Here is a 111,658-nt window from a genome sequence, read left to right on the forward strand (position 1 = left end):
GGGGGTGAGGATGTCGCGCGTCGTGATGCCCTGACGCAGCAGGTTCACGACGGCCTCGCCCGAGCGGTGTGCGAAGTAGTCGCGGCGACGGTCGGCCGCGGGCGGCGCCGCCGAGCCGGGGAGGCTGAGTCCCAGAGCCTCGGCGACCGACGCCATGGTGTTGGCCGTGTACATGCCACCGCACGCGCCCTCTCCGGGAGCGATCGCGCATTCGATGCGCTTGAGGTCCTCCTCGCTCATGAGACCCGCGCGGCACGCGCCGACGGCCTCGAACGAGTCGATGATCGTGACGTCCTTCTCGGTGCCGTCGGAGAGCTTGACCCATCCGGGAGCGATCGATCCCGCGTACAGGAACACGCTCGACAGGTCGAGGCGCGCACTGGCCATGAGCATGCCGGGGATCGACTTGTCGCAGCCCGCGAGAAGCACAGAGCCGTCCAGGCGCTCTGCCATCATGACCGTCTCGACCGAGTCGGCGATGACCTCGCGCGACACGAGCGAGAAGTGCATGCCCTCATGACCCATGGAGATGCCGTCGGAAACGGAGATGGTGCCGAACTGCAGCGGATACCCTCCGCCGGAGTGCACGCCCTCCTTGGCGCCCTGCGCGAGCCGGTCGAGACTCAGGTTGCACGGGGTGATCTCGTTCCAGCTGGACGCGATGCCGATCTGGGGCTTGTCCCAGTCGGCGTCGCCCATGCCGACGGCACGGAGCATGCCGCGCGAGGTCGTGGCTTCGATGCCGTCGGTGACGACGCGGCTGCGCGGTTTGATGTCGATGGACTCGTGGGATGCGGACTCGAGCGAGGACATGACGGAAGTCTATTCCCGACCGGCGGCCCGCTCGTCCGCGAGCGCTCCCAGAAGCAGGGCGATCTCCTGTGGGTTCTCCACACGGAGCTCCGCCGCGCTCTCCCCCGGCCCGACGCGCACTCCGAGGTCGTCGCCCTCGAGCACCCGCATCGCGTCCTCGTCCGTGACGTCGTCACCCGCGAACAGGATGGCGGTGGCGTCGAAGTGCTTACGGAGCGCGGCCATGGCGGCATCCTTGCCCTCGGTGCGGGACGAGAACTCGAGCACCCGGTGGCCCGAGCGCCGACGCCAGTGCGGGAACCGCTCGGCGACGAGGGCGTCGATCTCCGCGAACACCGCCGTCTCGACCTCGCGCGTGGCGGTGCGGGTGTGCACGCCCATCCCGAACGTCTTGGGCTCGAGCTCGGCGCCCTCGTAGCGGTCGATGATCGGGCGTGCGGCCGTCCAGAGCTCCTCGCGGGCGCCGTCGGCCGTGTCCGGCCCGGTGGACTCCGCGTCGCCCACCCCCGGGTACCAGTACTGCGCTCCGTGCGAGCCGGCCAGGGCGATCAGCGAGTCGTCCGTGTGCTCCGTGATGATGCGCAGATCGTGCATGCTGCGTCCCGAGACGTAGGCCACGACGGTGTCGGGCAGCGCCGCGAGACGGTCGACCTGCACAGCGACCTCCGGAAGCGCCCGCGCCGCCATGGGGTCGGGCACGAGCGGGGATGCCGTGCCGTCGAAGTCCAGCGCGACGACGAGTCGCGGCGTGGCGGCGATCGCGCTCAGCGCGGCATCCGGCGTTCCAGGGGTCCAGGAGCGGGTCACAGGGTCTCCAATCGAGGCAGGTGTCCCCTCCAGTATGGCCGCCGCCGTCAGCGCCCTCTGACCTCCGCGAGCGCCGCGAGGAACGACGACGACCACGCGTCCACGTCGTTCTCGAGCACGCGCCGCCGCAGCGACCGCATCCGCTTGCTCTGCTCGGCGCCGGGCATCTCCACGGCCGTCATGATCGCGTCCTTGAGTCCGGCGATGTCGTGCGGGTTCACACGCACGGCTTGGCGCAGCTCGTCGGCGGCGCCGGTGAACTCGCTCAGCACGAGTACGCCGCGGTTGTCGGCTCGCGTGGCCACGTACTCCTTCGCGACGAGGTTCATGCCGTCGCGGAGCGCGGTCACGAGCATGACGTCGGCGGCGAGGTACAGCGCGACCATCTCCTCGCGCGGGTATCCCTGGTGCAGGTAGCGGATCGCCGTGTGCCCCATCGTGTCGTGGTCGCCGTTGATGCGTCCGACCGCGAGCTCGATCTCATCGCGCAGGTGCACGTAGGCGTCCACGCGTTCGCGGCTGGGGCTCGCGACCTGCACGAACGTGACGTCCTCGACGTCGAGACGCCCGTCCTCGAGCAGTTCGCCGTACGCCTTGATGCGGTGCCGGATGCCCTTCGTGTAGTCGAGGCGGTCGACCCCGAGCAGGATCTTCGAGGGGTTTCCGAGGCTCGCGCGGATCTCCGCGGCACGCGCCTGCACCTCGGGCCGAGCGGCGAGCTCCAGATACGGCGCCGTGTCGATCGAGATCGGGAACGCCCGGGCGACGGCGGTGCGCGAACCTCCGTCTCCGTCGGGGACCGTGACGGCCGAGCCCTTCACCTCGTATTTCAGGCGGCGTCGAACAGCCTGCAGGAAGTACGTCGCGTCCTGAGCGCGCTGGAAGCCGATCACGTCCGCGCCCAGCAGACCCGTGAGCACCTGATCGCGCCACGGAAGCTGCGCGTACAGACCGTGCGCCGGGAACGGGATGTGGTGGAAGTAGCCGATCGTGACATCGGGTCGCAGTTCGCGGACCATCTGCGGCACCAGCTGCAGCTGGTAGTCGTGCACCCATACGGTTCCCTCGGGCGCGGCGGCAGCGGCGGCGGCCTCCGCGAACCGGCGGTTGACGCGCACGTACGCGTCCCACCACTCCCGGTGGTACTGGGGAGGCGCGATCACGTCGTGATACAGCGGCCAGATCGTGTCGTTCGCGAAGCCCTCGTAGTAGTCCGCGATCTCCTCCGCGCTCAAGGCGATCGGGATGAGGTCGATCCCGTTGATCTCGAGCGGCTCGAGTTCGAGGCCGGCCTGCCCGGGCCAGCCGACCCAGGCGCCGTGCGCATGCCGCATCATCGGCTCCAGAGCCGCCACGAGCCCGCCGGGCGACGTCCGCCACTCCTCCTCGCCCCCGGGGCCGATGATCCGGTCGACGGGCAGGCGGTTGGCGACGACGACGAATTCTGCGGCGGGCATGCGGGAAACTCCTGTCGGTGCGGTGCGGTGCTCCTCAGGCTACAGAAGCTCAGACCGAGGGTACGCGAGGCCGGGTCGAGCTCAGGGGCCAGTTGACAAGGGCAGCGACGAAGGCTATCGCCGCCGCGACGATGGGCAGGAGCAGCGCCGCACCGGTGCCGAAGCTCTCTGCGAGTTCACCCGCGACCGCGGCGCCGAGCGACTGTCCGACCACGACGCCCGAGCCGAGCATCGTCATGACGGTCGCCGAGCGGCCCAGCGGGCTGCGGGCCGCGCCCAGACTGTACTGCGTCACGAGGGTCGGGCCGATGCCGACGCCCATGATCGCGAGCGCGAGCATCATCGTGCCGGGCGAGTCGACCACGAGCAGCAGCAGCGAGCCGGCCAGGAGGATGCCGGAGAACAGCAGCCAGCGGGCGCGCAGGGTGAACCTCGCGGGGAGCCAGGCGACGCCCAAAGCGAGGATCGCCGATCCCACGCCCATCACCCCGTACAGCAGACCGGCCTGCTCGGACGCACCGCGATCCGCCATGAACGACGTGAGGGAGGTCAGCATCGTGCCGAAGAACATGCCGACACCGAGGATGCCGAGCACGACGATCAGCAGTCGGACGTCGAACAGCTCGGCGACCGACGACGGCGCACGACCGTCGGCGCCACGGTGCACCGACACCACGCGCGCGCTCGGGTGCAGGGCGAAGGCGCCGACGAACATCACGGTCAGCGCCGCCGCGCCCGCGAGCGGCGCCCACGGGGCGAGCGCGGAGGCGAGGATGCCGACGAGGAACGGCCCGAACACGAACACCGTCTCGTCGGCGGCCGACTCGTATGCCATGGTGCCCGAGATCGTGCGGGTGCGGATGCTCTCCGGCATCCGGTCCGTGATGATCGTGACGAGGCGCGAGCGCGACATCGGCGCGACCTGCGGGGCGGTCGCCCCGATCCCGAACGCGGCGAGCAGCACGAGGCCGTCGATGGCGTGGCCGTAGACCACGACCGTGAACAGCACGAGCATGGCTCCGTTCGCGATCGCGAGGACGAGCAGAACGGAACGCTGCCCGAAGCGATCTGCGGCGGCCCCCAGCAGTGGCCCGAAGCATGCCGTGCCGAGCCCGACGGCGGCGGAGGTCAGACCGCCGAGCGAGAGGGAGCCGCGGGCGGAGACGACGACCGTCAGGACTCCGACGACCATCATGGCGAAGGGCAGCCGCGCGACGAACGCGATCACGAAATACGGCAGTCCGGTGAGGCGGAGAAGACCCGGCTGCTCGACCGCGGAGCCGGAGGTGGTCGACCCGGCGTCCGTCGACGAAGACGAGGATGTGGCGTGTGTCATGGCTCTCGCGCGTCCGCGGACGCGGGGTCGGGTGCCGCCGCTGTCCGTCGGGGAGCCGACGGCCGGTAGTTACACGGGTGCGGCCGCGGACGAACCGCGACCTCTCCATGGTAGCAAGCGACGTCGGACGGCGGCGGGGACCGTCTGCGCCATCGCTCCCCTCCCCCGCAGATTCCACGTCGGCTTGTCAAGGCTCGACGCGGCGGGGGCGAGCACGGGTAGCGTGAGGGCATGAACTACCTCACGGGAACAGGACTCCTGGGCGCGATCATGTCGGGCGTGTCCCTGCTGCGCGGTTCGCGCGAGACGAAGCTCACGTGGCGCGTCGCACTCGGATGGCTGAGCTGGGCGATCACCTTCGCTCTCGCGATCGGCGCCGTGATCGACACACGGCGCTACAACCGCGGCAAGCCCGTCGCCGAGGACTCGCCGCTGTACGCCAAGCAGCAGAAGGACATCTCCAAGCAGGAGAAGAACTTCAACAAAGAGCTGAAGCGCTCGCGCCGCTGAGCTCCCCGCGCCCGGCGGATCACCGCGTGAGGATCAGCGCCTCACCCTGACCACCGCCGCCGCACAGCCCGACCGCCGCCACGCCGCCGCCTCGGCGTGCCAGCTCGTGGGCGACGTGGACCACGAGCCGGTTGCCCGATGCCCCGATCGGGTGTCCTATCGCGATGCCTCCGCCGTGGATGTTCACGATGTCGCTGTCCAGCCCGAGCTCGACGTGCGAACGGGCCACGACCGCGCCGAACGCCTCGTTGATCTCGACGAGATCGAGATCGGCCGGTGTGATGCCCTGCTTCGCGCACGCGCGCTCGATCGCCCGCGCCGGCTGCGCCTGCAGGGAGTTGTCGGGTCCGGCTGTCTGGCCGCTCGCGCCCACCGTGACGAGCACGGGCCACCCCTCCTCCGCCGCCCGTCCGCGGGTGGTGACGACGACCGCGGACGCGCCGTCGGAGATCTGCGAGGAGTTGCCCGCCGTGATCGAACCGCCCTCGGCGAAGGCCGCACGGAGCCCGGACAGCGACTCCACGGTCGTGTCCGGGCGCACGCCCTCGTCGGCCGTCACCGCGATCGGCTCACCGCGGCGCTGCGGCACCGAGACCGTCACGATCTCCGCGTCGAACACTCCCGCGGCCTGCGCCGCCGCCGCCCGCTGGTGCGACAGCGCGGCGACGGAATCCTGCGCTTCGCGGGTCAGGTCGTACCGGGCGTTGTGCCGCTCGGTCGACGCGCCCATGCTCTCGCGGTCGTACGCGTCCGTGAGGCCGTCGTAGGCCATGTGGTCGAGCACCTCGACGCTGCCGTAGGTCCATCCGTCGCGCGAGCCCATCAGCAGGTGCGGTGCGCGGGTCATCGACTCCATGCCGGCGGCGACCACGACCTCGGCATCCCCCGTCCTGATCGTGCGCGCGGCGTCGATCACAGCCGTGAGACCTGACAGGCACACCTTGTTGACGGAGTGCGCCGGCACGTCCCACCCGATCCCCGCGCCGATCGCGGCCTGCCTGGCGGCGTTCTGCCCGGAGCCGGCGGCGAGCACCTGGCCGACGATCACAGCGTCCACGGCGCCGGGGTCGACGGCTCCCTGCTCGAGGGCGCCGCGGATCGCGAGGGCTCCGAGCTGCGGGGCGGTGAAGCTCGCGAGCTGTCCCTTCAGCCGCCCTTGCGGGGTGCGCGCGGCGGCGACGATGACGACATCCTGGTCGGATGCGGTGGGTGCAGTGGGATCGGTCATGGGAGCATCCTTCCTGATGCGTGTCCGTGCTGCAGCGCGGCGGATACGCGCAGCGGCGGCTCGGTGGCCGCGATGATCTCGTCGACGCTCACGCCCGGCGCGGTCTCGACGAGCACGAGCCCGTCGTCGGTGACGTCGATCACGGCGAGGTCGGTGATGATCCGGTCGACGACTCCGCGGCCTGTCAGGGGAAGGCTGCACTCGTGCACGATCTTCGCGGATCCGTCACGTGCGACATGCTCCATCAGGACGATCACGCGCGCGGCGCCGTGTACGAGATCCATCGCGCCGCCCGGTCCCTTCACCATCTTGCCGGGGATCATCCAGTTCGCGAGGTCGCCCATGGCCGAGACCTGCATGGCGCCGAGGATCGCGGCGTCGATCTTGCCGCCGCGGATCATCCCGAAGCTCGTGGCGGAGTCGAAGAACGACGCGCCGGGGAGCACGGTGACGGTCTCCTTGCCGGCGTTAATGAGGTCGGGGTCGACGGCGTTCTCGCGCGGGTACGGGCCGACCCCGAGAATGCCGTTCTCGGACTGCAGCACGACCGTGACGTCCGCGGGGACGTGGTTGGGCACGAGCGTCGGCAGACCGATCCCGAGGTTGACGTACGAGCCGTCCTGCAGCTCGGCGGCCGCGCGCGCAGCCATCTCCTCGCGTGTGAGGGCCATGTCAGGCTCCGTCCGTCGTGACCGTGCGGCGCTCGATGCGCTTGGGGATGTCGGTTCCGACCTCGATCACCCGGTGCACGAACACGCCGGGGAGGTGGATGCCGTCGGGGTCGAGGTCGCCCGGCTCCACGAGCTCCTCGACCTGCGCGATGCACACTCGACCGGCCATGGCGGCGAGCGGGTTGAAGTTGCGGGCGGCCTTGGTGAAGACGAGATTGCCGTGGCGGTCGCCGCGGAGGGCATGCACCAGCGCGAAGTCGGTGGTGATGGCCTCCTCGAGAACGTACTCGCGCGGGGTGCCGTCGACCGCGAAGGTGCGCACGTCCTTGACGGGAGAGGCGACGTCGACCGAGCCGTCGGCCGCATAGCGGCGGGGAAGCCCGCCTTCGGCGACCTGCGTGCCGACGCCGGTCTGCGTGTAGAAGGCGGCGATGCCGGAGCCTCCAGCGCGGAGCTTCTCCGCCAGCGTTCCCTGCGGCGTGAGTTCGAGCTCGAGCTCGCCGGAGAGGAACTGCCGCTCGAACTCCTTGTTCTCGCCGACGTAGGAGGAGGTCATCTTGCGGATGCGCTGTGCGCCGAGCAGGATGCCGAGGCCCCAGTCGTCCACGCCGCAGTTGTTGCTGACGATGCTGAGATCGGTGGTCCCCTGCGCGAGCAGGGCCTCGATCAGGGCGATCGGGTTGCCGGAGAGCCCGAATCCGCCGACCGCGAGCGAGGAGCCGTCGGCGATGTCCGCCACGGCCTCCTTCGCGGAGGGCCACTGCTTGTCGATCACGAGTGCTCCTTCGAAGTCGTGCCTGACTCCATCGTGCGCCGTTCGCCGGACAGGACCCAAGCGCTCTCTTGCGATGTGGACGGACTTCCCCGTAGCGTCCATATCGTGGAATCGTCGAAGCGGAGCATCCCCGGAGCCCAGGCGATCGCGCGGGCCGCCGCACTGCTGCGGCTCGTGACGGCGAGCGGGGCGAACGGTGCCTCCCTCCACGAGCTCGCGCGCGACGCGGATCTGTCCCGCTCGACGACTCACCGCCTCCTCTCGGCCCTCCGCGCGGAAGGACTGGTCGACCGCGACGAGGACAGCGTCCGGTGGATGCCGGGGCCGGAGCTGTTCCTCATGGGCTCCGTGGCCGCGGCGCGCTACGACGTGACCGCGCTGGCGCGCGACATCGTCCGCTCCCTCGCGGTGAAGACCGAGGAGAGCGCATTCTTGTCGGTGCGCCGTGCCGACGAGACGGTGTGCCTGCTCCGCGAAGAAGGATCGTTCCCGATCCGTTCCTTCGTCCTCAGCGAGGGCGTGCGCTTTCCGCTGGGGGTCGCCAGCGCGGGACTCGCGATCCTCGCGTTCCTGCCCGACCACGATGTGGATGCCTATCTCGACCGGCACCCCGAGCTCGAGCAGAACTGGGGGCGACCGCACGGGCAGCAGCCGCTGCGCACACGCCTCGCCGAGACCAAGGAGCGCGGCTACGCGGTGAACCCGGGCCTCATCGTCGAGGGCAGCTGGGGACTCGGTGCCGCGGTGTTCGACCGGTCGGGGCGCCCTGAATGGGCCCTGAGCCTGACGGGGGTCGCCTTCCGATTCGGCCCCGAACGCACGGTCGAGCTCGGGCGCATCCTCCTCGCGCACGCGCATCAGCTCTCCGCGCGGATCTCGGGCGCCCGGCGCTGATCCACGCCCTACGACACTTTCATACCATCAGGTATATACTTGGTGATATGAACCGTTCGGACGTGATCCCCTCCCTCGTCCTGTCGTCGTACGCTCTCGGGCGGATCGCCGCCCAGGACGCCGGAAACGACGCCCCCGCCGCGCAGTGGAGGGTACTGAGCCTCCTGGAGCAGAGCGGGCCGAAGCGCGTGGGCGAGCTCGCCACCGCCGCCCGCACTACACAGCCGGGGATGACCCGCTTGATCGGAGTGCTGGAGCGCGACGGGCTCGTGCTCCGCTCCTCCGTTCCCGAGGACTCCCGCGCCATCGCGGTCGGCATCACCGAGGCCGGATCCGATGCGCTGCAGACGTGGCGCACGGAGTTCCGCGAGACCCTCGCACCGCGGTTCGCCGACCTCGGCGAGGACGACTGGCAGGCGCTCACCCGCGCCGCAGAGGTCCTCGCCGCACACACCACCATCGACTCGACAGGAGCATCGCAGTGAGCAGCACCACCGCTTCCGTGTGGAAGCAGCCCGCGCAGGTCTGGGCCGTCGCCTTCGCCTGCGTCGTCGCCTTCATGGGCATCGGCCTCGTGGACCCCATCCTCCCGGCCATCGCCGACTCGCTGCAGGCGAGCCCCTTCGAGACCGAGCTGCTCTTCACGAGCTACCTCGCCGTCACGGGCCTCGCGATGCTCGTCACCAGCTGGATCTCCAGCCGCATCGGAGCCAAGCGCACGCTGCTGATCGGACTCGCCCTGATCGTCGTGTTCGCACTGCTGTGCGCCCTGAGCGGCAGTGTCGATGCCGTGATCGGCTTCCGCGCCGGATGGGGCCTCGGAAACGCGCTGTTCATCTCGACCGCCCTCGCGACCATCGTCGGAGCGGCGTCCGGCGGGAGCGGCGCGGCGATCGTCCTGTACGAGGCCGCCCTCGGTCTCGGCATCGCGATCGGCCCGCTCCTCGGCGGTCTTCTCGGCGAGCAGAGCTGGCGCGCCCCGTTCTTCGGCGTCGTGGTACTCATGGCGATCGCGTTCCTCGCGGTGCTCGTGCTGCTGCGCGGCCCGCAGGACAAGCCGGCGCCGGTCCGCTTCTCCGCGCCTTTCACCGCGCTCCGTCGCCCGGCCCTCGCGATCCTCGCCGTGGCCGCCCTGTTCTACAACATCGGCTTCTTCATCCTCTTGGCGTTCTCCCCGTTCCCGCTCGGCTTCGGCGCGATGGGCATCGGCTTCACGTTCTTCGGCTGGGGCGTCGCTCTCGCGATCACGAGCGTCTGGGTCGCCCCCGTGCTCATGCGCCGGATGCCGCGCACCCGCGTGATCCTCCTGGTGCTCCCGCTGCTGGCCGCGGACCTCGTGGTCGCCGGTCTGCTGGTGACTTCTGCCGCGGCGCTCGTGACCTGCATCATCGTGGGCGGTCTCCTGCTGGGCATCATGAACACGGTGCTCACCGAGGCGGTCATGGAGGCCACGGACCTCCCCCGCTCGGTCGCGTCGTCCGCCTACTCTGCGGTGCGCTTCCTCGGCGGCGCGATGGCTCCGCCGCTCGCCGCCGCCCTGTGGCACGCGCTCAACGCCACGGTGCCCTATCTCGTGGCCGCGCTGGCTGTCCTGCTGGCAGCACTCACGGTGCTCCTCGGTCGCAAGACCCTCGCGCACATCGACGACGAGCCGGCGGATGCCGAGGTCGAGGACGCCCAGGCGATCCTCATCGGCGACGCCGCCTGACCCCGGCCCGCTCCACACGACAGCCTCATGGCCCCGCCGTATCGCTACGGTGGGGCCATGAGCGATCTTCCCGAGCGCAGCCTCCTGGTCCAGCAGCACCTCGCCGATGCGGGGGTGGTGAGCGAGATCCGCGTCCTCCCCGACTCGGCGCGGACCGCTCGCGCCGCGGCTGAGGCGATCGGCTGCGATGTCGCGGCGATCGCGAACAGCCTCGTCCTGCTCGCCGACGGCTCCCCCGTGCTGGTGATGGCAAGCGGCGGACACCGCGTCGATCTCGACGTGCTCGCGAAGACGTGGGGCGCGTCGTCGGTCTCGATGGCTCCGCCCGCCGTCGTCCGCGACGCCACTGGTCAGGCCATCGGCGGGGTCGCGCCGGTCGGGCATCCCGCTCCCCTGCCGACGTGGATCGACGAGACTCTCGCCGACCATGCGGTCATCTGGGCCGCGGCAGGTCATCCGCACACCGTCATGCCACTGACTTTCGCCTCACTGCAGCAGCTCACGAGTGGGACCATCGTCCGCGTGGTCTGAGGGGCCGAGCCGCGGACGCAGAAGAACACCGACGACCGTCGAGAGTCTTCGGTACGGGCCCCGCAGCCATCCAGCGTGTGGCTGCGGGGCCGTGACGTTCACCGGGTCAGCGTCGCATCACACGTGCGTCAGGCTGTGAGCGGTGCGATACGCCAACCGCGCACGGACAGGCCAGGGACGAACTCCCACTCGTCGCGACATACGTCGCACTGGATCGCCACGTCGTGCTCGCGGAAGCCGGGGACGTTGTCGTGCTCCTCGAGGATGATGCCGGCGCCGCACGGGCAGCGGAACGTGTACCGTTCGGTGTCGCCTCCTCCGGCGCCCCAGCCGCCGTGATCTGAGAGGTCGCCGTCGAGGAGCTCCGTGCGGATCCCGGTCGACAGCGGCGAGGTCTTCGCCCAGTCGATGACGGCCTCGCGGGCGGAGTCGACGAAGCTGTCGTCGGCGGGGACGTTGTGCAGGATCGTCAGCAGGTCCTCGGGCTGCTGCGCGACTCCGTGGTCGCCGTCGCGCACCCCGGCCGCGTAGTCCCCGGCGAGGCGTCCCCGCGATCCGATCCCACCGTCACCGGCCTGGGCGATCAGCCACTCGTGGAACGGGCTCGTGAGCGGCTCCGCGGCCTCGTCGACGCCATCCCAGCGTCCGGGCGCCTCGCCGGCGTCGCGGTAGCGCTGCAGGGCGTTCTGCAGGAACAGGTATCCCGGCGGGCGGTGGTGGTGAGCGCGGATGCCGTCTCGGGCGGACCCGGAGTTGCGACGCATCCGACGCGCGTACTCGACCTGCTCGGGCACGAGACCGAAGTGCGCGTTCAGGGACAGCTCACCAGGGTTCGCCTCCGCGATAGAGAGCCCGACCACGGCTGCCGCCCAGATCGCCTGGCCGTTCGCGACGTACGAGTAGTCACCGAGGTACTCGCCGAGGAACTCCTCCGCGGTGTGCTTCAGCCCGTAGCTGTACGCGTCGCTCTGCGGCTCGGCCGTGCCCGTGAACGCGCGCAGCAGCTCGGCGGTGAGGACCACGGTGAGGTAGCCGTCCTCGGTCGTCGACAGCGCGTGGTCCTCCGCCGCGTAGAGACCGTTACCTCCGAGGTGGGTGTTGCGCTCGTCGGTCACGGTCTCCTGCCCGTCGCCGTCGATCTCCCAGATCGGCTCGGACAGCACGGGGTGCTCGGTCAGCACACGGATCAAGTCGCGGGCGCAGATGCGCTCGCCCAGGATGCCTTGCGCGAGCGGGTGCTCCATCAGGCGCAGCGCCTGCGTGTACTTCATCCCGGAGAACTTGCTCCAGGCTCGGGCGTCGCGCTCGATCTCTCGCGTGCGCATAGCAGTGAGGGTGTTGTTGGTCATCTCGATCTCCATCGGTGCCGTTGCTCGCGTCCCACGTCCGCAGAGCCGGCATCTGTGAAGAGAGGTCTCAACAAGAAAGGCACTGCACCTGGATCCGCCACGGTTGTCCTTCGATGCCTGCACCACGTGGGAATGCCGACTCGGAGATGAGCTGTCCAGACTGCTCGTGACGATCGTATCGCCAGGAGCCGACAGGTGGACAGAGCAGATTGGATGCGCGTGTCGCCCTGCTCGTCAGGCGGCGCCTACTCGCTCGGTGCGGCCTTCCGGCCGAATCGGCCGTTGCCCGCCCGTGTCTGGCCGCTCCCACTGGTCGTCGGGGCGTCCGCGCTGGCGGCGGTCGACGTCGATGCCGGCGCAGGGCTGGTCGACAGAGTGTCGAGCTCGCGGCACAGCCGCGCGGAGCGGACGGCCGCCTCGTCGACGATCTGGCCGGCGAACGCGGCATCGTCTCCGGTGAGATTCGCTGCGCGCGCCGCCTCCGAGTACGCGTCGGCGAGCCCGTCGACGATCGCCACGGCACGGTCGTGCGCCCAATCGGCATCGAAACCGAGAGCGACAGCGTCCGCGATGACGTGACGCGCTTCGATCTCGTACTGCCGGTAGTGCCGCCCGAACGACATCGCCAGCTTCGTGCTGCGGGTGTTGATGTCGGGGTACGGGAGCGCGGTGGCGACATCGTAGAGCGGTGCGAGGCGGGGGCCGTCGTTGGCGCTGTGCAGCAGCGAGTAGTTCTTGGCGTGCGCGTCGGTGCCGAGCGCTGCCCAGTTGAAGATGGTCGCCTCGAAGAACCGGTCGGCGCTGCCGGCGTCCTTCCCTCGCGCGCCACGGATGAGGGTCACGATCTTCTCGATCCCGGGGCCGCCCTCGTTCTGGTACTTGCCGACGGGGTGCGTGCCGGTCGCCTGCGCCATGTCCTCCTGGTGCAGGCGCGTCACCGTGCTGTCCTCGGCGAGGGTCCGGTCGTACCGGCGGACGACGATGACCGACTCGTCCTCGAATAGTTCGATGGCGGTGTCGGCGGAGCTGAGTCCGAGCAGGGATGCAGCGGCGAGCGACAGGTGCTCGTTCAGGTCGCTGCGTTCGAGTCCGCGGATCCCCGGCTTCAGGATGTGCGTGGACGCGGCCCGGCCGGTCGGAACAGACCATTCCCCGTCGGCGGCGCGCGCGAGCGCGAACTTCGACTGCGCGCCTGCGAGCGAGAAGTACCCGGCGTTGTGCCCGGGGATCAGCCACGCCTCGGGGTCGATGCGCAGCTGGCGGATGTGCGCGGCGATCTCCTCGGCGGTGATCGGTTCGTTACCGGTCGGGCCGGTGAGCGTCTCCTCGTCGGTTTCCACCAGCTGCACCGCACCGGCGGTGTCCATGCCGACGTGGGCGAGGAGGGCCATCGGGTTGCGGGGGCTGACACCGAACTTGGTGCCCCATCGCTCGAGCACCGCTTCGCTGTCGGGGAGCAGGTTCCAGAGGTAGTTCAGTGCGGCGACGCCGGTGTGCTGGCGTCGGCTCTTCGGCATCGACAGTGTCAGTTCGAGCCTGCGCGCGCTGCGGCGCCAGGCGTCGTCGAACGTGAAGGTGATGGGGCCGCCGCCGTCGCGTGTGAACTGCCCGACGCGACGTCCGTCGATGTACGCGGTGAGCTGGGCGCTCATGATGCGCTGACTTCGACGTCGAGGTCGAGCGCTTCGGCGAGGCGGGTGATGTGCTCGATCGTCGCGACCCCGGCGTTGCCGTTCTCGAAGCGGACGATCCACTGCCGGCTCATGCCGATCTTCTCCCCCAGCGCTCCCTGCGAGAACCCGAGTTCGATGCGGCGATCGCGTACGATGTTGCCCCAGTCCGTGGGTGTGACTGCCAGCATGGTCCACCTTCTGTCCGTGAGGTCTGACACTCGAGCGATGTCCGTCAAGTCTGACACCAGCACGAGTGTCCGTCAAGTCTGACAAGGCTATCGACCCTCGACCGGGCGCCGCTCGCTCATACGATTCGACTCGCGCCCGTACCGGCACTCAGCCCTGTGGATATCCATGAGCTGGTCAGGTACTTGTGCTCACACAGCGAAAAGGCCCCGAACTCTGGCGAGAGAGATCGAGGCCTATCCGTGCACCCCCAGGGACTTGAACCCTGAACCCACTGATTAAGAGTCAGTTGCTCTGCCGATTGAGCTAGAGGTGCGTGGCCCGGGTTTTCCCGGCCGAGGAATTACACTACCAGCCGAGCGGCGCGAGCGGAAATCGGCGCGGATCCGGCGGGACGGCCGCGCGTGTCGCCCCGTGTCGGGACGGGACGGCTGACGCGGACACGCCGGTTATCCTGGTCTCGTGACCGCATCCCCCTCCGCCGCAGACCTCTCGCGCGACCTCGAGCTCGCCCTGCGATTGGCCGATGCCGCCGACGCACAGTCACTGCCCCGCTTCGACAGCGCCGACCTCGAGATCTCGACCAAGGCCGACAGCTCGCACGTGACGGATGCGGATCTCGCGACCGAGCGTGCGATCCGCGAGATCATCGCGGCCGAGCGCCCCGACGACGGCATCTTCGGCGAGGAGTTCGGTGCGCAGGGCGACACGCACCGACAGTGGATCATCGACCCGATCGACGGCACCGCGAACTTCCTCCGCGGGGTGCCGCTGTGGGGCACGATGATCGCTCTGGCGATCGACGGGGTTCCGCAGGTCGGCGTCGTGAGCATGCCGGCTCTGGGACGCCGCTGGTGGGCGTCCGCAGGCGTGGGAGCCTGGACGTCGACGGATGCCGGCCCGCGGCGCCTGCGGGTCTCCGACGTCTCGGCGCTCGACGAGGCGAGCGTGAGCTTCCAGAGCATCGCCCAGTGGACGCGATCCGGACACCGCGACCAGCTGCTCCGCCTCGCCGACAGGGTCTGGCGCGACCGCGCCTACGGCGACGTGTACGCGTACATGCTGCTCGCCGAGGGACGCATCGACATGGTGGCGGAGTTCGACGTCAAGGAGTACGACATCGCCGCCGCGGTGCCCATCGTCCGCGAGGCGGGCGGCCGCATGACCGGTTTCGACGGAGCCGAGACGATCTCCGACCTGTCGGCACTCGCTACCAACGGGGTTCTGCACGACGCGTTCCTCGACCTCCTGCACGACTGATCCCCGCCTCCCCCTCCCCACGAAGGCCTGTGATGACGCACCGCTCCTTGACTGCCGCGCTCGGCGCGATCGCCCTCGTCGCGATTCTCGCCGGATGCTCCGGCGGACCCGACGCCGCCGCGACCCCCACCCCCGATGCTCCCGAGCCGACGCCGACGGCCACACCCACTCCGACCTCGACTCCGACGCCGGATGCCGGTGCCGCGCCCACGTGCGACACGATCGTCTCGCCCGGTACGGTCCAGGCGCTCACCGACGCCGGATGGACGTTCGAGGAGAAGGAGTTCGTGATCGGCGACGTGACGCTCGACGACGGGCTGTTGTGCTTCTGGGCCGACTACTCGGTGGCCTCGGACCACGGGCAGCTGTACGGCTGGTCGGCCCTCACCGCCCAGGAGGCCGGAGAGGCGCAGTCGTCGCTGCTCGCGTCCGGATGGACGAGGGAAGACGGCCCCGACGGGATCTACATCACCGAGAACCCGGACTTCTCGATGGGCACGGACGACGACGGCTACGGGATGACGTACCTGTTCGGCGACGGCTGGGTGAAGTTCGCCGACACGCGTCAGGGCCTGATCCTGATCGACTGGCAGGGCTGAGCGAGGACACCGCGCGACGCGAGGGTGCGCCCGCGGTCATCACGGGGTCATCTCTCAGCGGGATGTGCGAGGGTGAGGACATCCCCACACAGCGATCACCTCGGTCGCGCCTCTAGCACGGGTTCCCGTGGCGACGAACATCGAGGCTGCAGCATGGGCAAGTTCATCTATGAGGGCGGACCGAAGGTCGAGATCGAGGACCGCGCTCTCACCCACCTCCAGTTGGTCATGACCGCGAAGCTCCGCCGCGGCGAGCCCTTCTCGTTCTCCTGGAAGGACGATGCGAGCACAGGCGGCGGGCGCACGACCGTGTGGGTCCATTCGGGCAGCTCTCTCGTCTTCAAGTACTTCGGAAGTCGGCCGCCGGCGATCAACCGCGCCTGGGTCGATGCCCTCGCCTTCACCGCGAACGCGCCGTCCGGCATGTACCTCACGCCGGAGCCCGCCGAGTCCAGCGCTGAGCCCGTCCCCGCGTGATCGTCGCTGCGACGACGCGCTGACTGCGGTGTAAGGTCGCTCGCATGAGCACGGACGCCGAGCTGATCGCGATCGCCGCTGAGCTCTACACGGGTCCTCTCGCGGAGTTCACCGCCACTCGCAACGCCCGGGCATCGGCGGTGACGGATGCCTCGCTCGCCGCCGACATCCGCGCGCTCCGCAAGCCCTCCGTCGCCGCGTGGGTCGTGAACGTGTTCGCTCGGGAACGTGCCGCGCAGCTCGGCGAGGCGCTCGCGCTGGCTGAGGAGCTCCGCGAAGCGCAGGCCGATCTCGATGCGAAGGCCCTGGCGCAACTCGGACGGGATCGACGCGCGCTGACCTCACGCCTCGCCTCGGCCGCCTCGGATCTCGCCGCAACCCGCGGCGAGCGGATCACGGCGTCCACGCGCGACGCCGTGCAGCAGACGATCTCGGCCGCGTTCTTCGACCCGGATGCGGCGGCTGCCGTGGCGTCCGGACGGCTCGTGCGCGAGCTCGAGCCGTCCGGATCCTTCGGCGACGTCATGGATGCGCTCGTCGGCGGTGGCGCCCCGTCGGCGCCGCATGCCACACCGCTCCCCGCCGACGAGGTCGCCGCGCGCCGCGAGCGCAAGAACGCCGAACGCGCGCTGCATGACGCCGAGCAGACGCGCGATCGGCTGGTCCGCGAACAGGCGAAAGGCGCGAAGACCGCGTCTGCGGCGCGGGCCACGATCGCCGACCTCACGTCTCGCCAGGCCGAGCTGGAACGCGAACTATCTCAGGTGGAGCGTGCCCTCGATCGTGGCCGCACGGAGGTGCGCGATGCGGAACATGCCGAAAGCTCCACGTCCGAACGCCTCGCCGATGCCGAGCGCGCCGTGTCCGAGGCGGAGGCCGCACTTGCTTTGATGAAGAACCGCTGACCCTGCGGACGGGGACGAGCCTCTGCCGATCCTTCTTGGGACTCGCGCGCAATGCACAGCATGCTCAGGGATGCTCCGAACCCCTCTGCTGTGGCGCCTCCTTCGATCCGGACTTCAGAGAAACCGATCGTCGTCGGAACCAGGACAGGGGGTCGCGGTCCTTCCAGCGCAGCGCCGGCGACTCGACGAGGTACCAGCTGCAGGTGGCAAGGATGAGAGTGGCCGCTATGCACACGAGCATGTAGGGCACGATGCCCAATTGATTGGCTCCGAAGTAAGCAGCCATCTGCTGTACTGGCCAGCCGTAGATGTAGATCCCGTAGGAGAAGTCTCTCATTCTGCCCACACGCTTGAACGGCAGGTGATACGCAACCCACAGTACGAGGAACGCCCAGGCGATGAGCCCGAGCTGGTGAAATCCCCATGTGAAGTAAGAGCCGACCAGAACGACAAGCGCGACCGGCGGGAGCCACCGAGTACCGAGCAGAATCCGGTCGCGCAGGAAATAGACGAGGGACCCGACGAGGAAGCAGAGAGTGAACTTCGCCTGACGGTCGTCGTAAACACCGAGGGCGCCGATCTGGGCGAGTTGTACCCATACCCAAGCCGCCGCAAGGAGGACGGCGATCATGCGAGCGGTGAGCACGCGCCCAACCATGAGGATCGCGATGAGCAGGTAACACGCGAACTCCATCGGCAACGTATAGAGCGGGCCGTTCCACATGTGTGCAATCGGGGTTCCTGTGAGAGTATCTCCGATGCCGATCTGATTCTGGAACAGCAGAGCGTTCAAGAAGATGAAGCCGGTAGGAGGCGGCGATGCGAAGGGATATTCGGTGAGACCCCGCATCGTGCGCCAGACAATCGGGGCGAGCACGATCGCAACAACGGCGAGGGAAGTCCAGTACGCGGGGAAGATGCGCAAGAAGCGGTGCCACAGGAACCGCCCGGCTCCAAGGCGCGACCCGCTCATCGTGATGAGAAAGCCGGAGAGAGCGAAGAACCCCTCGACCGCAAAGATCCCGAGGTTGTTATCCAGCCGCCCCGGGTCTCTGCCGAAGCCGCCAAGCGGCCATGAATGCGAGATGACAACGAGTAGGGCGAACGTCAGGCGCAGGAGTCCGAAGCTGTTCGAGCGGACGTCAAGGAATGGCACCCGGCCATTGTGCCAGGTTCAGCATCCATCGCTGCCAAACCTTCGCTCGAGCTGAGGAGATCCTCTCGCTCCCAAGCTGTTCGGGAGGACAGAAACAAGCGGTCGACGACAACGGATGTCACCGCGATCTGGGCAGCGCTCATCCGCGGATGAGCCGCTCGCACGAAGGGGCCCGCCGCTCCGATAATGATCGGCGCGGCGGGCCCCTTCGTGTGTGACAGCGACCTGGTGGAGGTAAGTATGTTTTCTGATGTGTCTCATGTCTCATCAAGCAGCTCAGGAGCACGAGATCACCGTGTTGGAATGATACTTCCGGGCTCTCGTTCTGTCGAGCACTCACCACTCAAAGGCGCTGTGAAACGATGCCATCCGTAGTTGGCGTGCCGTGCGGGTGTTGCCTATGCAGGTGCTTCTGCGCTCGATCTGCGCGAATCCCCTGAACCACGAATGGACGGCTCACTGGTGCGACCTAGCCCCAACGCTCCAGCTGCCGCGTGACGGTTGGAGCGCCCTTAACCAGAGACGTTCGCCAGCTCAGGACTCCGTCATGCTGCAACCGCCCGACGACAAGGAGTGGATGGACTCGAGCGGACTTCGCGACAGACTCAACCCAGGCTTCACTGATCTTGGTCGGCGCAGCCGGGAGTCCCTCGCCGAAGAGCCACTCGCCGGCGATCTTGTCGGCATCATCCTCAATCTGCGGGTCAGGATTTTGATCTGGGTCCGCTTCATCGACAATCGGCGTCGACCCGACATGGTCGAGGAGAATGTGCGCTGCTTCGTGCAGCAAGGTGAAGAAGACTTTGTCGAGTCGTTTGCCGCGACCAGTGAGTCCGATTACAGGCGTGCCGTCGACGACAAACGCGCACCCATCGAGCTTGCTCGTTGGAAATGTGTCAATGTGGACGAGCTTGACTCCGACTTCAGCGAATGCTTCAGGCAACCATTCAAAGTCGTCCTCCGACTTAATCCGCTGCGGAAGAGAATGCACCAATTCGCCAAAGCGACGTGCGCGATAGCCACCGACACTGAGGCGCTCCGCCTTATCACGAACACAGACGAACCAAGCTTCTTGCAATTGCGTCATCGGTTCAGCGACATTCGAGCGTCGAGCCGCAAGCTCAAACATCGCACGCTTGTCCAGCGAAGATATCCGGTAGAGCCGGAGGATGTCGCGCTCCTGTTGTTCCGGATCACTGGCGTGAATGAGCCCCCGCCTGGCGAGGACCGAAACGGGAAACGACTCCCTGAGGTGAACGCGCCGGCGCACGGAAGCTAATCTCGCTACAGCCTCGGGGTCAGCGGCTTGAAGAGCCAAGTGATACCGATCCTGCCACTTGAGCCAGTACTCCGCCGACGTCCCAAGGGCGGCCCCGATCTGGGCGGCGGACTCCCTCGTGATCTCTTTCTTCCCGTTGATGATCTCCGAGAGGAACTGCACCGGGCGGCCGAGGATGCCGGCGAACTCGGCCTGCGTCCACCCTCTCGCGGTCAACTCCTCGAGTAGATGATCCCCCGCTGGCTGCACGTCGTCGGCGCGGAACTCATACATTGCGATCTCCTGTTGATGGTGCTGGCGCGAGGCCACGGATCGACACAGCCGCTGGCGGGCCCGGCAGAAGCTCGATGCCCAGCCGATACGTCGTGTCGACACGGATGGTGCCCCTGGTCGCGCTGTCGGGCGCGTAGTCCAGCGAGCTCAGAGCGAGAATGTCTCGCTCGTCGACTGCCGCGTCAAGGCTCTGCATCCGTGTCATCAGGGGGCGACGAAGCGTCGAGGGCCACGGGAAGACAACGCCGGTCCGCTGTTCACAGAACGCGCACACCAGGTCGTCCTCGAACTCGATACGCACCATGCCCCCCACTGGATGTCATGGTCCATCGTACCCCCACATCGCTATGTCGTCTGCACACCTTCACCCTTGGGGTGAAGCCTGCTGTACACTTGAAGTAGAGCGTGAGGGACACGCCAACGCAATCCAGACTGGGGATATAGATGCGATACACAGCAGATCGGTTCGGGGACACCGTCCTCGAACAGTACGAGCGCCGCAGAAGCGTTTCGAAGGGGGAGATCTTCGCCCACGAAGCCAGGGAGGAACGCGACGCCGTCGCGCTGGGGCACCCTGAGTTCGAGGGACTGGAGATCGGACAGAAGCGGACCGTTCCGATGACAGCGATGTTCATCGACCTTCGCGACTTCACGGGCCGCTCCTTCTGGGACCCTCAGGATCAGGTCGCAGACCTCGCTCACGCGATCCTCGCGGGATTCATCGAGACCGTTCTTCGTCACGGTGGGTACCCTCTGGGACTGCGTGGAGATGGCCTCTTCGCCGGTTTCGGCCCCGGCGACGCACAGGTCGGCGCATCCTTCGCTCTCGCTGCCGGCGCCTTCGCCCTCAACGCCATCGACAAGAACGTGAACCCGAGGCTCGAGCAGCGCGGCATCCGCCCCGTGCAGGCTCGTGCCGGACTCGACTTCGGCGACATCACGTTCGTACGCACAGGTTCACCAGGGCACAGCGAGATCAACCCCGTCGGCTTCGCCGCGAACTTCGCAGCCAAGTGCGAGAAGCGAGCGAAGTCCTGGGAGGTCGTCACCGGAGAGAACCTCGCGAAGCTCTTCCCCGAGACGAGCCTGTTCACAAAGCTCGAACGCCCGAAGTCGTACACGCGTGACGGCTTCACTCGCTACTACAACTACTACGGCTACAAGTGGTCGGGCACACTTCCCCACTCCGAGTCCCTCGTCGAAGAGCTCGCCGGCCAGCCGGTTTCCGCCGTGGGCATCGGCTGAGAGGAACATCATGTCTATCGCATCGCTTCTGAGCCACCACGGAGTGGACATCCCCCGCTACGTCACCGTCGACGGCCCGAGTCGTCTTCAGCGGCGTCAGCATCACCTCGACCGGCGCGGCCGTTCACGAAACCCTCGGGCCGGTCACCCCGGTCGCCAACCACACGTTCCATGGAGGCAAGGATCGCCCCGAAGGAGCAGGCTTCGACCTGTGGTGGGACGATCCCGCCGAACTCGGTCGGCACCTCGACGCTGTGCACCGGGCGTTTCCTGGCTTCATCTTCACCGCTGCAGCGTCCGGCTTCGGCCCGCGCTGGACGGGCAAGATCAACACAGGCCGCGGGGCCTTCACCCTCGAAGTGGAACTACGCGCAGATCGTTCCCTCCCTATGCTTCGCGTAATCGGACCGAAGCTCGGAGCGTTCTCTTCCGGCCGCTGGGTGCGGTCCGAGCATCTCTACGACAGCGGCAATCTCTGCGTCGCTGACGTGGACGAGTGGCACCCCGATGAGCATGATGCGGCGACCGCTATCGCCTGGGGCGCCCACTGGCTCGCCGCGTACACCGAATGGCGCATGAGTCGGCAGTGGCCTGCTGATGGGGCGCACGCGCATGCGTCGTAAGCCGGAACCGTCGGTGACTCCTGCGGACTGGGAGCAGAGCAAGCTCGCGATCCAGGAGACCGGGGGTTGGATCAAGAACGCGGACACCAAGTCGACCATCCTCGCCGGATCTTTCGGCCTGAGCCTCACGTTCGCCGTGCCACGGCTTCTGGAAGCACTCCCCACGGTTGCCGCTGCTCCGTTCGCCTTCGGTCTATGGGTCGCGGCCGCCGTAATCTTCGTGGCGGCCGCGTTGCTCACGGGCTACCGAATCGGGAACGCGCTACTGCCCAGGACGTCCCTGGGGACCAGCTTAATGAACCGCTTCGCCTGGCCGAGCCTGGCGAATGTCGCGCCACAGCATCTCCCCCCGCAGAAGCTGTCGGCGGACGACATCCGCGCTGAAGCGTGGGAGCAGGCGGCATCGCTGGCGCGCATCGCCGCAGCGAAGTATCACTCTTTCAAGATCGCGCTCGTCGCCTTCTGCATCTACCTTGCAGCGCTGCTAGGTCTGGTTGTAATCCAGACCGTGGCCGTCAGCGTCCTTTAGATCCGTTCGAGCCCGAACCAGTTCGGCTCGAAGATGCACGCTACGTGGTCGTGGTTGTCGACCTCCGGGTCTCACCTCGACATGTGGGGCGGGCTCATCGGCAGTATCTCGGCGACGGGGATGTCCAACACTTCGGCAAGGGCGATCACAGTTCGAAGGCTCGGATTCGCAGGCGCTCCGGACTGAGACTTGCCCTTTTCATAGCTCTGATATGTGAAACGTGTGATCCCAGCGCGGTAGGCGACGGTCTCCTGTGACAGACCGCGCTCGATGCGGCGGCGGTGGAGCTGAGCACCGAGACGTCCGACGTAGCTTCCCCACCCCTCCTCTTGCCGCATGTCTTTCCTGCCCACCAATTCAGCTTGGTGAGCAGGCCGTCTTCTGACGACCTTCTCTATATGGCATAATTTCTGAAGCCATACGAAACATTCACTCCATCGACTGACGTGACCTCGCGTCTCGACCTGCACGTGTGCCGCTGCGCGTCGGCTCCGGGTCGCCTCGATGCGTAGGTCCCGTTCAGGTCGACCCCGATTGTTGAGTAGCAGTGACTGATCCCCGACCGATCTGGTGGAGTGCCGCGGAGGTCGAAGCCCCCGCCGAGTGGATCGCGGCATTCAGCGCACTCACCGACGAGGACCGAGCGGATGCGATGGGCCTGACCGCAGCCATCTTCATCGCGCGAACTCGTCGACGTACGGGCCGCGGACCTACGTTTTCGGAACTGTTCTCCGAGTTGTTCAAGAACGAGCCTCTTCATCCTGAATGGCCTAGTGGACTGACCTATCCGGTGCGGGCCACCATTCATCACGCGTTCCGCCTCCATGTCGCTATCCAGTGGAAGCGAGGAGGTTGGATCAGCTGGGATCCCGGCGTCGAACGCAGTCTTCGCGTGGGACCGACGTTCCGAGAAAGGTCGCGCGCACGGCAGGCCGAGAGATCACGATGAGGGCGCTAGGGCACACATCAATCATCGACCTCCCCGACCAGCGGGTAGCGGTGTGTGGGGATTGGCACGGGAATCAGGGGTGGGCTCGGATGCTCTCCCGGGCGCTGCCGTACCTTGCGCCCGACGTGACGACGATGCTGCACCTCGGCGACTGGTGGATGCCGCCGGACGCGGTCGATGAGATATTCGCCGAGACCGCCATCACTCGTTTCTACGTCACGCTCGGCAATCACGAACAGTGGGACGAAATCACACCGCTCCTGGATAAGTATCCGGGCGAAGCCGTGCGGGTCTCCGAGCTCACGTGGATCCTTCCCCGGCCGGCGCGCCTGGCTATCGGCGGTCGCTCTGTAGTCGCGCTCGGCGGCGCATCCTCCGTCGACCGTGAGTCCCGGCAGGAAGGGCTGACATGGTGGCCGGAGGAGGCCATTAGCGATGTTCACGTCGCGGCAGCCATCGCCGGCGGCCCCGCCGACCTGATGCTCACCCATGAGTCGCCGGCAAACACCCCGGTGCGTCCTGTTCAGAAGATCCTGCGCGAGAATCCTCACTGGTTCACGGAGGCGGCGCTGGAGGCCTCCGCGGCATCCCGCGCACGGGTCAGCCAGGTCTGGGACGCTGTTTGCCCTGAACTCCTCGCCCACGGACACATGCACGTCGCGGCAGGTGGGAAGACCGAGGACGGCCGACGTGTGGCGAGTCTCGGGCGTGAGGGTCATGAAGGGAACCTCGCGATCCTGGACATGCAGAACCTGAGGATGGCGACCCCGAGCTTGGCGATACTGCGCGGGATGGCGAACGAAGAAGGTCCTCGCTGGACTCGGGAGCAACGGATGAACAGCGTCGCCGAGTCTCTGCACACGGGAGTCCTGGACGGCCTCAAGCCCACACCTCGAGCTCTCCGTGATGCCCAGGACTACATCGACGGAATCCGCAGCCTCGAGGAGATCATCGAAGACGTCCGCCGACGCCACACCCGCAAGCCCATGGAGGAGGAGCCGTGACCGAGGAGGAACCGAACCCCTGGGCTGAGATCGTCGGTCCGTGCTACACGGTGACCAGTATGGCCCGCACCCTCGGACGGACGAAGGCTGAGGTCATGGAGGCTGGGAACGATCTCCGCCTACTCATGTTGCGCACCGAAGACGGCGTCTACCTCTTCCCCGTCTTTCAACTGCACGACGGCGAGGTGGTTCGAGGTCTGCGGGAGGTTCTTCTCACCCTCCAGGCCGGCGTAAACGACCTCTGGACATGGGCGCAGTGGTTGAACGTCTCGTTGCCCGAGGCGGATCCGCCCCGCAACATCACGCGGCTTATCGAGGGGCGCCTTGATGAAGCGCTACGGGACGCGCGACACGACGCTTGGTCATGGAGTAACTGATCCGAGATCATCCTTGCGGGAGAACCAAGCTCGTGGTGCTGGTGACGAGATGTCCGGCAGGAGAAGATTGCTCCCGCATGCCGGCTCGCTCGCTAACGTGCGCCGCACCCGGTAAGGCCTCGGGCGGAAGCGGGTAGAGCGCCCGGGGGTTGTGGAAGACAGTGGTGCCATCAATCCAGCGTTCCTCATATCCCTCACCCACCTGCTGACTGAATGGCACAACCTCGCCCGAGTTGTCTTCCGCGTAACGAGAACCGCGATGGAACGCCAACAGCGATGACTCCCCCATCCCCGCCGCAATGCCCATGCGATTGAACTTGCTGAGTGTCCCTGCTGCATTGAAGATCACGGCACTGATCCGCTCCGAATCAGGCAACTTAAAGAAACCGGATTCAAGCTCCTTCGTGCCCCATTTGAGTGTTCCGACGGGGACCTCGACCTGGCGGACGACTCCATCCCGCTCCACATCTTCGATGCGCACACCGTAGAGGTATTCGTACAGCGCGGGCTGGCTCCACGTCATCGACAGGTCCTGATGGAAGTCTTGCACAGCAATCACGAAGGGTATCTTCCGCGCTCCGGTTCGCTCCCAGTAGCGCTTTCTGAGCTTTGCAACAAGAGGGCCGGAGAAACGAGTCGGCAGGTAGTTGTGCGCATAGTCAAAAAGCTCGTCAGCCGTTTCCGGCGGAACGGGCACGCTGTGCGCTGGCGGCGGGTTCGCGGTCGTTGCCTCGACGTAGAAATCTCCGAACACACCTCGTGCAAGGAAGTCTGGCGCGGGCTTGGGCTGTTCGACTCGTAGACCCGCCTCACGCATCAGCGCCCATACATATAGTTCCCACACCCTGGCATCGAAGGCAGTGGTCTGAAACTGCTCAACGAAGGTTCCGTCTTGGTTCTCGTACCAACGCATGGCGACCTCTATGAGGCGACGCGCGGCGACGGCACTCGTCTGATCTCGTAGGTACTTGAATCGCACGTGCAAGCGATCCTCGCTCGAAGCCACTCTGAAGAAGTTCTCGGAAGGCGTCTCATCGCCTTGAGTGCGTGAGTTGTCGTACTCCGCGTGAACATTCGCCATAGCTTCCGCAGTCGCATTCACCGCGGCTCGTACATCTGCGTGTGGGCCTAGCAACCTGACTCCCCGATAGCGTCCAGAGAGGTCAGGAGCGAGCACGCAACTGTGGAGCTCGCGGTCGGTCAAGTCAACGAACAATACGCCGAGCACCTTAGCGGGTCGGATCTCCAGCCACGCAACTTCCTTGGTCGGCACAAGTGGGCCTGCCCCCCGGGCCCAGACCACGAAAGCGTTAAATCGCTGCTCGCTGATCTCCGAGATCTCGACAGGTGTGTCGTTCGTATTCACCGTCTGCCTCCTCCGCCACCTGCGACCAGAGTAGCGATGCGCCCTGCTCGTCAGCCCGAAGCTGCACTGCCCTAGCTCAAGGCGTCGCCGGCAACGCGAACCATAGCCCGGCTGAAGCGGGGCGCACCGGGGCGCAGTCTCGATACGCTCGCTCCATGTATTCGTTCCGTCTACCGCTGCATGTAGGAAACAGCAATCCGGACACGGCCGAGAGTCGACTCTCGCTATCAGAGTCGAACAGCGAGAGCATCTGGCTCCAGTCGAATGGGCCGCTCTCGGACGCCGAGAGAGCAGCGTTTTGCGGATCCGGCTACCCGACAGCTGAAATAGCAGAGCAACGGGCCAATGAACTTCTTCCGGCGCTGCGGCTCACTTCTTTACGCACAGGGATCTACTTCGACTTCTTGTCCCGCGAAGCATCGGGTGGGATGTCCGAGACCGCGCTGCGCGACCTCAATGAGGCTCTCCCGACAGGAGTTCGCGCTGCCCGCTTTCGCCCGGGGGGTCATGGTGCATCTGACATCGGAGGAAATCGTCGTGCCTCGACTGAGCGCAACAGTTCGCGCTCATACTCCCGCGCAGACCGTGGGCACGACGTTCCAGCGCGCGATGCGCTCCGCGACCGCCTCACCGCACGGTTCTCTGGCATTCGACCTATATGTGGCCAGTTGGCGAATGCCTACGGATGACGCCCGCCTTCTCATGCTCACGTCCGCCGCCGAAGCCATGGTCGTCCCCGAGAAGGTTTCCGGTGAGGAACGAATCGCTCTTCGCCGACTTGCCGCCGTAGTCCGAGCCGATCAGACGCTGTCACCTACCAGCAAGAAATCGTTGGAGAATCGGATCGGATCGCTACACCAAGAGAGCATCGGATCCGCGAGCGCCCGACTCGCAGACCGTTTGAACCCGCGCACCTTCTTGGATCGAACGGCCCGTGATTTCTTCAGCTATGCGTACGACGTCCGAAGCCGTCTCGTGCATGGCGACGTTCCTCCTGCAACCTCGGAGGTCGCGCTCGTACTAGGCGCTCTCGGCGAGTTCGTGCGAGAGCTCATAGAACTGGAGCTGTCGTCTCTCGAGACGGCACATCCCTAACCAGAGAGCGAGCCGGCTACTTGTCCTGTGGACTGGTCTCGACACCGGTCGGGAGGTATGCCACGTGGCCAAGCACGCCATCAAGCAGAGCCATGACGTGGTCGTCGTACAAGTCGTAGCGGACGTTGCGCCCGTCGCGATTTCCTGACACGAGGCCGAGCTCGCGCATCAGCCGTAGGTGGTTCGACACGGCTGTCTGACCAGCTCCCACAGCTTCGCAGAGCTGAGTGACGGTCAGTGATGATTGTCGCAGCGCGGTGAGGATCCTCAGCCGCACCGGAGAGGAGAGGCCATGCATGACTTCCGCCAGCCGAACGGCTGCGCTCGACGGCAATATCGTCGCCGCATCGAAGTGCATGTCTTGCGTCACCATAGTGAGTCTACGACGGCGACACTCGCTCCGAGGTGACAACACATCACGCATTCGTGATGTAACTTGAAGGCGATATCCGAGCGATGAGGAGCCAAACGCGTGAGTCCGATGCGCCCGACAGCCGCTGATCTCGCTTCCGCGTCGGCTGCTGATGACTGCGGCTGTGCCCCGACACCCGCCGAGAGAGATCGACTGTGGAAGCGCCCGATTCATCGCCGCGGCGTCTTCGAGCTCGGCGCCTTGAGCGTGGTGGCGCTCGCAGCGTTCGGGGTCGGATCCGGCGTTTCTACCGCGCATGCCGCGACGTACCCGTCGTGGGATGACGTTCAGCGCGCCAAGGGCAACGAGGCAGCGAAAGGTGTCGAAGTTCAACGCATCCAAGGCCTCATTCAGTCGCTGACTCAGAAGGTCGCTGACACCGAGGCCGCGGCCCTGCTCGCATCCGACGAGTTCTACGCAGCGCAGCAGCAGTACTTTGAGGCGATCCGGGTCGCAGACGACCTGCAGGCGCAAGCCGACGAACAGACCCTCATCGCTGAGGGGGCGTCGCGGAAAGCCGGACAGCTGGCGGCGCAGCTCTATCGCAACGGTGGCGACGACACCACGCTGCAGCTGTTCTTCGCAGGCTCTGCAGCCGAATCAGATGAGCTGTTGTCCCGATTGGGAACACTCGACAAGTTCATGCAGCACAACCGCGCGGTCTACGACGAAGCGATCTCGTCGAAGAACGCGGCGCAGTCGCTCACAGATCAGGCGGTCGTCGCTCGAGACGAGCGCGACCGCCTTCAGCAGGTCGCGGAGGAGAAGATGACAGCGGCGCAGGAAGCCGCAGACGCCGCACAGGCTGCGCTCGACGAGCAGACCACCTACCTCGAGACGCTGAAGGCACAGCTCGCGGCGCTTCAGGATACGACCGCGCAGACGGTTGCCGGTTATCAGGCCGGTGTCGCAGCCCGCGCCGCGGAAGAGAAGGCTCGTCGGGAACGAGAGGCCGCCGAGGCCGCCGCGAACAGCGGCGGCAATGGGGGCGGAGGTGGCCAGGCCGGTAGCGGAGGGTGGGTTCGACCGCATGGTGGCGCGCGCAGTTCGAGCTACGGGCCCCGGACCCCGATCTGCGGACCCCAGGGGTGCTCATCGAGTTACCACTACGGCGCAGACCTGGCGAACGGATGCGGCGCAGCGATCTACGCCGCAAACTCGGGGACGGTCGACTACGCCGGCGCCAACGGGAACTACGGCAACTACGTTCGCATTCAGCACGGTGGCGGCGTGAGCTCTGGCTACGCACACATCAAGCCGGGCGGAATCGCCGTTCGTCGAGGTCAGTGGGTCGAGTCGGGACAGGTCATCGCATACGCGGGCAACACCGGGCGATCCTTCGGGTGCCACCTGCACTTCGAGGTGTACCTCAACGGTGGCTACACCAACCCGGTGCGTTTCATGGAGGACCGCGGCGTCTACGTGTGAGATAGCGCCGCGGCTCCACCGGATCACGTCAGCCCGGAGTAGGAATGGAGCCCCGGGAAGTAGATGTTCACGACGGTGAAGTTGAACAGCACTGCTGCGAACCCGACAATCGACAGCCACGCAGACCGGGAACCACGCCACCCCCTGGTGGCGCGCGCGTGGATGTACCCCGCGTAAAGGACCCAGATCACGAAGGTCCACACCTCCTTGACGTCGAATCCCCAGTAGCGACCCCACGAGTCGTTCGCCCAGATGGCTCCCGCGATGAGGGTGAAGCTCCAGAACATGAAGCCGACGATGGTGAAGCGATACGCCAGGGTCTCCAGCGCGTCCGCCGACGGGATCGTGCGCAGGAAGCGAGGAATGCGCTTCTGCTGTCGCGTGTCTGGAGCGGCACTGAGGAGACGCTCGCGCCTGCCCTGCATCAGCTGTGTGATTGACACGCCGCAGGCGAGAGCGAACAGAGCTGTGGCGAGCGAGGCCACGAACACGTGGATCACCAGCCACACGCTCTTCAGCGGATCCATCAGCGGCACAACCTCGACGTAGAAGCCGAGGGTCGCACCGCCGAGGAGCAGCACAGTCATTCCGAGCAGGAACGCGCCCAGGAATCGAAGATCGTACAGCCGCAGCACCACGAGGTAGACCGCGACGATGAGGAGCGTCCCGGTGAGCGCGAACTCGTACATGTTGGCCCACGGGACACGTTCGGCTGCAATGCCTCTGCCGAGAGTTCCTCCGAGCTGGAAGAGGAACGCCAGAACTGTGAGCGACGTTCCGATTCGCGCCCACAGCCGTCGGGGTGGACGCTGTGGAGCGGTGTCGGCACCGGAAGAATCCTCGGCGACCTCTTCGGACGAGGATCCCGGCCCACGCCCGCCGACAGTCGTCAATCTCCGCACGGGAACGGCAACCGGTGCGGCGCTGCGCTGCGCGAGGTCGACGGTGTACGCCGTGAACGCGAGAAGGTAGGTGGCAATCGCGGTCCAGACGAGGAGGAGGGAGATGCCGTCGGGGCTGAGCTGATTCATGACAGATTCCTTTCGGTCGTGTCGTGCTGCTGGTCGTTATCAGAAGTGGCCGGTGCGGGCTTCACAGGCTCCGCGCCGAGCGAAGTCGAGTGACGATGCGCGAGATCGTCGACCGCTCGTTGCAGCGTGGGGTCGTCGCCGCGCGCGAGGCCGGCGTACTCGATGTGCATGCCGTCGATCCCATCGCGGGCTTTCACCCACACGCGACGCCGGGGCACGAACAGGCCTGCGAAGAGACCCACCATGGCGATCACCGAGAAGAGGAGCACTCCCCCACTGCTCGGATCTTGTTGGATCTGCAGCGAGGCGAATCGCTTCACTGGTTGCTGTTCCTCCGCGATCTCCCACGTGACGGACCCCCAGCCATTCGGGAGGTCAGCCGTGTCACCGGGTCGGAGTTCCAACGAGTCGGTGCCACTGTCGCCGCCCGTCTCCTGGTCGAGTCCGCTCACGTCGAGCGTGTAGACGGAGCGCGGCGTGCCGTCGTCGATGCCGAGGTCCCCGCTGAAGACGTTGAAGGTGAGCACAGGATCAACGACGTCGGGGTAGATGGACGTGAACGCACCTGACGGGAGAGTGCCCTGCGTGGGGTAGAAGAACCCGACGAGCCCGACTTGCTTCGGTAGCCCGTCCGGGATCTTGATGATGCCCAGGGAGGTCATGTTCGAGTCCTGCGGCAGGAACGGCTGCGACTCACTGAACACGACGTCGCCGTCGCCGTTCCTCACGGTGAGCGTCGGGGCGTACCCATTCCCCAAGAGGTAGATCCGGTCATTCGCAACCGTGGTCGGGTAGTTCACTCGAACGCTGCGCTCACTGTCTTGCTCGCCCGGCTGCCGGACTGTGATCTGCGCATCGAAGTTCTCTGCCTGTCCCGCGCCCGGTGTGCCCGGCAGTCGATATGCGACACGGAAGTCGTCGAGAGTGAGAGAGTACGGAACAAGCCCCGTGCCGTCGACGAAGCGTCCCGGATTGAAGGACGAGTAATCGCTCAGAGCATTCACGAACGTCGTCCCCTCCACCACGACTCGCTGTCCGGTGTACGCGAAGGAGCCGCCTACTGCGACCGAGAGGAGCACCCCGACGAGCGCGACATGGAAGACAAGGTTGCCGGTCTCACGGAGGTAGCCGCGCTCTGCCGATACCGAGTAGGTGCCTCCCTGGTCGTAACGCTCGACGCGGTAACCGGATCTGCGCAGCATGTCGGAAGCCGCCGAGACAGCCCCCTCAGCATCGCCACCCTTCCCAGCGATGATCCTCTCGCGATGAGCGGGCAACCTCGACAGTCGGGACGGAGTGCGCGGAGGTCGTGACCGCAGCGCGACATAGTGGTGCTTCGCACGCGGGATCACACACCCGATGAGCGAGACGAACAGCAGGAGATGGATGGCGGAGAACCACGGTGAGATGTAGACGTCGAACAGCCCAAGGCCGTCCGCGAGTGGGAACGCTTCTGGGTTGTTCCTTCGCCATTGCACCACGCCGTTGGGGTCTGCGCTGCGTTGCGGGAACAGTGAACCGGGGATCGCTGCGACAGCGAGGAGCAGAAGCAGCAACAGGGCGGTGCGCATGCTCGTCAGTTGTGTCCACCCCCATCGCAGCCAGCCGGTCACGCTGAGCGCCGGGCTCGTCACCTCAGATGTTGTGCCGGTATCGGCGTGGTCGGCTGGCCGGAGCGGATCGCCTTTGGTGTCGGGGTCAGAGAGGGAGCGGGACATTGATAATCACCTGCTGAAGTTGGGACATGAGAGCGGTCCAGAGGCCGGAGACCATCAGGATTCCGAGAGCGACAAGCATCGCTCCGCCGATGAGGTTGAGCGTGCGGACATGGCGTCGGAGGAAGGCGAGCGAGGAGGACGCCCATCCCCACCCGGCCGCGAGGACAATGAAGGGGATACCGAGGCCGAGGGAGTACGCCAGCCCGAGCAGGCCGGCTCGAGCGGGGTCACCCAAGTTCCATGACATCGAGATGATTGCGGCGAGTGTCGGGCCGATGCAGGGTGTCCATCCCACTCCGAGTGCGAACCCCAGCAGCGGGGCGCCGACCAGACCTGCACGACTGCCGATCCGTGGGCGCATTGTTCGCTGCGCGACGCCGAAGAGTCCGATGAAGACGAAGCCCATCACGATGATGACGACGCCGAACACCCTCGTGAGAATGTTCGCGTACTGCAGCAGCACGAAGCCGAACGCACCGCCGAGGATGGTTACGGCGACGAAGACGGTCGTGAAGCCTGCGATGAACAGCGTCACCCCCAGCATCAGTCGACCGCGGTGCGACTCTTGGCTTCCGCTCTTGCCCTGTTCTGGCCGCACAGTTCCGCCGAGGTACCCCAGGTACCCGGGCACCAAAGGGAGGACGCACGGTGAGACGAAGGAGACGAGCCCGGCGAGGATCGCCACGGGGATGGCGATCCACAGAACTCCGTCGACGATAAGCGTTCCAGGGCTCATGGGACGCTCTCCACGAGAACGTCCTCGACGAGCGTCGCGAGGATTGAGGCGCTGTCGAGCTGGCCAATGACGCGGGCGGCGACTCTCCCGGAGCGGTCGATGACCAGGGTGGTCGGCGTGGCTTGGATCGGCGTCACCTGAGCGAAGGCCAGCTTGACCTTGCCGTCGTTGACGTCGATCACGCTCGGATACGTGACGCCATTGTCTTTGGCGAACGAGAGCGCGGTGGCGGGTTGGTCGTAGGTGTTCACGCCAAGGAAGGCCACGCCGTCGTCGCGATAGTCCTGCCACACCTGTTCGAGGTATGGCGCCTCGACGATGCAGGGGCCGCATGCTGCGTACCAGAAGTTCACGACGAGGACGTCGCCGCGGTAGTCGTCACTCGCGACTTCCTCTTCGGTCTCCGTGACCCCTTCGAATGTCACCGGCCCTCCGCGCTCGTCTTGCGGGATCTCGACGACCTGGAAGTCTCCCGCGATGAAGCCCTTCTCGTTGCCATCCCTGTACTGCTGGGAGAGGGAGTCGTTGGACGCGCACCCCGCGAGCAGAAGAAGGACGGGTATTGAGGCGAGCACGGCGTGACGAATACGTCGTCGTCGGCCGCGATCCTGCGCGGTGGGGACGCGGGCGGCGGGTGGTCGGGGGACGGGCTCGCTGAGCATGGGTTCCTCTTCGGATCTGAATCTCACTTGGCAGGGCAGAGCCGCAGGCATTCGGGCTCATTCCTGGCGCCCCGGCCGTCAGCGCTCGACGAGGAGCGCGCCCGGGGCGACGTCACGTCTCGCTCCCGAGTGACGAGAGCATGACGACGACCTGAATCGAGGAAGCTCAGGTCCGCGACACGCGGAGTTTCGTGAGAGAGGGGGCGGTGGCCCTCATCGCGATGTTCGGAAGAAGTCGTCGTATCAGGTGACACCTGATGCGTCCAGGGTTCATAAGAGGCATTGGCCGACGCAGGGCACTGAGGAGGAGAAGGAGCACCCCGCAGAACAGTCCGAGAGCGCACACAGCGCGCCCCATGCCGATGCTCGATACAGAAGACTCCCCCGCCGACGCAACCGAGGGCGCGTCCGGCGCAGCGGTTCGAGCATCGAGCGCCGAGGGATCGTCGACGCCGACGGACGTCGCTACATCAGGTGTCGCCTGATACGGAGCGCAGGCGACACCCAACACGAGCAACAGTGACGCCATAACCACGACAATCACACCGACGGCAAACGGCGACGTCGCCGCTGTTCGCTCTCGACGGGTGTTTTTCGCCCGTCCTCTCAGGTCTAGGTCATCGAGCGGGACGGGCCGCAGCTCATCCACCGGTCTTCTCCCGCAACCAAGCGACAGGATCGACAGTTCCGTCTTCGGTCGACAGTTCAAGGTGCAGGTGGGCACCAAAACTGCGTCCGGTGTTACCGACTCGTCCGACGACCGCACCGACGGAGACTGTCTCCCCCTCGCGAACTCCGAGGGAGCCGCGCAACATGTGCGCGTAGCGGCTGAATACCGTCTGCCCGTCGATCTTGCTCTCGATGTAGACGGTGACCCCGAACGCCCCTCCGTTCTCGGTCGCGATGCGGACCACTCCGCCGGCGACCGCGCGGATCTGAGCTCCCTCACCTGGTGTGAAGTCGGCGCCTTCATGCATTCGCCCCCACCTGGGTCCGAAACTCGACGACGTGGGCACGCTGACCGGGAACGGCCATTGCACCTCAGCATCGGGATCGAGCAGCAGGGATCCGCTGAAGTAACGGATTCCTTCTGCCGCCGCGAGCTGCGGGACGGACGTCACGCTGTAGCCGTTCGACCGACCGAGATCCTCCGCCGCAGCATCCTCCGGCACGACGAACGCCTGAATGTCACTATCGGCGGCGGATCCGTCGTTCTCGGAAGGCGCGAACCGCGCCGTGGTATCCGTCCTAGTCGCCGCGACGGTCTCGGCCGGGATCGTCATGCCGACCATGAACGAGGAAGCGACGGTCAATGTGCCCACCACGATGAGCGTTCTCCCGATTCGCCGCCCGATGGACCTCGCAGGAGCGGGCTTTGCAACGCGACGAGCGCCCTGCTCCGTGGGGGTGGTGGATGGAGTCGTGTTCACCGTCTCCGCCGGAGTCAGCACGTCGTGCTCTCGGCTCGGAATGCCCTCGTCACGAGGTCGATGGTCGGATGCGCTGATTGGTGGAATCGGCGGATGGGACAGGGCCTCGCGCCTGCGCCGAAGTTCGGAGCGGGTGACTGGCGGAGTCGAGGCTGTCGACGCGGTCTCTCGGCGTCGAAGCTCCGACCGCCTGAGAAGCGGCTCCGGTCGAATGTTCGACTCGAGAGGGTCATGTGTGGTCACGGTTCGGGCCTCCGGATTCGGGTTCGGGGGTCGGGTCGGGGCCGTTCGACGATGCACGTCGAACGATGAGGGCAAGTGTTGCGAGGCTTCCGAACGCGAGCAATGGCGCGCTCAACGCGAGCCACTTCTCCGCGAGGATGCCTGGTGCGATGCCTGAGCGGAGCGGCACATCCGTGATTGCGGCAGCGACCGTGTCGACGCCTGCTGTGTCGAGGATCGCGCCGTCCGGGGCTATGACTTGACTGGTGCCCACAGTGGAAACGTTCACCACGCTCTTACCGGTCTGGATGGCACGCATCCGGGCAAAGGCCAGTTGCTGAAGGTTCTCGTCGGAGCCGCGGAAGTCCGCGTTGTTGGTTTGGAAGATGTAGAGCTTCACATCCTGCTCAGCAGCGGCACGGATCACGTCATCGAAGATCACGTCGAAGCAGATCGCGAGACCGATGTCGGTCTCGCCGACGGTCACGACGGGTGGGTTCGTGCCGGCAGTGTACTCGCGCTGGATCAGCCCGACGAGGTCGGGGGCAAGGCGCTCGTACAACCATCGGTCGGGGACGTACTCGCCGAATGGGACGGGATTGACCTTGTCATGGACTTGGGAGCTGCCGGGGTTTGCCGTCCACAGGAAGGAGGTGTTGAACGTCTCATCGCCTCGTGCCGTCGCCGCGTTCGCCAGAAGCGGCGCCCCCGTCCGGGACACGATCCGATTCAGTTCAGAGGCGGCCTGTCGGTTGCGGAACGGGTCGAACTCCGCCGATCCTTCTGGCCAGACGAGCACGTCCATGTTCCGGTCGAGAATCGGTTCCGATGCCGCGACCTGTGCTTTGAGCAGGTCACCCGAGGCTCTACCGTCGAAGTAGCCTGAGGGACCGTTGCCTTGGACCCACCCAACCGCGAATGTGCCCGCGTCTGTCGTCGCATATTGCGGTGTCACACTGAGTCCGAAAATCAGGACGACAGCGGGCGTCAGAACGGACACTGCGCGCAACCCGATACGAAGCCACTGCACGATGCTCGCAGCGATGACCGCGATGGTGAGCGAGAGCCCGGTCACACCGATCCACGATGTAGCTTCCGGGAACGGGCTCTCTACCTGGGTCATCCCGAGTCGCACCCAGGGGAACCCGCCGTACGGCCACGATCCGAGCACGATCTCGCGGGCAACCCACAACCCGCCGACCAGTGCGGGCACGGCGACGATCTGCCAGACACGACGGCCGCGGAAGCGGCTCGTCCATCGGTATGCCAGCGCTATGGGAACCGCACCGAGCGCGAACAAGAGAGCCTGCAGCCCCGACAACGCGATGCGCGGCAACGGCCCGAGGAACTGACCAACCCAATCGAGGTGAAGCGCGTAGAACGTGACACCGAACGCCAGACCGACGAGCAGCGCTCCGCCGACGCTACGTCCGACGGTCGCAGCCAAGGTGAGGATGACGCTGACGAACGCGAGGGGCCACCAACTGACCTCGGGGTTCGCGAGGTCCATGGCGAGTCCGCCGACCGCCGCCAGTGGAAGGGCGACCCATACACCGACGAGAGGTCGTGTGAGATCACTGTTCGTCGTTTGGGCCTCAGACGTCGGCGCGGAGAGAAGTGTCGTCGACATTGCTCAGGCGTCCCGCTCGCGGAGTTTCTGGAGGTAAGCGTTGTACTCATCCAGCTCGGATGATCCGTGGATGTCTACGTACCGGTCCTGTGCCTGGGATCGTGCGGTGTCCTCTCGGAACCATCGGTGCATGACGTAGATCAGCATCAGGAGTGTGGGGGCCTCGCCGTACGACCAGGCGAGTCCGCCGGCGAGTCGCTGGTCTTCGATGGGGTCGAGTCCCATGGCCTGCGTGGGGGCGACGAAGTGGGTGATGAGCATGGTGGTGGCCATCATGAGGAACACTCCGAAGAAGGCGTGCAGCGCGGCTTCGGCGAACACATCGAGGGCGCGGCCGCCGTGACTGAGGCGAACGGGTAGCGGGTCGGAGCTCAGGATGGGGATTGTGAAGATGATGCCCGCGCCGAGGAACGCCACCTCGAGGGCGATGTGTCCCGCGGTCGAGCTCAGGAGGGAGTCTGCGAACCCCGCGAGGTAGAGGCCGTAGAACGCGGCCAGATAGAGAGGGAGCGCCGCCCATGGGCTCAGAGCCCAGCGCGCGAGTCTGCTGCGCAGCCCCGCGTGGGCGACGGCGAGTGCCGTACGCCCCAGCCCTACGTGCGGGGTGGCGCGGAGCAGCAAGGTGCCCGGAGATCCCAGGATGAGTAGCGGCGGAATCGCCATCATCAGAGTGAGCTGCTGGAACATGAACACCGACATCAACGCGTAGCCGTAGTTCTCCACGGCGAGACCGGTCGTCCCAGCCAGGAGCGCGCAGCCGCTGAGGAAGCTGAACGTACGCCAGATGGACCAGCGTCGACCGTGCGTCCACATGCGCACGGCCCCGACCATGTAGAGAAGTGCAAGCAGCCCAGCGACCACCGGCAGCACCGGAAGCGCCCCCGGAACCACGGCGAAGTAGTCAGGGAAGGTGGGCGCGACGTCGGGGATCCACGGAGTCATCGACGGGCCCCCTCCGGCCTGTCGATGAGCTGAGCGATGAGTGCCGACATCAGGGTCGGGGGAACTTGATAAGGCTTCCCGCTACCAGGAAGACGACTGCTGCCGCGGGCTGGATTCCTGTCCAGACCGGTCCGGCGAACGGGAAGGGCATGACGGGATTCCACAGGACGGCGATGGCGATGAACACCGGGATCCACCACCAGTGGCGCGCTTGCACGGCGAACCATCCGACGATGACCGCGAGGATCGACGTGACGTAGAGGATGACCGAGGCCCAGTCACTCGCCAGCAGCACGGGGGCGAGGAACAGCACCGCGGCTGCGAGCAGACTCGGAGCAAGGGCGTTCCGCTGATAGGTGGAAGGGGTCCGCTTCTTCTGTGTCATGAGCGTCCCCATCCTTCGCTCATGTCCTGTGGCATCGAAGCGGGAGGCGTGACGACGTCGTCCTCTGGACCGTGGCGGCGCCGAAGAAGCCCGACGACCAGCACGACGGCACCTATCCCCAGCGCCACGTCCGCCAGGTTTCCGATGAAGAGGTCCGCGTAGGCAAGGAAGTCGGTGACGTATCCGCGGCCGAACGCAGGGGGTGCGAAGAGACGGTCCAGGACGTTACCGATGGCTCCCCCGAGGATGAATCCGATACCGACCGCCCACCACGTGGTACGGGACCGGATTGCGCTCCTGATGAGCACGACCGTCGCTGCGATCCCGACTGCGGTCAGCAGCGGAGTCGCGCTGGAACCGAACGACAGGATGGCGCCCGGGTTGAACGCCAGTTGCAGCCCGAAGAGGTCTCCCAGTAGCGGAATGCGCTCCGTGGTACTCAGTTGCGCCAAGGCGACCGCCTTCGACACTTGGTCGATGATGACGGTCGCACCGGCGACGGCGAACGCGATGGCGAGCTTCGGCACGCGCGCACTCATGATCACGCGCCTCCTTCCGTGTCGGCCGCTGCTCGGTCGCGTCGGCGTCGCTTCCACCCGGCGAACGCGACCCCGACAGCGCCCGCTATGAGAACGAACCCCATACCGATGACGAACAGGATGCCGAGGAACCCGAGATCGTCTCGTTCCACCGGCCGCTCTCCGTTCTGCCTTTCATGACGGTCCTTGTCCGACTCTGTCTCTTCGGGCGACGGCGAAGGCGACGGCGTTGAACTCTGTTCCGGAGTGGGGGACGCGGTAACTGGTGCGACGGCCCCAACTGCGGACGCTGAAACCGAAGGCGAAACCAGCAGGACCGTCGCGAGGATCAGCAACGCACACGCGACGGCACCCCACGCATGTTTCGTCGTGGCCATCGGATGTCTCATGTGTGATCCTCGTTTCGGTCGGTGTATTTGGGACGAACGTATTCAGGGGCGCTTCATGATGTGGCGTGCAATCGAGATCGCGTCACGGCGTGCCCCGTCGAAGGTGTCTGAATCCTGGCTACCGTGGTTCGGCATGCCGACGACGAACAGACCTGGGACGCTCGTAGTCCCGCGCTTCCGGCGACTGGACGTGGCATCGAGTACCGGACGGGGAAGCCAGCCGTCCGCGGGCAGGTATCCGGTCGCGTAGATGATGGACTGCGGAGCGATACGACGACCATCGTCGAAGACGATGTGCGCTCCATCTGCGGCGATGGCCGCAGGCAGCACCTCGATGCCGAGTTGTTCCCATTCCGGATCCAGTGAGAGAGCTGCCCCACCTCGCGCTAGTGCCCGACGCCGCCCGACGCCGCGACGTGCCGGTCGAGCTGCGGAGACCGCCGAGGGCTGGGACGACAGCGTGACGCGGTGCGTACGACTGAGCTCGCGCGCGATCTCTTGGCCGCTGTGGCCGGCTCCGACGACCAGCACGTCACCGCTGGGAATCTGGCTCGGTCCGCGATAGTCGGCGCTGTGAACCATGATTCCCGGTACCGCGGCGTCTACCGCCCAGCTCGGGATCCGAGGTCGAGCCGCGGACCCGGTCGCGCAGACGATGTTGCGCGTCTGTACCGGCCCTTCGTTCGTTGACAGAAGCAGAGTGGATCCGTCCCCCAGACGGTCCACGCCTGTCGCTCTGATGCCCCACAGCGTCGTGAGGCCCAAGGCGGCCTCGACGTCGAGAAGATGCTGTTCGATCTCTCGCGGTGACGGGCGTCGATAGGGGTCCCCTGTGAGATGCCGCCCGGCGACCGTGCTCCGCCCGGCCTCTGTCAGGAGTGTCATCGACGACCAGCGGAACGCCCACGAACGACGGCCGTCGGGATTGCTGTCGATGACGGCGAAGTCCCGTTGCGGCTTCAGGCCCGAACGCGAGAGTTCGGCGGCGACGGAGAGACCGGCGTGGCCGGAGCCGACGATGATGACTCGACGATGAGAGAGCCCCAGGAGTGTCATCTTCCCTTACCCGCTGAGAGGATCGCGTTCTCGAGGTCGTCGTAGCGCTCGAGTGTGATGGCATCGCCGTTCACGAAGAACGTCGGAGTTCCGCTCACTCCCAGTGCCTGACCGTCGTTGTAGTCGAGATCGACTCGTGCGACCGTCGAGGGGTCAGAGATCGCGGCATCGTAAGCGGCCATGTCCAGGCCGATCTCCTCAGCGAAGCCTCGGAACAGGCTCGCCCGCGATTCCTGGGCTTCCCCCCATTGAGCCTGCGTCTCGAAGAGCTTGCGGTACATCTCTTCAAGGCGTCCCTGTTGCGCAGCCGCTTCGGCGGCGAACGCGGCATTCCTGGAGTTCAGGTGACCCGGTAGAGGGAAGTAGCGGATGACGTAAGTGATCTCGCCGTCGTAGCGCTCGCGGAGGTCTTCGACCACCGGGTAGAAGGCTCCGCACGCTTCGCATTCGAAGTCGAGGAATTCGACGACGGTGACTGCCCCGTCTCCCCCGTCATCGAGAACGTGTGAGTTCTCGCGGAGCACCTGCGCCGTAGAGCTTCCGTTCTCGGATTCTGGCGGCGCAGTGTTCTGCTGGCTAATGATGACGACGATTACCGCGACGATAATCAGGACGATGGTTACGGCAAGGGCAGCGAGGCCGGCTTTGACGGCGGGTTTCATCAGGTACTCCAAGGACTGTCGACACGGTCGAAGGTCGAGCGGGTGCTCGATGGGATGCGCACGCGCGAGGCGCGACGCTTCGACGGGTCAGGTCCGGGAGATGCCGAGCGTCGCCAGAGTCAGCGAGGTCTGCCGCAGGGGGATGCGATTCGGAGCGGCACTCGTTCGCGGCTGAGCCGCGTGGGTCTCCGCCACCACGGCTGTCGTGCGCCAGAGCAGCCGATACATCATGACCGCTGCGACGAGTCCGCAGAGAAGACCGAGGACGCACAGCACAGCGCCCGTGACCGGGTCTACTTGTGCAGCGCCCGTGGCGAGCTGCATCACGACGCCTGCGGGTGCCACAGCGGCTGCGTCAGCGCCTGATTCATCGGCGTCGAGCGACGTGCTGGCCGTGGTCGACGCCATGGTGACATCGGCACTTCCGTGCTCGGCTGCGCCGACGGCGAAGATCAGGAGGAGTGTGAGCCCGATGATGCTAATGAGCCGCATTATCATCTGGCTGCGATCCGGCCGCCCGTGGCAGGCGACCCGGATCGAGTGGAACACGATTCGATTGTAATCGTCGCTCCTACTTCTTCCTTTGAATGAGGTGTAATCATTCGGTCACTCCGCGCGGTTGCGTCGACGGTGCACCACGAGCACGGTCGCCATCACAAGAACTCCGAGCACCACGACGCCTCCGACGACCGCCAGAGCCACGACGCTCTCATCTGCCCCATCAGCGCGCGGCTCTCGGTCAGCATCTTGCGTGGGCGCCGCCGAGCTGGTGTCGTCGGTCGGCGTCGGGGTACTGGTCAGCGCCGCTCCTGGTTGAGTACGGGTGCCTTCGTTCCCGCACGCCGGTGCGTCCCAACCGAGTGCGACGGTCGCCGTCGGATCCGCTGCGTAGTCGAACTGGTATGACTCGGAGATGGGGTGCCCGTCGCTGGACACAGCGTTCCAGAGCACCGTGTAGGTGCCCGACGCTCCGAGGGCGACGGGGGTGGTGAGCACGTTGAGTTCGATGGTGGAGCACGACGACTCGTAGAAGAGCCCGTCGGGGCCCTGCACCTGGGCGAAGCTTGTCTGGCTGAAGTCGATGAGCTCCCCGCTGAAAGTCAGTGCGACTGTGTCGAGGTTGGTGACTGTCTCGCCCGCCGATGGCACAGCGTCGGTGAGATTGTCATGTGCGGAGGCTGGGGTTGCGGTCAGCAGCACGATTGCGACAGCGGCGGCGCACACGGCACCGCTCACGCGGCGGATTCGGGTGGAGACGGATGTCATGAGATGGCCTTTCGAGTGGAGTGGAGGGGTCGGTCGACCTCCGGTGATGAGCGGGTGGAGTGCCCGCTGAGTATGTAGTCGATGCTGAGGCCGAAGAGGAGCAGCATCGGCGCCGAGAGCAGGATCACCATGCCGGCTGCTTGTTGGTCCGCCATCGGCTCCAAGCCCCATTGACGACCCATCGCCCCGAACCAGCTCGCAGCAATCAGGCCGCTCTGAAGCAGCACCCAACTGCCTACACTCGCCAGCGCGGCAGCCGATCCGAACACGACAACCACACGCATCCGCCGGGGATATGTGCCGGCAGGACGGAGGATCGCAGCGGTCACCAAGCTTCCCGCTACGAGCAGCGCGACGATGCGCAATTCATGCACCAAGGGATCGGCGAGGGAATAGCGCAAAAGGCCAGTGGCGGATACGCCCCACACGATAAGAGCGAACGTGCACACCGCGACCATGGGGCGGCGCAGGAAGAGGACGATCCGCGAGCGCTCCCCTGCTTGCAGCCACTCGCGGATTCCACGGCTCCCATCGGTGCGGCTGGTGATTCCCTCCAATGCCAGGCGATATGGCGCGCCAAACACGAGGAGGGAGGGAACCACGAGGAGCATGAGCATCCGTCCCGCCGCGTCGACGCTGTGGAGATAGTCGGAGTAGACAGCGACCGCCCCACTGTTCACCCAAGCCAGCAGCACCATCCCGCTGATCCAGGCGAACGTGCGCAGGTCGCTCCACGCCTCGCCGCGACGCCGCAGGCGACGGACACCCATCAGATAGAAGAAGACTCCGAAACCGGCGACCATCACCCACAGGAGATTCACGTCGTTCCCACTCAGCCAACGGAGGAGTGTGAGCTCGGGCGGAAGCGGCGCTTCGGTGAGGATCTCAGCCGGTGTCGTCAGCGCCGGAGCTGACGTGTCTGCCGGCGCTGGCGTGCGGGCGAGCGCCGCTGCGGCACCACTCGCGATGCCCATGACCGCGAACTCGACGGTGACGAACGTCCAGAACGGTGCCCGCTCTCCGACCCCACGGCGGATGAACCACCGACGGTGCGCGACACCCACGACGCCGAGGAGCATGAGCGCCACCACCTTCACCAAAAGCACAGCTCCGTACGCGCTGAGAAGGTCTCGCCAGCCGCTGACAGACGTCATCGCGCGGGCGACTCCGGAGACGGAGACGACCACGAAAGCGACGAGTGCGATGGACGAGTATCGCTCGACGATTGCCCGCAGACGGTGCTCGCGCGCAGACGGCCTGAGGAAGATCAGCGCGAGAAGACCGCCGAGCCATACCGCCGCGCTAGTGATGTGCAGCACGAGCGACATGACCGCAGCATCATGATTGGCGAGGCTTCCGGAATGACCTTGCGTGGCCATGGGGACCAGCGACGCCAGCGAAAGCAACGTCAGCGACAGCGCAGCCCCCCACCCCCGGAACGCATACGAGATCACCGTGAGTATCGCGGCCATCACTGTTGTGATGAGCCAGACGCGACCCAGCTCCGTCTCGAGGAGGAATCTGCCGAACTGCTGACCGAATCCCGGGCCGAGCGACACCTCAGGATTGAACGATGAAAGGAAGGTGAGATAGCCAGTGACTCCTGCGCTGATGGTGAGCACTGCGGCACCGATGGAGGCGACATCCAGGGCAGTATCGAACTCTTTCTCGCCCTGTGTGAGAGCGTACGCAGCAAGGACGGCCGATCCCACCATGACGGCCGCCCCGAGGTTGACGATGAGCTTCGCGACCGGCAGTCCCCACCGGACGACCGCGCCGGGGTCACTGGCGACTCGTGGATCAGCCCCGCCGCCTATCACCAACCCCAGAAGGAGCGCGACCAGCGCTGAGGTGAGCAGGAGTGCGGGTCCGACTAGTCGGAGCCCCCTGGCGTTCACGGGAGGTCTCCGGAGCCGCCCGTGGTCGGCGCATCCTCGTCGTCCGATGACGCTGTGTCCGGCGCGGAGCAGGCGGACGTCTTCGGCAGCATCTGGACCGCGGGTGCGAGGGCTTGCAACGCGGCATCCGCGGAGAGCTTCGTCGTATCGACGTAGGCCTGGGCTGCGGGCGTTCGGCCGTAGGTCGTCAAGCGCAGGTAGGGGGAATCTTGTTCGTCGACGATCCAATCGACGGAGTTGATGGTCACGCACTGCAGCGTCGTCGGTGCTGGCGGCTTGAGCCCGCAGGTAAAGACGACGATGGTCGGGGCTCCCCATGCGGCGGTCGCTTGGGCATCGGTCGTGCGACCGGTGAACTCTCCGACGGCTGCGGGAAGCCGAACCGTCACGTCGGCGCATTCGGGGGCGTTCGCATTTGTCGCAGGTTTCAATGCGACAGTGGACGCGCATCCCGAAAATGTCGCGAGCAGGCCGATGAGTGCGACGGCTCCGAGGATTAGGTTCCGCGAATCGGCGCGCCGATTGACTGAGACCTCGGCGGGGGTCGGGTTGAGGGGCGTGTTCTCCAAGTCATCTCTCCAAGCTGTCGACGACGTGCGTCGATCCGCATCCGCGCGATGGCGCGGATGAAGGCGGCGTTGAGCCGGAGAGTCAGGTTCGGGAGATCTGCAGCTGCGCGAGGTCAGGGCGCAGCAGATGTGGTCCCTGAATGCGCGGAATCGATGCGCGGTGCGCGGAGCCTCGTGAAGGGGCTTGCATCGGGGTGCGGAGTCGCGCGCGGGCGAGTCGGGCGAACACCAGCACGCCGAGAAGCGCACCGACTATGCACACAGCGGCGGCGACATCAGATGATCCAGCAGAGGACACCGCGGACTGATCTCGTTCGTCGTGCTCACTCGACAACGAGAAGCTTTCCGGTGACGCTGTGGCTGACGTCGCAGTCTCTGCGTGGACAGTGCTCGCGATACCGAGCGTGAGAAGCAGAGCAATAATGATCCCGAAGAGCACCCTCATCGCAAGCGGTCCACGGGGGACGTGCGCTGAGCGTCCGGTGTCCGTGCGCAGCATCATCCTCTCCAGTCTACGTTGCGGTCGCCCGGCGCAACTCCACACCCGAACCCAGAGCTCAAGCGCACCGCCCTGTTGAAAGATAAGTCAGCTAGCACTGTATAGTCATTGCATGCTGACCATTGCTTCTCGTCTCGACGTGATGAACCGATTGGGGCGCGCCATGGCTGACCCCACTCGTTCTCGGATTCTGCTGGAACTGCTTTCCGGACCGGGATACCCGGCGCGCTTGTCCGAGGCACTGGATCTCTCTCGCACCAACGTGTCGAACCATCTCGCGTGTCTTCGAGGGTGCGGCATCGTGGTCGCGACGCCGGAGGGACGTCAGACGCGGTACGAGATCGCGGATCCGCATGTGACTCGAGCCATCACTCTTCTGGTGAATACGGTCCTCGCGGTCGACGACGGAGAGGCGTGCACAGACGAGAACTGTGACGTGCCTCTATGCTGCGCGCCTACCGACAGGGCGATGGAGGAGATCCGATGAGCGAGGAATGCTGCGGCCCGGACGAGCAACGCCAGACGAAAACTATCCGTCGGCTCGAGCTACGCCAGCCCTCTGCCGCCGCAGACGCCTGCTGCGGACCCGACACCATCACGTCCTCTTCATCATCGAGGCGAACGGCGCTCCTGGAGGACGACGCCTGCTGCGGCCCGGCTTCCCCCCGCGACGCGGACGGGGACGCTGAGCACGAAGAACGGCCAGCCCTCTGGCGCGACACCGCACTCCTGCCGTCCGCGGTTGCCGGCGTGATGCTGCTGGCAGGTTATGTCTTCGAGTGGTCCGGAGTGCCGGTTCCGGCGCTTGTCCTCCAAACGGTCGCACTCCTCGCGGGTGCGTACACGTTCGTCCCCGGAGCGATCCGCCGCCTGGTGCGGGGCCGACTCGGCGTCGGCCTTCTGATGACCATCGCCGCCATCGGCGCCGTGGCGCTCGGGCATGTGGGTGAGGCCGCAGCGCTGGCGTTCCTGTTCTCGCTTGCCGAAGCTCTCGAGGATCGGGCGATGGACCGGGCCAAGGAGGGGCTGCGCGCGCTGTTGTCGCTGATCCCGGAGACCGTGCGTGTCTCGCGCCTGAACGGTGAGGTGACGATCCCCGCCGCGGAGGTCCGCGAGCTCGACATCCTCGTCGTCGGTGCGGGAGAACGGATCGCGACGGATGGCGTGGTGGTCGAGGGCCGCTCCGGCATCGACACGTCTGCCGTGACGGGCGAGTCGATCCCGATGGAGGTCGGACCGGGTCACGCCGTCCCCGCGGGATCGGTGAACGGGGCTGCGACGTTGCGGATCGAAGCAACCGCCGACGGCCGCGACAACTCCCTCACCCAGATCGTCGAGTTGGTCGAGCAGGCGCACGCCCGCAAGGGCGAGCGAGCCCGCCTGGCGGACCGGATCGCCCGCCCGCTCGTGCCGGCCGTGCTCATCATCGCCGCCCTCGTGGCCGTGTTCGGGTTCATCGTCGGCAATCCCGGCCTGTGGATCGAGAGGGCGCTCGTCGTGCTCGTCGCCGCGTCCCCGTGCGCGCTAGCCATCGCCGTTCCGGTGACGGTCATCAGCGCCATCGGCTCGGCGTCGAAGTTCGGTGTGGTCATCAAGTCCGGCGAGGCCTTCGAACAGTTCGGCACCATCCGCACCGTCGCGCTCGACAAAACCGGCACCCTCACACGCAACGAGCCGGAGATCGTCGCCGTCGCGCCTGCTCACGGACGCTCCCGCGAGGAGATCATCTCCCTCGCCGCCGCCCTCGAGACCACGAGCACCCACCCACTCGCCGCTGCCATTACTCGCGCCGCGTCCGACATCCCCGCAGCGACAGACGTCGTCGAAGACGCCGGCCACGGCCTCACCGGCCTCGTCGGCTCCACCCACGTGCGGGTCGGGAACGCACGCTGGCTCTCGGAACTGGGTGAGCTCACCAGGCCCGCCGACGAGATGGCCGGAGACGGTATGACCGTCGTCGTCGTCGAGACCGACGGTCGGGTGTCGGGCCTCATCGGCGTGCGGGACGAACTGCGCCCCGAAGCCGCCGAGACCATCTCAATGCTGAACGCGCAGGGCATACGCACCGTCATGCTCACCGGCGACAACCAGCGAACCGCCTACGCCCTCGCCGCCCGCGCCGGCATCAGCGACGTACGCGCCGAGCAACTCCCTGCCGACAAAGCCGCCGCCATCACGGCCCTCGTCACGGAGAGTCCGACGGCCATGGTCGGCGACGGCATCAACGACGCCCCCGCCCTCGCCACCGCGACCGTCGGGATCGCGATGGGTGTAAAAGGCTCCGCTGCGGCCATCGAATCCGCCGACATCGCCTTCACCGGCAACGATCTGCGCCTCATCCCCGGAGCTCTCGCCCACGCCCGCCGCGGACGCCGCATCATGACCATCAACATCGCACTCGCCCTGGCCATCATCGTCGTTCTGTTCCCCCTCGCCTTGTTCGGCGTTCTCGGCCTCGCTGGTGTCGTCCTTGTCCACGAGGTCGCCGAAGTCATCGTCATCCTCAATGGCGTCCGTGCCGCCCGACGCCGCGGGATCGGATTCTCGCGGTGACGACTTCGGTTGCCGCGTCGACGGACCTCGTTACGGAAGTTCGGGGTTTGGACGCATCCCCACTGAAGTTGTGCTTCAGCGAGTGTCAGAGCGAGCGTTCGGCGCGTATCGGAGCAGCATCACCTTGAGGCAGCGCGGTAAGCCGCGTCCACCTATGCATGCCGGACAGACGTTGACTCGTGGTCGGCGACCGTCTCGGTCTCCAGTTGAAAGGTCGAGTGCGCGACCGAAACTTCGAAGTGTTCAGCCACACATTCCCGAATGTCACCCAACACCGTCATGGCGTGTCCGTCCTGGAAGCACTCGTCGCGAACTATGACGTGCGCGCTCAGCGTGGGCAACCCAGTGGCCACGGTGGATGCGTGAACGTCATGCACATCGACAACATGCTCGAGCTCGAGAATGTGTGCCCGCACGTCCTCAAGGTCCAGACCTTTGGGAGTGAACTCCATAAGAACACTGCCAGTCTCACGCATCAACATGAACGCGCGGGGGACGATGAGACCGGCGATGAGTATTCCTGCGAGAGCATCCGCCTGCTGAAACCCTGTCGTCGCGATGACGATGGCCGCGACGATGACACCGAGTGAACCCAGAGCATCGTTGAGCACTTCGAGGAAAGCGGCCCTCATGTTGAAGTTCGCGCCACGACTCGATGCGAGCACCGCGATTGCAACGATATTGGCGGTGAGCCCGATGATGCCGAAGACGAGCAACTCCCCAGCTGGTACTTCTGGCGGCTCGAACAGGCGACGGATACCTTCGATTGCCGCGTAGGTTCCAACCGCCAGGAGCAGCGCCGCTTGGGCGAGTGCTGCTATCACTTCAATCCGTCGAAAGCCCCAGGTGCGCTTCGAGCTCGGCGGGCGCAGCATCAACGTTGCCGCGATGAGCGCGACGAGAAGTCCTGACGCGTCGGTGATGGCGTGCGCCGTGTCCGTGAGCAGAGCGAGGCTGCCGGTGATGAAGGAACCAACCGCCTGCGCCGCCACGATGGCGGCAGTGATGGCGAAAGCGATCCAGAGCCGGCGGCGAAAGTCCCCCGGCATGCCTTCTTCGGTCATAGTCGGCCCGTGGTCATGTCCCGCACCCATTACGCTGCCCCTTCTCTGTCACTTCGTAAGTGCTCACACAGCACCATGTCCTTTCCGGTGGCGCCTAGGAGCGCTTCCGCGGCAACCATCACGACCCGCAGCGCCTCAGGATGCGCGAGGACGTACCACGTCGCGGGACCGTCTGGTCGAGCGACAGCAAGGCGACATTCAATGAGGAATCCAAGGTGCTTGCTCACGGTCGACTGCGCGAACCCCATGTGCTCAACGAGGTCGCGCACTCGATGCTCTCCGGACGAGAGATGCTGAACGATAGCCAGTCGTGTGGGGTCAGCGAACGCCTGGAACAGGTGTGCGTACGCGTAAGTCGCCTCCGCGTCCAACTCAAGCAAGTCGCGTTCTATCATCGCCATACGACGATGATAGAACGCAAGCGCTGCACCGTCACGGTTCTACGGCAACTGATAAGGACACTCACTTGCACGTCTGTTCACCGCGGGGAAGCAAAGCCTGCCTAGAGAACAAACATGCGACGCCGGGTGCCCATACACCACGGTGAGATGCGCTGATTCAGCGCCCGTCGGCCCTGCGCACACCCCGGTTGATGGGAACAACCGTCGGGTCCGGCTCATCGGTAGATGTAGCGACGAAGTATGCATAGAGGGCCTGGAGATGTGCGTCACGTTCCGTCTCGAGCTCAAGGATGCGCTCTCGGGCGGCGTCGAGATCCTGCTTCTCTCGTCTCTCAACCTGTTGCTTCGGCGACAGTCCCTTGTTAACTGGGTTCAACGCGGCGAACCGCGCATTGATGGCGAAGGGGGTCTCCTCCCGAAGGTCCTGAGCGAAAGCCCGGGCGACGGTGGGGTGAGAGAGCTGGGTGATCTTTTCAATCTGCTTCTTGGTTCGCCGCAACTCGTCGTTGCTCGCGATCTCACTGATTGCGTCCGCGATGCGACGAAGGACATCGTCACTCACTGTGATGGCGTTTGATCTCATTCAAGTTCCTCCAGCACTTCCGGCGGGCGCAGTGCCCGGATCTCCGCGACGATCTTTGCCCGGTCGCGTCGGAGGTTGGCTTCCAGCTTGGGATGGAGGTTGGGGGCATCCAAAGCGCGGTCATGCCGGGCAAGCTGCCTTTCCCAGATTGGAAGGTGAGCTCCGTGCAGTACCGCGTTGGCGCAGTCGGTCGTGAAACAGACGTGGTCGGCGAGCTTCGGTCCGCCCGGGCCGCACGCGGCGGTCTTCTCCCGGTAGGCGCAATCATTGACGACACCGAGCGTATAGTTCTGAGCCACTCGAGCGATGATCTGGTCAGCGCGACGGGGATCGGCGATGACTTGTACCCGAACGTTCTCCAGATAGTCTCCGGACGGACCTGCGATGGGTTCGCCGGAGAAAAGGAGACGTTGGAGATCTTTCCGAATGGCTTGCCGACGCTCATCCGTGATCGCTTGCGTGGCCGCGTGCTTCTGGTCTCGGACGTATCCGCTTGTCGCCCGGAGCGATGCTTTGCCCAGCTGGATACCCACGCCGATCTCGGCTCCGGGGTACGTGGCGGCATAGACCGCAAGCGTCCGCCTCAGGGAAGTCGCATTGATGGCATCTCGTGAACGCAGAGTGATGGGTTGAAATCCGAGGTCCTCTCCCCGTCCGACACGCTCGGCTGGAGCGGCGTTGACGAAGGCGATGAGCCTCTTGAGGTCACGCGTGAAGACATAAGCGCCCTCTTCCCCGCCCTCCCCTGTCTTCCCGCTACGGGAGAATAGCCGTTCTGTGAGGCTTAGCTGTTCCAGCACATCCACCGCGGTTTGAACAACGGACGGAACCCACCAGGACCGCGCCTTTCCGTTCACGCCCTGCGCCTTGTAGGTCATCGACTTGACCGACGGGATCACCGCGGAGATATCGAAGGCATCGCGGCGCAACGCCTGTATCTCGCTATCTCGCATGCCTGACAGGCTGGAGATCATGATGTAGCAGGCCGCACGGAGTACACCGGGGAGGTGCTCCGCTTCTGCCAGACCGATCTCGCCGGTCCACGTTCCTGCAGACGACATGAGACCACCGAACTCGGCATTACCTGCCGCGAAGGCATCGTCGATGAGCTGGATTGCCTCCGGAGTGTAGTTGTGACTTGTGCGCTTGCGGATGTTTTCACTGACTCCCAGGGTGCGCCAGATCTGCGAGAAGTTGATGCTGCCGCGAGGGAACTGTTTCGAGCGCCCGACGCCAGTATGCAAGGGGATCAGGTACCCATCGTCGAGACGTGCACGCACCGTATCGATTGCCGCTTGACGAGTAACTCCACGGCTCAGGTCATCGCTCGGTCGCGCGGCACGGAACTCTCGCTGCATGTCGATGATGAGTGGGGAGAGTCGAGTGATGATTGTGTCCGCGGCCACCATGAGAGGTTGCCACGTCTCCCAGGGCAACGGAGGGGTCTTGTTATCACCGTCCATACTTTCCTCCGCCACTTCGGCGGCGGACTGCGCCGGCCACGGCTGGAAGGGCAGCGGATGTTGTGCCAGAGGCGCGAGATTCCTGACGTGCTTCAAGAGGGAGACAAACCCTCGCACCGATGACGGCGCGTTCGGCTTACCGTTCTCACGATGCTCACCTTTCCTGAGATCGTCCAAGAAGTCTTCAGCCAGGCCTGGTGACCACTCGCCGAAGGTGTGCAACCCTTTGCGTTCTCCCCACGCGGCTACCACTGCGAGGTCGTTCAACTCGCTCAGGATCGCGTCCATCGATCCCACCTTCTTGCGGATCATGACTCCGGCAACGACGGCGGTGGGGTGATGCGGACGCCCTTGCAGCAAGGCATAGAGCTTGACGTCATGGCGATACCCCTCGGGAATCCTCGTGAAGCGCGCCCATCGACCGGGATTACCTAAGGGCCGTATTCCCTGGTAGTCCCACTCGTCATCACCGAACTTCGAGCCCGCAGGAAGGTCCTCGTGGATGAAGTCGTCCGGGGGGATGGGTGGACGCCATCTTCTGGACGCGTGCGGGGTAGGGTCACGCATCGGCTGGTCCTCTCATTTCATGGCGGAGACCAAGATCGACGAGAACCTCGTCGGTGTGCAGTCGCGCTTCTTCGACGGCGTCGCGCGGGAACATCTGCAAGATTGTGACAGTGGCTTCGTGTATGAATCCCCATACTTTCTGCCACGTGGTCGGGTTCACCGCCGCATCGGGGGCGGAAACGGCGTTGACAAGGACGAGGGCCGGAAGGTGTTCGACCGTGATGATGGCGTTGGGGCAGGTAAAACACGTTCCCATGCGTGCCATCGGACAGATCTCACCTCGGGGTGCGTGCGGCGAGTCTTCCGGGTCACGACAGCCAGCGAGTGCGCCCCCAACGCTCTCCGGTAGGGCGTTCTCGTCGAGGTCGGTGACCTCGCCTGTGACCGTGTCAAGCTGCACGATTCCGTCGCCGGTGTCAATGGTCGGCCCGAGTGCTCGGTCGCGCAGCTCCGAGATTGATCTCACGAACCGCTCTCCCGCTTCTTGCCGGAGAGTCGGGCTGTTCGTGTAGTGGTCGAAGAGCATGTCTTGGGTGTGCCGCCGCTGCCGGCGGAGATGCGTAGCGGGTTCCGCGATGATCTCGGCGGCGATAGCAGACTTGCGGAAGCGGCGGGGTGTCATGGGGCGTGGAGATCTCACCCGCGACGTATCGGTCAAGCCATTCGCTAAAGCTCCATTTTTCCCAAGGCATTGCGATGGGAATGCCCCACTCATCCTTTATCATCCAAAGATCCGGGAGCCTGGTTAAGCGACGGAGCGGTGCTCCAAGTCGGATCAGTGCATCGAGATAACGTAGCGTCGTCGGTTCCCGCTCTCGCGTCCAGGTCACCTCCTCAACGCGGTGGGCTCGGTTCTTACGCAGAGTCACGTTGTAGCTGTCAGCAAGACCCGCGACCGCCATCTGCTCGGTGCCCATACCCGCGCTCCGAAGGTCTTTGGATGTCGCGGAGATATCGTTCAAAGTCAGACCCCTCAGAACCTCAGGGGGCTCACCAGTCGCGATACAGAGCGCGACGTGAAAAGCGACGAGAACATCGCCGGTTGCCCGCGTTGTCCACGAACCGTCCTTCCAGGTTCGATTGCGAACCGCGGTCTTGATCCGGGTCAGTTCGTCCTCGGAAAAATCCGGTAGCGGTTCACGACGGATGTGTGCAAGTCGAGTCGGCTCGCACACCCGCGCGTAAACCTCCGGGTGTAGCCTTCCTGGGCGGCGGTCTTCTAGATACCGAAGAAACGCGAACAGATATACCGCGACGCGGTACGGGTGGTCCGATCCCAATCTCGCCTGCCATTCGAGAAGGGTGAGTTCCCACGAATCGATGTGCCGCCTCCGCAACTCCCTGATGGAGTGTCTGGACGGATCAAATCCGATCTGCTTGGTCATATGCGACGCTAGGCGAAAGATACCGATACGAAGCGTTCCTACGGCCGTCGGATTGAACTTCGCAACTTCTACCCATTCACGCGCTAACTCATCGACCAGCTTCGGTGCAGAGGACCGACTAGGGACTATAAAAGAACGCTTCGCCCCCCGGGCTGTCATATATTCCGCGATGTGCTCAGTCACGTCAGAGCCCTTTCACGAGCTTGAAGAGACTCTCGCGCAACGCATTCGGGATCTGGTCGGTGTAGGTTTCGGCGTGATAGAGATAGCGGTTGGTTGTGCTGAGGCTTGCGTGTCCAAGAAGTTCCTGGACGATGAGTAGGGGGCTTGCGAGCAACGCGTAGGGGTCCCCTTGAGTGTTCCTTCCTTCGCGCATCAGCGCGGCGAGGGTGCGGATGGCAAAGGTGTGTCGGAGGACGTGGGGGGTGACAGTGAGGTGTGCGGGCGGTGCATGCTCGTGGGGGCCGAGACTGGCTACGCGGTGGTTGGCGTCGCTGAAAAGCCTGTTGAAGCGGTCGATGGCCGGGGCTTGTCCTCCTTCGGCGAGGAAAAGTGCGAGCGGGTCGATGAGGCCGTCGTCGCGGATCCATACGGCAGTACGGCGCAAGGTGTTGGGCAGGCGGTTGGGGCGGATGAGTCGTCCGTTGATGCGGAGGGCGGTGCCGTTGGTGGTGGGGACGGGTTCGGCGATGGTGAGGGTGCCGTTGCGGCGGCGACTGCGGAGCGTGGGCTGGGCGCGTTCGACCATGTACTCGCGTTCGCCGCGGCGGTAGTGGTCGATGGCGTCGGCTAGGTGGTCGATGATGTGGACGTCGCGTGGCCTGCTGCCCTTGCCCATTCGTTCGAAGATGTGGCTCCCCCGCGGGAGGTTTGTGGGGATGTCCAGGTCGAGGAGGTAAGTGCCCTCTTCGCGACGAAGGCCCGTGCTGACGAGGGTGAGGCCGAAGGTGTAGTCGCGTTCGGGGTACTCGGGTCGGTCGTCCGAGATGTCGTCGCCGCGGAGTCCGTGGTTGAGGAAGAAGACGAGTTGCTCTTCGGTGAGGAAGCGGATCCGCCGGGTCTCTTTCTCCGGGGACTTCAGGGTGTTCCGTTGGCTACTACCCCATCGTGGGATGGGGTCGATCTCCAACCATCCTTTGTCCCGGGCGTAGGCGAAGAACAGGCCGATGTCACTTATTTCGGTATTCCAGGAGCTTCCCACCAGGGTCTGCAGTCGATGTTTCTTGTATTGGTTGAGATTCTCGGTGGTGGCGTCGATGAGGTCAGCGTCCGGAGAGGTTTCCCGGATGAAGTTGAGGAAGCCGACGAGCGCGCCAGCGTGGTTGTTGCGTAGCGTGCGCATGGGATATGCGCGTTGGCGGGCTGCGTCGAGGAGGTAGGCGTTGACATGGCGCAGTGTGTGGAAGCGTGCCGCGCCGTCCGTGAGGTAGGGGGTGCCGTCGGGGATGCGCGCGATGTCAAGAAGTCGCCTCAGCGTGGCGGCGGGGATCGTTCGGCCGTTCGCTTGGACATCGAAAACACGCGCGCGGTCCACCACCCTGACGAACAGGGCGGTCGACCGCGCGCGCGATGACTTTTCCACTGGTGACAGCGACCGTTCTCCGAGACGTTGAACTTGTCTCGGATGATACACATGGTGACTTCGATACTGAACCCCCACCTCAAGTGTGGTGATACACATCTTTGACACCATCTGTGGAGCTGGGGGGAATCGAACCCCCGTCCAACGCTGAGTCTCCACGCCTTCTCCGGGCGCAGTCTGTGGAGGCGTTCTGCTCGGCTCCGACCTTTGTCACAGACACCTAAGTCGACGAGCCCAGCCTGGCAAGAGTCCCACGTGACGTCCAGACGCCGTCACGCAGCAAGATTCCTAGATGACGCCAGGATCCGTGTCGGAATCACACACGGTCTGACGGACTATCGGGCTCGCTTAGGCAGCGAGGGCGAAGTCGTTGCGCTTGGTTTCGGCAACTATTGTTTTGCAGAGAGCGTTTACGAGATAACTCTGCATCCTCGGCCCGCTTCTCGTGGATTCACAGGCGCTGTCGAAACCGATCAGCCCCGTGGTCCTTCTCTCGAAGGAGCCGCTGTCACTCTGTGGATTTGTCAGCTCGGTGAGGGGAGCTCCCGAGCATCTCAGACTACAACGTCCGCAGCGTCTGCGCCATTCCGCACGCGCTCGGGTCGGGGGCGTAGAGTCGCGCTATGAGCGATGTCACCATCACCGTCCGCGGCGAGCACGAGGCGCGCGTCGCGCCCGAGCGCGCCACCATCCAGGTCAGCGTCCGCGCCGAGGGGCCGGAGCGTTCCGTGGTCGTCGATCGCGTCATGAGCCTCGCCGAACCCGTGCGCGAGTCGATCACGACCAGGGCGGATGCCGGCACGGTGGTCGACTGGACGAGCACACGGCTCTCGGTGCGCGCCGAGCGTCCGTGGAACAACGAGGGCAAGCGTCTTGCCCCGGTGCACTACGCGAGCATCGATCTCACCGCGACGTTCACGGATCCCGCCGAGCTGTCGACCTGGGTCTCCGATGTCTCCTCGTGGGACGGCGTCGAGGTCGGCTGGGTCGACTGGCACCTCACTCCCGACACCCGCGCAGAGGTCGAGCGAGAGGTGGCCGCACGAGCCGTGGGCGTCGCCGTCACGCGCGCTCACGCGTACGCCGGTGCGCTCGGGTTGCAGGAGGTATCACCGAAGGAGATCGCCGATGTCGGCCTCATCTCCAGTGGCCAGGCCTCCCCCGGCGCTCCGGTGATGATGAAGGCGGCCCGCGGAGCAGCGTTCGCTGCGGACTCCGCCCCCGCCATGCAGTACGAACCCGACGACATCGTGATCTCCGCGACGGTGGAGGCGCGCTTCGTGGCCCGCTGACGCCTCGTCAGGCGTCGACGGCGAACGGCTCGAGGTCGGCCGCAAGTCGTTCCGAGACGCGTGCGTGGACGGCGGTCCCCTCCTCGCGGTGCTCCACCGACAGCAGCATCCCGCTCTCGTGGATCGCGGCGACGAGGTCTCCGCGATCGTACGGCACGACTGCGTGGATCTCCACGGCCGGCTTCGGCAGGGCATCCTCGATCGCGGCGCGCAGCTCGACGATCCCCTCTCCGGAGCGGGAGGAGACGAAGTGCGCCTTCGGCTCCAGTCCGCGCAGCACGAGCCGCTCGTCCTCCGTGATCAGGTCGGCCTTGTTGAAGACGACGATCTCCGGCATGTCACGTACACCGACGTCGCCCATCACGTCGCGGACGGTCTGCAGCTGTCCGGCAGGATCGGGATGCGAGCCGTCGACGACGTGCAGCACGACGTCCGCGTCGCCGACCTCCTCGAGCGTCGACCGGAAGGCCTCGACGAGCTGATGCGGCAGGTTGCGCACGAACCCGACCGTGTCGGTGAGCGTGTAGACACGCCCGTCCGTGGTCTCGGAGCGCCGGACGGTCGCATCCAGCGTCGCGAACAGGGCGTTCTCGACGAGCACGCCCGCGCTCGTGAGCGCGTTCAGCAGGCTCGACTTGCCGGCATTGGTGTATCCGGCGATCGCGACGGAGGGGATCGTGTTCCGACGCCGCTCAGCGCGCTTCGCCTCCCGTGCTGGCCCGAAGTCGCGGATCTGCCGACGCAGCAGAGCCATCTTGGTGCGGATGCGACGACGATCGAGCTCGATCTTGGTCTCACCGGGACCACGCGAGCCCATACCGGCGCCGCCGGCTCCCACCTGTCCACCGGCCTGACGGCTCATGGACTCGCCCCATCCGCGCAGGCGCGGCAGCAAGTACTCGAGCTGCGCGAGCTCCACCTGCGCCTTGCCCTCACGGCTCTTGGCATGCTGACTGAAGATGTCGAGGATGACCGTCGTGCGGTCGATGACCTTGACCTTGACGACGTCCTCCAGTGCACGTCGCTGGCTCGGCGCGAGTTCGGTGTCGGCGATCACGGTGTCGGCACCGGTCGCGGCCACGATGTCCTTGAGCTCCTGCGCCTTCCCGCGGCCGATGTAGGTCGCCGCATCGGGGTGCGGACGGCGCTGCAGCACACCGTCGAGCACGACCGCGCCCGCGGTCTCCGCCAGGGCGGCGAGTTCGCGCAGAGAGTTCTCGGCGTCGTCCTGTGCGCCCTGCGGATACACGCCCACGAGCACGACGTTCTCGAGCCGCAGCTGACGGTACTCGACCTCGGTGACGTCTTCGAGCTCGGTGGAGAGGCCGCCCACTCGACGGAGTGCGTGGCGATCCTCGAGGTCCCACTGGTCGCCGTCGGATCGGGCGTGCGCGGCCGTCGATTCGTCCTGCAGCGCCTGAGCGGCTCCGAACACGCGCGCCTCGGTGCGCTTCTCCGCGTTCGCGAGCACGCGATCGAGCGCGTCGTCGCCGGTCGAGTGTGTCGTGGTATCCGTCATCCGTCCCTGTTCTCTGGGTTTCGTTGCGAGCCTTAACCTTAGCCCGCGCTGTCCGCTACGCTCACGGTATGGGGTCCGACCATTACTTCACTGCGGCCCCGGCGAGTCCTGAGAATCTGCGAACAATCCGTGTATCGCTCGCAGGCCGAGAGCTGGATGTCACCACCGCCGGTGGCGTCTTCAGCCCGGATCGGCTGGACGCCGGAACTGCGGTGCTCTTCGCCAACATGCCTCCCGTGCCGCCGGGCGGTCATCTTCTCGACCTCGGAAGCGGCTGGGGACCGATCTCGCTCACCATGGCGCTGCAGTCGCCACATGCGACGGTCTGGGCCGTCGACGTGAACGAGCGGGCTCTGGACCTCGTCCGCCGCAACGCGACGGCACTCGGACTCACCAATGTCAACGCCGTACGCCCCGAGGATGTTCCCGGCGACGTGGTGTTCCGCTCCATCCGCTCCAACCCGCCGATCCGGGTCGGGAAGAACGAACTGCACGGGATGCTGGAGAAGTGGATCCCGCGGCTCGACGAGCGCAGCGACGCCTGGCTCGTCGTGCAGAGGAACCTCGGCGCCGATTCGCTGCAGCGCTGGATCGGCGCGACGTTCACGCCCGGGTTCAGCGTGTTCCGCACTGCGACGGCGAAGGGCTATCGAGTGCTCAAGGTACGCAAGCACGGAACCCCGCCCACCGAGCCGATCGCGCTCACGGGTCTCGCCTCCTGAACCGATCTCGTCCTCGCGGGATGATGCTCGAACTCAGGTCACGAGCAGTCCGGGAAGCGCGCCCATGTCGGTGAACACGGTGGCTCCTTCCGCCTCGAGCCATTCCCCCGGGGTGAGGCCGCCCGCATAGCCGAGCACGCGCATACCGGCCGCGCGAGCAGCCTGCACGCCGAGCCGGCTGTCTTCGACGACGATGCATCGCTCGGGCTGCACGTCGAGCTGAGCGGCAGCATGGAGGAACAGATCGGGGGCCGGCTTGCCCTCCCGTACGTCCTCGGCGCTGAAGATGCGCCCATCGAACCGCGTCAGCAGACCGGTAAGGCTGAGACTCCGTCGGATCTTGGCGTGAGAGCCGCTCGACGCCACGCAGCTGGGGACCCTCACCGCGTCGAGCGCCTCGACCACCCCGGGCACCGCCACGAGATCACGGTCGAAAGCCTCCCGGTACCACTGCGCGTAGGGCGCGTCCCAATCGTCGTCGAGAGGGCGGCCGAGGTGCTGCTCGACCTCCGCACGGAAGTGAGCGTCGGAGCGGCCGACGAAGCGGTGCACGATCTCCTCGTTCGTGAGCGTCCACCCGAGCTCACCGAGCACCCGTCGGTCGATGTCGACGGAGATCCGCTCGCTGTCGACCAGCACACCGTCGCAGTCGAAGATCACGAGCCCGATGGCGCTCGACGCAGCCATCAGAGCAGGTCGACCTCGCCGCTGTACACCAGCTGCGCGGGTCCGGAGAGTCCTACGTGCTCGCCGTCCTCAGCGGGGAACATCCGCACGCCGAGCGTGCCTCCCGGAACCTCGACCCGCCAGTGATCGGGAGCCTTCTCCCCCGCCCAGTGCCGGACGGCGAGGGCCGTCGCGGCGACCCCGGTTCCACAGCTGAGGGTCTCGCCGACCCCGCGCTCCGAGACACGCATGCGCACGTGGCCGATTCCGTCCCTCACGAGGGGCTCGCCGGGCACGACGAACTCGACGTTGGCGCCGTGGGGCAGCACGGGGTCGAGCTCGGGAGCACGGTGCAGCTCCAGAGTGGCGAGCTCCGCTTCCTCGGCGAGGGCGACCACGACGTGCGGGTTGCCGACGTCGATGCCGAGTCCGGGTCGGGCGACGGGCAATCCGTCCGCGGTGACGAGCGGGTCGTCGCCGGAGAGCTTCCACAGCCCGAGATCGACTTGGTAGCCGTTCTCGCTGCGTGTGATGTCGCGGACACCGGCGCGGGTGCCGACCGGGAGCGTGGAACCGGGTTCGAGTGTCGCGAGGCCGGACCGGAGCAGATAGTGCACGAACACGCGGACGCCGTTGCCGCACATCTCCGCGATGGACCCGTCGGCGTTGCGGTAGTCCATGAACCACTCGGCCTCGGGTTCCTCGGCGAGGGCGGCAGCCCCTTCGGGGATCGCCGTGGATCGGACGACACGGAGGATGCCGTCGGCGCCGATGCCGAAGTGTCGATCGCAGAGTGCTGCGACCTGATCAGCTGTGAGGTCGAGGGTGCCGTCGGGGTCGGCGATGATGACGAAATCGTTGCCGGTGCCGTGCCCCTTGGTGAATGCGACCATGGTCCCAGTCTAGGGATCCCGGCTATGCGTCCACGATGAGGCGTTTGCCCGTGTTCGACACGGAGAAGCGCTCGTAGCCGAGTTCGTCGTAGAAGCCCAGCGCCTGTTCGTTGCCCTCTCGCACCATCAGCTGGATCTTCGGGCACCCCATGCCGAGCAACAGGCGTTCGGCTTCGGCGACGAGAGCGCGTCCCACGCCGCGACGGCGGTGCGAGGTCGCGGAGGCGAGGTAGTACAACCATCCGCGGTGACCGTCGTAGCCTGCCATCACGGTTCCGACCAGCGCGGGTTCCGCGGAGTCCGCCGAGCCGTCGTCGACCGCTACGAGGAAGAGCTCCGGCTGCACCGACAGCTTGCGCTGGATGTCCAGGCGCGGGTCGTTCCATGGACGGGTGAGTCCGGCCTCTTCCCAGAGAGCGATGACGCTCTCCGTGTCCTCAAGACGGAAGGCGCGCACACTCCAGGTCATCACTCGAGTCTAGGATCGCCGGGCCTCAGCCGCGGACCACCCGGTACCGACCGCACAGGAAGTCCCTGTTGCGCGCAACGTCGAGCAGTTCGAGCTCCAGCGCCCGAGGCAGGAGCGGCGCGCCCGCTCCGAGAGTCACGGGCGCGTACTGCACCCACACTTCGTCGAGGAGTCCGCCATCGGCGAACTGTCCTGCCAGGTCGCCGCCTCCGACGATCCAGATGTCCTGCTCACCGGCCGCGGCCGTCATCTCTGCGTGCACGGCGGCGATGTCCGATCGGGTGAGCCGCACGTCCGCGCCCTCCGGAACGTCGAGGGCGCGATGAGTGAACACCCAAGTGGGCTGCGTGTATCCCCAGCGCCCGTCCTCGTGGCGCATGACCCATTCGTACGTCGACGCGCCCATCGCCAGCGCGCCGATCCGCTTCTCGAACTGCAGGTACGACATCGGACCCTCCTGGTCGATGTCCCGCGACAGCAACCAGTCGAGCGAGTGCTCCTCGGTCGCGATGAATCCGTCGAGGCTGGATGCGGTGAAGAAGTGAGTGGCCATGTCGACACAGTGCCACGGAGCACGGACATCCGCGCCGGCTTCTCGCGCCGGGATCTCACTCAGTCGTCGAGGAGCGTCATCGCTTCGACGGGGGCGTCGACCCACTGGAGCTCGGGGTAGCGCTTGAACCACGACACCTGGCGGCGGGCGTAGCGTCGCGTCAGGGCCTGCGTCTGCGCGATGGCCTCGTCCTGCGTCATCCGTCCGTCCAGCTGCGCGAGCGCCTGCGCGTACCCGATCGCGCGTGCGGCGGTGACGCCGTCTTCGAGACCGCGCTCGCGGAGCCGCGCGATCTCCTCGACCATCCCGTCTCGCCACATGCGTTCGACCCGCGCGTCGAGTCGCGCGACGAGGTCCGCGCGGTCCACGTGCAGACCGATCACGCGGGTTCTCTGCGGCTGCCAGAGGACGGGCTCTGCGGGAAGCGCCGCCCCGTGCGTCGCGCTCCCCTGTTCGACGATCTCGAGGGCGCGGATGACGCGCCTCTCGTTGCGAGGATCGATCCGCGCGGCGGTGTCGGGGTCGAGCGTCCGGAGACGTGCGACGAGCTCGGCGACGCCGTGTTCGGCGAGTTCGTGCTCGAGCCGTTCTCGGATCGCCGGGTCTCGCGGCGGGAATGCGAAGTCGTAGATGACACTCGAGACATAGAGTCCTGAACCGCCGACGAGGATGGCGTCGCCGCCGCTCGCCTGGATGGCCTGGATGGCCTCGCGAGCCCGTGGCTGATACCAGGCGACCGCGGCGTCCTGATCGACCTCGCGCACGTCGAACAGATGATGCGGGATACCGCGCCGCTCACTCTCGGGGAGCTTGGCCGTGCCGATGTCCATGCCGCGATAGAGCTGCATGGCGTCGGCGTTCACGATCTCGGCGGGATTCCCGCGGAGACGCAGCGCGTCCGCGAGATCGAGGGCGAGATCGCTCTTGCCCGTGCCGGTCGCCCCCGCGATGACCCAGAGCCGGGGCTGCGGCATGCCGGGAGCCGTGACGGTCACACGCCGACGCGCAGCGTGGGCAGCCCCAGCGAGACCGCACGGGGGCCGCCCTCGACGCTCGGTGCCGGCACCGCGCACGATTCTGCCTGCGCGCGGTCCCACGCGTCTCCCCCGCGCGTACGCCGGATGCGCAGCGGGGCCCCGGAAGGATCGTCGGCAAGCAGGTGGAAGGGCGCGGCGTGGCTGATCGTCACGGTGACGACGTCGCCGGGACGCGGGATCGGCGAACCGGGGGTCACCTCGAAGTGGACGAGACGGTTGTCCTCGCCGCGGCCGGTGAGTCGGTGGGTCTCGGTGTCCTTCTTGCCCTCGCCGGTGGAGACGAGGACCTCGACCTCCCGACCGACCTGCTTCTGGTTCTCCTCGAGGGAGATCCGCTCCTGCAGGGCGATCAGTCGGTTGTACCGCTCCTGGACGACGGCCTTAGGCACCTGCTCGTCCATCGTCGCCGCAGGCGTGCCCTCGCGGATCGAGTACTGGAATGTGAAGGCGCTCGAGAAGCGGGCCTGCTCGACGACCCGCATCGTGTCCTCGAAATCGGCCTCGGTCTCGCCCGGGAACCCGACGATGATGTCGGTGGTGATGGCGGCGTGCGGGATCCGCTCACGGACGCGGTCGAGGATGCCGAGGAAGCGATCGCTCCGGTACGAACGGCGCATCGCCTTGAGGATGCGGTCGCTGCCGGATTGGAGCGGCATGTGCAGCTGCGGCATCACGTTCGGCGTCTCGGCCATGGCGTCGATCACGTCGTCCGTGAATGCCGCGGGGTGCGGGCTCGTGAACCGGATGCGCTCGAGCCCGTCGATCTCGCCCGCCGCGCGGAGCAGCTTGCCGAATGCCTGACGGTCGCCGAACTCGACACCGTAGGAGTTGACGTTCTGACCCAGCAGGGTGACCTCGATCGCGCCGTCCTCGACGAGCAGTCGGATCTCGTTCAGGATGTCGCCGGGGCGGCGGTCCTTCTCCTTGCCGCGCAGACTGGGAACGATGCAGAAGGTGCACGTGTTGTTGCACCCGACGGAGATCGAGACCCAGCCGCTGTGCGCGGAGTCCCGCTTGGTCGGGAGCGTCGAGGGGAACACCTCGAGGGATTCGAGGATCTCCAGCTCGGCTTCGCCGTTGTGGCGCGCCCGCTCGAGCAGACCCGGGAGCGACCCCATGTTGTGCGTGCCGAAGACCACGTCGACCCATGGCGCCTTGTCGAGAACGGCCTGCTTGTCCATCTGGGCGAGGCATCCGCCGACGGCGATCTGCATGCCGCCCTTGCGCCGCTTCACTGCGGCGAGTTGGCCGAGCGTGCCGTAGAGCTTGCCAGCGGCGTTGTCGCGCACGGCGCACGTGTTGATGATCACGACATCGGCTTCGTCGCCGAGCTCGGCGCGGACGTAGCCGGCGCTCTCCAGCGACCCGGACAGTCTCTCCGAGTCGTGCACGTTCATCTGGCATCCGAACGTGCGGACCTCGTAGGATCGCCGATGCCCGTCGAGGTCGATGGCTGCCGACGACGACGCGATGATCGTCGGTTCACTGCGCGGAGTAGTCATGATGCTCCTATTGTACGAGCGCACTCCGTGCGAGCGGATTCAGTCGGAGTCCACGAAACGCACGCCGGAAGCCGGTCGCCCGAAAGTCGCCTCCGCGAGCGCAGTCTTGGCCGCAGACATCGCGATGCCCCCGTTGTAGCCTCGCCGCGCGAGCTGGCCGACGAGTCTGCGCAGTGCGGTGTCGGCGTCCAATCGGCTGAGCGACCGCGCTTTGGAGCGCGCGTACTCGAGAGCACGTTCGGCGTCGTCGTCCGGCAGCTCGTCCAGCGCCGCATCGATGACCTCGCGAGGGATCCCTCGTTGTGCGAGCGCCCGGGAGAGCGCCACGCGACCCTGTCCCTTGCGTTCGATACCCGCGGCGACGAGCTGCCCTGCGAGCTGCGCATCGTCGAGATAGCCACGTCGCGTGAACTCATCGATGATGTCGTCCACGGTGCCTGCATCGAGCCTGGCACCATCCTGATCCACGCCGCGCAGAATGAGCCGTGCCTCCGATGCCGACAACGACCTCGAGCGAAGCTTCCGAACCAGCAGCTCCTCTGCGGCCGCGCGGACGTCCGGTGCCGTCGTCGCGCTGTCGTCGATCCGATCGATGCTGTCGTTCAGGGCACGCAGACCGGCACTGCGGTGGTTGCCCCGAGCGGGATGCCGATCGCTCGGCCCGGTCCGCTCGTCGTCGGCAGAGGATCCGAACACTGCGCCCTGTCCTGCAGACCGGATCGGATGCGTCGATCGACGTGGGCTGTCGTCCCATGTCGTCCGCCACAGCCCTCCGTCGTCCGTGCGCTGCGGGATCGCGTTGCCTTCGTCGTCCGAACGTCCTGGTGCGGAAGATCGACGTGACCGTTCCCCGGTCTCAGCAAGGTCCGACGTCGGATCCGACGTCCCGCGGGAAGAGCGGGACGCGCCGCGGGCGTGTCCGAAGAGCGGGATGACGGGGGCGATCCGGTCGGATGCGCCCCCGTCGTCTCGTGTCGTCATGGTCAGGCCGGACGACGCTCGGCGAGCTCGTCGGCCGGTGCTGCGGGAGCGGCGCCTCCGATACCGAGCTTCTGCTTGATCTGCGTCTCGATCGTCAGCGCGATGTCGGGGTTCTTGATCAGGAAGTTCCGGGCGTTCTCCTTGCCCTGCCCGAGCTGATCACCGTCGTAGGTGTACCAGGACCCCGACTTCTTGACGATGCCGTGGTCGACGCCGAAGTCGATCAGGCTGCCCTCGCGGGAGATTCCGACGCCGTAGAGGATGTCGAACTCCGCCTGCTTGAAGGGCGGAGCCATCTTGTTCTTGACGACCTTGACCCTGGTGCGGTTTCCGACAGCGTCGGTACCGTCCTTGAGCGTCTCGATGCGACGGATGTCCATGCGGACCGAGGCATAGAACTTCAACGCCTTACCACCGGCGGTGGTCTCCGGAGAGCCGAAGAACACGCCGATCTTCTCGCGCAGCTGGTTGATGAAGATCATCGTGGTGTTGGTCTGGTTGAGACCACCGGTCAGCTTGCGGAGAGCCTGCGACATCAGTCGGGCCTGGAGACCGACGTGCGAGTCTCCCATCTCGCCCTCGATCTCGGCACGCGGCACCAGGGCTGCGACCGAGTCGATCACGATCAGGTCGATCGCTCCGGAGCGCACGAGCATATCGGCGATCTCGAGCGCCTGCTCACCGGTGTCGGGCTGGGAGACGAGCAGCGCGTCGATGTCGACGCCGAGCTTGGCGGCGTAGTCCGGGTCGAGGGCGTGCTCGGCGTCGATGAAGGCCGCGATGCCGCCGGAGCGCTGTGCATTGGCGATCGCATGCAGCGTGAGGGTCGTCTTACCGGAGGACTCGGGTCCGTAGATCTCGACGATGCGGCCACGCGGGAGACCTCCGACGCCCAACGCGACGTCGAGGGCGATCGAACCGGTCGGGATCACCGCGACAGGAGCGCGCTCGTCGCTTCCCAGCCGCATGACCGAGCCTTTTCCGAACTGGCGGTCGATCTGGGCGAGTGCTGTCTCGAGGGACTTCTCGCGGTCGGCGGGTGATGGCATGTCGTGCTCCTTCTGCTCGCGTGATGCCGCCTGTAGGCTGTCGCGGCCCACCCGGGATGGGCGGAACTCTCCGACAAGGCGTATGGCTCTTCGGCCTGTTTCACACCGTACGAGTCACCTCCGACATTGCGTCGTCGGTGCCGGAGAACGGGGATAACGAGATCTCGGAACCACTTGTGCAGAAGACTACGCGTGTTTCGAACACACCTTCGACGACACGCCGAACCGCCGTGTCGCAGAGACGAAGATCCGTGAGATTCGGGGAACTCAGTGCCGACGGGGTTCGAGACGTCCGGCGCCGTGTCGACGCTCGACCGGCACTTCGGTCTCGGCGCACAGCGCCAGCCAGATGTCGCGTGGCGATACGCCCGCGTCCAGTGCCTGCTCGGCCGTGCGGCCGGAAAGCTGCGTCAGCACCAGGTCGCTCACCAGAGACGAGGCCCGCCCCCCGAACTCCGCGTCCACGGCGCGAAGGAATTCACTGCGTCGCACGGAGGGTCTCAGAGTCGGCGATCAGCGGAGCGTGAGCTCGGGCTCGACGGATGCCACCAGGTCGTCCGGCACGACGTCCGGGAAGACCTGGATGCCCTCGAGCACCGAGATGCGGTCGCCGACCTCGCGCATGATGGTCGAGATGGGAACGTCGAGCGCATCCGCCACAGAGGCGAGGATCTCACTCGAAGCTTCCTTCTGACCCCGCTCCACCTCGCTGAGGTAGCCGAGGGCCACGGACGCCTTGCTCGCAACCTGCCGGAGCGTACGCCCCTTCTGCAGGCGGAAGTCCCTCAGCACATCGCCGATTTCCTGTCGTACAAGAATCATCGGAACCTCCTCCCAGATCGCCCACTCGAGGTCTCCCCCGATGGAATCGCCAGTCTAGCCCTAAGGACTGTCACAGAATCTACCTTCGCACGCTGTGCTTTCGATGTGAGCACATTCATGTCAACGGACTCGCCCACGGTGCTATTCCCGAACGAGTCGGCAGAGCGCGTCGAGCACGGCATCCACTGACTGCGCGCGGATGTCCGCTCGATCGCCGGAGAACCGGAACGACTCGCTCAATGAACCGTCCGGAGTCACGACCGCCACGTGAACGGTGCCGACCGGCTGCCCGTCGGGCGAGTCCGGGCCGGCGATACCGGTGGTAGCGATGCCGACGTCGCTCGGCCGTCCGACCGCGACCGCGCGCCGCACGCCCTCCGCCATCTGCAGGGCGACTTCGGGATGGACGGGACCGTGCTTCGCGAGCAGGTCTTCGTCCACGCCGAGGACGCTGTGCTTGACGGGAGTCGCATACGCGATCACACCGCCCCACAGCGCGGCCGATGCCCCGGGAACGGAGACGACCTCGGCGGCGACAGCGCCGCCTGTGAGCGACTCGGCCACTCCGAGCGTCCATCCGCGCCCGACGAGCACCGCGACGGCCTCCGCGGCTGGGGTCATGAGGTCCGCCGAGAACCCCGGACCTGGGCGATGATGTAGTCGATCCCACTCGCGACCGTCAGCACCAGCACGGCGACCATCAGGATCGCGGTGATGAGCGTCCACGGCCCGAGACCGATCACAACGTGCAACGGCAGCAGCGCCCACGAAAGCGCGACGCCCTGCACCGCGGTCTTGATCTTGCCCATCCACGCCGCCGCGACGACGTGCTCGCTCGCGACCATCAGGCGATGCACCGTGATCCCCCACTCGCGGATCAGGATGACGATGACCAACCACCAGTTCAGCTCGCCCAGGATCGCGAGCCCGATGAATCCGGCACCTGTGAGCAGCTTGTCGGCGATCGGGTCCCAGAGCTTCCCGAAGTCGCTGACGATGTCGTAGCGCCGTGCGAGGTATCCGTCGACCCAGTCCGTGGAGATCGCGACCACGAACAGCACTCCCGCGATCCAGCGGAGCGCGATGTCGGGGATCCCGTAGGTCCCGCCGAGCAGCAGGACGACGAAGAAGATCACCGCAAGCGGGATCCGCGCGACCGTGATCGCATTGGGGAGCTGCCGAGGGATCGCCATCAGTCGCGCCCCGTGAGGCCCCAGGCGTCCTCGTCGCCGCCCTCGGCCTCGACCACAGGCAGACCGTCGTACTGCGCCTCGACCGGGTCGCGCGGAGATGCGGCCGGCGCGGCCGCCGCGGGAGCAGCAGGTGCGGCAGCGGGCACGGAGGGAGCATCCTCGCCTCGGAGCTTCGCCATGACCTGCGGAAGCTGCTCGGGCGTCGCGAGCACGTCTCGCGCCTTCGAGCCCTCGGAGGGGCCGACGACCTCGCGGGACTCGAGGAGATCCATGAGGCGACCGGCCTTGGCGAAGCCCACCCGGAGCTTGCGCTGCAGCATCGAGGTCGAGCCGAACTGCGAGGACACGATGAGCTCGGCGGCCGCGAGAAGCAGCTCGAGGTCGTCGCCGATGTCCTCGTCGACCTCCTTCTTCTTGGCCGGCTCCATGGCCTCCTGCACGTCCGCGCGGTACTCGGGCCGTGCCTGGCGGGTCACATGCTTGACGACCGCGTCGATCTCCTTCTCGTCGACCCATGCGCCCTGCAGACGGAACGGCTTGGACGACCCCATGGGCGAGAACAGCGCGTCACCCTGGCCGATGAGCTTGTCGGCGCCGGGGCTGTCGAGGATCACCCGACTGTCGGTGACGCTGGTCACGGCGAAGGCGAGACGCGACGGGACGTTCGCCTTGATCAGACCCGTCACCACGTCGACGCTCGGTCGCTGCGTCGCGAGCACCAGGTGGATGCCGGAGGCGCGGGCGAGCTGCGTGATTCGCACGATCGAGTCCTCGACGTCGCGCGGCGCCACCATCATGAGGTCGGCGAGCTCGTCGACCACGACGAGGAGGTACGGGTACGGCTTGAGCACGCGCTCACTGCCCACAGGGACCTCGACCTCGCCGGCGCGGACCGCCTTGTTGAAATCGTCGATGTGACGGAAGCCGAACGACGCGAGGTCGTCGTACCGCATGTCCATCTCCTTCACGACCCACTGCAGCGCCTCGGCGGCCTTCTTCGGGTTCGTGATGATGGGGGTGATGAGATGCGGGACGCCCGCGTAGCTCGTGAGCTCGACGCGCTTCGGGTCGATCAGGACCATCCGCACATCGGACGGGCGCGCGCGCATGAGGAGGCTCGTGATCATGGAGTTCACGAAGCTCGACTTACCCGAGCCGGTGGATCCCGCGACCAGGAGGTGCGGCATCTTGGCCAGGTTCGCCGTCACGAAGTTGCCGCCGACGTCCTTGCCGACGCCGATGGTCAGCGGATGCGTGCTCTTCTGCGCAGCCTGGGAACGCAGCACGTCGCCCAAGGAGACGGTCTCCCGATCCGTGTTCGGTATCTCGATGCCGATCGCGCTCTTGCCGGGGATCGGCGACAGGATGCGCACGTCGTTCGACGCGACGGCGTAGGCGAAGTTGTTGCTGAGCTGCAGGATCTTCTCGACCTTGACGCCGTGACCGACCTCGACCTCGTACTGCGTGACCGTCGGCCCCCGCGAGAAGCCGGTGACCTTGGCATCGACGTTGAACTGCGACAGGACGCTGGTGATCTGCTCGACGATACGATCGTTCGCCTCGGATCGGGCTACGGACGGCGGGCCCTCCGCGAGCACTCCCGGCGACGGCAGGACGTAGGGCACGACCGGAGCCTGCGGTCCACGATCCCCTGGCCCTTCCGTGCCGAAGCCATCGAGACCCGGGAGCTCGGGCATCTCACCCGTGTCGGAGTCGTCGTCCAGCAGCGCGGTCGTCTGCTGCTCAGCGAGCGCGTCGGTGACGGAGCGCACGTCCGAGATGACCTCGGTGGCGGCGTCGTAGGGGTTCGCCACGGTCACTGCCTGGTCGTAGGCCGGAGTCGCCTCCGCGTCCCCGAGCAGCGCAGTGATGTCGTCGGATCCGAGCGACCCTTCGTCGGGGTCCTCCTCGCGGCCCGTCTTGTTGCGGCGCCACCAAGGCAGGACGTCGGGGTCGTCGACCTTGTCGGCGTCGTCGACGGGCGCGGCATCCTTGGCCGGCTTCTCCACCCGCTCGGCGTCGAACATCCACGCGTAGAGGTCGCCCAGACGCTGACCGATGCGGTTCGGCGGTGTCTTGGTCAGGATGAGGATGCTGAGCACGACCAGCAGCGACAGCACGATATAGGCCGGGATGTCGGTCAGGTATGTGAGCGGCTGTCCGATCAGCCAGCCGAGGAGCCCGCCGGACTCGCTCAGCGCGGGCATGCCCTGGTTCGGATGCGGACGGGGACCTGCCACGTGGAAGATGCCGGAGAGGGCGAGCACGAACATCCCGAACCCGATGCCGATGCGCCCGTTGTCGTGCACGGAGGACGGATGGCGGAACAGCCAGCCGGCCAGCAGGAGAAGCAGGACCGGCATGAAGAACGCGACCCGCCCGACGAACAGGCCGACCGAGTACGCGCTGATGTTCGCCGCGACCTCGCTGCCGATGAAGAACCATTCGTTCACGGCCCCGGCGATCGCCAGCAGCACGAGGAAGAACGGGAAGCCGTCGCGACGGTCGTCCTTCTCGAGGGTCTCGGGCCCGAACGCACGGAACAGTCCGCCCACGCCATGCGCCAACCCACCCCACGCGCGGACGATCACGGGAGGCTTGTCGACGTCGTCGATGTACTTCTTCGGCGCAGCCTGAGTCTTCGGCGAGGACGCCCGCTTCGGGCGCGACGACGCGCTGCTCGATGCGCGCTCAGTCTTCGTGGTACTCCTGGCCATGCTCCCACGCTAAAGCCAACAGCCGACATTGCCCCGTAATGACGCGGCATTCCGCGCATCCCCAGGCTCACGCTCAGCGTGTGGACCTGGCCATCGTCGCGCGGTGCGCCGTCTCCGACACCACGGTGAATCCCTCCGCTCGGTAGAGATTGCGGGCGAAGTTGTCGCGCTCCACGCTCAGACTGATCCGCGCGTATCCTTGCGCGGCGGCGAGTCCCACGACGTCACGCAGCAAGGAGCGACCCACCCCGCGCGCACGCCACAGCGGGTGCACCCCGATGATCAGCTCCGGCACGGCGACGCCGATGAATCCGAATCCCGCATCGTCCTGCGGGAGCGTGCGGTACCACGCGGCGCCGATCGGCGCATCGTCACGGTCCACCGCCACCACTCCGTCGTCGGCCGTGCGCTTCCATCCCGCGAGGTAGCGCCGATGCTCCGACGATGTGAGCACCTCGTGTCGCGGTCGGGCTCCCCCGGCGCGCCAGTTAGCCGCCTCGACGAGCATGTCGCCGAGGAACGCCGCATCCGTCTGCACGGCCCTGCGCGACGTGAAGCCCGTGTCCATAGCCCGAGCATAGGACGAGGGTGTTACGACGGGATGACGGGCGCCCGCGAGTCCACGGACGCCGGGATCAGGCCTCGATGACGAGCGGGACGATCATCGGACGGCGACGGAGCTTCTGGTTCACCCAACGCCCGATCGTGCGACGGACCACCTGAGAGAGGGCGTGCGTGTCACGCACACCGTTGCCCGAGGCCTCCTTGAGCGCCGCGACGATCTTCGGGGCGACGTCGTCGAACACGGAGTCATCCTCCGCGATGCCTCGCGCATGGATCTCCGGCCCCGAGATGATGCGTCCCGTCGCGGCATCCACCACCACGATGACCGAGACGAAGCCCTCTTCGGCGAGGATGCGGCGATCCTTGAGGTCGGCGTCCGTGATCGCGCCGACCGTCGATCCGTCGACGTAGACGAAGCCGAGATCGAGCTGTCCGGCCACGCGTGCGTCGCCGTCCTTCAGGTCGATCACGGTGCCGTTCGAGGCGATGATCGTGCGCTCCGCCGCGATCCCGGTGTCCTGCGCGAGTTTGGCGTTCGCCATGAGGTGACGGTACTCGCCGTGCACGGGAAGCACGTTCCTCGGCTTCAGGATGTTGTAGCAGTAGATGAGCTCGCCCGCTGCGGCATGGCCGGACACGTGCACGCGGGCGTTCGCCTTGTGCACGACGTTGGCGCCGAGCTTGGTGAGGCCGTCGATCACGCGGTACACCGCGTTCTCGTTGCCCGGGATGAGGCTGGAGGCGAGGATCACGGTGTCGCCCTCGCTGATCTCGATCGCGTGGTCGAGGTTCGCCATGCGGCTGAGCACCGCCATCGGCTCGCCCTGCGATCCCGTCGACATGTACACGATCCGGTCGTCCGGCAGGTCGCGCGCCTTCTTGAAGTCGATCAGGACGCCGTCCGGCACCTTGAGATAGCCGAGCTGCTCGGCGATGGTCATGTTCCGCACCATGCTGCGTCCGAGGAAGGCGACACGGCGGCCGTGGGCGTGCGCGGCATCGATGACCTGCTGCACGCGGTGGACGTGGCTCGAGAAGCTCGCGACGATCACGCGACGAGGGGCCTTGGCGATCACCTGGTCGAGCACCGGACCGATCGAGCGCTCGGTGGGCGTGAAACCGGGCACGTCGGCGTTCGTCGAGTCGACGAGGAACAGGTCGACACCTTCCTCCCCCAGACGCGCGAACGCCCGGAGGTCGGTGATGCGACCGTCCAGCGGCAGCTGGTCCATCTTGAAGTCGCCGGTCGCGAGCACCATGCCCGCCGGGGTGCGTATCGCGACCGCGAGCGCATCCGGGATCGAGTGGTTGACGGCGACGAACTCGAGGTCGAAGGGGCCGACCTGCTCGCGCTGGCCCTCCTTGACCGTGAGCGTGAACGCCTTGATGCGGTGCTCCTTGAGCTTCGCCTCGACGAGCGCGAGGGTCAGCCCGGACCCGATCAGCGGGATGTCGCTCTTGAGTCGCAGCAGATACGGCACGGCGCCGATGTGGTCCTCGTGCCCGTGCGTGAGGACGACGCCCACGATGTCGTCGAGGCGATCCTTGATCGGCTCGAAGTCGGGCAGGATCAGGTCGACACCCGGCTGGTGCTCTTCAGGGAACAGCACGCCGCAGTCGACGATCAGGATCTTGCCCTCGAACTCGAAGACGGTCATGTTGCGGCCGACCTCGCCGAGACCGCCGAGCGGGATGACGCGCAGCGTCCCCTTCTCGAGGGCGGCGGGATCTGCGATCGGAATGGACATGCGCTCTCCTCAGTCGGACGCTCCACGCGTCCGGTCGTTCATGGTGGCGCGGCGCACCGCGGCCTGTATCAGCGTGTCGTGCCGTGCACCTTCGGCAGTGCGCCGCCGGCGGCGGCGTTGCGGTCGGGACGGAAGTTCGAGAAGTCGGCGCCGGGGACGTCCTTGACGAGGTCGAGTTCGTCCTCGATGAGGGCGGCCTCCCACTCCTCCGGACCCACCAGCGGCAGACGGACGCGCGGGCTGGAGATGCGTCCGAGTCCGTGCAGGATGTATTTCGCCGCGACGGTGCCAGGCACGTGCGTCATGACCGCACGCACGAGAGGCTCGAGGCGCTGGTGCTCGGCGGTCGCCGCCGCCAGATCGCCGCGATTCACGGCATCCACGATCGTGCGGTACGGGGTCGCCGCGATGTTCGCCGTGACGCCGATCAGTCCGGTCGCGCCGATCGCGAGATGCGGCAGCACGTTCGCGTCGTCGCCGGAGAAGTACATGAGGTCGGTCTGGTTCAGCACCCGGCTGACCTCGGAGAAGTCGCCCTTGGCGTCCTTCACGGCGAGGATGTTGGGGTGCTTGGCGAGTCGGAGGATCGTCTCGTACTTGATCGGCACACCCGTGCGTCCTGGGATGTCGTACAGGATCACCGGCAGGTCGGTGGCGTCCGCGACGAGGCGGAAGTGCGTGAGGATGCCCGCCTGGGTGGGCTTGTTGTAGTAGGGAGTGACGATCATGATGCCGTCGGCGCCGGCCTTCTCGCTGGCCTTGTAGAGCTCGATCGCGTGCGCGGTCTCGTTCGAGCCGCCACCCGTGATGATCTTCGCCCGTCCTGCCGAGACGGACTTGCCGACCTCGACGAGCTTGAGCTTCTCGGGATCGGTGAGGGTCGAGGTCTCGCCGGTCGTTCCCGTCACGACGATGCCGTCCGCTCCCGCGGTGATCACGTCATCGATGTGCTTCTCGACGGCGGGCCAGTCGACTTCGCCGTCGGCCGTCATCGGAGTGACGAGCGCGACGAGAACCTGTCCGAATGGATTGCCCGAGTGCGTCATGCACCCAGCGTATCGGTTCGGCGACCGCTCACGCGGACGGGGCAGGGCGGATGACGTCGCCTCTTGCGACATCGACCTTGCCGCGCAGGAGCAGCCCGACGTTCACGCCCGGGGTCGCCTCCTTGAGCGTCTTGCGGAACATCTCGACCCCGGCGATCTCCGTCGATCCGGTCGTCGTACCGGCGCGGACCACGACTACCGCATCGCCGACGCGGAGCACCCCCGAGGTCACGGTGCCCGTCGCGACGATGCCCCGACCCGTGATCGTGAACACGTCCTCGACCGCGAACTCCGTCGAGGACGTCGCCACGGCGAGAGGCTCCCCTGTCGCGACCGTCGGCGCGCCGCTCGCCATGTCGGCGAGTCGCGCCGCCTCGGCCTCGTTGTAGCGCCGCAGCGTCTCGTTCGCGTCCTGCGGTTCGCGCTTCCTGCCGAAGAGCCATCCCATGCGTGCCATCCTACGGAGACGCCTAGGCTCGGACGCATGGCATGGGTCACGCACGGGTCGTCGGTCGTCTACGGGAATCGCTGGATCGAGGTGCGAGAGGATCAGGTCACCGGTCCGGGCGGCGATGGGATCTACGGCGTCGTCACGGTGCGCAACGCCGCGGTCTTCATCGTCGCGATGGACGAAGAGGACCGCATCTGTCTCGTGACACTCGAGAGATACACGACCGGCAGGTCCGTCGAAGTTCCGGCCGGCGGGGGCGACGGCGAGGATCCCCTGGTGGCCGCCCGCCGCGAACTCCTCGAGGAGACGGGTGTCGAGGCCGACGAGTGGACGCTCCTCGGCACCATGAACGCGCTGAACGGCGTCGCGGATGCGTCCGAGCACGTGTTCCTCGCGCGTCGGCTCGGCGACGCCGCCGCAGCCGACTCCCATTCCCGCGCCGAGGAGGGCATCGACGCGGTCGACTGGGTGCCGTTCGGAGAGGTCCTGGCGATGATCTCAGACGGACGCATCACCGACGGCGAGACCATCGCCGCGATCGCATTGGCCGGCATCCACCTGGGCCGGTTCCGCTGAGCGGGGTTCCGCCACCGGAAGGGATCAGACGCGACCCCGGCGGGCGATGCCGGACGTGAGGGAACTCGGCAGCAGCCCGGCGACCGCCACGATCGCCTTGTAGCGCAGCGACGGGATCGAGACCGACCTGCCCAGGGCCGCATCGCGCAGGCCCTGGCGCACGACGTCGCGCGCGTCGAGCCACATCGGAGCGGGCACGCCTTCACGCCCGGGCTCGAGGCCCATGCGCTCGTGGAACGAGGTGTGCGTGAATCCCGGGCACACCGCGGTCACACTGACGCGGTCGCGAGCGTACTCGGTGTTCGCCCAGCGGCTGAATCCGATGAGCCAGCTCTTGCACGCCGAATACGTCGAACGAGAGATGAATCCGGCGACCGAGGCGACGTTGATGATGCGTCCTCCGCGTCCGCGCATGGTCTGGAGGGCCGCGTGCATGAGGCGCATGGAGGCTTCGACGTGCACTCGCAAATGCCGCACCTCGTCGTCGATGTCATTGTCCGCGAACTGCAGCGGAAGCCCGAAGCCTGCGTTGTTCACGAGCAGGTCGACGGGGTCGTCCACGTCGCGGAGACGTGCCGCGACGGCCTCCACCTCCTCCTCGACCGCGAGATCGGCGGCGAGGACCTCGACGGCGACGCCGTACTCGCTCCGCAGCTCTGCCGCGAGCTCGTCGAGAGTCTGGACCGAACGAGCCACGAGGATCAGATCGGCGCGGCGCCGGGCGAGCTGGCGCGCGAACTCGGCTCCCAGTCCCGCGCTGGCGCCCGTGATGAGTGCGGTGGGCATCAGCGCTCGTATCCCCGGAAGCGATAGCGGATGCCGGTGCGTGAGGTCTTCCACTCTCCGTCGTCGGTCAGTCGCCAGCCCTCGATCGACGGCGCGAAGGCATCGCCGTCGACGTCGAGGTCGAGCTCGGTGACCTCGAGCCGGTCCGCGTCGGCGATCACCTGACGGAAGATCTCCGCACCGCCGATGATCCAGACGCGATCGTGACCGCGGACGGCCTCCTCGACCGTGGCGGCGTGGGTCGCGCCCTCGGCGGACCAGTCCTGCTGACGCGTGATGACGACGTTCTCGCGTCCCGGTAGGGGTCTGAATCGCTCGGGGAGGAAGTCCCAGGTCTTGCGACCCATGATGACCGGGGCTCCGAGGGTGGTGTCCTTGAAGTGCGCGAGGTCTTCGGGGACGTTCCACGGCATGCCGCCCTCGGCGCCGATGACCCCGCGCTTCGCCTCCGCCCAGATCAGGCCGACCCAGGTCATACCGCCACCGCCGCCCGGATCGGCGCATGGTGTCGGTAGTCCTCCACCACGAAATCGTCGTACCGGTAGTCGAGCACCGAGTCCGGAGTGCGCGCGAAGCGCAGCGTCGGGGCCGGGAAGGCATCGCGGCTCAGCTGCTCGCGCACCTGCTCGACATGGTTGTCGTAGATGTGGCAGTCACCGCCGGTCCAAACGAAGTCGCCGGGCTCGAGACCGACCTGCTGCGCGATCATCATCGTGAGCAATGCGTAGGAGGCGATGTTGAACGGCACTCCGAGGAAGAGGTCGGCGCTGCGCTGGTAGAGCTGGCACGACAGCTTGCCGTCGGCGACGTAGAACTGGAACAGCGCGTGGCACGGCGCGAGCGCCATGTCGGGGATGTCGGCCGGGTTCCACGCCGACACGATCAGACGGCGCGAGTCCGGCGTCGCGCGGATCTGCTCGATCACCTCGGACAACTGGTCGATGCTGCGGCCGTCCGGCGTCGGCCAGGATCGCCACTGCACACCGTAGACGGGTCCCAGATCGCCCTGCTCGTCGGCCCACTCGTCCCAGATGCTCACGCCGTGCTCCTGCAGCCACCGCACGTTGGAGTCACCGCGCAGGAACCACAGCAGCTCGTACGCGATGGACTTGAAGTGGACGCGCTTGGTCGTGACGAGCGGGAAGCCCTCGGAGAGATCGAAGCGGATCTGTCGGCCGAACACGCTCGTGGTGCCCGTGCCCGTGCGATCGGACTTGTGCGTCCCGTTCTCCAGCACGTCGCGGAGGAGGTCTTCGTACGGCGTGGGGACGGCTGCGCTCATGTCAGCCAGACTACCCGCCGTCGGCGACATCGGAGCGGATCGTCATGCTCCGTCACATCGCGTCCGCGGGTGCGGAACGGGGCATACGCTCAGTGAATGTCGCCCACTCTCGCGCTCGCCCTCGCCGTGGGTCTCGTGGTGCTCGCCGGAGCCGCAGGCCTGGTGATCAGGGCACGGGACGGACGACGGCGCAGCGGCGGCCATCTGCGGTTCGATCCGCGCGATGCGGATGCCGTGCTCGGCGCCCGCGCGACGCTCGTGCAGTTCAGCACCGAGACGTGCGCCCGCTGCCCGCAGGTGCGTCGGGTCCTGACGTCGTATGCCGCCGACGACGACACCCTCGCGCACGTCGAGGTCGACCTCACCCACCGCCCAGACCTGTCCTCGCGCTACCGCGTGCTGCAGACCCCGACCACGTTCGTCGTCGACGGCACCGGAGCCGTCCGCGCCCGATTCCACGGCGTGCCGCAGCCGCGCGCGCTGACCGAAGCCCTCGCCTCCGTGTGAGGCCCAACGATGGGAGCAACATGAGCACACCGGCAGGCATCGACCCGCGCGGCCCGCGCTTCGCCGCCACCGTCACGACGGTGCTCCTGCTGGTCGCGACCTTTCTCGGGCTGATCGGGGTCTCGACCGCGCAGGGCACCGGCTGGTTCGCATATCAGCCCCTTGCGGATTCGACGTTCCCCGCCGGCGGATGGGCGATCGCCTCGGCATCCGTCGCCCAACGCGCGCTCGATCCGGGGTTCCTGCTGGCGGTCGTCATCGCTGCGCTGTTCCTGTGGAGCGTCCTCTCCCCCGCGACGGCTCCCTGGGGCGTTCTGTTCCGTCGATTCGTGCGTCCGCGGCTGACTCCGCCGAGCGAGCTCGAGGACCCGCGTCCGCCCCGGTTCGCACAGGGCGTCGGCCTGTTCGTGGTGACGGTCGGCCTCGTCCTGCACCTCGCCGGTGTGCCCTGGGCGCTTCCGATCGCGACCGCCGCAGCGTTCGTCGCCGCATTCCTCAACGCGGCGATCGGGCTCTGCCTCGGCTGTCAGCTGTACCTCCTGCTGCAGCGGATCGGAATCCTCGGCCGCGCCTCCGCTGCCTGACCTCCGAGGACTTCTGTTCCGTCCCTGGCGGTGCCTCGATAGGCTGGCCGCACACGCGAACCGCACACCGAGCAGCGCGAGAACCGGAGGAATCATGCCCGTCACCAGCGAAGCGAACACCACCTGGACCGGATCCCTCGCGGAGGGCTCGGGAACCGTCGCGTTCTCCTCGTCCAACCTCGGCACCTTCCCGATCGACTGGAAGGCCCGCAGCGAGGGCAGCGACACGACCACGACGCCCGAGGAACTGATCGCGGCGGCGCACGCCTCGTGCTTCAGCATGGCGCTGTCGCATGCCCTCGCGGAGAACGGCACTCCCCCGGAGCGCGTGAACACCAGCGCCTCGGTGAGCTTCACGCCCGGCGTCGGCATCACGGGCAGCCACCTCAACGTCAACGCCGTCGTGCCCGGCCTCACGCCCGAGGCCTTCCAGGAGATCGCGAACGGCGCCAAGACGGGCTGCCCGGTCTCCCAGGCGCTCGCCGGCGTCGAGATCACGCTCGAGGCGACCCTCGCCTGACCGCCGGTCCCCCGTGCGGGGGCGGGCGGGCTCAGCCGCGCGAGAGACGGATGGCCTCGCGGATGCTGGCGCGGGCGTCTTTCCGGCGCCCCGCCGCGTCCTGAACGACGCCGAGCCGGTAACGCGCCCGCCAGTCGCCACGGGCCGATTCTGCCTCCGCGGTGTACCGCGCGATCATCGGATCGGCGTCTTCCGGCCGAAGGCGTCCGCTCGGCGTGAGCTCCGTCTCCGCCTCCGGCATCCCGCCCTCGGCGTCGAGCGTGCGTCCCAGTCGGTCCGCCTGCAACCCGAAGACCATCTCGCGGACGAGCGCCCAGCCGCCGAGCGGAGCGAGCACGATCAGAGCGATGCCCATGCCGATCGACACCGGCGTGCCGACGGCGAAGAACATGACGGCGAGCCAGACCGCGACCGCGAGGTAGACGAGCAGTGCAGCACCCATGAGGGCGACGGCGAGGCGCGACATCAGGAGCCGACGCCGATGTCGATCATGCTCTCGAGACCGACGACGACACCGCGCGCCTGAGCCGCGAACGGCACGGCGAGACGGATGCCGGGCGCGTACGCCAGTGCGGGCTCGACGGTGTCGTGCGTGAAGGTGAGCGACTCCCCGGGGCCGGCGAGCACGACCTCCTGCTTCGCGATCACTCCCGGGCGACGCAGCGAGTGGATCGGGACGCTGCCCACCTGCTGGCCGCGTGCACGCTGGTCCGCGTGCGGGGCGCTCACCGGTCCCTGCTCGGCGCGCGCTGCGGCGATCAGCTCGGCGGTGCGCACAGCGGTGCCGCTGGGAGAGTCGACCTTCTTCTCGTGGTGCGCCTCGACGATCTCGGCCGACGGGAAGAACGGTGCAGCAGCGGCGGCGAGAGCCGAGCCGAGGACCGAGCCGAGAGAGAAGTTGGGGATGAACACTGCGCCGCTGCCCGCAGCGTCGACCAGTGGCCGGATCGGCGCGATGCGCTGCGCCGACCACCCGGACGTCGCGACGAGGACATTGATCCCCCGCTCGACCGCGGCACGCACCACGTCGATGCTCACCTGCGGCGTGGTCGCGTCGATGACGAGATCCGCGCCGTCCATCTCCGACAGGTCGCTCGACGAGGTGAGCACTCGGACCACCTCGAAGCCGTCCAGCTCGTCGATCACCGCGTGGATGATCGACCCGAGCTTCCCGGTGCCGCCGACGAGTGCTACCTGCGTGGTCATGGCCACAATCCTATTTCGGGCGGAGAGACGCCCGGCCGCGCCAGGCCGGTCGCGCGTGGATCAGACCGGCATCGTGTCGGGGATGCCGGTGCGCAGCTCGACCGGGAGGTGACCGGTGTCGTTGTGCGTGAGCAGAGTCCACGGACGCCCCTGCTTCTGCGCGATCACGGTCAGTCCGCAGTGCGCCTGATTGAGAGTCATCCAGCGCCATTCGGGTGCACCGAGCACCTCGCGCACGAACCAGGAGATGACGAAGTTGTGCGTGATGAGCACCTCGTGGACGTCACCCGGCTTGCGCACCAGGAACTCGTTCACGGCGTCGGACATCTGAGCTGCGCCCGCCTCGATCTCGGCGTCCGTGATGGATCCGAAGAACGGCTCGAACGCGGCCGGCGTCTCTTCGGTCATCCCCGTCGGGACACAATCGAACAGCAGTGCGGTCGGCGCGGGGTCGACGGAGGGCAGACGCGCGGCGATCGCACGAGCCGTCTCGGCCGCACGCAGCAGAGGCGAATGCCAGACGGCGTCCAGCGGAAGCCCGGAGAGACGATCCGCGATCAGCTCGGCCTGACGTGCACCGCGCGGTGAGAGGGGTCCGTCGGCGAGGCCGTGCTCGGCATCCTGATGTTCACCGTGTCTGACCAGGTATATGTAGTGCATCACAAACTCGCTCGCTTCATCGACAGCATCCGCCGGGGGATCTCCTCCACCCTATGTCAGCCGTGTGACAGTCGTGTGACGACTCTCAGCCCGCCGCCGGCACGGGTGGGGGTCAGTTGCCCGCGCGGGTGAGATCGGCGATCTGGACGCGTGACAGCGACACGCCTGCGCCCTGCATGAGCTCGTCGACGTGCTCGGTCGCGAACGTGTTCACGATCGGCGCGGCCACTGTGCGCTGCGCCAGCAGCCAGGCGATCGACACCGCGGCCACCGGCACGTCCAGCTCGGCCGCCACCTGGTCGAGCGCGCGCAGGATCTTCGTGCCGCGACGGTTGAGGTGTCCGCGGAGCTGCTCCCCGCGTACTCCGCGCGAGGTCAGCGCCTTGCTGCGATGCCGCCCCGAGAGGAAGCCGTGCTCGAGCGCGTGCGACGGGGTGACGGCCAGGTTCTGCGCACCGGCGACCAGGCGCAGGTCCCCCTCGAACGGCTGCCGACGGATGAGGTTGTACGGCGAGTCGATCACCTGGATGCGCGGGTAGCCCGCCGAGGCGAGGATGCGCGCCTCGACGAGTCGCTCCGGGGCCAGACCGTAAGCGCCGAGAGCGCCGATCTTGCCCGCGTCGACCAGCCACTCGACGGTCGCGAGAGTGTCTTCGAGGTTGGTCGTGCGGTCGAGCGTCGCGTCGAGGTACAGCACGTCGATGCGCTCGACGCCGAGGCGCGTGAGCGACCCCTCGACCGCGCGGACGAGATTGACCGAGCCGAGCCCCGGGTTGTCGGCGTGCGCGCCGATGCGGACGCTCAGCAGTGCGCGCTCGCGCTGGCCGCGTGAACGGAGCCATTGCCCGATGATGTGCTCGCTGCGGCCGCCCGAGAAGCCGTCCGCAGTATGGATCGCGTTGCCGCCGAACTCCACGTAGCGGTCCAGGATGCCGTGGCTCGTCTCGAGGTCGACATTCCAGCCGAACTCGGCCGCCCCCAGCATGAGCGGGAACGTCTCGAATCCGGTCTCTCCGAGGGGGACGCGAATGGTCTCTCCTATTCCGGGGCCGACGATCGGGATCGGGGCGGACGGGTGATCGGCGTCCTGCGGTGCGCGCTCTGCGGAGGCTCCTGCGCCTACGCTGAACAACCGCATTTCCTCACCCCCGCATCGATCGGTGCGTCCCGATCTGCGTCGCTGCCGTACATGCACCCCCCGGTGCGTACTTCGAGGGTATGCGACGTCAGGGATCGCGCCGTCCAATCCGGGGAACGGCGGGGAAACTTCCCATAACGGTTTGGTCACGCAGACACGCGGGAACCCGGGCCCGCCACGAGGACGGACCCGGGTTCCGGTGTCGTGCGTCAGCCGATCACTCGGCGGCGGACTCCTCCGCGGGCGCAGCGTCCGCAGTGGGCGCGTCGTCGAGCACGGGCTCGAGCGACAGCTTGCCGCGGTCGTCGATCTTCGTGATCTTCACGAGGATCTTCTGGCCGACGGAGAGCACGTCCTCGACGTTCTCGACGCGCTTGCCACCGGCGAGCTTGCGCACCTCGGTGACGTGCAGCAGGCCGTCCTTGCCCGGGAGAAGCGAGATGAACGCGCCGAACGTCGCGATCTTGACGACGGTTCCGAGGAACTGCTCGCCGACCTCCGGGTTGGTGGGGTTCGCGATCGCGTTGACCTGGGCGCGGGCGGCCTCGGCCGAGGGGCCGTCGGTCGCGCCGATGTAGACGGTGCCGTCCTCCTCGATCGAGATCTGAGCGCCGGTCTCGTCCTGGATCGCGTTGATCGTCTTGCCCTTCGGGCCGATCAGCTCGCCGATCTTGTCGACGGGGATCTGCACGCTGATGACGCGCGGCGCGGTCGGCGCCATCTCGTCGGGAGCGTCGATCGCCGCGTTCAGGACGTTGAGGATCGTCAGGCGCGCATCGCGAGCCTGGGTCAGGGCCCCTGCGAGCACCGACGACGGGATGCCGTCGAGCTTCGTGTCGAGCTGGATCGCCGTGACGAACTCGCTCGTGCCTGCGACCTTGAAGTCCATGTCGCCCAGCGCGTCCTCGGCGCCGAGGATGTCGGTCAGCGCCGCGTAGCGGGTCTCACCGTCGACCTCGTCGGACACGAGGCCCATCGCGATGCCGGCGACGGGAGCGCGCAGCGGCACACCCGCGTTCAACAGCGACAGGGTCGACGCGCAGACGGAGCCCATCGACGTCGAGCCGTTCGAGCTCAGCGCCTCGGACACCTGACGGATCGCGTAGGGGAACTCCTCGCGGCTCGGCAGCACCGGCACGAGAGCGCGCTCGGCGAGGAAGCCGTGCCCGATCTCGCGACGCTTCGGCGAACCCACGCGGCCGGTCTCACCGGTCGAGTAGGGCGGGAAGTTGTAGTGGTGCATGTAGCGCTTGCTCGTCGTGGGCGACAGCGAGTCGATCTGCTGCTCCATCTTGAGCATGTTCAGCGTGGTGACGCCCATGATCTGGGTCTCGCCGCGCTGGAAGATCGCCGAGCCGTGAACGCGCGGGATGACCTGCACCTCGGCGTCGAGCGGACGGATGTCCGCGAGACCGCGACCGTCCATGCGGACGCTCTCGGTGAGGATGCGACCGCGGACGATCTTCTTCGTGACGGACTTGTACGCCGCGGCGAACTCGAGCGGAGCCCCGGCGGGCAGGCTGCCGGCCTCGACCGCTTCGATGAGCTGCGCCTTGACGCGGTCCTTGACCTCGTCGTCCTTGCCCTGACGCTCCTGCTTGTCGGCGATCTGGTAGACGTTCACCAGGTCGTCGTAGGAACGCTCGGCCACGAAGTCGTAGACCTCGCTGGAGTACGGCGGGAAGACCGGGTACACACCCGGCTCCTTCGATGCGGACGCGGCGAGCTCCGCCTGAGCCTTCACCAGCTGAGCGATGAAGGGCTTCGCGGCCTCGAGGCCCTGCGCGACGACGGTCTCGTCGGGCTTCGTGGCGCCGGCCTTGATGAGGTTCCAGCTGCCCTCGGTCGCCTCGGCCTCGACCATCATGATCGCGACGTCCTCGGTGCCGTCGACCTTCGTGACGACACGACCGGCGACGATCAGGTCGAACACGGCCTCCGAGACCTGCTCGGCGGTCGGGAACGCGACCCACTGGTCGGCGTGCTCGCCGTGACCGGGGATGAACGCGAGGCGCACACCGGCGACGGGACCCGAGAACGGCAGACCCGAGATCTGCGTCGACGCCGAGGCGGCGTTGATCGCGAGAGCGTCGTAGAACTCGCCCGGAGCGATCGACAGGACGGTGATGACGATCTGGACCTCGTTGCGCAGGCCGTCGACGAACGACGGACGCAGCGGACGGTCGATCAGACGGCAGACGAGGATGGCCTCGGTGGAGGGGCGTCCCTCACGGCGGAAGAACGAGCCGGGGATCTTGCCCGCGGCGTAGGAGCGCTCCTCGACGTCGACCGTCAGCGGGAAGAAGTCGAAGCCCTCACGCGGGTGCTTGCCCGCGCTGGTGGCCGAGAGGAGCATGGTCTCGCCGTCGAGGTACGCGGCGACTGCGCCCTGAGCCTGCTGCGCGAGGCGGCCGGTCTCGAAGCGGATGGTGCGGGTGCCGAAGCGGCCGTTGTCGAGAACGGCCTCGGTGGCGGTGATTTCAGGACCTTCCAAGAGGTCTCTCCTTCTTTGTTTAGACTCGCTCGTCCGTGTGACGCGCGAGCGTGTTCATGAAGGAGCAGGACGACGGGGTTCGGGCGCGCGGGCACTTCCGCGAATCTCGCCTGCGCTGGCCACCAGTAGAAAGCCACCCGACGACACGCGCCGAGGAACCCACCACAGGGGACCAGCTTCTCCGCCGATCGCTCCATGAGTCGATATGCAGTTGTACGACCGACCTGAGCCAGTCCCCTCAACTGTATCAGCGCCGCCGCGGAATCCCGCGGGACCGGCCACGACGCCGAAGAGTCATCCGACGGTCATCGCACGTTCATCGCGTGGATGCGGTCAGGTGCACGGCATCCGCTGAGGTGAACCCATGCGCATGTCAGTGATCGGCTGCGGGTACCTCGGTGCCGTGCACGCCGCCGCGATGGCCTCGATCGGACACGACGTCGTCGGCATCGACGTCGACGAGCAGAAGGTCGCCGCTCTGGCGGGCGGCATCGCGCCGTTCTTCGAGCCGCAGCTCGACGAGCTGCTGCGCGAGGGTCTCGACTCGGGTCGTCTGCGCTTCAGCACGGACATGGCCGAGTCCGCAGACGCCGCCGTGCACTTCCTCGCCGTCGGCACCCCGCAGGTCGCCGGCGGGCACGCCGCCGACCTCCGTTTCGTGGACGCCGCGATCGAGGCGCTGCTCCCCCACCTCCGACCTGGACACGTGGTCGCCGGCAAGTCGACGGTGCCGGTCGGTACCGCTGCACGGCTGGCGGGATCCATCGCCGAGTCGGGTGCGGTGCTGGTCTGGAATCCGGAGTTCCTCCGCGAAGGCTGGGCCGTGCACGACACGATCACCCCGGATCGCCTCGTCGTCGGCATCCCTCCCACCGATGCCGGGGATGCCGCGGCCGAGCTCCTGCGCGAGGCCTACGCTCCCGCGATAGCGGCGGGTGCGCCGTTCCTCGTGACCGACCTCGCGACCGCTGAACTGGTGAAGGGCGCCGCGAACGCGTTCCTCGCCACAAAGATCTCCTTCATCAATGCGATGGCGGAGATCGCTGAGGCCTCAGGCGCCGATGTGACGCTGCTCGCCGACGCCCTCGGGCACGACACCCGGATCGGGCGGCGGTACCTCGGATCCGGCATCGGCTTCGGCGGCGGCTGCCTGCCCAAGGACATCCGCGCCTTCGCCGCCAGAGCCGAGGAGCTGGGCCGCGGTGAGGCCGTCGGATTCCTCCGCGAGGTCGACGGCATCAACCTCCGGCGACGCGACCGCGCGGTGCAGCTCGTCGTGGACGCACTCGGCGGCCTCGTGTTCGGGAAGCGGATCGCCGTGCTCGGCGCCGCGTTCAAGCCGTTCAGCGACGACATCCGCGACTCACCCGCGCTCGACGTCGCCGTGCGCCTGCGCGGGCTCGGCGCCGACGTCGTCGTGACCGACCCCGCAGCGCTGCCGAACGCGGCGGCGGCGCATCCGCAGCTCGGATACGCCGTCGAGCGCGACGACGCACTGCGCGACGCCGATGCCGTGGTCGTCGTCACGGAGTGGGATCTCTACCGCCGCGAGATGAGCCCCGAGCACGCCGGAGCCCTCGTCGCCGGCCGCGTCATCGTGGACGGTCGCAACTGCCTGGATGCGGACGCCTGGCGCGCCGCTGGCTGGTCGTACCACGGCATGGGCCGCCGCTGAGCCGTCTCGAGCCGCGAGCGCCCGTTCAGGACACCGGGACAGTGCGCTCCGACGCCGAGCGACCGAGGTACACGTAGTCGTCGTGCTTCGCGACACGACCGTCGCCCGCGGCACGCCCGTGCAGGCGCCGCCACACCCACGGCAGCGCGTGCCGACGCCACCACAGCCCGGCGCCGATCGACTCGTTCTCGTGCAGAGCGGCGTCGAGGGCACCCAGCGCGTCGGCGTGCGGGACGCCGAGGACGTCGCCGGCCCGATACGCGAGGAAGCGGTGCCCACGGCTGCTGAGATGCACGAGGTCCTCGCCCCAGTTCGGCCGGTCGGGCAGCGAGGGATGCATGTCCGTGTCTATGAGGATCGCTCCCGTGCGCGCGGCGATGCCGGCGAGCGCGGTCGCGAACGCCGAGAACCGCCGCGCGTACAGGTGCGCGGCACGTCTGCGGGGCAGGAACGGCGTCACCAGGAGCACGTCGGCGCCGATCTCCCGCAGCCGGCGGACGGCATCCTCGAGCTCTGCGGCGAGCGCTCGTACATCCACGCGGTGCTTCACGAGATCGTTCGCGCCGATCAGCACCGAGACGAGATCCGGGCGCAGCTCCAGCGCGCGGGGCAGCTGAGTCTCGCACACGTCACGCACGCGCTTGGAGCGGATGGCCAGATTGGCGTAGTGGAGGCCGCCGCGCGCCGAGAGCAGATGAGCGAGACGATCGGCCCATCCGCGCAGCGCACCGTCGGGCGCCGGATCGCACAACCCCTCCGTCAGCGAGTCCCCCAGGGCGACGTAGCGCTGCCATCGTCGTCCCACGAGCGGCGCGGTCGCCTCGGGGCGGGTCATGCGGCGAGCGCGCAGGCCCGAATCGACCGCGCGCAACTCGCGCGCCTCGTCGAAGTGCCCCAGCAGCTGGTCGCACACGCTCGACCAGCTGCGTCCCTGCACGGCTTCCCAGCCTGCGTCGCCGAAGGCCCGGCGCTTGCGGGTGTCCCCCGCGAGGTCGGCGACACGCATGCGCAGGTCGTCGAGGTCGCCAGGCCGGTACAGCCAGCCATCGACGCCCATGCGCACGAGGTCGAGTGGGCCTCCTCGCCCGGTGGCGACCACCGGCACGCCACTCGCATGCGCCTCCTGCAGCGTCTGCCCGAAGGTCTCGCTCTCCCCCGGGTGCACGAACACGTCGAAGGATGCCGCGGCCGCGGCGAGCGCGTCACCGCCGAGGTGGCCGAGGAAGAGGGCGCGGGGCATCAGCGCCTCGAGCTTCGTCCTGCTCGGTCCGTCCCCGACGATCACGAGGCGCGCTCCGGGGAGGTCCTGCAGCACGGCGAGGTCCTCGACCTGCTTCTCGGGTGCGAGGCGCCCGATGTATCCGATCACGACCTCTCCTCCCCACGCTGTGCGGAGCGTCTCGTCGCGACGCGACGGGTGGAAGCGCTCCGCATCGACGCCCCTTCCCCATCGACGGACGCGGTCCACGCCCAGCGTCGCGAGCTGCTGCGCCGACTCCGCCGAGGGGGCGAGCGTGAGTGTCGCCCGGCGATGCAGGCGCGCGATGTGGGTCTGCGCGATCCCTGTCGTCGCCGGAATCCGGTAGCGCTCCGTGTAGGCGGCGACGTCCGTCTGGTAGGCGGCGATCGAGGCGACGTCGAGTCGCTCGGCGGCGAGCGCACCGCGCCAGCCCAGCGCGAACGGCGAGGCGAGGTGGACCACGTCGGGGTGGAAGCGCCGCAGCGAGGCGGCGACCCGATGCGCCGGCGAGGTGCCGACCCGGACGTTCCTGTAGCCGGGCAGCGGCAGGCTCGGGATCGCCTCCACCCGGGCGCCCTCGATCTCGGTCGGGATGCCGACCGCGTCGGGCGCGATCACATGCGCCTCATGCCCCGTGCGCTCGAGGTGCTTCAGGATCTGCAGCACGGATCCGGTGACACCGTTCATGTGCGGAAGGAAGGACTCTGTCACGATCGCGACTCTCACACCCTCAGGATGCAGCGGTCGCGGTGCGGCGGATCGCCGAAACGGGCCAGCGCACCAGAAGTTCACCGGATGCTGGATCGCTGGACACCGGCTATCCGCGCGTTGGTTCCCGTTCACCTCGGACCCGCACTGTGGGGACGTGCCGACAGACCTCCTCGCCGGTCCCTGGGGCCTCGCCATCATGAGCCTGCTCGTTCTCGGCGACTCGTTCTTCGTGGTGATCCCCGGGGAGATCGCGGTGACTGCGCTCGGGGCGGTCTCCTCGGCATCCGCCTCGCCACCGCTGTGGGCGGTGATCGTGTGCGCGGGTGTCGCGGCGGCCCTGGGCGACGCCACCGTGTACGTGATCGGCCGCACCGTCGGCACCGAGCGGTGGCGCTGGATGCGCGCCCCGCGCGTGCAGCAGGCGCTGACGTGGGCCCGCCGACGCCTCGACGGCGGGTTGGCCATGGTGCTGTTCACCGGACGGTTCGTTCCGTTCGCACGCCTCGCGATCAACCTCGTCGCCGGCGCCTCCCGCATCCATCCCTCGCGCTATCTGTGCCTCGCCGTCGCCGCCGCACTGGGGTGGGCCGCCTATCAGGCATCGGTCGGCGCGTTGATCGCCGTGATCGTCCCCGGCGGGCCGGTCGTGGCGGTGCTCGTGTCGGTCGCGGTCGCCGTGGGACTCGGTGCCGCGATCGACTTCGCGACCCGGCGGCTCCGCAGGTGACCTGCCGGCCGCTCCGACGCGTGCTCTAGGCTGGCGGGCATGAGCACCGAAGAGGGCGCGTCCTCCACCGAGGACATGAAGCGCAAGTTCAAGGAAGCGCTCGAGAAGAAGAACGCGCACCACCGCGAGGGCGAAGCCCACCTGGACGGCGACTCCGCCGTCCACGGCGGTGCCGCCCCGCAGACGCGGCGCGAGTTCCGACGCAAGAGCGGTTGACCGCACGAATGCGGGAGCCGATCGACTCGGCTCCCGCATTCTCTCTTCGGCTCGGTGTCAGCGCTGCTGCGCCGCCCGTTCGCGGGCCCGCTCCTGCTTGGCGGACATCTCGTCGATCGCCGAATCCTTGAGACCCTGCGAATCGACTGCCGACTTCTCATCGGCCATGCCGTGACCGTCGACCCCGTCGAGCAGCGCCTCGTCGAACGGCAGCTCGCCGCCGAGGACCCGGCGCACCCGGTCACGGTCGATCTGCTTGGTCCAGGTTCCGATCAGCAGCGTCGCGACGGCGTTGCCGGTGAAGTTCGTCAGCGCGCGTCCCTCGGACATGAAGCGGTCGATCCCGACGATGACGCCGACGCCGTCGACGAGGTCGGGGCGGTACGCCTGCAGACCGCCGGCGAGCGTGGCGAGTCCGGCTCCCGTGACTCCGGCCGCCCCCTTGCTCGCGATGATCATGAAGACCAGGAGGCCGATCTGCTCGCCGATCGACATGGGCTGACCCATGCCCGTGGCGATGAACAGCGACGCCATCGTGAGGTAGATCGCCGTGCCGTCGAGGTTGAACGAGTACCCGGTCGGGACCGTGATGCCGACCACCGGCTTCGAGACGCCGACGTGCTCCATCTTGGCGATCAAGCGCGGCAGCGCGGACTCCGACGAGGACGTGCCCACGATCAGCAGGTACTCCCGTGCCAGGTACTTGACGAGACTGAAGATGTTGACGCGGGTGACGGCGTACAGCAGCACGCCGAGCACCACCACGATGAACACGATGCACGTGATGTAGAACGCGACCATCAGGATGCCGAGGCTCCAGATCGCCGCGACGCCGGTCTTGCCGACCACGGCGGCGATCGCTCCGAACGCGCCGAGCGGCGCGAGCCACAGGATCATGCCGAGGATGCGGAACACGAGCTTCTGCAGGTTCTTGACCGCGTCCATGATGGGCGCGCCCTTCTCGCCGAGCCCCTGGAGCGCGAAGCCCGTCAGCAGCGCGATGAACAGGACCTGCAGCACGCTCTCGCCGGTGAAGGCCGAGAAGAACGTCGTGGGGATGATCCCGAGCACGAACTCGGTCGTGGTCTTCGCCTCGGTGTCGGTCGCGTCGTACTGGGCGCTCGCCATGTCGAGGCCGGCACCGGGGTGGATGATGTTGCCCACTACGAGACCGATCGCGAGCGCGAACGTCGACATCACCATGAAGTACAGCAGCGCGAGACCGCCGATCTTCCCGACCGTCGCGGCCTTGGCGATGGATCCGACGCCCACCACGATCGTGCAGAAGATGATCGGGGCGATCATCATCTTGATCAGCGAGACGAACCCCTTGCCGATGGGTTCGAGCGACTGCCCGACCTCGGGGGCGATGAGCCCGACGGCCGCGCCGAGCACGACCGCGATGATGACGGACACGTACAGCCACGTGTGCCTGTCCCACGCCTGCTTGTTGCGGCGCCAGTGGAAGCCCGGAAGGGAGAACCCCGTCGTGATGGCCATGTTTCCTCCTCGATCATGAACGTCGTCGTGTCATGTGCGCGGGCGACCTCGCCCTGCGATCCCCTCACGGTCCCCGACTTCCCCCCGCGACGCCATTTGTGGTCGTATTGGTCATCACGGATCTCGGCCCCCCGCGATCGACGGCGATCGGAAGGAAGCGATGGCACACGCCCGCAGCGCGAGCAGCACCGCCTCGCGCGTCTTCCTCGTCCTGCTAGTCGCAGCGCTCGTGATCGGTGCGCTCGTCGCGGTGTTCCTGGTCGTGGAGGCGCAGCGCGCGACACATGCGGAGGCCGAGAGGGTGACCGCGGCCACGGCGCAGACGCTGGCTGCCTCCCCGGTCGTGCGGGAGGCCCTGGAGTCCGGTGACCAGGCCTCGGCCACGAACATGCTGGAGCCCTACGCCCTCGACGTCGTCGACACCGCGGACCTCGACTTCGTCACGGTGATGACGCCGGACGGCGTGCGCGTGACGCATCCGGACCTCGACCGGATCGGCGAGAAGTACCTCGGCACGATTCCCACGGATCGCGTGCCGCTGACCGAGGTCTTCACGGGCACGCTCGGGCCGTCGGTGCGCACGATCGTGCCGGTGCTCGCGTCCGACGGGACCGTGCGGGGATGGGTCTCGGCGGGCGTCACGATCGAGTCGATCTCCGACACCCTGCTGCGTCGGCTGCCGCTGTCGCTCGCGATCACGGCCGCTCTCGTGGCACTCGGCGCCCTGGGCGCGTGGGCGGCGCGGCGCGTCACCCGGCGCATCGCGGGCGACCTGCCGCCGGGGCAGGTGCGCGATGCCGTGTCGTCGTACGAGTCGCTGCGCACGCTCGGCGACGCCTTGCGCGCGCAGACCCACGAGCACGGGAACCGCATGCACACCGCGGTGGCCCTGCTCGAGCTGGGCCGCAGCGCGGAAGCGATCGAGATCCTCACCGAGACCTCTCGTCAGAGCCAGTCGCTCGTGGACCAGGTGACCGCTCGGCGCGCGGGCGATCCCGCCATCGGCGCGCTGCTGCTGGGCAAGGCCTCGCAGGCCAAGGAGCGCGGCATCGACTGGCGCATCCGCATCGAGCCGGACACGCCCGCGTCCCCGCTGTCGCCCGTCGACAGTGTCGCGGTGCTGGGCAACCTGGTCGACAACGCGATGGATGCCGCAGCCGGGAGCGCCGAGCGCTGGGTCTCGGTGGTGCTGGAACCCACGCCTGACGGCGGGATCTCACTCGAGGTGTCCGACAGCGGGCCCGGGGTGCCGTCGGACCTGGTGGACCGCGTCTTCGAGGCGGGGTTCTCCACCAAGCCTGCCGGCGTGCACGGCCGTGGAGTGGGTCTCGCCCTGGTGCGCTCCGTGGTCGTCGGAGCGGGCGGCTCGGTCGAGCTTCGCTCCGACCCGACGACCTTCCGGGTGATCCTGCCCGCCGCTCGCCGACGGAGAACGGCATGATCCGCACACTGATCGTCGACGACGACGCCCTCACGCTCGAACTGCACCGTTCGTACCTCGAACGGATCGACGGGTTCGAGGTCGGCGCCGAGTGCAGCGGTGCACGCGCTGCCGTGAACGCCGTGCTCAGCCCGCCAGCAGGCGCGCCCTTCGACCTCGTGCTACTCGACATCACGATGCCGGACGGCTCAGGGATCGACGTGCTCCGCACCCTCAGGGCCCGGGCCGCAGCCATCGACGTGATCGCGATCACGGGAGTGCGCGATGCGGAGACCGTTCGGCAGATGGCGGCCCTCGGGGTCTACCAGTATCTGGTCAAGCCCTTTCCGTTCGCGGTGTTCCAGGAGCGTCTGACGGCATACCGCGCTCACAGAGAGAGCGCGAACACGACCGACGGGGAGGCCACGCAGGCGGAGATCGACGCGTTACTCGGACGGGCGACGGGCACGATACCGCTGCCCAAGGGGCTCTCCGGTGCCACGTTGCAGGCGGTGTCCGCAGCCCTCCGTACCTCCGGGCCTCTTTCGGCGAGCGAAGCTGCCGAGAGGCTCGGGTTGTCACGGGTCTCCGTGCGGCGCTATCTCGAGCATCTCGCAGCGGAGGGCGTCGCGTTCAGGACGGCCCGTCACGGCACACGAGGGCGCCCGGAGGTCGAGTACAGCTGGCAGCGTCGCACCGACGAGCACAGCTGAGACCCTGTCACGTCGAATCCTCAGCCGCGAACCTGCCGCGGACATGGCCGACACCCGCCGACGTCCCCGAGCCGCCCTGTCCGCGCCTCAGCGCGGGAGTCGCCCCTCGTGCAGCAGCCCCTCCGGATCGAGCGTGGCTCGCACAGCGCGCAGCCGCTCGATCGACGAGGCGGGTCCGCACTTGTCGAGCGTCTCACCCGGCCCCAGGAAGGTCGTCACGGTCTGCGGCGCGAGCGCTCGGTCGAGCACGCGTCGGAATCCCGCCATGCTCGCGTCGCCGGGCTCGGGCGGCGCCCCTGGGAACACCGGGATGAGTGCGTGCAGCAGCCAGCCCACGCCCTGCAGCGTCGCGAACCCGGCGCGTTTCGGGGCGTCGAGCGCGCCGCCCAGCATCCGGATGTCGATGCCCATGACCGGCCACTGTTCGGCAGCGTCGCGGAACTCCACCAGGTCGTCGATCAGCTGGTCGTCGAGCGAGATGAGCGCCGCGGATGCGCCGCGGCCCGGGGTCGGGTCCGTCGGTTCGGCGGCCGCCGCAGCGATCGTCGCGGGCGAGGTCGGCCCCGTGGTGTCCCGACGCACCGTGCCCGCGCGGCGCACCCGTTCCATCAGTTCATCGGCCGGGCCGTTCGTCGAGAGCGCCTGCACTGTGACGAAGCTGCGACCACGGACCTCCTCGGGGACCTGCGGAGCGTCCGGCATGCGCATCGAGTTCGCGAACACGTTGAGCGACGTCGGGGCGTCGAGGGCGAGGTCGCGCACGGCACGCAGCACACGAGGGGCGTCAGACGCGTCGAACACGAGGCCCGCGCCCCAGATCGCCGGTGCGCGCACCAGGTCGATCTCGAGGTCCGTGACGATCCCGGCGATGCCCCCGGCTCCGCGCAGAGCCCACATGGTCTCGGGGTCGCTGTCGTCGTCGACGCGCTCGTGTGAGCCGTCCGTCCGGAGCAGCCAGGCCGCGCGCAGTGCATCCGAGCCCAGGCCGGCCGTCCGGCTGAACCAGGAGTGACCTCCCCCGAGCGTGAAGCCCGCGACGCTGACCACGGGACTCGTCCCCGCGGGAGCGGCCCAGCCGGTTCCCTCGAGCGCATGCACGACGGTGCCCCACTTGACGCCGCTGCCGACGCGGACGATGCCGGCGTCGAGATCGACCGCGAGCCCGTCGAAGGCGGTGGTGCGCACGAGGAGCGCTCCGGAGAGGTCGCCTGCTGCACCGTGCCCGCCCGGTTGCACCGCGATCACGGCGCCGGCATCGCGGGCCGCCGCGAGAAGCACGCGCAGGTCGTCGACGTCGGCCGGGGACGCCACGGCGATCGGATGCTGCTCGACCGCGAGATTCCAGGGACGGCGCGCCGCGGCGAACTCGTCGTCATCGGGGAGGATCAGCGACCCGCGCAGCGCATCGGCGGCGGAGTCCCACACGGAGGAGTGTTCCATGAGGTCACCGTACGACGCCGCTCCGACGTTGTCGACGGCCTCATGGACGCGTCCGCGCACTCACTCGCCGGCGAGACCGCCCAGCATGTGGCCGAACGAGCGTCCCTCGCCGAGGTAGGTTGCGGGGTCAAAGGGGTCGGACGCCGTCGCGACCTCACGACTCGCGATCGCCTCGGCGAGCTCGCGCGCGCCCTTCTCGACGCGCTTCGCGAGCGGCGCGACGTCGTCGCCCGCGCCGCCCCAATCGCTCGAGGCCGCGAACACGCCGGTCGACACGGCCTCGGCATGCAGGTAGGCGAACAGCGGTCGGATCGCGTAGTCGATCGCGAGGGAATGCCGAGCCGTGCCCGCGTTCGCGCCGATCAGCACGGGCTTCCCCGTGAGGGAGTCGGGGTCGAGCACGTCGATGAACGACTTGAACAGACCCGAGTAGCTCGTCGAGAAGATCGGCGTTACGGCGATCAGCGCGTCGGCCGACACCACGGTGTTGATCGCGGTCTCGAGCGCCGGGGGCGCGAACCCGGTGAGCATGTTGTTCGTGATGTCGTGCGCATGGTCGCGCAGCTCGATGACGTCGACGGTGGCCTCGATGTCCTTCGCGGCGAGGGCGCGGACGGTCTCGGCGGCCAGCCGGTCTGCGAGCATCCGCGTGGACGAGGGGTTCGACAGCCCCGCCGAGACGACGGCGATACGACGCGTGGTCATGTCACGCCTCCTTCCGGCTGAGTCCGAAGGCCGCACCGGCGGGTGCGGGGGTGTCCTGGTAGGGCGAGTCGCCGGTGAGGTTGTCGCCGCGGTTCGCCCCGGGGCGGGCCTGACGCGTCGGGCCGTCGCCGTACACGGCCTGCACGCGCGCGGCGTGCGTGGGTGCGTCCGGCACCGACGCCGGTCGGTCCTTCGCGAGCTCCCGGCGCAGCGCGGGCACCACCTCGGACCCCAGGATGTCGAGCTGTTCGAGCACGGTCTTCAGAGGCAGTCCGGCGTGGTCGACGAGGAACAGCTGGCGCTGGTAGTCCCCGAAGTGCTCGCGCATGCCGGCGTAGCGATCGATCACCTGCTGAGGCGAACCCACGGTGAGCGGGGTCATCTCGGTGAAGTCCTCCATGCTCGGCCCGTGCCCGTAGACCGGGGCGTTGTCGAAGTACGGGCGGAACTGCGTCACGGCGTCCTGCGACTTCGCGGCCATGAAGACCTGGCCGCCGAGTCCGACGATCGCCTGCTCGGGAGTGCCGTGGCCGTAGTGGGCGTAGCGCTGACGGTAGAGCTCGATCAGGCGCTGGTAGTGCTCCTTGGGCCAGAAGATGTTGTTCGCGAAGAAGCCGTCGCCGTAGTACGCGGCCTGCTCGGCGATCTCGGGTGTGCGGATGGAGCCGTGCCACACGAAGGGCGCGATGCCGTCGAGAGGGCGCGGCGTCGACGTGAAGCCCTGCAGGGGCGTGCGGAACTTGCCCTCCCAGTCGACGACGTCCTCGCGCCACAGCTTGTGCAGCAGGGCGTAGTTCTCGATCGCGAGCGGGAGGCCCTGGCGGATGTCCTTCCCGAACCACGGGTACACGGGGCCGGTGTTGCCGCGGCCGAGCATGAGGTCCATGCGTCCGCCGGACACGTGCTGCAGCATCGCGTACTCCTCCGCGATGCGCACGGGGTCGTTGGTCGTGATGAGCGTGGTCGACGTGGAGACGACGAGGCGCTCGGTCTGTGCGGCCAGAGCCGCGAGGAACGTGGTGGGGCTCGACGACCAGAACGGCGGGTTGTGGTGCTCGCCGATCGCGAACACATCGAGGCCGACCTCCTCCGCATGCTTCGCGATCGTCATGGTCGCGGCGATCCGCTCCTGCTCGCTGGGCGTGACGCCGGTGGTGGGGTCGCGCGTGATGTCGCTGACCGACATGATGCCGAACTGCATCTGTCCGGCTGCCTGCTCGCTCATGAGTGCTCCGTCTCCTCCGAAGCGGACGTCGTGCATCCGCTTCTATTCATTTGAATGTATCTGGATCAACGCACTGGGAGCAAATATATTCCCGGCGGTAGCCTCAGAGGATGAACAGTGCCGGAGCCGACCCGAACCCCGTCACCGCGACCACTTCCAAGCCCCGCCGGCGCGTGCCCTTCTGGGACAACGCCCGCTACGCGTGCATCGTGCTCGTGGTGCTGGGCCACGCGATCCAGCGCCTCACCTACGACTCCGACATCGCACTCGCGGCCTATCTCGCGCTGTACGCGTTCCACATGCCCGCCTTCGCGATCATCTCCGGCTACTTCTCGAAGTCCGGGTCGCCGACCCGGGTGCAGATGGCCCGCGTGATCACCGACATCCTCGTGCCGTACGTGATCTTCGAGCTGCTCTGGACGCTGACGAAATGGCTGGTCGAGGGCCAGGCCGACCCCAATCTGACCAAGCCCTCGTGGACACTGTGGTTCCTGCTCGCCCTCGGCATCTTCCGCCTCGTCCTCCCCTACCTCGCGCTCCTGCGCTGGCCGCTGCTCTGGACGGTCCTGATCTCGATCGGCGTGGGTTACCTGCCCAACGTCGACAGCACGTTCTCCCTCTCCCGCACGCTCGGACTCCTTCCGTTCTTCACCCTCGGCTGGTGGCTGCGCGAGCGCGACATCGTCACGCGCTTCCGCCTTCTCGAAGCCCGCCCGTGGTGGACCCGCGTCGCGGCGGTAGCAGTGCTGGGCGCCGCGGGATTCGTCGCCTGGGCGGGCATCGACCTGTGGAAGGACCTCGACCTTCGGCACTGGCTCTTCTACGAGGACGCCTACGCCGACCTCGGCGGCGAGCAGTGGTGGGCCGGCGGCGTGCGCATCGCGCTGATGCTGCTCGCGGTGCTCCTGAGCGTCTCGTTCTTCGCGCTCATCCCGCGCGGCACGTACTGGTGGACGAGGTTCGGCCAGTACACGATGTACGTTTTCCTGCTGCACTCCTTCGCGCTCTATCCGTTCCGCGAGTCCGGCATCCTCCGCGACCTCGATCCGACCTGGATCTGGCTGCCGCTGGTGACCCTGCTCTCCGTCGGACTCGCGCTCCTCCTCGCGACCCGCCCGGTGCGGTGGGTGTTCCGCCCGTTCGTCGAGCCGCGCCCGAAGTGGTTGTTCGTCGACCCCGACCTGGCAGGGCGCGAGGGCCATCGCAGCGATCCGACGGGATCGCGGCGTCCCCGTCCGACCGCGGGCGCGACCAGGTGACCATCGCGCCGGACCTCGCGCACCGGGTCCGCGACGAGATCGTCCGCGAGGCGGACGCCACGGGCTTCGGCATCCACGGACTCCACGTGCGCCTCGGCGACGAGGTCGCGGACCACCGCTGGGCGCCCGATACACGCGAGGAGATCCACTCCATCGCGAAGGGTGTGAGCGTGCTGGCGGCGGGCATCGCCGAGGCGGAAGGCCTCGCCGACCTCGACGCTCCGATCGGCGACCTGGTCGACGACCTGCCGCTCGGCGCCGGAGTGGCCGACCTCACTCTGCGCCGCCTGCTGTCGATGTCGAGCGGGATCGATCTGCCGTGGTCCGAGACGATGATGACCGACTGGCCCGACCTCGCTGCCGAGTTCCTGTCCCGCGACTCGCGCGGCCACGTCTTCCAGTATTCGAACGCGAGCACGTACACGGCGATGGCTATCCTCGCCAGGCGCACCGGCGACATCGCCGCTTATTTGGAGCCGCGGCTGTTCGCGCCGCTCGGGCTCGACCACGTCACGTGGCGCCGGTGCCCGAACGGGCGGGTGCTCGCGGGCGAGGGCATCGCGCTGCGCACCGAGGAGCTCGCCCGGCTCGGAAGGCTCATCCGCGATCGCGGCGTGTGGCACGGCCGGCAGCTCGCCCCCGCGAAGGTCGTGGACGCGATGCACACCGACTGGGTGGCGGCGGGAGACGGGACGGCCTACGAGCGGTACGCCCTCGCGGGCTGGGACGGCCCCGGTGATGCGTGGCGCTTGCACGGCGCCTACGGCCAGCTCCTCATCTTCCGCCGTGACGCCGTCGTGACGATCACCGCGGACGACCATTTCGGAGCCGATGCGTTCGCGGAGCGGGTCGTCGGCATCCTCGCGCAGCACTGATCCAGCGATTCGCCGAACTGCTCAGGAGAACAGGCCGGCGCCGACGTACGACCCGGGCGCGGCTCCGCTCGGCACCGCCCAGATCCCGGAGCCGACGTGCCTGATGTACTCGTTCAGGCGATCCGTCGAGAGCTTGCGCTGCAGGGTGATGAACTGCGCGGGGTCGCGCTGGTACGACAGGAAGAAGAGTCCGGCATCCAGACGTCCGAGCTCGTTGTTGCCGTCGACGTAGTTGAAGCCCCGACGGAGGATGCGGATCCCGTCGTTCTCGTCGGGGTGGGCGAGGCGCACGTGCGAGTTCGCATCGATCTTCGCGGAGTCGAGGTCGGGTGCCGTGAACTCGTCTCCACCGGACAGCGGAGCACCGACGCCCTTGTCCCGGCCGATGATCGTGTTCTGCTCCGAGAGGCGCACGCGATCCCAGGTCTCGATCAGCATCGCGATCTTGCGCGCGACGAGGTACGAGCCGCCGGCCATCCACGAGGGATCGTCGGATGCCGCGACCCAGACGTTACGGTCCAGCGCAGCGGCGTCGTCCGCGAGGATGTTGGCGGTGCCGTCCTTGAACCCGAAGAGGTTGCGCGGCGTCGCCTGGCCCGAGGTCGTCCGTGAGGTCTTGCCGAACCCGAGCTGGGACCAGCGCAGCTTCGCCCGCCCGAACGCGATGCGGCTGAGGTTGCGGATCGCGTGCACAGCCACCTGCGGGTCGTTCGCGCAGGCCTGGATGCAGAGGTCGCCGTGCGAGCTCTGCGGGTCGAGGTCGTCGCCGAGGAAGGCGGGCAGTCGTTCGAGGCCGGATGGGCGCTGCGCGGCGATGCCGTAGCGGTCGCCGTCCTCGTTCTCGAACAGGCTCGGCCCGAAGCCGAACGTGAGGGTGAGACCGGCTGCCGGGAGCCCCAGCGCCTCCCCCGTGTCGTCGGGCGGCACCTCGGCGTCGCCGCCGACCGCCCCGGTCGCGCTCACCTCGAGACCCTGCGTCATCCGCGACGCCGCATAGCTCCAGTCCTGCAGCAGGCTGATCAGGTCGTCGCGGTCCGTGCGCGGCATCATGTCGAACGAGGCGAAGTGCAGATGCTCCTGCACGGGCGTCGTGATCCCCGCCTGGTGCGCGCCGAAGAACGAGTAGGTGTTCTCGGCATCCTCCGCGGCACGCGCGCGTCCGAGGGCGACGCCGCTCGTGAGGCCGGTGCCCACGCCGACCGCGAGCGAGGCGACGCCCCCGCCGAGCGCGAGGCCGAGGAGGCCGCGTCGGCTGAGACCAGTCGGCGCGGACTGTGCGTCGACGGACGCCGCCGGCTCCTCGAGGGAGTCGGCGGCGCCGTCGTTCGTGCTGTCGTTCACTTGCGCGATCGTACTCTCGGAGTCAGTCGAGGACCGTGCCGGTGAGCTGCGACAGCGGCTCGGCGAGCGCGTTGATGAGGTCGGTGAACTCGCGCTTGTCGGCATCCGTGAGCTCGGAGTACCCGACGAACCCGCCCGCGAGAGAGCCGTGTGCCGCGAGCGAGGCCTCGAGCGCGGCATATCCGTCCTCGATCTCACCGACGAGCTCCTCGCCGTCGTCGCCCTGCGCTGCCGCGAAGTCCTGCACGAGCGAGAAGGCCATCTTGGAGCCCTCGACGTTCGCCGCGAAGTCGTAGAGGTCGGTGCCGGACCACCAGTCCTCCTCGCCGGAGATCTTGCCGGTAGCGACCTCGTCGAGCAGCGCGATCGCGCCGTTCGAGATGCCGCCGATGCCCTGGTCGTCCAGCGCGGTCGTGAAGTCGTCGGAGTGCACGTAGTCGTACAGCTCCTGCACGTCGGCGAGGAGCTGGTCGCCGTAGTCCGCGCGCTCCTCGGTCGTCGAGGGCACCCAGTCCTGCCAGGCGGGGGTCTCGCCGTCCGCGTTCAGCGCGTCCTGGGCCGGAACCCAGAGATCCTTCTCGATGCGGTGGAAGCCGGTCCAGTCCAGTCCCTCGGCGACGGCGTCGACCTCTCGGTAGTCGATGCGGGGGTCGAGCGTGCCCAGCGCCTCGGCCACGGGTTCGATGCGCTCGTAGAACGCTCGCGTCTGCGGGAACAGCGTCCGCGCGGTCTCGTCGTCGCCGGACTGGTACGCCGTGACGAGCTCCTCGACCGCGGGAACGAGCTGGCCGACCTGGTCCTTCACGAACGCGGCGTACAGGTCGACCGCCTGCTGCTTCTGCTCGGCATCCTCCCCCGCGAGCGCCACCCGGTCGCCCGTGACGGTGAACTCCGACTTCCCGACGCCGTCGCCGATCATTCCCGGCTTGCACAGTGTGAAGTACTTCCCGGGCTGTGCCACCACCGTCAGGGTGCGCGATGCTGCGGGTGCGATGTTCTCGACCTCGCCGACGATGCGCAGGCCGTCCTCGGCGAGCAGGTAGAACTCGGTCGTCTGGGCGCTGTCGTTCGTGACGTCGAAGGTCAGCGTGCCGCTCTGGGCCGTGGAGCCCGAGACGGAGCAGTCGGAATCGGTCGAGGCGACGTCGAACGCGGCCCCCGCGGCGACGTCGCTCTTCGCGACGCATCCGCTCAGGACGAGGACGGCCGCACCCGCGGCCGCGACGGCGGCGAGGACTCGGCGGGAGGTGGTCATGGTGCTCCTTGATCGGTGAGGGACGGCACGGGCGTCGCGTGCGCGGGCTCAGGTGCCGTGCGAGGGGTGACGGGCCGACGGGAGCGGACCCCGCGGACGAAGAGGAAGCCGACGACGAGCATGTACGCGGCCCAGGCGACGACCTGCAGCCAGGTCATGCGGGGCATGAAGCCGATCGTGGCCTGGAGGATCGTAGCGAGCGTCTGTCCCGGCGCGATCACGGCGCTGACGTCGAAGGCCCAGCCGAACGGGAACGCCGACCATCCGGTCGCGACGGCTCCGGTGAGGGCGTCGACGGGTGCGAGAGCGGTGAACGGCCCTGGCAGCGCACCGGCCTCCTGCAGGTCCATGACGGCGTAGGCGAGGACGCCGGCCGCCACCACCACGAGGAAACCGCTCGTCCAGAGGAAGAACCGGCGCAGGTCGAGACGCACCGCGCCGCGCGCGAGCAGCCAGCCCACGAGGACCGCGGTGAGCAGGCCCAGGACGGCGCCCAGAAGAGCCGAGGGCGCATCGCCGAAGGACTGCACCATCGACCACAGGAGCAGGGTCGTCTCGATGCCCTCGCGAGCGACGGACACGAAGCCGATCGCGACGAGAGCCCAGATGCCGCCCTGCGTGAGCGCGCGGTCGATCCCGCCCTCGAGCGTCGCCTTCATGGTCCGGCCGGCCTTCTGCATCCAGAAGATCATCCAGGTGACCATCCCGACCGCGAGCAGCGACATGAGGCCGCCGATGAGCTCCTGCGCCTCGAAGGTCAGGGAGTACGCGCCGAAGGTCAGGATCGCGCCGATCCCGAGCGCGAGGGCGATCGCGAGGCCCACCCCCGCCCACATCCGGGGCAGCGCGTCCTTCCGTCCGAGTCGTCGGAGGTAGGCGACGAGGATGCCGACGACGAGCGCGGCTTCGAGGCCTTCACGAAGGCCGATCAGGAAGGTAGCGAGCACGGAGGGTTCTTTCGAGCAATTGAGGTAAGGCATCCCTTACCGAAGGGAGACTCTAGCACCAGCGCGCGGAATGTTTCGACCGGATGCTCCGCGACGGCTCCCGGGTAATCCGACGCAACACTCGCCCGCCCGCGGTACGACCGATTTACGCTCGGGTCATGGCTGATCTCTCGCTCCCCATCCTCGACCTGTCCCAGCTCGACGCCGGCCCCGAGGCCGCGGCGCAGTTCCGCGACGACCTGCGTGCCGCGACGCACGACGTCGGGTTCTTCTACCTCACCGGCACGGGCATCTCCCCCGAGCTCGAGGCCCGGCTGCACCAGGCCGCCATCGACTTCTTCGCGCTGCCGGAGGCCGACAAGCTGGCGATCGAGAACGTGAAGAGCCCGCACTTCCGCGGCTACACCCGCGTCGGAGGCGAGCGCACGCAGGGCAAGGTCGACTGGCGCGAGCAGATCGACATCGGTCCCGAGCGCGAGCCCGTCGAGGGAGGTCCCGCCTTCAACCGTCTGACCGGGCCGAACCTGTGGCCGGACGCACAGCCGGAGCTCAAGGAGATCGTGACGGAGTGGCACGACACCCTCACGGAGATCGCCCGGAGGCTCCTGCGCGAGTGGGCGCTCACGCTCGGCGCTGAGGAGACGTACTTCGACGAGTCGTTCCGCGATCCCTCGACGCTCATCAAGATAGTCCGCTACCCGGGAACGCACGAACCCGAGCCGCAGCAGGGCGTCGGCGCGCACAAGGACTCGGGCGTGCTGACGCTGCTCTGGGTCGAGCCGGGCAAGGGCGGCCTGCAGGTCGAGCGCGACGGAGAGTGGGTCTCCGCCCCGTCCGTTCCCGGTGCGTTCGTCGTGAACATCGGCGAGCTGCTGGAGTACGCGACCGGCGGCTACCTCAAGGCGACGAACCACCGCGTCATCTCGCCGAAGGCACCCGAGGAGCGCATCTCCATCCCGTTCTTCTTCAACCCCGCACTCGACCAGCAGCTGCCGCTCCTCGAACTCCCCGCCGACCTCGCAGCGCAGGCCACCGGCATCACCGAGGATCCGAGCAACCCGATCCACGCCACCTACGGAGAGAACGCGATGAAGTCGCGTCTGCGGGCGCACCCTGACGTCGCGGCGATCCACCACCCGGACCTGGTGGGTCAGCCCTCCTGAGGTCGCGGCGTCACAGAGCGGGGCCGTCTCCGAGAGCCACGATCTCCCGCAGCGCTTGCAGGTGTCCCGCGAAGGCATCACGCCCGGCGCGCGTCGATCGCACCCATGTGCGCTGCCGCGTCCCCGCCGACGCCTTTCGTGCGATGACGTAACCGGCCGCCTGCAGGTGAGCGATGGCTTTGCTGAGCGGGGAGTCGCCGCACTGGAGGATCTCCCGCAGCGTGACGAAGTCGAGCTCGATGCCCTCGCCGAGCGACGCCAGCATCGAGAAGCGGATGGGCGAGGCGAAGTTGTCGTCCAGTCGGGTGCGCGGGTGGGGTGCCCGCGTGCCGTCAGCCACGGCGCGCGTATCCCTGCACGAACGAGACGGCGACGAACACCGCCAGCACGACCGCGCCGAGCGCCACCGCGACCGAGGACAGCCCGCGGGCACCCAGATCGAGGAGCACGACGCCCACCAGGGCACCTCCTGCCACGGCGACGGTGAGGACGTGCGGCCAGCGCCAGACCGCTCCGATCTCCGACAGCCCGAGCTCCGTGCCCGAGGCGAAGAGCCAGACCGCGATCCCGAGGACGACGAACAGCAGGAGGATCGCCCTCAGGACGTCGTCGGGCGCACCCGCGAGAGCGACGAGTGCTCCGAAGGCCGCGCCGACGAGGATGGTGCCCCACCGCGCGGCCGGATCGAGCGGCACACGTGGCGAGGCCTGCGGCCGCGGGTCGCGGCGGGCGCGGATCAGCCCCGCCACTCCGTAGCCTCCGAAGCTCAGCGCGAAGAATCCGATCGACACGTAGACGGGGACCACCGGGAAGGACGGGACGAACACCGCAGCGAGCATCAGCCCGAAGGCGATCGCCACCAGGATGCCACCTCCGACGAAGAGGGGCCACCGCGAGCGGGTGAGACGGCGCTGTATGCCCCAACGCTGCGCCATCCCCGAGGAGATCTGCCCCCAGACGAGGAAGGCGAAGACGAGAACCTGCGCGAGTCCGCCCTCCGAGCGGAGCAGCGTGGAGAAGACCAGCAGATACACCGAGAGGACCGCGGTGTTCGCGATCTGGAGCCATGCGAGCGCCCGGCGATCGACTGTCCGGTCTCGGCGCTCGGCGACGGCATCCACCTCGTCGAGGAACCGCTGCGCGATGCCGGCATCCGGCTGCTCGAGTGGGTCCTGTCCCGCGACCGGCTTCTGATCCATCACTCCCCCGTTCGCTTTCCTGACGGAAAGCTCTCTACTTTCCTAACGGAAAGTCAGGACCGGATCAACCCCGGACACACCGAAGGCCGCCCCACACCGTGGGGCGGCCCTCTCAAGAATGTTTTGCGCGATTGTACGCGGGGGCGCTCTGCGTTATCGGCGGAGACCCAGGCGTGCGATCAGCGAGCGGTAGCGCTCGATGTCGACGCTCTGGAGGTAGCCGAGCAGACGACGGCGCTGACCCACGAGCAGGAAGAGGCCACGACGCGAGTGGTGGTCGTGCTTGTGCTCCTTCAGGTGCTCGGTGAGGTCCTTGATGCGCTGCGTCAGCATCGCGGCCTGCACCTCGGGGGATCCGGTGTCACCGGGGTGCGTCGCGTACTCTTCGATGATCGCCTTCTTGACGTCTGCTTCCAGTGCCATAGATTCGATCCCCTCTCTGCTTGTTGCGCGGCGCCCGACGCCTGATGCGTGGGCTCTCTTTATCCGCGGCCGATCGAACGGCAACCTGACGAGTCTACCAGTGATCACGCACGCTGAGAACCGCGCCAGCGCCCGGCTCCCCTGACGCTCGGATACGCTCGGAGGATGCACGACAGGCACGACCGGTGAGCGGCGCTCGCGGCCATCTCATCGACCTCAGCCCCCTGAAGGCGAGCCCCGCGTTCGCCCGGATGTGGATCGGCTCCTCGCTCGCCGGGATCGGCGGCCAGCTCACGATCGTCACGGTCATGCTGCACGTCTTCGCGCTGACCGGCAGCACCTTCGCGGTCTCGATGATCGCCGTCGCGGGGCTCGTGCCCATGGTGCTCGCGGGACTCTACGGCGGGATGCTCGCCGACGCCTTCGACCGCCGCCGCGTGGCCCTGGTCGCCGCGACCGTGACGTTCCTCTCGACCGCCCTTCTCGCCGCACTCACCTGGTCCGGGGCCGAGACCATCTGGTGGCTGTACGTCCTCAGCATCGTGAACTCCGCCGCGAACTCCGTCGGCATGGCCACGCGCACGGCGATCGTCCCCCGCCTGATACCGCGCGACATGCTCGCGGCCGCCTCGGCCCTGAACGGCGTGGCCTTCGGCCTCACGGTCATGGCCGGTCCCGCGCTCGCCGGCATCCTGGTGGCGCTCACCGGCTACGGGTGGACCTACACGATCGATGTCGTGCTGATGCTGTCGATGTTCCTCGGCCTCTGGACGCTGCCTGCGCTGCGCCCGGAGGGGGACATCGTGCGTCCCGGCCTGGCGTCTCTCGTCGATGGCTGGCGCTTCCTGCGCCGTGCGAGCAACATCCGGATGCAGTACGTGATCGACATCATCGCGATGACCTTCGGGCAGCCGCTGGCGCTGTTCCCGGCGCTCGGCACTCTGCTGCTGGGCGGCGGCGCGGTCACCACCGGCGTGCTCACGGCCTCGGTCGCGGTCGGTACTTTCGCCTCGAGCCTGTTCTCGGGGCGCGTGGTCCAGTATCGCTGGCACGGCCGAGGCATCGCTCGTGCCGTCGAGGTGTACGGGGCCGCGATCCTGCTGTTCGGCGTCGTGCTGCTGATCGGGGCGTTCTCCGCACCCGTGTCGGAGAGCACCGCGAACATCGCGCTCATCGTCGCCGCGTGCATCGCTCTCGCCGTCTCCGGAGCATCCGACAACGTCAGCTCGATCTACCGGAACACGATGATGCAGGCCGCGGTGCCCGACACCATGCGCGGGCGCCTGCAGGGGGTGTTCATCGTCGTGGTCGCCGGAGGACCACGGCTCGGCGCGCTCTACGCCGGAGCTCTCGCCTCGCTGACGACGCTCTGGTTCCCGCCCCTGCTCGGCGGATTCCTGGTGATCGCCCTCGTCGCCTTCCTCGCGGCCCGCAGCCCGCGCTTCCGCTCCTATGACGCGGAGAGCCCGGAGGCCTGAGTTCGGCGCCCTGAGTTCGCGGCTCGGACGACGAAGAGCCCCGCCCCTCGAGAGGGACGGGGCTCTTCGAACGCGATCCGCCGAGGTCAGGCGTCCTGCTGCAGGGCTCCCTGGAGGTCGAGGTTGATCGTGACGTCCTTACCGACGAGCACACCACCGGTCTCGAGCGCAGCGTTCCAGGTGAGGCCGAAGTCCTCGCGGTTGATGACGGCCTTCGCCGAGGCGCCGGCCTTGTAGTTGCCCCACGGGTCGGAGCCGAAGCCGCCGAAGTCGACCTCGAAGGTGACGGGCTTCGTGATGCCGCGGATGGTGAGGTCGCCGTCGACGTACAGTTCGCCGTTCTCGGCGCGTGCGCCCGTGGAGACGAAGTCCATGGTCGGGAAGTTCTCGGTGTCGAAGAAGTCGGCCGAGCGCAGGTGCTGGTCGCGACCCTCGTCCTTGGTGTCGACGGACGTCACGTCGACGCTGGCCTCGACCGTGGTGTCGAGCGGGTTCTCGGGCGCGGTGAGCGTGGCGCTCTTGACGCCGAACGTGCCGCGCACCTTCGAGATCATCATGTGGCGGACGCTGAACGTGACCTCGCTGTGGGCGGGGTCGAGGACGTAGGTGCCGGGACGGTAACCGGGGATGTCAATGGTCATGTGGTGCTCCTCTGAAGACGTCAGTCGCATCGTGCGACCAGGAAGGTGGACCGCTCGCGCGGCGTCACGGGAGATAACTTACATGCACTTGCATGTATTCCCCTGAATGCGGACTTTCTTCCTCGACGACGAAGGCGCCGCATCCGAGCGGATGCGGCGCCGTGCGCGATTCGTGCGGCGACTCAGCCGACCGCGACGAGATCGATGATGAAGATGAGGGTCTTTCCGGAGAGGAAGTGCCCGCCGCCGGCAGGACCGTACGCCAGGTGCGGCGGGATCACGAGCTCGCGGCGCCCGCCGACCTTCATGCCGGGGATGCCGTCCTGCCAGCCCTGGATCAGGCCGCGCAGCGGGAACTGGATGGTCTCGCCGCGCCCCCACGAGGAGTCGAACTCCTCGCCGGACTCGAACTCGACCCCCGCATAGTGGACGGTCACGGTGTCGCCGGGCTTCGCCTCGGCTCCGTCGCCCTCGATGAGGTCGCGGATCACGAGCTCGGAGGGAGCGGGTGCGGTGGGGGCGTCGAACTCAGGCTTCGTGCGATCAGTCATGGCATCCATCCAACCGGAGCCCGTGAGCCGGGTCAACGCGGTCGGACCTGCTCAGAGCGAACACCTCCGAACGGCGGGGTCGGGGCTGAGGGTCTTGACACCCGCTGGACACGGGTGCACCCTGGTCGTAGACCAACTCAGCGCCCGGGAGACATGCAGGCATCGCCGCAGCACCGGGCGCTGAGTCTGTCCCCGGCCGCTGTCGGCGCCGATGTCACGATCGAGCGGATGCGGACGGGCCATGCGTGACCGCGTACCCCTTGAGCATCCGCGCGAGCTCCTCCGGCCTGCTCAACGCGACGCAGTGACTCCCGTCGATCTCGTCGGCGACCACGCCCAGTCGGTCGGCGGCCAGGCGGCGGAGGAACTCGGGCGGGAAGAAGCGGTCCTGCGTGCAGACGATGAACTCGGTCGGGATGCTCGGCCACGCGGCCAACGGCCACGGCGTCTCCATGGCCGCCGTCGAGGGATGCGCGCGTTCCCTGCTGATCGCCTCAAGGGCGAGTTCCCGCGGCACGTCGTGGTAGAAGCTCACGAGGGGGTCCTCGTTCCCGGTGAGGCCACCGTCTCTTGCCGCCTGCGCAGCGGCGGCCTCGCCATACCCGGTGTTCTCCCACCGGTCCTCGGGTCGCTCACCCGGCCTCGGGATCATGCCCGCGAGCAGCACCAGCACGTCCGCTCCGATGCGGTCCGCGACGAGCGGCGCGGTGAAGCCTCCGAACGAATGCCCGACGACCAGCCCTCCACGGAGCGGACCCACCTCCGCGACGACCGCATCCGCGTAGTCGTCGAGCGTGGCGGAGTCATCGTCGGCCAGGAGGTCGGGGGCGAAGACCTCGTGCCCCTCGCGCCGGAGGGCCGCGGCGACAAGGTGCCAGGACCACCCCACGTCGCCTCCGCCGTGCAGCAGGATGAACGTGGTCATGGTCCGGCCTCCTCAGTACGCCAGCAGCGCCGCGCGGGCGGCCCTGGTCCGCACGAGCAGCGCCTGCTCCTCCGCCGGGACCATCGGATCGCGTCCGGTGATCGCCCGCTGTCGGACCGCCGCGAGGGTCGTGGCGTCCTTGATGAACTCGCGCATGAGAGGACGTCGATCCCCGCGCAGCTGTGCCGCCCAGCGGAGCCCCGTCTTGCGTCCGGCCGGGGTCGCGAGCATCGTGACCTCCTCGGGCGTGAACCAGCCGGCCGCCGCGTAGTCGCCGAGCCGGGCCCGGGTGAGTCGGGCCTCTTCCCGCCGCAGAGCGACGACGCCGAGGATGAACCCCACGAACAGCGGCACCTGCAGGACGAAGTACAGCAGGAAGAAGTTCGCGAACGACGAGCCGTTCCACAGCCCGTGCAGGAACATCGCTCCGAGCATCCCGAGGAGGCCGAATCCGATCGCCGTGCCCGCCGACGCGCCGCGACGTGCGGCGAGACCGATCGCGAGACCGGTGAGCGAGGTGAACATGGCGTGTGCGAACGGCGACATGATCGCGCGCAGGATGAACGTCACCGTGAGCTGTTGGCCACCGCCCTCGATGAGGCTGATCGCGAAGTACTGGATGTTCTCGGTGAAGGCAAAGCCCGCACCGACCAGCGCGCCGTAGACGACGCCGTCGATCGGGCCGTCGAAGGAACGGCGTGCGATCAGGAAGATGAGGAAGACGCCGACGCCCTTCCACAGCTCCTCGACGATCGGAGCCTGGACGACGGCTCCGGCCACCTCGCCCCGAACCCCGAAGAGGATCGTGAGACCGAGGTCGACGAGGAGCGTGAGACCGACGGCGGCGATCGCACCCCAGGCGATCGCGAAGAACACGAGTGACTTGGGCTCGGGCTCCCAGCGATCGATCATCCGCACCACCAGGAACACCGCCGTGAGCGGGATGAGCGCGAGCACGAGCCCGACCACGGACGCCAGCGCCCCGAGGGCCAGTCCGAAGTAGGCGACGAGCGCGAGCAGCAGCAGCCCGAGGAAGACGAAGAGGATGCCGAGGGCGATGCGCCCGCCGCGCTTGCCCGCGGGCAGGGCCGGCAGTCCCTGCGACGGCGACGGAGCGACGGGTGCGGGCGGCGAGTACGGAGTGGGCTGCGCGAGCACCGAGGCGTACGCCGGGCGCTGCGAGAACGCGGCGGGCGTATAGGCGGACTGCGCGTACTGCTGCGCCCCGTAGCTCGGCGCTGACGCCGGCTGTTGCGGGTGCGCCGGCGCCGGCGGCTGCTGCGGATATCCCGACTGCCCAGACCCGGGCTGCTGTCCCGCGGGCCGCTGAGCGGGCGGCGGCGTGTACGGCGATGGCTGCGACGGTCCTCCGGAACTCATAGCGACAGCATATTGGCAACAATCAACTCGGCCGGGCTCTGGCGACTTCCTCCAGCGCCGAGCACGTGGCACCGGATACCGTAGAGACATGCGGTTCGCTCATCTGCGTCGCGCCGACTCCCCTGCCGCGAATCTCGCGGTCGTGGACGGCACCGACGCCATCCTCGTCTCAGATCTCCTCCCCGATGCTCCGGCGACCCTGCAGCAGCTCATCGAGCGCGGCGCACCGGCCCTCGACGCCCTGCGCGCCGCTCTCGCGGACGGCGCGGCCACACGGCATCCTCTGGACGGCTGGAGCTTCGCGTCGGCAGTGATCGCTCCCCCGGCTGTGCTCGCCGTCGGACTCAACTACGCTGCGCATTCCAGCGAGCTCGGGCTCAAGACGGATGCAGCGCCGACCGTCTTCACCCTCTGGCCCAACTCGCTCACCGGCCATGAGCAGACCACGTCGTGGCCGCGCGCACTCAGCGAAGCCGTCGACTACGAGGCGGAGCTGGGCGTGCTCATCGGCACACCGGCCAAGGACGTCTCGGCGGAGGACGCCCTCTCGTATGTCTGGGGCTACACGGTCGTGAACGACATCACGGCGCGCAACGTGCAGTTCTCCGAGGCGCAGTGGTCGCGGTGCAAGTCGTTCGACGGCTTCACGCCGACCGGGCCCTTCGCGGTGACGGCCGACGAGATCGCCGACCCGCAGGACCTGCACATCTGGGCGGTGGTCGACGGCCAGACCGTTCAGGACGCGAGCACCGACCAGATGGTGCGCTCGGTCGCCACGCTCATCGCCCACCTGTCGCAGTCGCTCACGCTGCTGCCGGGCACGCTGATCTCCACGGGCAGCCCCGGTGGGGCCGGCTACTCGCGCGACCCGCAGATCTTCCTGCGCGACCGCTCGGTCGTGACGGTCGGCATCGACGGCATCGGCGAGCTCACGACCCATTGCCGCGTCATCGACTGACGCGCGTGCATGCGGAACGGCCCCGGCGGATCGCCAGGGCCGTTCTGCATGTTCTCCTCTGATCGAGATCAGATCTCGATCAGATCCTCGGGAGTGATGACCGGGATCGCCGCCGTCACGGCTTCCAGACCCGAGAGACGTGCCGGGGACAGCTGCTTCGTGACCTCGTCGCGCGACATCAGCCCCGCCTCGACCACCAGGTCGGCGACGTTGCGGTTCGTCAGGAGCGCGGTCTTCGCGAGTGCGGCCGCGGCGGCGTAGCCGATGAAGGGCGTGAGCGCCGTGATGACGCCGACCGATGCGCCCACCATCGCGCCGAGGCGGTCGCGGTTGGCCGTGATGCCGTCGACGCAGTTGACGCGAAGCGTCCACATGGCCTGACGCATCCAGGTGATCGACTGGAAGATCGAGTGCGCGATGACCGGCTCGAACGCGTTGAGCTGCAGCTGACCGGCCTCGGCGGCCATCGTGACCGTCATGTCGGCGCCCGCGACCGCGAACGCCACCTGGTTGACGACCTCGGGGATCACAGGGTTGACCTTGCCTGGCATGATGCTGGAACCTGCCTGCATCGCCGGGAGGTTGATCTCGCCGAACCCGGCCTGCGGTCCTGACGACAGCAGGCGCAGGTCGTTGCAGATCTTCGACAGCTTCATGGCGTTGCGCTTGAGCGTCGAGGAGAACGACATGAACGATCCCGTGTCGCTCGTAGCCTCGACGAGGTCGCCGGCGGTGACGAGGTCGAGCTCGGTGATCTCGCGCAGGTGCTTCAGCACGGCCGGGGCGTAGTCGATGTGGGTCGTGATGCCCGTGCCGATGGCCGTCGCGCCCATGTTGATCTCGAACATGAGGGAGGCGTTCTCGGTGAGGCGCGTGTGGTCGTAGCCGAGTGTTGTGGCGAAGCCGTGGAACTCCTGTCCGAGCGTCATCGGCACGGCATCCTGCAGCTGCGTACGGCCGACCTTGAGCACGTCGTGGAACTCGTGCGACTTGTGCAGGAACGACACGCGCAGCAGGTCGAGCTCTTCGAGCAGCGAGCGCAGCGTGAGCGAGAGACCGATCTTGACCGCGGTCGGGTACACGTCGTTGGTCGACTGGCTGCGGTTGGTGTGGTCGATCGGCGAGAGGAACGCGTAGTCGCCCTTCTCACGGCCGGCCATCTCGAGCGCGATGTTGGTGATGACCTCGTTCGCGTTCATGTTCGTCGAGGTGCCCGCGCCGCCCTGGATGACGCCGACCGTGAACTGATCGTGGAACTCGCCGTCGATCACCCGCTGCGCGGCGCGGTCGATCAGGTCGGCACGCTCCGGGTCGAGCACGCCGATCTGGCGGTTCGCCCTGGCACTGGCCTGCTTGACCATCGCGAGCGCGATCACGAGGTCCGGGTACACCGAGATGGGCCGCTTCGTGATGGGGAAGTTCGCATCGGCGCGAGCCGTGTGGATCCCCCAGTACGCGTCGACCGGGATCTCCATGCTCCCCAGGGAATCGGTCTCGGTACGGGTCAGTGCGGGCGCGGCAGAAGCCATGTCACATCCTTGTGGGTAGTGGCGAGTGTGTGAAGCGGGGGATGCGACAAGTCTACGCCCGCGCGTATGCGTCGACCGGGATACGACCGCGCGTCACCGTTTGCGCGAGAACGCCTCGAGGCGCCCGTCCGGGCCGAGACGCGCCATCCTGTCCAGCCACTCCTCGGAGAAGAAGGTGCCGGTGGGTGCGTCGACCACGGGTACGACCGTGTGAGTGATCGTGTCGGGGTGCACGTGCACGAGCTGAAAGGCCTGCGCGGCATCCATCCCGTTGACCTCGGCTGCCGGTCGAGCGACGTTCATCGTGTAGCACGTCGCCGAGGACACGCTCACGGGGATGCCGGCGAACGTGCCGTGCGAGGAGTAGTGCAGGTGCCCGGCCAGGATGCCGCGCACGTCGGTGCCGCGGATCACGTCGGCCAACTCGTCCTGGTGTCGCAGTTCGAGGATGTCGAACAGCGGAAGGTGGCTCGGGAGCGGCGGGTGGTGCATCGCGAGGAGCGTCCCGTGCGGGGCCGGCTCGCGGAGGATCTCGGCGAGCCAGGTCAGCTGAGCCTCGTCGAGATCGCCGTGGTGCCAGCCGGGGACGCTCGAGTCCAGGGCGATCAGGCGCAGTCCGTCGAGATCCCAGACGCCGGTGACCGGTTCCTGGGTCGGAGCCAGGTCGAGCAGTCCCTCCCGCAACGCCGGCCTCTCGTCGTGGTTGCCGGCGACCCACACCACGACCGTGCCGAGTTCCTCGGCGACAGGTTCGACGGCGTCACGGAGGCGTCGGTAGGCGTCGGGCTCCCCCAGGTCGGCGAGGTCGCCGGTGACGACGATGGCCGCGGGGCTCGGATGAACGGCCCGGATCGCGTCGAGCGTGCGCGCGAACGTCGACTCGACGTCGTAGCGGCCACCGAGTCTGGCGCCGCCGGCCAGGAAGTGCGGATCGCTCACGTGCACCACCACGTGGGATGCCGGACGGTGGCGTCCGAACACGTACTCGCTCTCGGAGGGCGCGGTCATGTCCCCAGCCTAGGTCGCGCAGCGCACCCG

General features: G+C 67.4%; 111 protein-coding genes, 1 tRNA gene, 1 other RNA gene and 1 pseudogene (1 of these 114 running past the window's edge). 32 read left to right on the forward strand and 82 right to left on the reverse strand.

Going from position 1 to position 111,658, the window contains the following annotated elements; all coding sequences use genetic code 11:
- The 4 genes in view from ilvD to AKH00_RS02600 are tightly spaced (at most 49 nt apart) and all read right to left on the reverse strand, a layout consistent with a single transcriptional unit that may run on beyond the window.
- On the reverse strand, positions 1-813 hold the start of the coding sequence (gene ilvD, locus AKH00_RS02585; RefSeq protein WP_050721138.1) for a dihydroxy-acid dehydratase. 906 nt of this gene lie to the left of the window's left edge; the window shows 813 of its 1,719 coding nt (coding positions 1-813); it begins with the start codon at positions 811-813; its stop codon lies off the left edge, out of view.
- 9 nt (positions 814-822) lie between these two features.
- The gene (gene otsB / locus AKH00_RS02590) at positions 823-1,620 is read right to left on the reverse strand and encodes a trehalose-phosphatase (protein ID WP_082297357.1); all 798 of its coding nucleotides are present in this window, start codon (positions 1,618-1,620) and stop codon (positions 823-825) included.
- A 47-nt stretch (positions 1,621-1,667) separates the two neighbouring features.
- Entirely contained in the window at positions 1,668-3,077 is a 1,410-nt protein-coding gene (locus AKH00_RS02595; RefSeq protein ID WP_050721139.1) for an alpha,alpha-trehalose-phosphate synthase (UDP-forming), read from the reverse strand.
- Between the two features lie 49 nt (positions 3,078-3,126).
- Positions 3,127-4,413 carry an MFS transporter gene (locus tag AKH00_RS02600; protein WP_082297358.1) on the reverse strand — a complete coding sequence of 429 codons (1,287 nt, stop codon included), beginning with the start codon at positions 4,411-4,413 and terminating at the stop codon, positions 3,127-3,129.
- Between the two features lie 231 nt (positions 4,414-4,644).
- Between AKH00_RS02600 and AKH00_RS02605 the strand changes: the two genes are divergently transcribed.
- Complete coding sequence (locus AKH00_RS02605) at positions 4,645-4,923, forward strand: hypothetical protein (RefSeq protein ID WP_050721140.1); 279 nt, start codon at positions 4,645-4,647, stop codon at positions 4,921-4,923.
- Between the two features lie 19 nt (positions 4,924-4,942).
- Here AKH00_RS02605 and AKH00_RS02610 read toward each other — a convergent pair whose 3' ends face one another.
- From AKH00_RS02610 to AKH00_RS02620, 3 genes are read right to left on the reverse strand one after another with little or no spacing between them, the layout of a single operon-like run.
- Complete coding sequence (locus AKH00_RS02610; protein ID WP_050721141.1) at positions 4,943-6,151, reverse strand: acetyl-CoA C-acetyltransferase; 1,209 nt, start codon at positions 6,149-6,151, stop codon at positions 4,943-4,945.
- Positions 6,148-6,822 (reverse strand): 3-oxoacid CoA-transferase subunit B, encoded by a 675-nt coding sequence (locus AKH00_RS02615; protein ID WP_050721142.1) that lies wholly within the window; start codon positions 6,820-6,822, stop codon positions 6,148-6,150. The genes AKH00_RS02610 and AKH00_RS02615 overlap by 4 nt, the downstream gene beginning before the upstream one ends.
- A 1-nt stretch (position 6,823) precedes the next feature.
- Positions 6,824-7,597, reverse strand: a complete 774-nt coding sequence (locus AKH00_RS02620; RefSeq protein WP_050721143.1) for a CoA transferase subunit A — start codon at positions 7,595-7,597, stop codon at positions 6,824-6,826.
- A gap of 105 nt (positions 7,598-7,702) precedes the next feature.
- On the opposite strand from AKH00_RS02620, the gene AKH00_RS02625 reads away from it, so the two are divergent.
- From AKH00_RS02625 to AKH00_RS02640, 4 genes are read left to right on the forward strand one after another with little or no spacing between them, the layout of a single operon-like run.
- A complete protein-coding gene (locus tag AKH00_RS02625) occupies positions 7,703-8,491 on the forward strand; it encodes an IclR family transcriptional regulator (protein ID WP_050721144.1) in 789 nt (262 codons plus the stop codon).
- A 47-nt stretch (positions 8,492-8,538) separates the two neighbouring features.
- Positions 8,539-8,976 (forward strand): MarR family winged helix-turn-helix transcriptional regulator, encoded by a 438-nt coding sequence (locus AKH00_RS02630; protein ID WP_050721145.1) that lies wholly within the window; start codon positions 8,539-8,541, stop codon positions 8,974-8,976.
- Complete coding sequence (locus tag AKH00_RS02635) at positions 8,973-10,199, forward strand: MFS transporter (protein ID WP_050721146.1); 1,227 nt, start codon at positions 8,973-8,975, stop codon at positions 10,197-10,199. Before AKH00_RS02630 ends, AKH00_RS02635 begins: the two co-directional genes overlap by 4 nt.
- 57 nt (positions 10,200-10,256) lie before the next feature.
- The gene (locus tag AKH00_RS02640) at positions 10,257-10,730 is read left to right on the forward strand and encodes a YbaK/EbsC family protein (protein ID WP_050722005.1); all 474 of its coding nucleotides are present in this window, start codon (positions 10,257-10,259) and stop codon (positions 10,728-10,730) included.
- Positions 10,731-10,858: 128 nt separating this feature from the next.
- On the opposite strand, the gene AKH00_RS18085 is transcribed toward AKH00_RS02640, so the two are convergent.
- The 4 genes from AKH00_RS18085 to AKH00_RS02660 form a co-directional block, all read right to left on the reverse strand.
- Complete coding sequence (locus tag AKH00_RS18085) at positions 10,859-12,079, reverse strand: hypothetical protein (protein WP_200903784.1); 1,221 nt, start codon at positions 12,077-12,079, stop codon at positions 10,859-10,861.
- A 245-nt stretch (positions 12,080-12,324) separates the two neighbouring features.
- The gene (locus AKH00_RS02650) at positions 12,325-13,731 is read right to left on the reverse strand and encodes a type II toxin-antitoxin system HipA family toxin (RefSeq protein ID WP_050721147.1); all 1,407 of its coding nucleotides are present in this window, start codon (positions 13,729-13,731) and stop codon (positions 12,325-12,327) included.
- On the reverse strand, positions 13,728-13,940 hold the full coding sequence (locus tag AKH00_RS02655; RefSeq protein ID WP_050721148.1) for a helix-turn-helix transcriptional regulator: 213 nt from the start codon (positions 13,938-13,940) through the stop codon (positions 13,728-13,730). The genes AKH00_RS02650 and AKH00_RS02655 overlap by 4 nt, the downstream gene beginning before the upstream one ends.
- A 241-nt stretch (positions 13,941-14,181) precedes the next feature.
- Positions 14,182-14,254, reverse strand: a tRNA-Lys gene (locus tag AKH00_RS02660).
- A 146-nt stretch (positions 14,255-14,400) separates the two neighbouring features.
- Between AKH00_RS02660 and hisN the strand changes: the two genes are divergently transcribed.
- The 4 genes from hisN (at position 14,401) to AKH00_RS02680 (ending at position 17,179) form a co-directional block, all read left to right on the forward strand.
- Positions 14,401-15,198: a histidinol-phosphatase gene (gene hisN / locus AKH00_RS02665; protein ID WP_050721149.1), complete on the forward strand. Its 798-nt coding sequence runs from the start codon at positions 14,401-14,403 to the stop codon at positions 15,196-15,198.
- 32 nt (positions 15,199-15,230) lie between these two features.
- Entirely contained in the window at positions 15,231-15,797 is a 567-nt protein-coding gene (locus tag AKH00_RS02670; RefSeq protein WP_050721150.1) for a hypothetical protein, read from the forward strand.
- Positions 15,798-15,950: 153 nt separating this feature from the next.
- Positions 15,951-16,274, forward strand: coding sequence for a DUF7882 family protein (locus AKH00_RS02675; protein ID WP_050721151.1), 324 nt, complete (start codon positions 15,951-15,953; stop codon positions 16,272-16,274).
- 44 nt (positions 16,275-16,318) lie between these two features.
- Positions 16,319-17,179 carry a hypothetical protein gene (locus AKH00_RS02680; protein WP_050721152.1) on the forward strand — a complete coding sequence of 287 codons (861 nt, stop codon included), beginning with the start codon at positions 16,319-16,321 and terminating at the stop codon, positions 17,177-17,179.
- A gap of 64 nt (positions 17,180-17,243) precedes the next feature.
- Here AKH00_RS02680 and AKH00_RS02685 read toward each other — a convergent pair whose 3' ends face one another.
- From AKH00_RS02685 to AKH00_RS02695, 3 genes are all read right to left on the reverse strand, one after another.
- Positions 17,244-18,335 (reverse strand): acyltransferase family protein, encoded by a 1,092-nt coding sequence (locus AKH00_RS02685; RefSeq protein WP_050721153.1) that lies wholly within the window; start codon positions 18,333-18,335, stop codon positions 17,244-17,246.
- 469 nt (positions 18,336-18,804) lie between these two features.
- A complete protein-coding gene (locus tag AKH00_RS02690) occupies positions 18,805-19,887 on the reverse strand; it encodes a helix-turn-helix domain-containing protein (protein WP_050721154.1) in 1,083 nt (360 codons plus the stop codon).
- The gene (locus AKH00_RS02695) at positions 19,880-20,191 is read right to left on the reverse strand and encodes a hypothetical protein (RefSeq protein ID WP_050721155.1); all 312 of its coding nucleotides are present in this window, start codon (positions 20,189-20,191) and stop codon (positions 19,880-19,882) included. The genes AKH00_RS02690 and AKH00_RS02695 overlap by 8 nt, the downstream gene beginning before the upstream one ends.
- Positions 20,192-20,514: 323 nt before the next feature.
- Here AKH00_RS02695 and AKH00_RS02700 point away from each other — a divergent pair, with 323 nt between their 5' ends.
- Both AKH00_RS02700 and AKH00_RS02710 read left to right on the forward strand, forming a co-directional pair.
- Entirely contained in the window at positions 20,515-21,132 is a 618-nt protein-coding gene (locus AKH00_RS02700) for an adenylate/guanylate cyclase domain-containing protein (protein WP_235556665.1), read from the forward strand.
- 612 nt (positions 21,133-21,744) lie between these two features.
- Complete coding sequence (locus AKH00_RS02710; RefSeq protein WP_152926085.1) at positions 21,745-22,284, forward strand: hypothetical protein; 540 nt, start codon at positions 21,745-21,747, stop codon at positions 22,282-22,284.
- A gap of 71 nt (positions 22,285-22,355) precedes the next feature.
- Here the strand turns inward: AKH00_RS02710 and AKH00_RS18440 are convergent, their stop codons facing one another.
- Entirely contained in the window at positions 22,356-22,901 is a 546-nt protein-coding gene (locus tag AKH00_RS18440; RefSeq protein ID WP_327037259.1) for a helix-turn-helix transcriptional regulator, read from the reverse strand.
- A 328-nt stretch (positions 22,902-23,229) separates the two neighbouring features.
- Between AKH00_RS18440 and AKH00_RS02720 the strand changes: the two genes are divergently transcribed.
- Positions 23,230-24,237, forward strand: a complete 1,008-nt coding sequence (locus tag AKH00_RS02720; RefSeq protein WP_050721160.1) for a metallophosphoesterase — start codon at positions 23,230-23,232, stop codon at positions 24,235-24,237.
- Positions 24,234-24,614: a hypothetical protein gene (locus AKH00_RS02725; RefSeq protein WP_050721161.1), complete on the forward strand. Its 381-nt coding sequence runs from the start codon at positions 24,234-24,236 to the stop codon at positions 24,612-24,614. The genes AKH00_RS02720 and AKH00_RS02725 overlap by 4 nt, the downstream gene beginning before the upstream one ends.
- Positions 24,615-24,621: 7 nt before the next feature.
- Here AKH00_RS02725 and AKH00_RS17950 read toward each other — a convergent pair whose 3' ends face one another.
- On the reverse strand, positions 24,622-25,980 hold the full coding sequence (locus AKH00_RS17950; RefSeq protein WP_161804374.1) for a hypothetical protein: 1,359 nt from the start codon (positions 25,978-25,980) through the stop codon (positions 24,622-24,624).
- A gap of 1,111 nt (positions 25,981-27,091) precedes the next feature.
- The gene (locus tag AKH00_RS02735) at positions 27,092-27,448 is read right to left on the reverse strand and encodes an ArsR/SmtB family transcription factor (RefSeq protein WP_050721163.1); all 357 of its coding nucleotides are present in this window, start codon (positions 27,446-27,448) and stop codon (positions 27,092-27,094) included.
- Between the two features lie 108 nt (positions 27,449-27,556).
- Here AKH00_RS02735 and AKH00_RS02740 point away from each other — a divergent pair, with 108 nt between their 5' ends.
- A complete protein-coding gene (locus AKH00_RS02740; RefSeq protein WP_050721164.1) occupies positions 27,557-28,915 on the forward strand; it encodes a peptidoglycan DD-metalloendopeptidase family protein in 1,359 nt (452 codons plus the stop codon).
- Positions 28,916-28,938: 23 nt separating this feature from the next.
- Here AKH00_RS02740 and ccsB read toward each other — a convergent pair whose 3' ends face one another.
- The 15 genes from ccsB to AKH00_RS18370 form a co-directional block, all read right to left on the reverse strand.
- A complete protein-coding gene (gene ccsB, locus AKH00_RS02745; protein WP_050721165.1) occupies positions 28,939-29,946 on the reverse strand; it encodes a c-type cytochrome biogenesis protein CcsB in 1,008 nt (335 codons plus the stop codon).
- The gene (gene resB / locus AKH00_RS02750; RefSeq protein WP_050721166.1) at positions 29,943-31,664 is read right to left on the reverse strand and encodes a cytochrome c biogenesis protein ResB; all 1,722 of its coding nucleotides are present in this window, start codon (positions 31,662-31,664) and stop codon (positions 29,943-29,945) included. The genes ccsB and resB overlap by 4 nt, the downstream gene beginning before the upstream one ends.
- On the reverse strand, positions 31,645-32,400 hold the full coding sequence (locus AKH00_RS02755) for a cytochrome c biogenesis CcdA family protein (protein WP_050721167.1): 756 nt from the start codon (positions 32,398-32,400) through the stop codon (positions 31,645-31,647). The genes resB and AKH00_RS02755 overlap by 20 nt, the downstream gene beginning before the upstream one ends.
- Entirely contained in the window at positions 32,397-33,062 is a 666-nt protein-coding gene (locus AKH00_RS02760; protein WP_082297361.1) for a TlpA family protein disulfide reductase, read from the reverse strand. The genes AKH00_RS02755 and AKH00_RS02760 overlap by 4 nt, the downstream gene beginning before the upstream one ends.
- A 641-nt stretch (positions 33,063-33,703) precedes the next feature.
- Positions 33,704-34,384, reverse strand: a complete 681-nt coding sequence (locus tag AKH00_RS02765; protein WP_152926087.1) for a M23 family metallopeptidase — start codon at positions 34,382-34,384, stop codon at positions 33,704-33,706.
- 337 nt (positions 34,385-34,721) lie between these two features.
- Positions 34,722-36,224 (reverse strand): apolipoprotein N-acyltransferase, encoded by a 1,503-nt coding sequence (lnt, locus tag AKH00_RS02770; RefSeq protein ID WP_235556666.1) that lies wholly within the window; start codon positions 36,222-36,224, stop codon positions 34,722-34,724.
- A 123-nt stretch (positions 36,225-36,347) separates the two neighbouring features.
- Positions 36,348-37,286, reverse strand: coding sequence for a cytochrome c oxidase assembly protein (locus AKH00_RS02775; protein WP_050721170.1), 939 nt, complete (start codon positions 37,284-37,286; stop codon positions 36,348-36,350).
- A gap of 49 nt (positions 37,287-37,335) precedes the next feature.
- On the reverse strand, positions 37,336-37,671 hold the full coding sequence (locus AKH00_RS02780) for a DUF6804 family protein (protein ID WP_045262820.1): 336 nt from the start codon (positions 37,669-37,671) through the stop codon (positions 37,336-37,338).
- Positions 37,668-38,210 (reverse strand): signal peptidase II, encoded by a 543-nt coding sequence (locus tag AKH00_RS02785; protein WP_082297463.1) that lies wholly within the window; start codon positions 38,208-38,210, stop codon positions 37,668-37,670. Before AKH00_RS02785 ends, AKH00_RS02780 begins: the two co-directional genes overlap by 4 nt.
- A 431-nt stretch (positions 38,211-38,641) precedes the next feature.
- On the reverse strand, positions 38,642-39,655 hold the full coding sequence (locus AKH00_RS02790; RefSeq protein ID WP_050721172.1) for an NAD(P)-binding domain-containing protein: 1,014 nt from the start codon (positions 39,653-39,655) through the stop codon (positions 38,642-38,644).
- Positions 39,652-40,317, reverse strand: a complete 666-nt coding sequence (locus AKH00_RS02795) for a DsbA family protein (RefSeq protein WP_050721173.1) — start codon at positions 40,315-40,317, stop codon at positions 39,652-39,654. The genes AKH00_RS02790 and AKH00_RS02795 overlap by 4 nt, the downstream gene beginning before the upstream one ends.
- Positions 40,318-40,404: 87 nt before the next feature.
- On the reverse strand, positions 40,405-40,866 hold the full coding sequence (locus AKH00_RS02800; RefSeq protein ID WP_152926088.1) for a hypothetical protein: 462 nt from the start codon (positions 40,864-40,866) through the stop codon (positions 40,405-40,407).
- Between the two features lie 57 nt (positions 40,867-40,923).
- Positions 40,924-41,583 carry a copper resistance CopC family protein gene (locus AKH00_RS02805; RefSeq protein ID WP_050721175.1) on the reverse strand — a complete coding sequence of 220 codons (660 nt, stop codon included), beginning with the start codon at positions 41,581-41,583 and terminating at the stop codon, positions 40,924-40,926.
- Positions 41,580-43,298: a cytochrome c oxidase assembly protein gene (locus AKH00_RS02810; RefSeq protein ID WP_152926089.1), complete on the reverse strand. Its 1,719-nt coding sequence runs from the start codon at positions 43,296-43,298 to the stop codon at positions 41,580-41,582. The genes AKH00_RS02805 and AKH00_RS02810 overlap by 4 nt, the downstream gene beginning before the upstream one ends.
- 179 nt (positions 43,299-43,477) lie before the next feature.
- Positions 43,478-44,299 carry a DUF3515 family protein gene (locus tag AKH00_RS18370; protein ID WP_268768099.1) on the reverse strand — a complete coding sequence of 274 codons (822 nt, stop codon included), beginning with the start codon at positions 44,297-44,299 and terminating at the stop codon, positions 43,478-43,480.
- Between the two features lie 362 nt (positions 44,300-44,661).
- Here AKH00_RS18370 and cmtR point away from each other — a divergent pair, with 362 nt between their 5' ends.
- Positions 44,662-45,036 (forward strand): Cd(II)/Pb(II)-sensing metalloregulatory transcriptional regulator CmtR, encoded by a 375-nt coding sequence (gene cmtR / locus AKH00_RS17555; RefSeq protein WP_082297363.1) that lies wholly within the window; start codon positions 44,662-44,664, stop codon positions 45,034-45,036.
- A 266-nt stretch (positions 45,037-45,302) separates the two neighbouring features.
- Positions 45,303-47,102, forward strand: coding sequence for a heavy metal translocating P-type ATPase (locus tag AKH00_RS02820; protein WP_082297364.1), 1,800 nt, complete (start codon positions 45,303-45,305; stop codon positions 47,100-47,102).
- Between the two features lie 152 nt (positions 47,103-47,254).
- Here AKH00_RS02820 and AKH00_RS02825 read toward each other — a convergent pair whose 3' ends face one another.
- From AKH00_RS02825 to ssrA, 7 genes are all read right to left on the reverse strand, one after another.
- Positions 47,255-48,196, reverse strand: coding sequence for a cation diffusion facilitator family transporter (locus AKH00_RS02825; protein WP_050721177.1), 942 nt, complete (start codon positions 48,194-48,196; stop codon positions 47,255-47,257).
- Positions 48,196-48,567 (reverse strand): ArsR/SmtB family transcription factor, encoded by a 372-nt coding sequence (locus AKH00_RS02830; protein WP_050721178.1) that lies wholly within the window; start codon positions 48,565-48,567, stop codon positions 48,196-48,198. The genes AKH00_RS02825 and AKH00_RS02830 overlap by 1 nt, the downstream gene beginning before the upstream one ends.
- Before the next feature lie 157 nt (positions 48,568-48,724).
- Positions 48,725-49,150, reverse strand: coding sequence for a hypothetical protein (locus AKH00_RS02835; RefSeq protein WP_050721179.1), 426 nt, complete (start codon positions 49,148-49,150; stop codon positions 48,725-48,727).
- Positions 49,147-51,180, reverse strand: a complete 2,034-nt coding sequence (locus tag AKH00_RS02840) for a hypothetical protein (protein WP_152926090.1) — start codon at positions 51,178-51,180, stop codon at positions 49,147-49,149. Before AKH00_RS02840 ends, AKH00_RS02835 begins: the two co-directional genes overlap by 4 nt.
- Positions 51,173-51,706, reverse strand: a complete 534-nt coding sequence (locus AKH00_RS02845) for a hypothetical protein (RefSeq protein ID WP_152926091.1) — start codon at positions 51,704-51,706, stop codon at positions 51,173-51,175. The genes AKH00_RS02840 and AKH00_RS02845 overlap by 8 nt, the downstream gene beginning before the upstream one ends.
- A gap of 1,043 nt (positions 51,707-52,749) precedes the next feature.
- The gene (locus AKH00_RS02850; RefSeq protein ID WP_050721182.1) at positions 52,750-54,147 is read right to left on the reverse strand and encodes a tyrosine-type recombinase/integrase; all 1,398 of its coding nucleotides are present in this window, start codon (positions 54,145-54,147) and stop codon (positions 52,750-52,752) included.
- A gap of 111 nt (positions 54,148-54,258) precedes the next feature.
- Positions 54,259-54,628, reverse strand: a transfer-messenger RNA (tmRNA) gene (gene ssrA / locus AKH00_RS17560).
- A 142-nt stretch (positions 54,629-54,770) separates the two neighbouring features.
- Here ssrA and AKH00_RS02855 point away from each other — a divergent pair.
- On the forward strand, positions 54,771-55,439 hold the full coding sequence (locus tag AKH00_RS02855) for an SIMPL domain-containing protein (protein ID WP_050721183.1): 669 nt from the start codon (positions 54,771-54,773) through the stop codon (positions 55,437-55,439).
- Between the two features lie 7 nt (positions 55,440-55,446).
- Here the strand turns inward: AKH00_RS02855 and hflX are convergent, their stop codons facing one another.
- Positions 55,447-56,958: a GTPase HflX gene (hflX, locus tag AKH00_RS02860; RefSeq protein ID WP_050721184.1), complete on the reverse strand. Its 1,512-nt coding sequence runs from the start codon at positions 56,956-56,958 to the stop codon at positions 55,447-55,449.
- Between the two features lie 68 nt (positions 56,959-57,026).
- Between hflX and AKH00_RS02865 the strand changes: the two genes are divergently transcribed.
- Positions 57,027-57,680, forward strand: a complete 654-nt coding sequence (locus AKH00_RS02865) for a class I SAM-dependent methyltransferase (protein ID WP_050721185.1) — start codon at positions 57,027-57,029, stop codon at positions 57,678-57,680.
- A gap of 33 nt (positions 57,681-57,713) precedes the next feature.
- On the opposite strand, the gene AKH00_RS02870 is transcribed toward AKH00_RS02865, so the two are convergent.
- The 17 genes from AKH00_RS02870 to AKH00_RS02950 all read right to left on the reverse strand — a co-directional run bounded on the left by AKH00_RS02870 (position 57,714) and on the right by AKH00_RS02950 (position 73,368).
- The gene (locus tag AKH00_RS02870; protein ID WP_050721186.1) at positions 57,714-58,367 is read right to left on the reverse strand and encodes an HAD family hydrolase; all 654 of its coding nucleotides are present in this window, start codon (positions 58,365-58,367) and stop codon (positions 57,714-57,716) included.
- Positions 58,367-59,239 carry a diaminopimelate epimerase gene (gene dapF, locus AKH00_RS02875; protein ID WP_050721187.1) on the reverse strand — a complete coding sequence of 291 codons (873 nt, stop codon included), beginning with the start codon at positions 59,237-59,239 and terminating at the stop codon, positions 58,367-58,369. The genes AKH00_RS02870 and dapF overlap by 1 nt, the downstream gene beginning before the upstream one ends.
- Before the next feature lie 22 nt (positions 59,240-59,261).
- Positions 59,262-59,708, reverse strand: coding sequence for a GNAT family acetyltransferase (locus AKH00_RS02880; RefSeq protein WP_050721188.1), 447 nt, complete (start codon positions 59,706-59,708; stop codon positions 59,262-59,264).
- Positions 59,709-59,733: 25 nt separating this feature from the next.
- Positions 59,734-60,261 carry a dihydrofolate reductase family protein gene (locus tag AKH00_RS02885; protein WP_050721189.1) on the reverse strand — a complete coding sequence of 176 codons (528 nt, stop codon included), beginning with the start codon at positions 60,259-60,261 and terminating at the stop codon, positions 59,734-59,736.
- Positions 60,262-60,320: 59 nt separating this feature from the next.
- Positions 60,321-61,235 carry a tRNA (adenosine(37)-N6)-dimethylallyltransferase MiaA gene (gene miaA, locus AKH00_RS02890; RefSeq protein WP_050722010.1) on the reverse strand — a complete coding sequence of 305 codons (915 nt, stop codon included), beginning with the start codon at positions 61,233-61,235 and terminating at the stop codon, positions 60,321-60,323.
- A gap of 17 nt (positions 61,236-61,252) precedes the next feature.
- A complete protein-coding gene (gene miaB, locus AKH00_RS02895) occupies positions 61,253-62,800 on the reverse strand; it encodes a tRNA (N6-isopentenyl adenosine(37)-C2)-methylthiotransferase MiaB (RefSeq protein ID WP_050721190.1) in 1,548 nt (515 codons plus the stop codon).
- A gap of 39 nt (positions 62,801-62,839) precedes the next feature.
- Entirely contained in the window at positions 62,840-63,496 is a 657-nt protein-coding gene (locus AKH00_RS02900; RefSeq protein ID WP_235556668.1) for a regulatory protein RecX, read from the reverse strand.
- 287 nt (positions 63,497-63,783) lie between these two features.
- Positions 63,784-64,830 carry a recombinase RecA gene (gene recA / locus AKH00_RS02905; RefSeq protein WP_050721192.1) on the reverse strand — a complete coding sequence of 349 codons (1,047 nt, stop codon included), beginning with the start codon at positions 64,828-64,830 and terminating at the stop codon, positions 63,784-63,786.
- A 267-nt stretch (positions 64,831-65,097) separates the two neighbouring features.
- Positions 65,098-65,322 carry a DUF3046 domain-containing protein gene (locus AKH00_RS02910; RefSeq protein WP_050721193.1) on the reverse strand — a complete coding sequence of 75 codons (225 nt, stop codon included), beginning with the start codon at positions 65,320-65,322 and terminating at the stop codon, positions 65,098-65,100.
- 21 nt (positions 65,323-65,343) lie between these two features.
- A complete protein-coding gene (locus AKH00_RS02915; protein WP_050721194.1) occupies positions 65,344-65,652 on the reverse strand; it encodes a helix-turn-helix domain-containing protein in 309 nt (102 codons plus the stop codon).
- A 141-nt stretch (positions 65,653-65,793) separates the two neighbouring features.
- Positions 65,794-66,273 carry a CinA family protein gene (locus AKH00_RS02920; protein ID WP_050721195.1) on the reverse strand — a complete coding sequence of 160 codons (480 nt, stop codon included), beginning with the start codon at positions 66,271-66,273 and terminating at the stop codon, positions 65,794-65,796.
- Positions 66,270-66,845 (reverse strand): CDP-diacylglycerol--glycerol-3-phosphate 3-phosphatidyltransferase, encoded by a 576-nt coding sequence (gene pgsA, locus AKH00_RS02925; RefSeq protein ID WP_050721196.1) that lies wholly within the window; start codon positions 66,843-66,845, stop codon positions 66,270-66,272. Before pgsA ends, AKH00_RS02920 begins: the two co-directional genes overlap by 4 nt.
- Positions 66,845-69,562, reverse strand: coding sequence for an FtsK/SpoIIIE family DNA translocase (locus AKH00_RS02930; RefSeq protein WP_050721197.1), 2,718 nt, complete (start codon positions 69,560-69,562; stop codon positions 66,845-66,847). Before AKH00_RS02930 ends, pgsA begins: the two co-directional genes overlap by 1 nt.
- A 73-nt stretch (positions 69,563-69,635) precedes the next feature.
- Complete coding sequence (locus AKH00_RS02935; RefSeq protein WP_050721198.1) at positions 69,636-70,130, reverse strand: GNAT family N-acetyltransferase; 495 nt, start codon at positions 70,128-70,130, stop codon at positions 69,636-69,638.
- A gap of 67 nt (positions 70,131-70,197) precedes the next feature.
- Entirely contained in the window at positions 70,198-71,874 is a 1,677-nt protein-coding gene (locus AKH00_RS02940) for a ribonuclease J (protein ID WP_050721199.1), read from the reverse strand.
- A 68-nt stretch (positions 71,875-71,942) separates the two neighbouring features.
- The gene (dapA, locus tag AKH00_RS02945; protein WP_050721200.1) at positions 71,943-72,920 is read right to left on the reverse strand and encodes a 4-hydroxy-tetrahydrodipicolinate synthase; all 978 of its coding nucleotides are present in this window, start codon (positions 72,918-72,920) and stop codon (positions 71,943-71,945) included.
- Positions 72,921-72,948: 28 nt separating this feature from the next.
- Positions 72,949-73,368, reverse strand: coding sequence for an EF-Tu/IF-2/RF-3 family GTPase (locus tag AKH00_RS02950; RefSeq protein WP_050721201.1), 420 nt, complete (start codon positions 73,366-73,368; stop codon positions 72,949-72,951).
- A gap of 36 nt (positions 73,369-73,404) precedes the next feature.
- On the opposite strand from AKH00_RS02950, the gene AKH00_RS02955 reads away from it, so the two are divergent.
- The gene (locus AKH00_RS02955; RefSeq protein ID WP_050721202.1) at positions 73,405-73,947 is read left to right on the forward strand and encodes an NUDIX domain-containing protein; all 543 of its coding nucleotides are present in this window, start codon (positions 73,405-73,407) and stop codon (positions 73,945-73,947) included.
- Between the two features lie 24 nt (positions 73,948-73,971).
- Here AKH00_RS02955 and AKH00_RS02960 read toward each other — a convergent pair whose 3' ends face one another.
- The 3 genes from AKH00_RS02960 to AKH00_RS02970 are packed head-to-tail and all read right to left on the reverse strand — an operon-like array spanning position 73,972 to position 76,015.
- Complete coding sequence (locus AKH00_RS02960) at positions 73,972-74,733, reverse strand: SDR family NAD(P)-dependent oxidoreductase (protein ID WP_050721203.1); 762 nt, start codon at positions 74,731-74,733, stop codon at positions 73,972-73,974.
- Positions 74,733-75,209 (reverse strand): dihydrofolate reductase, encoded by a 477-nt coding sequence (locus AKH00_RS02965; RefSeq protein WP_050721204.1) that lies wholly within the window; start codon positions 75,207-75,209, stop codon positions 74,733-74,735. The genes AKH00_RS02960 and AKH00_RS02965 overlap by 1 nt, the downstream gene beginning before the upstream one ends.
- A complete protein-coding gene (locus AKH00_RS02970; protein ID WP_050721205.1) occupies positions 75,206-76,015 on the reverse strand; it encodes a thymidylate synthase in 810 nt (269 codons plus the stop codon). The genes AKH00_RS02965 and AKH00_RS02970 overlap by 4 nt, the downstream gene beginning before the upstream one ends.
- Before the next feature lie 96 nt (positions 76,016-76,111).
- On the opposite strand from AKH00_RS02970, the gene AKH00_RS02975 reads away from it, so the two are divergent.
- The 3 genes from AKH00_RS02975 (at position 76,112) to AKH00_RS02985 (ending at position 77,626) form a co-directional block, all read left to right on the forward strand.
- On the forward strand, positions 76,112-76,522 hold the full coding sequence (locus tag AKH00_RS02975) for a thioredoxin family protein (RefSeq protein WP_050721206.1): 411 nt from the start codon (positions 76,112-76,114) through the stop codon (positions 76,520-76,522).
- A gap of 20 nt (positions 76,523-76,542) precedes the next feature.
- A complete protein-coding gene (locus AKH00_RS02980) occupies positions 76,543-77,106 on the forward strand; it encodes a DUF4395 domain-containing protein (protein WP_050721207.1) in 564 nt (187 codons plus the stop codon).
- Positions 77,107-77,200: 94 nt separating this feature from the next.
- Positions 77,201-77,626, forward strand: a complete 426-nt coding sequence (locus tag AKH00_RS02985) for an OsmC family peroxiredoxin (protein WP_050721208.1) — start codon at positions 77,201-77,203, stop codon at positions 77,624-77,626.
- 31 nt (positions 77,627-77,657) lie between these two features.
- On the opposite strand, the gene AKH00_RS02990 is transcribed toward AKH00_RS02985, so the two are convergent.
- The 5 genes and pseudogenes from AKH00_RS02990 to AKH00_RS03010 form a co-directional block, all read right to left on the reverse strand.
- Positions 77,658-78,092 carry a hypothetical protein gene (locus AKH00_RS02990; protein WP_050721209.1) on the reverse strand — a complete coding sequence of 145 codons (435 nt, stop codon included), beginning with the start codon at positions 78,090-78,092 and terminating at the stop codon, positions 77,658-77,660.
- Positions 78,092-78,862 (reverse strand): annotated as a pseudogene (gene dapB, locus AKH00_RS02995) (4-hydroxy-tetrahydrodipicolinate reductase); the annotation flags it as partial. The pseudogene dapB and the gene AKH00_RS02990, both read right to left, overlap by 1 nt.
- Positions 78,863-78,892: 30 nt before the next feature.
- Positions 78,893-79,495, reverse strand: coding sequence for a histidine phosphatase family protein (locus AKH00_RS03000; protein ID WP_050721211.1), 603 nt, complete (start codon positions 79,493-79,495; stop codon positions 78,893-78,895).
- A gap of 109 nt (positions 79,496-79,604) precedes the next feature.
- Positions 79,605-80,630 (reverse strand): aldo/keto reductase, encoded by a 1,026-nt coding sequence (locus AKH00_RS03005; protein WP_050721212.1) that lies wholly within the window; start codon positions 80,628-80,630, stop codon positions 79,605-79,607.
- A gap of 217 nt (positions 80,631-80,847) precedes the next feature.
- A complete protein-coding gene (locus tag AKH00_RS03010; RefSeq protein WP_050721213.1) occupies positions 80,848-83,124 on the reverse strand; it encodes a polyribonucleotide nucleotidyltransferase in 2,277 nt (758 codons plus the stop codon).
- 364 nt (positions 83,125-83,488) lie between these two features.
- Here AKH00_RS03010 and AKH00_RS03015 point away from each other — a divergent pair, with 364 nt between their 5' ends.
- The gene (locus tag AKH00_RS03015) at positions 83,489-84,799 is read left to right on the forward strand and encodes a UDP-glucose dehydrogenase family protein (protein WP_050721214.1); all 1,311 of its coding nucleotides are present in this window, start codon (positions 83,489-83,491) and stop codon (positions 84,797-84,799) included.
- Between the two features lie 25 nt (positions 84,800-84,824).
- Here AKH00_RS03015 and AKH00_RS03020 read toward each other — a convergent pair whose 3' ends face one another.
- Entirely contained in the window at positions 84,825-86,750 is a 1,926-nt protein-coding gene (locus AKH00_RS03020) for a GDSL-type esterase/lipase family protein (protein ID WP_235556669.1), read from the reverse strand.
- 154 nt (positions 86,751-86,904) lie between these two features.
- Here AKH00_RS03020 and AKH00_RS03025 point away from each other — a divergent pair, with 154 nt between their 5' ends.
- Together AKH00_RS03025 and AKH00_RS17955 are read left to right on the forward strand one after the other, a co-directional pair.
- The gene (locus AKH00_RS03025; RefSeq protein ID WP_235556670.1) at positions 86,905-87,477 is read left to right on the forward strand and encodes a DedA family protein; all 573 of its coding nucleotides are present in this window, start codon (positions 86,905-86,907) and stop codon (positions 87,475-87,477) included.
- A 39-nt stretch (positions 87,478-87,516) separates the two neighbouring features.
- Positions 87,517-87,693: a DUF5302 domain-containing protein gene (locus AKH00_RS17955; protein WP_161804375.1), complete on the forward strand. Its 177-nt coding sequence runs from the start codon at positions 87,517-87,519 to the stop codon at positions 87,691-87,693.
- Positions 87,694-87,750: 57 nt separating this feature from the next.
- On the opposite strand, the gene AKH00_RS03030 is transcribed toward AKH00_RS17955, so the two are convergent.
- Positions 87,751-89,193, reverse strand: coding sequence for a cation:dicarboxylate symporter family transporter (locus AKH00_RS03030; protein ID WP_050721216.1), 1,443 nt, complete (start codon positions 89,191-89,193; stop codon positions 87,751-87,753).
- A gap of 160 nt (positions 89,194-89,353) precedes the next feature.
- On the opposite strand from AKH00_RS03030, the gene AKH00_RS03035 reads away from it, so the two are divergent.
- Both AKH00_RS03035 and AKH00_RS03040 read left to right on the forward strand, forming a co-directional pair.
- Positions 89,354-90,634 carry a sensor histidine kinase gene (locus AKH00_RS03035; RefSeq protein WP_050721217.1) on the forward strand — a complete coding sequence of 427 codons (1,281 nt, stop codon included), beginning with the start codon at positions 89,354-89,356 and terminating at the stop codon, positions 90,632-90,634.
- Positions 90,631-91,326, forward strand: a complete 696-nt coding sequence (locus AKH00_RS03040) for a response regulator (protein ID WP_050721218.1) — start codon at positions 90,631-90,633, stop codon at positions 91,324-91,326. Before AKH00_RS03035 ends, AKH00_RS03040 begins: the two co-directional genes overlap by 4 nt.
- Before the next feature lie 87 nt (positions 91,327-91,413).
- Here the strand turns inward: AKH00_RS03040 and AKH00_RS03045 are convergent, their stop codons facing one another.
- Genes AKH00_RS03045 through AKH00_RS03055 form a run of 3 tightly spaced genes read right to left on the reverse strand, consistent with a single transcriptional unit; the run spans position 91,414 to position 94,696 of the window.
- A complete protein-coding gene (locus AKH00_RS03045; RefSeq protein ID WP_152926093.1) occupies positions 91,414-92,766 on the reverse strand; it encodes an FAD-binding oxidoreductase in 1,353 nt (450 codons plus the stop codon).
- Positions 92,767-92,826: 60 nt separating this feature from the next.
- Entirely contained in the window at positions 92,827-93,471 is a 645-nt protein-coding gene (locus AKH00_RS03050; protein WP_050721220.1) for an FMN reductase, read from the reverse strand.
- Position 93,472: 1 nt separating this feature from the next.
- Entirely contained in the window at positions 93,473-94,696 is a 1,224-nt protein-coding gene (locus tag AKH00_RS03055; RefSeq protein ID WP_050722012.1) for an LLM class flavin-dependent oxidoreductase, read from the reverse strand.
- A gap of 110 nt (positions 94,697-94,806) precedes the next feature.
- Here AKH00_RS03055 and AKH00_RS03060 point away from each other — a divergent pair, with 110 nt between their 5' ends.
- Together AKH00_RS03060 and AKH00_RS03065 are read left to right on the forward strand one after the other, a co-directional pair.
- Positions 94,807-95,955 (forward strand): acyltransferase family protein, encoded by a 1,149-nt coding sequence (locus AKH00_RS03060; protein WP_050721221.1) that lies wholly within the window; start codon positions 94,807-94,809, stop codon positions 95,953-95,955.
- A complete protein-coding gene (locus AKH00_RS03065) occupies positions 95,952-96,830 on the forward strand; it encodes a serine hydrolase domain-containing protein (RefSeq protein WP_235556671.1) in 879 nt (292 codons plus the stop codon). Before AKH00_RS03060 ends, AKH00_RS03065 begins: the two co-directional genes overlap by 4 nt.
- Positions 96,831-96,851: 21 nt before the next feature.
- On the opposite strand, the gene efeB is transcribed toward AKH00_RS03065, so the two are convergent.
- The 3 genes from efeB to efeU are packed head-to-tail and all read right to left on the reverse strand — an operon-like array spanning position 96,852 to position 100,373.
- Positions 96,852-98,171 carry an iron uptake transporter deferrochelatase/peroxidase subunit gene (efeB, locus tag AKH00_RS03070; protein ID WP_050721222.1) on the reverse strand — a complete coding sequence of 440 codons (1,320 nt, stop codon included), beginning with the start codon at positions 98,169-98,171 and terminating at the stop codon, positions 96,852-96,854.
- A gap of 22 nt (positions 98,172-98,193) precedes the next feature.
- Entirely contained in the window at positions 98,194-99,426 is a 1,233-nt protein-coding gene (gene efeO, locus AKH00_RS03075) for an iron uptake system protein EfeO (RefSeq protein ID WP_050721223.1), read from the reverse strand.
- Positions 99,423-100,373, reverse strand: coding sequence for an iron uptake transporter permease EfeU (efeU, locus tag AKH00_RS03080; protein WP_082297369.1), 951 nt, complete (start codon positions 100,371-100,373; stop codon positions 99,423-99,425). Before efeU ends, efeO begins: the two co-directional genes overlap by 4 nt.
- A gap of 158 nt (positions 100,374-100,531) precedes the next feature.
- Between efeU and AKH00_RS03085 the strand changes: the two genes are divergently transcribed.
- Positions 100,532-101,536, forward strand: a complete 1,005-nt coding sequence (locus AKH00_RS03085; RefSeq protein WP_152926094.1) for an isopenicillin N synthase family dioxygenase — start codon at positions 100,532-100,534, stop codon at positions 101,534-101,536.
- A 10-nt stretch (positions 101,537-101,546) separates the two neighbouring features.
- On the opposite strand, the gene AKH00_RS03090 is transcribed toward AKH00_RS03085, so the two are convergent.
- The 3 genes from AKH00_RS03090 to rpsO all read right to left on the reverse strand — a co-directional run bounded on the left by AKH00_RS03090 (position 101,547) and on the right by rpsO (position 103,158).
- A complete protein-coding gene (locus tag AKH00_RS03090) occupies positions 101,547-101,876 on the reverse strand; it encodes a transcriptional regulator (RefSeq protein ID WP_050721226.1) in 330 nt (109 codons plus the stop codon).
- Positions 101,869-102,735, reverse strand: coding sequence for a hypothetical protein (locus AKH00_RS03095; RefSeq protein ID WP_050721227.1), 867 nt, complete (start codon positions 102,733-102,735; stop codon positions 101,869-101,871). Before AKH00_RS03095 ends, AKH00_RS03090 begins: the two co-directional genes overlap by 8 nt.
- Positions 102,736-102,888: 153 nt before the next feature.
- On the reverse strand, positions 102,889-103,158 hold the full coding sequence (gene rpsO, locus AKH00_RS03100; protein WP_017203073.1) for a 30S ribosomal protein S15: 270 nt from the start codon (positions 103,156-103,158) through the stop codon (positions 102,889-102,891).
- Between the two features lie 185 nt (positions 103,159-103,343).
- Between rpsO and AKH00_RS03105 the strand changes: the two genes are divergently transcribed.
- Complete coding sequence (locus tag AKH00_RS03105) at positions 103,344-104,636, forward strand: MFS transporter (RefSeq protein ID WP_050721228.1); 1,293 nt, start codon at positions 103,344-103,346, stop codon at positions 104,634-104,636.
- Between the two features lie 86 nt (positions 104,637-104,722).
- On the opposite strand, the gene AKH00_RS03110 is transcribed toward AKH00_RS03105, so the two are convergent.
- The 4 genes from AKH00_RS03110 to AKH00_RS03125 all read right to left on the reverse strand — a co-directional run bounded on the left by AKH00_RS03110 (position 104,723) and on the right by AKH00_RS03125 (position 108,133).
- On the reverse strand, positions 104,723-105,277 hold the full coding sequence (locus tag AKH00_RS03110; RefSeq protein ID WP_050721229.1) for a YceI family protein: 555 nt from the start codon (positions 105,275-105,277) through the stop codon (positions 104,723-104,725).
- A 182-nt stretch (positions 105,278-105,459) separates the two neighbouring features.
- Positions 105,460-105,828: an FKBP-type peptidyl-prolyl cis-trans isomerase gene (locus AKH00_RS03115; RefSeq protein ID WP_050721230.1), complete on the reverse strand. Its 369-nt coding sequence runs from the start codon at positions 105,826-105,828 to the stop codon at positions 105,460-105,462.
- Between the two features lie 214 nt (positions 105,829-106,042).
- A complete protein-coding gene (locus AKH00_RS03120) occupies positions 106,043-106,753 on the reverse strand; it encodes an alpha/beta fold hydrolase (RefSeq protein WP_050721231.1) in 711 nt (236 codons plus the stop codon).
- A 12-nt stretch (positions 106,754-106,765) separates the two neighbouring features.
- Positions 106,766-108,133: a PrsW family intramembrane metalloprotease gene (locus tag AKH00_RS03125; RefSeq protein ID WP_082297370.1), complete on the reverse strand. Its 1,368-nt coding sequence runs from the start codon at positions 108,131-108,133 to the stop codon at positions 106,766-106,768.
- Between the two features lie 88 nt (positions 108,134-108,221).
- On the opposite strand from AKH00_RS03125, the gene AKH00_RS03130 reads away from it, so the two are divergent.
- Positions 108,222-109,091, forward strand: coding sequence for a fumarylacetoacetate hydrolase family protein (locus AKH00_RS03130; RefSeq protein WP_050721233.1), 870 nt, complete (start codon positions 108,222-108,224; stop codon positions 109,089-109,091).
- Between the two features lie 68 nt (positions 109,092-109,159).
- Here the strand turns inward: AKH00_RS03130 and AKH00_RS03135 are convergent, their stop codons facing one another.
- A complete protein-coding gene (locus tag AKH00_RS03135) occupies positions 109,160-110,620 on the reverse strand; it encodes an aspartate ammonia-lyase (protein WP_050721234.1) in 1,461 nt (486 codons plus the stop codon).
- A gap of 93 nt (positions 110,621-110,713) precedes the next feature.
- On the reverse strand, positions 110,714-111,628 hold the full coding sequence (locus tag AKH00_RS03140; RefSeq protein ID WP_050721235.1) for a metallophosphoesterase: 915 nt from the start codon (positions 111,626-111,628) through the stop codon (positions 110,714-110,716).
- Positions 111,629-111,658: the final 30 nt, after the last annotated feature.

This window comes from Microbacterium sp. GCS4 (assembly GCF_001262495.1).
Taxonomy (GTDB): Bacteria; Actinomycetota; Actinomycetes; order Actinomycetales; family Microbacteriaceae; genus Microbacterium.

Bases quoted from the DNA above. Each gene is read 5' to 3' on its own strand.
- AKH00_RS02595 (WP_050721139.1), bottom strand. From the start codon at position 3,077: ATGCCCGCCGCAGAATTCGTCGTCGTCGCCAACCGCCTGCCCGTCGAC.
- AKH00_RS02600 (WP_082297358.1), bottom strand. From the start codon at position 4,413: ATGACACACGCCACATCCTCGTCTTCGTCGACGGACGCCGGGTCGACC.
- AKH00_RS02605 (WP_050721140.1), top strand. From the start codon at position 4,645: ATGAACTACCTCACGGGAACAGGACTCCTGGGCGCGATCATGTCGGGC.
- AKH00_RS02610 (WP_050721141.1), bottom strand. From the start codon at position 6,151: ATGACCGATCCCACTGCACCCACCGCATCCGACCAGGATGTCGTCATC.
- AKH00_RS02615 (WP_050721142.1), bottom strand. From the start codon at position 6,822: ATGGCCCTCACACGCGAGGAGATGGCTGCGCGCGCGGCCGCCGAGCTG.
- AKH00_RS02630 (WP_050721145.1), top strand. From the start codon at position 8,539: ATGAACCGTTCGGACGTGATCCCCTCCCTCGTCCTGTCGTCGTACGCT.
- AKH00_RS02640 (WP_050722005.1), top strand. From the start codon at position 10,257: ATGAGCGATCTTCCCGAGCGCAGCCTCCTGGTCCAGCAGCACCTCGCC.
- AKH00_RS18085 (WP_200903784.1), bottom strand. From the start codon at position 12,079: ATGACCAACAACACCCTCACTGCTATGCGCACGCGAGAGATCGAGCGC.
- AKH00_RS02650 (WP_050721147.1), bottom strand. From the start codon at position 13,731: ATGAGCGCCCAGCTCACCGCGTACATCGACGGACGTCGCGTCGGGCAG.
- AKH00_RS02655 (WP_050721148.1), bottom strand. From the start codon at position 13,940: ATGCTGGCAGTCACACCCACGGACTGGGGCAACATCGTACGCGATCGC.
- AKH00_RS02670 (WP_050721150.1), top strand. From the start codon at position 15,231: ATGACGCACCGCTCCTTGACTGCCGCGCTCGGCGCGATCGCCCTCGTC.
- AKH00_RS02675 (WP_050721151.1), top strand. From the start codon at position 15,951: ATGGGCAAGTTCATCTATGAGGGCGGACCGAAGGTCGAGATCGAGGAC.
- AKH00_RS02680 (WP_050721152.1), top strand. From the start codon at position 16,319: ATGAGCACGGACGCCGAGCTGATCGCGATCGCCGCTGAGCTCTACACG.
- AKH00_RS02690 (WP_050721154.1), bottom strand. From the start codon at position 19,887: ATGTATGAGTTCCGCGCCGACGACGTGCAGCCAGCGGGGGATCATCTA.
- AKH00_RS02695 (WP_050721155.1), bottom strand. From the start codon at position 20,191: ATGGTGCGTATCGAGTTCGAGGACGACCTGGTGTGCGCGTTCTGTGAA.
- AKH00_RS02700 (WP_235556665.1), top strand. From the start codon at position 20,515: ATGTTCATCGACCTTCGCGACTTCACGGGCCGCTCCTTCTGGGACCCT.
- AKH00_RS02710 (WP_152926085.1), top strand. From the start codon at position 21,745: ATGCGTCGTAAGCCGGAACCGTCGGTGACTCCTGCGGACTGGGAGCAG.
- AKH00_RS18440 (WP_327037259.1), bottom strand. From the start codon at position 22,901: ATGCCGCGATCCACTCGGCGGGGGCTTCGACCTCCGCGGCACTCCACC.
- AKH00_RS02720 (WP_050721160.1), top strand. From the start codon at position 23,230: ATGAGGGCGCTAGGGCACACATCAATCATCGACCTCCCCGACCAGCGG.
- AKH00_RS02735 (WP_050721163.1), bottom strand. From the start codon at position 27,448: ATGGTGACGCAAGACATGCACTTCGATGCGGCGACGATATTGCCGTCG.
- AKH00_RS02740 (WP_050721164.1), top strand. From the start codon at position 27,557: ATGCGCCCGACAGCCGCTGATCTCGCTTCCGCGTCGGCTGCTGATGAC.
- ccsB (WP_050721165.1), bottom strand. From the start codon at position 29,946: ATGAATCAGCTCAGCCCCGACGGCATCTCCCTCCTCCTCGTCTGGACC.
- resB (WP_050721166.1), bottom strand. From the start codon at position 31,664: ATGTCCCGCTCCCTCTCTGACCCCGACACCAAAGGCGATCCGCTCCGG.
- AKH00_RS02755 (WP_050721167.1), bottom strand. From the start codon at position 32,400: ATGAGCCCTGGAACGCTTATCGTCGACGGAGTTCTGTGGATCGCCATC.
- AKH00_RS02760 (WP_082297361.1), bottom strand. From the start codon at position 33,062: ATGCTCAGCGAGCCCGTCCCCCGACCACCCGCCGCCCGCGTCCCCACC.
- lnt (WP_235556666.1), bottom strand. From the start codon at position 36,224: ATGGACCTCGCGAACCCCGAGGTCAGTTGGTGGCCCCTCGCGTTCGTC.
- AKH00_RS02775 (WP_050721170.1), bottom strand. From the start codon at position 37,286: ATGACTCCGTGGATCCCCGACGTCGCGCCCACCTTCCCTGACTACTTC.
- AKH00_RS02780 (WP_045262820.1), bottom strand. From the start codon at position 37,671: ATGACACAGAAGAAGCGGACCCCTTCCACCTATCAGCGGAACGCCCTT.
- AKH00_RS02785 (WP_082297463.1), bottom strand. From the start codon at position 38,210: ATGAGTGCGCGCGTGCCGAAGCTCGCCATCGCGTTCGCCGTCGCCGGT.
- AKH00_RS02790 (WP_050721172.1), bottom strand. From the start codon at position 39,655: ATGACACTCCTGGGGCTCTCTCATCGTCGAGTCATCATCGTCGGCTCC.
- AKH00_RS02795 (WP_050721173.1), bottom strand. From the start codon at position 40,317: ATGAAACCCGCCGTCAAAGCCGGCCTCGCTGCCCTTGCCGTAACCATC.
- AKH00_RS02805 (WP_050721175.1), bottom strand. From the start codon at position 41,583: ATGACATCCGTCTCCACCCGAATCCGCCGCGTGAGCGGTGCCGTGTGC.
- AKH00_RS02810 (WP_152926089.1), bottom strand. From the start codon at position 43,298: ATGGTGGGATCGGCCGTCCTTGCTGCGTACGCTCTCACACAGGGCGAG.
- cmtR (WP_082297363.1), top strand. From the start codon at position 44,662: ATGCTGACCATTGCTTCTCGTCTCGACGTGATGAACCGATTGGGGCGC.
- AKH00_RS02820 (WP_082297364.1), top strand. From the start codon at position 45,303: ATGCTGCTGGCAGGTTATGTCTTCGAGTGGTCCGGAGTGCCGGTTCCG.
- AKH00_RS02825 (WP_050721177.1), bottom strand. From the start codon at position 48,196: ATGGGTGCGGGACATGACCACGGGCCGACTATGACCGAAGAAGGCATG.
- AKH00_RS02830 (WP_050721178.1), bottom strand. From the start codon at position 48,567: ATGGCGATGATAGAACGCGACTTGCTTGAGTTGGACGCGGAGGCGACT.
- AKH00_RS02835 (WP_050721179.1), bottom strand. From the start codon at position 49,150: ATGAGATCAAACGCCATCACAGTGAGTGACGATGTCCTTCGTCGCATC.
- AKH00_RS02840 (WP_152926090.1), bottom strand. From the start codon at position 51,180: ATGCGTGACCCTACCCCGCACGCGTCCAGAAGATGGCGTCCACCCATC.
- AKH00_RS02845 (WP_152926091.1), bottom strand. From the start codon at position 51,706: ATGCTCTTCGACCACTACACGAACAGCCCGACTCTCCGGCAAGAAGCG.
- AKH00_RS02855 (WP_050721183.1), top strand. From the start codon at position 54,771: ATGAGCGATGTCACCATCACCGTCCGCGGCGAGCACGAGGCGCGCGTC.
- hflX (WP_050721184.1), bottom strand. From the start codon at position 56,958: ATGACGGATACCACGACACACTCGACCGGCGACGACGCGCTCGATCGC.
- AKH00_RS02865 (WP_050721185.1), top strand. From the start codon at position 57,027: ATGGGGTCCGACCATTACTTCACTGCGGCCCCGGCGAGTCCTGAGAAT.
- AKH00_RS02870 (WP_050721186.1), bottom strand. From the start codon at position 58,367: ATGGCTGCGTCGAGCGCCATCGGGCTCGTGATCTTCGACTGCGACGGT.
- dapF (WP_050721187.1), bottom strand. From the start codon at position 59,239: ATGGTCGCATTCACCAAGGGGCACGGCACCGGCAACGATTTCGTCATC.
- AKH00_RS02880 (WP_050721188.1), bottom strand. From the start codon at position 59,708: ATGACCTGGAGTGTGCGCGCCTTCCGTCTTGAGGACACGGAGAGCGTC.
- AKH00_RS02885 (WP_050721189.1), bottom strand. From the start codon at position 60,261: ATGGCCACTCACTTCTTCACCGCATCCAGCCTCGACGGATTCATCGCG.
- miaA (WP_050722010.1), bottom strand. From the start codon at position 61,235: ATGCCGCAGCCCCGGCTCTGGGTCATCGCGGGGGCGACCGGCACGGGC.
- miaB (WP_050721190.1), bottom strand. From the start codon at position 62,800: ATGACTACTCCGCGCAGTGAACCGACGATCATCGCGTCGTCGTCGGCA.
- recA (WP_050721192.1), bottom strand. From the start codon at position 64,830: ATGCCATCACCCGCCGACCGCGAGAAGTCCCTCGAGACAGCACTCGCC.
- AKH00_RS02915 (WP_050721194.1), bottom strand. From the start codon at position 65,652: ATGATTCTTGTACGACAGGAAATCGGCGATGTGCTGAGGGACTTCCGC.
- AKH00_RS02920 (WP_050721195.1), bottom strand. From the start codon at position 66,273: ATGACCCCAGCCGCGGAGGCCGTCGCGGTGCTCGTCGGGCGCGGATGG.
- pgsA (WP_050721196.1), bottom strand. From the start codon at position 66,845: ATGGCGATCCCTCGGCAGCTCCCCAATGCGATCACGGTCGCGCGGATC.
- AKH00_RS02930 (WP_050721197.1), bottom strand. From the start codon at position 69,562: ATGGCCAGGAGTACCACGAAGACTGAGCGCGCATCGAGCAGCGCGTCG.
- AKH00_RS02935 (WP_050721198.1), bottom strand. From the start codon at position 70,130: ATGGACACGGGCTTCACGTCGCGCAGGGCCGTGCAGACGGATGCGGCG.
- AKH00_RS02940 (WP_050721199.1), bottom strand. From the start codon at position 71,874: ATGTCCATTCCGATCGCAGATCCCGCCGCCCTCGAGAAGGGGACGCTG.
- dapA (WP_050721200.1), bottom strand. From the start codon at position 72,920: ATGACGCACTCGGGCAATCCATTCGGACAGGTTCTCGTCGCGCTCGTC.
- AKH00_RS02950 (WP_050721201.1), bottom strand. From the start codon at position 73,368: ATGGGATGGCTCTTCGGCAGGAAGCGCGAACCGCAGGACGCGAACGAG.
- AKH00_RS02955 (WP_050721202.1), top strand. From the start codon at position 73,405: ATGGCATGGGTCACGCACGGGTCGTCGGTCGTCTACGGGAATCGCTGG.
- AKH00_RS02960 (WP_050721203.1), bottom strand. From the start codon at position 74,733: ATGCCCACCGCACTCATCACGGGCGCCAGCGCGGGACTGGGAGCCGAG.
- AKH00_RS02965 (WP_050721204.1), bottom strand. From the start codon at position 75,209: ATGACCTGGGTCGGCCTGATCTGGGCGGAGGCGAAGCGCGGGGTCATC.
- AKH00_RS02970 (WP_050721205.1), bottom strand. From the start codon at position 76,015: ATGAGCGCAGCCGTCCCCACGCCGTACGAAGACCTCCTCCGCGACGTG.
- AKH00_RS02975 (WP_050721206.1), top strand. From the start codon at position 76,112: ATGTCGCCCACTCTCGCGCTCGCCCTCGCCGTGGGTCTCGTGGTGCTC.
- AKH00_RS02980 (WP_050721207.1), top strand. From the start codon at position 76,543: ATGAGCACACCGGCAGGCATCGACCCGCGCGGCCCGCGCTTCGCCGCC.
- AKH00_RS02985 (WP_050721208.1), top strand. From the start codon at position 77,201: ATGCCCGTCACCAGCGAAGCGAACACCACCTGGACCGGATCCCTCGCG.
- AKH00_RS02990 (WP_050721209.1), bottom strand. From the start codon at position 78,092: ATGTCGCGCCTCGCCGTCGCCCTCATGGGTGCTGCACTGCTCGTCTAC.
- AKH00_RS03005 (WP_050721212.1), bottom strand. From the start codon at position 80,630: ATGCGGTTGTTCAGCGTAGGCGCAGGAGCCTCCGCAGAGCGCGCACCG.
- AKH00_RS03015 (WP_050721214.1), top strand. From the start codon at position 83,489: ATGCGCATGTCAGTGATCGGCTGCGGGTACCTCGGTGCCGTGCACGCC.
- AKH00_RS17955 (WP_161804375.1), top strand. From the start codon at position 87,517: ATGAGCACCGAAGAGGGCGCGTCCTCCACCGAGGACATGAAGCGCAAG.
- AKH00_RS03030 (WP_050721216.1), bottom strand. From the start codon at position 89,193: ATGGCCATCACGACGGGGTTCTCCCTTCCGGGCTTCCACTGGCGCCGC.
- AKH00_RS03035 (WP_050721217.1), top strand. From the start codon at position 89,354: ATGGCACACGCCCGCAGCGCGAGCAGCACCGCCTCGCGCGTCTTCCTC.
- AKH00_RS03040 (WP_050721218.1), top strand. From the start codon at position 90,631: ATGATCCGCACACTGATCGTCGACGACGACGCCCTCACGCTCGAACTG.
- AKH00_RS03045 (WP_152926093.1), bottom strand. From the start codon at position 92,766: ATGGAACACTCCTCCGTGTGGGACTCCGCCGCCGATGCGCTGCGCGGG.
- AKH00_RS03050 (WP_050721220.1), bottom strand. From the start codon at position 93,471: ATGACCACGCGTCGTATCGCCGTCGTCTCGGCGGGGCTGTCGAACCCC.
- AKH00_RS03055 (WP_050722012.1), bottom strand. From the start codon at position 94,696: ATGAGCGAGCAGGCAGCCGGACAGATGCAGTTCGGCATCATGTCGGTC.
- AKH00_RS03060 (WP_050721221.1), top strand. From the start codon at position 94,807: ATGAACAGTGCCGGAGCCGACCCGAACCCCGTCACCGCGACCACTTCC.
- efeO (WP_050721223.1), bottom strand. From the start codon at position 99,426: ATGACCACCTCCCGCCGAGTCCTCGCCGCCGTCGCGGCCGCGGGTGCG.
- AKH00_RS03085 (WP_152926094.1), top strand. From the start codon at position 100,532: ATGGCTGATCTCTCGCTCCCCATCCTCGACCTGTCCCAGCTCGACGCC.
- AKH00_RS03095 (WP_050721227.1), bottom strand. From the start codon at position 102,735: ATGGATCAGAAGCCGGTCGCGGGACAGGACCCACTCGAGCAGCCGGAT.
- rpsO (WP_017203073.1), bottom strand. From the start codon at position 103,158: ATGGCACTGGAAGCAGACGTCAAGAAGGCGATCATCGAAGAGTACGCG.
- AKH00_RS03110 (WP_050721229.1), bottom strand. From the start codon at position 105,277: ATGACCATTGACATCCCCGGTTACCGTCCCGGCACCTACGTCCTCGAC.
- AKH00_RS03115 (WP_050721230.1), bottom strand. From the start codon at position 105,828: ATGACTGATCGCACGAAGCCTGAGTTCGACGCCCCCACCGCACCCGCT.
- AKH00_RS03120 (WP_050721231.1), bottom strand. From the start codon at position 106,753: ATGACCACGTTCATCCTGCTGCACGGCGGAGGCGACGTGGGGTGGTCC.
- AKH00_RS03125 (WP_082297370.1), bottom strand. From the start codon at position 108,133: ATGAGTTCCGGAGGACCGTCGCAGCCATCGCCGTACACGCCGCCGCCC.
- AKH00_RS03130 (WP_050721233.1), top strand. From the start codon at position 108,222: ATGCGGTTCGCTCATCTGCGTCGCGCCGACTCCCCTGCCGCGAATCTC.
- AKH00_RS03135 (WP_050721234.1), bottom strand. From the start codon at position 110,620: ATGGCTTCTGCCGCGCCCGCACTGACCCGTACCGAGACCGATTCCCTG.
- AKH00_RS03140 (WP_050721235.1), bottom strand. From the start codon at position 111,628: ATGACCGCGCCCTCCGAGAGCGAGTACGTGTTCGGACGCCACCGTCCG.